95 protein-coding genes, 5 tRNA genes and 2 pseudogenes (2 of these 102 running past the window's edge) are annotated in these 115,343 nt (G+C 44.0%); 33 read left to right on the plus strand and 69 right to left on the minus strand.

Features of this window, described 5'->3' with window-relative positions; all coding sequences use genetic code 11:
* Positions 1-906, plus strand: partial view of an ATP-dependent DNA helicase RecG gene (recG, locus tag K08M4_RS14140; protein WP_010433624.1) — the final stretch only. 1,173 nt of this gene lie to the left of the window's left edge; only the last 906 of its 2,079 coding nucleotides appear in the window; its start codon lies beyond the left edge, outside the window; the stop codon is at positions 904-906.
* Positions 907-1,164: 258 nt separating this feature from the next.
* Here the strand turns inward: recG and envZ are convergent, their stop codons facing one another.
* Entirely contained in the window at positions 1,165-2,460 is a 1,296-nt protein-coding gene (gene envZ / locus K08M4_RS14145) for a two-component system sensor histidine kinase EnvZ (protein WP_086050255.1), read from the minus strand.
* A 145-nt stretch (positions 2,461-2,605) separates the two neighbouring features.
* Complete coding sequence (ompR, locus tag K08M4_RS14150; RefSeq protein WP_009848007.1) at positions 2,606-3,325, minus strand: osmolarity response regulator transcription factor OmpR; 720 nt, start codon at positions 3,323-3,325, stop codon at positions 2,606-2,608.
* A 178-nt stretch (positions 3,326-3,503) separates the two neighbouring features.
* On the opposite strand from ompR, the gene greB reads away from it, so the two are divergent.
* A complete protein-coding gene (gene greB / locus K08M4_RS14155) occupies positions 3,504-3,986 on the plus strand; it encodes a transcription elongation factor GreB (protein WP_086050256.1) in 483 nt (160 codons plus the stop codon).
* Between the two features lie 664 nt (positions 3,987-4,650).
* Positions 4,651-6,981, plus strand: coding sequence for a Tex family protein (locus K08M4_RS14160; RefSeq protein WP_086050257.1), 2,331 nt, complete (start codon positions 4,651-4,653; stop codon positions 6,979-6,981).
* 126 nt (positions 6,982-7,107) lie between these two features.
* On the opposite strand, the gene K08M4_RS14165 is transcribed toward K08M4_RS14160, so the two are convergent.
* Positions 7,108-7,581, minus strand: coding sequence for an ATP-dependent Lon protease (locus K08M4_RS14165; protein ID WP_086050258.1), 474 nt, complete (start codon positions 7,579-7,581; stop codon positions 7,108-7,110).
* A gap of 174 nt (positions 7,582-7,755) precedes the next feature.
* The gene (gene bioH / locus K08M4_RS14170; RefSeq protein ID WP_086050259.1) at positions 7,756-8,532 is read right to left on the minus strand and encodes a pimeloyl-ACP methyl ester esterase BioH; all 777 of its coding nucleotides are present in this window, start codon (positions 8,530-8,532) and stop codon (positions 7,756-7,758) included.
* Between the two features lie 93 nt (positions 8,533-8,625).
* On the opposite strand from bioH, the gene K08M4_RS22140 reads away from it, so the two are divergent.
* The 4 genes from K08M4_RS22140 (at position 8,626) to cysQ (ending at position 11,761) form a co-directional block, all read left to right on the plus strand.
* Complete coding sequence (locus tag K08M4_RS22140) at positions 8,626-9,339, plus strand: ComF family protein (RefSeq protein WP_198299300.1); 714 nt, start codon at positions 8,626-8,628, stop codon at positions 9,337-9,339.
* A gap of 109 nt (positions 9,340-9,448) precedes the next feature.
* Positions 9,449-10,033 carry a Fe-S biogenesis protein NfuA gene (gene nfuA, locus K08M4_RS14180; protein WP_004735612.1) on the plus strand — a complete coding sequence of 195 codons (585 nt, stop codon included), beginning with the start codon at positions 9,449-9,451 and terminating at the stop codon, positions 10,031-10,033.
* A 312-nt stretch (positions 10,034-10,345) separates the two neighbouring features.
* Complete coding sequence (gene nudE, locus K08M4_RS14185; protein WP_086050260.1) at positions 10,346-10,897, plus strand: ADP compounds hydrolase NudE; 552 nt, start codon at positions 10,346-10,348, stop codon at positions 10,895-10,897.
* Between the two features lie 36 nt (positions 10,898-10,933).
* Positions 10,934-11,761, plus strand: a complete 828-nt coding sequence (gene cysQ / locus K08M4_RS14190) for a 3'(2'),5'-bisphosphate nucleotidase CysQ (protein WP_086050261.1) — start codon at positions 10,934-10,936, stop codon at positions 11,759-11,761.
* Positions 11,762-11,911: 150 nt separating this feature from the next.
* Here cysQ and K08M4_RS14195 read toward each other — a convergent pair whose 3' ends face one another.
* From K08M4_RS14195 to gspC, 12 genes are all read right to left on the minus strand, one after another.
* Positions 11,912-12,691: a type II secretion system protein N gene (locus K08M4_RS14195; RefSeq protein ID WP_086050262.1), complete on the minus strand. Its 780-nt coding sequence runs from the start codon at positions 12,689-12,691 to the stop codon at positions 11,912-11,914.
* 1 nt (position 12,692) lies between these two features.
* Entirely contained in the window at positions 12,693-13,181 is a 489-nt protein-coding gene (locus tag K08M4_RS14200) for a type II secretion system protein M (protein WP_086050263.1), read from the minus strand.
* A gap of 19 nt (positions 13,182-13,200) precedes the next feature.
* On the minus strand, positions 13,201-14,448 hold the full coding sequence (gene gspL / locus K08M4_RS14205; protein WP_086050264.1) for a type II secretion system protein GspL: 1,248 nt from the start codon (positions 14,446-14,448) through the stop codon (positions 13,201-13,203).
* A complete protein-coding gene (gspK, locus tag K08M4_RS14210; RefSeq protein WP_086050265.1) occupies positions 14,417-15,466 on the minus strand; it encodes a type II secretion system minor pseudopilin GspK in 1,050 nt (349 codons plus the stop codon). Before gspK ends, gspL begins: the two co-directional genes overlap by 32 nt.
* Complete coding sequence (gene gspJ, locus K08M4_RS14215; protein WP_086050449.1) at positions 15,450-16,253, minus strand: type II secretion system minor pseudopilin GspJ; 804 nt, start codon at positions 16,251-16,253, stop codon at positions 15,450-15,452. Before gspJ ends, gspK begins: the two co-directional genes overlap by 17 nt.
* Positions 16,254-16,275: 22 nt before the next feature.
* Positions 16,276-16,671, minus strand: a complete 396-nt coding sequence (gspI, locus tag K08M4_RS14220; protein ID WP_086050266.1) for a type II secretion system minor pseudopilin GspI — start codon at positions 16,669-16,671, stop codon at positions 16,276-16,278.
* Complete coding sequence (gspH, locus tag K08M4_RS14225) at positions 16,658-17,251, minus strand: type II secretion system minor pseudopilin GspH (RefSeq protein ID WP_086050267.1); 594 nt, start codon at positions 17,249-17,251, stop codon at positions 16,658-16,660. The genes gspI and gspH overlap by 14 nt, the downstream gene beginning before the upstream one ends.
* 117 nt (positions 17,252-17,368) lie before the next feature.
* Entirely contained in the window at positions 17,369-17,812 is a 444-nt protein-coding gene (gspG, locus tag K08M4_RS14230) for a type II secretion system major pseudopilin GspG (RefSeq protein WP_017062485.1), read from the minus strand.
* Between the two features lie 88 nt (positions 17,813-17,900).
* Positions 17,901-19,121, minus strand: coding sequence for a type II secretion system inner membrane protein GspF (gene gspF / locus K08M4_RS14235; RefSeq protein ID WP_086050268.1), 1,221 nt, complete (start codon positions 19,119-19,121; stop codon positions 17,901-17,903).
* 1 nt (position 19,122) lies between these two features.
* Positions 19,123-20,625: a type II secretion system ATPase GspE gene (gene gspE / locus K08M4_RS14240; protein ID WP_086050269.1), complete on the minus strand. Its 1,503-nt coding sequence runs from the start codon at positions 20,623-20,625 to the stop codon at positions 19,123-19,125.
* Positions 20,625-22,649: a type II secretion system secretin GspD gene (gspD, locus tag K08M4_RS14245; protein ID WP_086050270.1), complete on the minus strand. Its 2,025-nt coding sequence runs from the start codon at positions 22,647-22,649 to the stop codon at positions 20,625-20,627. Before gspD ends, gspE begins: the two co-directional genes overlap by 1 nt.
* A gap of 41 nt (positions 22,650-22,690) precedes the next feature.
* Positions 22,691-23,614: a type II secretion system protein GspC gene (gene gspC, locus K08M4_RS14250; protein WP_086050271.1), complete on the minus strand. Its 924-nt coding sequence runs from the start codon at positions 23,612-23,614 to the stop codon at positions 22,691-22,693.
* A gap of 279 nt (positions 23,615-23,893) precedes the next feature.
* Here gspC and hslR point away from each other — a divergent pair, with 279 nt between their 5' ends.
* The 4 genes from hslR (at position 23,894) to K08M4_RS14270 (ending at position 29,279) form a co-directional block, all read left to right on the plus strand.
* Positions 23,894-24,280 carry a ribosome-associated heat shock protein Hsp15 gene (gene hslR, locus K08M4_RS14255; RefSeq protein WP_004735595.1) on the plus strand — a complete coding sequence of 129 codons (387 nt, stop codon included), beginning with the start codon at positions 23,894-23,896 and terminating at the stop codon, positions 24,278-24,280.
* 18 nt (positions 24,281-24,298) lie between these two features.
* A complete protein-coding gene (hslO, locus tag K08M4_RS14260; protein WP_086050272.1) occupies positions 24,299-25,192 on the plus strand; it encodes an Hsp33 family molecular chaperone HslO in 894 nt (297 codons plus the stop codon).
* Positions 25,193-25,529: 337 nt separating this feature from the next.
* Positions 25,530-27,155 carry a phosphoenolpyruvate carboxykinase (ATP) gene (gene pckA / locus K08M4_RS14265; RefSeq protein ID WP_086050273.1) on the plus strand — a complete coding sequence of 542 codons (1,626 nt, stop codon included), beginning with the start codon at positions 25,530-25,532 and terminating at the stop codon, positions 27,153-27,155.
* A 153-nt stretch (positions 27,156-27,308) separates the two neighbouring features.
* Positions 27,309-29,279 carry an AsmA family protein gene (locus K08M4_RS14270; protein WP_086050274.1) on the plus strand — a complete coding sequence of 657 codons (1,971 nt, stop codon included), beginning with the start codon at positions 27,309-27,311 and terminating at the stop codon, positions 29,277-29,279.
* Between the two features lie 47 nt (positions 29,280-29,326).
* On the opposite strand, the gene K08M4_RS14275 is transcribed toward K08M4_RS14270, so the two are convergent.
* Genes K08M4_RS14275 through K08M4_RS14285 form a run of 3 tightly spaced genes read right to left on the minus strand, consistent with a single transcriptional unit; the run spans position 29,327 to position 31,626 of the window.
* The gene (locus K08M4_RS14275; protein ID WP_086050275.1) at positions 29,327-30,262 is read right to left on the minus strand and encodes a bifunctional GNAT family N-acetyltransferase/hotdog fold thioesterase; all 936 of its coding nucleotides are present in this window, start codon (positions 30,260-30,262) and stop codon (positions 29,327-29,329) included.
* A gap of 16 nt (positions 30,263-30,278) precedes the next feature.
* On the minus strand, positions 30,279-30,713 hold the full coding sequence (gene dtd, locus K08M4_RS14280) for a D-aminoacyl-tRNA deacylase (protein WP_004735590.1): 435 nt from the start codon (positions 30,711-30,713) through the stop codon (positions 30,279-30,281).
* The gene (locus K08M4_RS14285; protein WP_086050276.1) at positions 30,685-31,626 is read right to left on the minus strand and encodes a virulence factor BrkB family protein; all 942 of its coding nucleotides are present in this window, start codon (positions 31,624-31,626) and stop codon (positions 30,685-30,687) included. Before K08M4_RS14285 ends, dtd begins: the two co-directional genes overlap by 29 nt.
* 205 nt (positions 31,627-31,831) lie before the next feature.
* Between K08M4_RS14285 and K08M4_RS14290 the strand changes: the two genes are divergently transcribed.
* On the plus strand, positions 31,832-32,473 hold the full coding sequence (locus K08M4_RS14290; protein WP_086050277.1) for a DUF2959 domain-containing protein: 642 nt from the start codon (positions 31,832-31,834) through the stop codon (positions 32,471-32,473).
* 20 nt (positions 32,474-32,493) lie between these two features.
* Positions 32,494-33,024 (plus strand): AAA family ATPase, encoded by a 531-nt coding sequence (locus K08M4_RS14295; protein ID WP_086050278.1) that lies wholly within the window; start codon positions 32,494-32,496, stop codon positions 33,022-33,024.
* 400 nt (positions 33,025-33,424) lie between these two features.
* Here the strand turns inward: K08M4_RS14295 and typA are convergent, their stop codons facing one another.
* Positions 33,425-35,257, minus strand: a complete 1,833-nt coding sequence (gene typA, locus K08M4_RS14300; RefSeq protein ID WP_086050279.1) for a translational GTPase TypA — start codon at positions 35,255-35,257, stop codon at positions 33,425-33,427.
* 563 nt (positions 35,258-35,820) lie between these two features.
* On the opposite strand from typA, the gene glnA reads away from it, so the two are divergent.
* The 5 genes from glnA to gepA all read left to right on the plus strand — a co-directional run bounded on the left by glnA (position 35,821) and on the right by gepA (position 43,500).
* Positions 35,821-37,230, plus strand: a complete 1,410-nt coding sequence (gene glnA / locus K08M4_RS14310) for a glutamate--ammonia ligase (RefSeq protein ID WP_004735585.1) — start codon at positions 35,821-35,823, stop codon at positions 37,228-37,230.
* Positions 37,231-37,435: 205 nt separating this feature from the next.
* Complete coding sequence (locus tag K08M4_RS14315) at positions 37,436-38,005, plus strand: DUF4124 domain-containing protein (protein WP_086050280.1); 570 nt, start codon at positions 37,436-37,438, stop codon at positions 38,003-38,005.
* A gap of 168 nt (positions 38,006-38,173) precedes the next feature.
* On the plus strand, positions 38,174-39,250 hold the full coding sequence (gene glnL, locus K08M4_RS14320; RefSeq protein ID WP_198299301.1) for a nitrogen regulation protein NR(II): 1,077 nt from the start codon (positions 38,174-38,176) through the stop codon (positions 39,248-39,250).
* Between the two features lie 122 nt (positions 39,251-39,372).
* On the plus strand, positions 39,373-40,776 hold the full coding sequence (gene glnG, locus K08M4_RS14325; RefSeq protein ID WP_086050281.1) for a nitrogen regulation protein NR(I): 1,404 nt from the start codon (positions 39,373-39,375) through the stop codon (positions 40,774-40,776).
* Between the two features lie 108 nt (positions 40,777-40,884).
* A complete protein-coding gene (gene gepA / locus K08M4_RS14330) occupies positions 40,885-43,500 on the plus strand; it encodes a phosphodiesterase GepA (protein WP_086050282.1) in 2,616 nt (871 codons plus the stop codon).
* 82 nt (positions 43,501-43,582) lie between these two features.
* On the opposite strand, the gene hemN is transcribed toward gepA, so the two are convergent.
* From hemN to K08M4_RS14355, 5 genes are all read right to left on the minus strand, one after another.
* A complete protein-coding gene (gene hemN / locus K08M4_RS14335) occupies positions 43,583-44,974 on the minus strand; it encodes an oxygen-independent coproporphyrinogen III oxidase (protein WP_086050283.1) in 1,392 nt (463 codons plus the stop codon).
* 347 nt (positions 44,975-45,321) lie between these two features.
* On the minus strand, positions 45,322-45,810 hold the full coding sequence (locus K08M4_RS14340; protein WP_086050284.1) for a DUF2489 domain-containing protein: 489 nt from the start codon (positions 45,808-45,810) through the stop codon (positions 45,322-45,324).
* 6 nt (positions 45,811-45,816) lie between these two features.
* On the minus strand, positions 45,817-46,374 hold the full coding sequence (gene yihI / locus K08M4_RS14345; RefSeq protein ID WP_004735577.1) for a Der GTPase-activating protein YihI: 558 nt from the start codon (positions 46,372-46,374) through the stop codon (positions 45,817-45,819).
* Complete coding sequence (locus tag K08M4_RS14350; RefSeq protein WP_086050285.1) at positions 46,374-47,012, minus strand: class I SAM-dependent methyltransferase; 639 nt, start codon at positions 47,010-47,012, stop codon at positions 46,374-46,376. Before K08M4_RS14350 ends, yihI begins: the two co-directional genes overlap by 1 nt.
* Before the next feature lie 557 nt (positions 47,013-47,569).
* On the minus strand, positions 47,570-48,187 hold the full coding sequence (locus K08M4_RS14355) for a c-type cytochrome (RefSeq protein ID WP_009848044.1): 618 nt from the start codon (positions 48,185-48,187) through the stop codon (positions 47,570-47,572).
* A gap of 148 nt (positions 48,188-48,335) precedes the next feature.
* Between K08M4_RS14355 and yihA the strand changes: the two genes are divergently transcribed.
* Complete coding sequence (gene yihA / locus K08M4_RS14360; protein ID WP_009848045.1) at positions 48,336-48,995, plus strand: ribosome biogenesis GTP-binding protein YihA/YsxC; 660 nt, start codon at positions 48,336-48,338, stop codon at positions 48,993-48,995.
* 230 nt (positions 48,996-49,225) lie between these two features.
* Positions 49,226-49,825, plus strand: a complete 600-nt coding sequence (locus K08M4_RS14365) for a GTP-binding protein (RefSeq protein ID WP_086050286.1) — start codon at positions 49,226-49,228, stop codon at positions 49,823-49,825.
* Between the two features lie 266 nt (positions 49,826-50,091).
* On the opposite strand, the gene spfP is transcribed toward K08M4_RS14365, so the two are convergent.
* From spfP to hemB, 4 genes are all read right to left on the minus strand, one after another.
* The gene (gene spfP, locus K08M4_RS22580; RefSeq protein WP_438356636.1) at positions 50,092-50,139 is read right to left on the minus strand and encodes a small protein SpfP; all 48 of its coding nucleotides are present in this window, start codon (positions 50,137-50,139) and stop codon (positions 50,092-50,094) included.
* Positions 50,140-50,332: 193 nt separating this feature from the next.
* Entirely contained in the window at positions 50,333-53,131 is a 2,799-nt protein-coding gene (polA, locus tag K08M4_RS14370) for a DNA polymerase I (RefSeq protein WP_086050287.1), read from the minus strand.
* Between the two features lie 693 nt (positions 53,132-53,824).
* Entirely contained in the window at positions 53,825-54,265 is a 441-nt protein-coding gene (locus K08M4_RS14375; protein ID WP_086050288.1) for a GNAT family N-acetyltransferase, read from the minus strand.
* Positions 54,266-54,346: 81 nt separating this feature from the next.
* Complete coding sequence (gene hemB / locus K08M4_RS14380; RefSeq protein ID WP_086050289.1) at positions 54,347-55,390, minus strand: porphobilinogen synthase; 1,044 nt, start codon at positions 55,388-55,390, stop codon at positions 54,347-54,349.
* A 208-nt stretch (positions 55,391-55,598) separates the two neighbouring features.
* Between hemB and K08M4_RS14385 the strand changes: the two genes are divergently transcribed.
* A complete protein-coding gene (locus tag K08M4_RS14385; protein ID WP_086050290.1) occupies positions 55,599-56,360 on the plus strand; it encodes a TatD family hydrolase in 762 nt (253 codons plus the stop codon).
* Between the two features lie 192 nt (positions 56,361-56,552).
* Here K08M4_RS14385 and tatC read toward each other — a convergent pair whose 3' ends face one another.
* The 7 genes from tatC to rmuC all read right to left on the minus strand — a co-directional run bounded on the left by tatC (position 56,553) and on the right by rmuC (position 62,876).
* Positions 56,553-57,308 (minus strand): twin-arginine translocase subunit TatC, encoded by a 756-nt coding sequence (gene tatC / locus K08M4_RS14390; protein ID WP_086050291.1) that lies wholly within the window; start codon positions 57,306-57,308, stop codon positions 56,553-56,555.
* A 136-nt stretch (positions 57,309-57,444) separates the two neighbouring features.
* A complete protein-coding gene (gene tatB, locus K08M4_RS14395) occupies positions 57,445-57,852 on the minus strand; it encodes a Sec-independent protein translocase protein TatB (protein WP_086050292.1) in 408 nt (135 codons plus the stop codon).
* Between the two features lie 3 nt (positions 57,853-57,855).
* Positions 57,856-58,110 (minus strand): Sec-independent protein translocase subunit TatA, encoded by a 255-nt coding sequence (gene tatA / locus K08M4_RS14400; RefSeq protein WP_004735565.1) that lies wholly within the window; start codon positions 58,108-58,110, stop codon positions 57,856-57,858.
* A 54-nt stretch (positions 58,111-58,164) separates the two neighbouring features.
* Positions 58,165-59,799: a ubiquinone biosynthesis regulatory protein kinase UbiB gene (ubiB, locus tag K08M4_RS14405; protein ID WP_086050293.1), complete on the minus strand. Its 1,635-nt coding sequence runs from the start codon at positions 59,797-59,799 to the stop codon at positions 58,165-58,167.
* Positions 59,796-60,401, minus strand: coding sequence for a ubiquinone biosynthesis accessory factor UbiJ (locus tag K08M4_RS14410; RefSeq protein ID WP_019350537.1), 606 nt, complete (start codon positions 60,399-60,401; stop codon positions 59,796-59,798). Before K08M4_RS14410 ends, ubiB begins: the two co-directional genes overlap by 4 nt.
* Before the next feature lie 97 nt (positions 60,402-60,498).
* Positions 60,499-61,278 (minus strand): bifunctional demethylmenaquinone methyltransferase/2-methoxy-6-polyprenyl-1,4-benzoquinol methylase UbiE, encoded by a 780-nt coding sequence (gene ubiE / locus K08M4_RS14415; RefSeq protein ID WP_026012235.1) that lies wholly within the window; start codon positions 61,276-61,278, stop codon positions 60,499-60,501.
* A 65-nt stretch (positions 61,279-61,343) separates the two neighbouring features.
* The gene (rmuC, locus tag K08M4_RS14420; protein WP_086050294.1) at positions 61,344-62,876 is read right to left on the minus strand and encodes a DNA recombination protein RmuC; all 1,533 of its coding nucleotides are present in this window, start codon (positions 62,874-62,876) and stop codon (positions 61,344-61,346) included.
* A 138-nt stretch (positions 62,877-63,014) separates the two neighbouring features.
* On the opposite strand from rmuC, the gene K08M4_RS14425 reads away from it, so the two are divergent.
* Positions 63,015-63,908, plus strand: coding sequence for a DMT family transporter (locus K08M4_RS14425; RefSeq protein WP_086050295.1), 894 nt, complete (start codon positions 63,015-63,017; stop codon positions 63,906-63,908).
* A gap of 155 nt (positions 63,909-64,063) precedes the next feature.
* On the opposite strand, the pseudogene K08M4_RS14430 reads toward K08M4_RS14425, so the two are convergent.
* The 6 genes and pseudogenes from K08M4_RS14430 to K08M4_RS14455 all read right to left on the minus strand — a co-directional run.
* Positions 64,064-64,246, minus strand: a pseudogene (locus K08M4_RS14430) (NAD(P)/FAD-dependent oxidoreductase); the annotation flags it as partial.
* A gap of 231 nt (positions 64,247-64,477) precedes the next feature.
* Positions 64,478-65,308 carry an ATP F0F1 synthase synthase gene (locus K08M4_RS14435; protein WP_086050297.1) on the minus strand — a complete coding sequence of 277 codons (831 nt, stop codon included), beginning with the start codon at positions 65,306-65,308 and terminating at the stop codon, positions 64,478-64,480.
* Between the two features lie 2 nt (positions 65,309-65,310).
* Complete coding sequence (locus K08M4_RS14440) at positions 65,311-65,859, minus strand: KwaA family protein (protein ID WP_086050298.1); 549 nt, start codon at positions 65,857-65,859, stop codon at positions 65,311-65,313.
* The gene (locus tag K08M4_RS14445; protein ID WP_086050299.1) at positions 65,856-67,139 is read right to left on the minus strand and encodes a restriction endonuclease subunit S; all 1,284 of its coding nucleotides are present in this window, start codon (positions 67,137-67,139) and stop codon (positions 65,856-65,858) included. The genes K08M4_RS14440 and K08M4_RS14445 overlap by 4 nt, the downstream gene beginning before the upstream one ends.
* Entirely contained in the window at positions 67,132-68,763 is a 1,632-nt protein-coding gene (locus tag K08M4_RS14450; RefSeq protein ID WP_086050300.1) for an HsdM family class I SAM-dependent methyltransferase, read from the minus strand. Before K08M4_RS14450 ends, K08M4_RS14445 begins: the two co-directional genes overlap by 8 nt.
* A gap of 6 nt (positions 68,764-68,769) precedes the next feature.
* A complete protein-coding gene (locus tag K08M4_RS14455; RefSeq protein ID WP_086050301.1) occupies positions 68,770-71,946 on the minus strand; it encodes a type I restriction endonuclease subunit R in 3,177 nt (1,058 codons plus the stop codon).
* A 705-nt stretch (positions 71,947-72,651) separates the two neighbouring features.
* Here K08M4_RS14455 and K08M4_RS14460 point away from each other — a divergent pair.
* Positions 72,652-74,538, plus strand: coding sequence for a hypothetical protein (locus K08M4_RS14460; protein ID WP_157665749.1), 1,887 nt, complete (start codon positions 72,652-72,654; stop codon positions 74,536-74,538).
* A gap of 563 nt (positions 74,539-75,101) precedes the next feature.
* Here K08M4_RS14460 and K08M4_RS14465 read toward each other — a convergent pair.
* From K08M4_RS14465 to K08M4_RS14475, 3 genes are all read right to left on the minus strand, one after another.
* Positions 75,102-75,389: a hypothetical protein gene (locus K08M4_RS14465; protein ID WP_086050303.1), complete on the minus strand. Its 288-nt coding sequence runs from the start codon at positions 75,387-75,389 to the stop codon at positions 75,102-75,104.
* Between the two features lie 102 nt (positions 75,390-75,491).
* Positions 75,492-76,871, minus strand: coding sequence for a DEAD/DEAH box helicase (locus K08M4_RS14470; protein WP_086050304.1), 1,380 nt, complete (start codon positions 76,869-76,871; stop codon positions 75,492-75,494).
* Entirely contained in the window at positions 76,865-77,395 is a 531-nt protein-coding gene (locus tag K08M4_RS14475; protein WP_086050305.1) for a VspR family transcription factor, read from the minus strand. Before K08M4_RS14475 ends, K08M4_RS14470 begins: the two co-directional genes overlap by 7 nt.
* Before the next feature lie 104 nt (positions 77,396-77,499).
* Between K08M4_RS14475 and K08M4_RS14480 the strand changes: the two genes are divergently transcribed.
* Positions 77,500-77,826 (plus strand): helix-turn-helix domain-containing protein, encoded by a 327-nt coding sequence (locus K08M4_RS14480; RefSeq protein WP_086050306.1) that lies wholly within the window; start codon positions 77,500-77,502, stop codon positions 77,824-77,826.
* Positions 77,827-77,829: 3 nt separating this feature from the next.
* Here K08M4_RS14480 and K08M4_RS14485 read toward each other — a convergent pair whose 3' ends face one another.
* The 8 genes and pseudogenes from K08M4_RS14485 to ftnA form a co-directional block, all read right to left on the minus strand.
* Positions 77,830-79,026 carry a BaiN/RdsA family NAD(P)/FAD-dependent oxidoreductase gene (locus K08M4_RS14485; protein WP_086050307.1) on the minus strand — a complete coding sequence of 399 codons (1,197 nt, stop codon included), beginning with the start codon at positions 79,024-79,026 and terminating at the stop codon, positions 77,830-77,832.
* Between the two features lie 103 nt (positions 79,027-79,129).
* On the minus strand, positions 79,130-80,626 hold the full coding sequence (locus tag K08M4_RS14490; RefSeq protein WP_086050308.1) for a tyrosine-type recombinase/integrase: 1,497 nt from the start codon (positions 80,624-80,626) through the stop codon (positions 79,130-79,132).
* Positions 80,616-81,125, minus strand: a complete 510-nt coding sequence (locus K08M4_RS14495; RefSeq protein WP_086050309.1) for a hypothetical protein — start codon at positions 81,123-81,125, stop codon at positions 80,616-80,618. The genes K08M4_RS14490 and K08M4_RS14495 overlap by 11 nt, the downstream gene beginning before the upstream one ends.
* The gene (locus K08M4_RS14500) at positions 81,115-83,313 is read right to left on the minus strand and encodes a hypothetical protein (RefSeq protein ID WP_017079366.1); all 2,199 of its coding nucleotides are present in this window, start codon (positions 83,311-83,313) and stop codon (positions 81,115-81,117) included. The genes K08M4_RS14495 and K08M4_RS14500 overlap by 11 nt, the downstream gene beginning before the upstream one ends.
* Positions 83,310-85,421, minus strand: coding sequence for a hypothetical protein (locus K08M4_RS14505; protein ID WP_086050310.1), 2,112 nt, complete (start codon positions 85,419-85,421; stop codon positions 83,310-83,312). The genes K08M4_RS14500 and K08M4_RS14505 overlap by 4 nt, the downstream gene beginning before the upstream one ends.
* A gap of 129 nt (positions 85,422-85,550) precedes the next feature.
* Positions 85,551-86,567 (minus strand): annotated as a pseudogene (locus K08M4_RS14510) (BaiN/RdsA family NAD(P)/FAD-dependent oxidoreductase); the annotation flags it as partial.
* A gap of 250 nt (positions 86,568-86,817) precedes the next feature.
* Positions 86,818-87,141: a universal stress protein UspB gene (gene uspB, locus K08M4_RS14515; protein WP_009848060.1), complete on the minus strand. Its 324-nt coding sequence runs from the start codon at positions 87,139-87,141 to the stop codon at positions 86,818-86,820.
* A gap of 68 nt (positions 87,142-87,209) precedes the next feature.
* Positions 87,210-87,737: a non-heme ferritin gene (gene ftnA, locus K08M4_RS14520; protein WP_086050312.1), complete on the minus strand. Its 528-nt coding sequence runs from the start codon at positions 87,735-87,737 to the stop codon at positions 87,210-87,212.
* A 189-nt stretch (positions 87,738-87,926) separates the two neighbouring features.
* On the opposite strand from ftnA, the gene uspA reads away from it, so the two are divergent.
* Both uspA and K08M4_RS14530 read left to right on the plus strand, forming a co-directional pair.
* Positions 87,927-88,361: a universal stress protein UspA gene (uspA, locus tag K08M4_RS14525; RefSeq protein ID WP_009848061.1), complete on the plus strand. Its 435-nt coding sequence runs from the start codon at positions 87,927-87,929 to the stop codon at positions 88,359-88,361.
* Positions 88,362-88,413: 52 nt separating this feature from the next.
* Complete coding sequence (locus K08M4_RS14530) at positions 88,414-89,292, plus strand: carboxylate/amino acid/amine transporter (protein WP_086050313.1); 879 nt, start codon at positions 88,414-88,416, stop codon at positions 89,290-89,292.
* Positions 89,293-89,440: 148 nt separating this feature from the next.
* On the opposite strand, the gene K08M4_RS14535 is transcribed toward K08M4_RS14530, so the two are convergent.
* From K08M4_RS14535 to K08M4_RS14545, 3 genes are all read right to left on the minus strand, one after another.
* Positions 89,441-90,016 (minus strand): hypothetical protein, encoded by a 576-nt coding sequence (locus K08M4_RS14535; RefSeq protein ID WP_086050314.1) that lies wholly within the window; start codon positions 90,014-90,016, stop codon positions 89,441-89,443.
* Between the two features lie 160 nt (positions 90,017-90,176).
* Positions 90,177-90,956 (minus strand): class I SAM-dependent methyltransferase, encoded by a 780-nt coding sequence (locus K08M4_RS14540; RefSeq protein WP_086050315.1) that lies wholly within the window; start codon positions 90,954-90,956, stop codon positions 90,177-90,179.
* 126 nt (positions 90,957-91,082) lie between these two features.
* A complete protein-coding gene (locus K08M4_RS14545) occupies positions 91,083-94,184 on the minus strand; it encodes an EAL domain-containing protein (RefSeq protein ID WP_354000827.1) in 3,102 nt (1,033 codons plus the stop codon).
* Between the two features lie 126 nt (positions 94,185-94,310).
* Between K08M4_RS14545 and asnC the strand changes: the two genes are divergently transcribed.
* Positions 94,311-94,775, plus strand: a complete 465-nt coding sequence (asnC, locus tag K08M4_RS14550) for a transcriptional regulator AsnC (protein ID WP_009848066.1) — start codon at positions 94,311-94,313, stop codon at positions 94,773-94,775.
* 152 nt (positions 94,776-94,927) lie between these two features.
* Here the strand turns inward: asnC and prlC are convergent, their stop codons facing one another.
* Positions 94,928-96,970: an oligopeptidase A gene (prlC, locus tag K08M4_RS14555; protein ID WP_086050317.1), complete on the minus strand. Its 2,043-nt coding sequence runs from the start codon at positions 96,968-96,970 to the stop codon at positions 94,928-94,930.
* A gap of 279 nt (positions 96,971-97,249) precedes the next feature.
* On the opposite strand from prlC, the gene K08M4_RS14560 reads away from it, so the two are divergent.
* The 4 genes from K08M4_RS14560 to K08M4_RS14575 all read left to right on the plus strand — a co-directional run bounded on the left by K08M4_RS14560 (position 97,250) and on the right by K08M4_RS14575 (position 101,925).
* Positions 97,250-98,089: a 23S rRNA (adenine(2030)-N(6))-methyltransferase RlmJ gene (locus K08M4_RS14560; protein ID WP_086050318.1), complete on the plus strand. Its 840-nt coding sequence runs from the start codon at positions 97,250-97,252 to the stop codon at positions 98,087-98,089.
* A 188-nt stretch (positions 98,090-98,277) separates the two neighbouring features.
* Positions 98,278-99,633, plus strand: coding sequence for a glutathione-disulfide reductase (gene gorA, locus K08M4_RS14565; RefSeq protein WP_086050319.1), 1,356 nt, complete (start codon positions 98,278-98,280; stop codon positions 99,631-99,633).
* Between the two features lie 201 nt (positions 99,634-99,834).
* Positions 99,835-101,532, plus strand: coding sequence for a hypothetical protein (locus K08M4_RS14570; RefSeq protein ID WP_086050320.1), 1,698 nt, complete (start codon positions 99,835-99,837; stop codon positions 101,530-101,532).
* Between the two features lie 141 nt (positions 101,533-101,673).
* Complete coding sequence (locus K08M4_RS14575) at positions 101,674-101,925, plus strand: DUF6482 family protein (RefSeq protein ID WP_086050321.1); 252 nt, start codon at positions 101,674-101,676, stop codon at positions 101,923-101,925.
* Between the two features lie 114 nt (positions 101,926-102,039).
* Here K08M4_RS14575 and K08M4_RS14580 read toward each other — a convergent pair whose 3' ends face one another.
* The 11 genes from K08M4_RS14580 to K08M4_RS14635 form a co-directional block, all read right to left on the minus strand.
* Complete coding sequence (locus K08M4_RS14580) at positions 102,040-103,281, minus strand: NADH:ubiquinone reductase (Na(+)-transporting) subunit B (protein WP_086050322.1); 1,242 nt, start codon at positions 103,279-103,281, stop codon at positions 102,040-102,042.
* Positions 103,282-103,480: 199 nt separating this feature from the next.
* A complete protein-coding gene (locus tag K08M4_RS14590; protein WP_086050324.1) occupies positions 103,481-104,467 on the minus strand; it encodes an SPOR domain-containing protein in 987 nt (328 codons plus the stop codon).
* 188 nt (positions 104,468-104,655) lie between these two features.
* Complete coding sequence (locus tag K08M4_RS14595; RefSeq protein WP_004735541.1) at positions 104,656-105,594, minus strand: ABC transporter permease; 939 nt, start codon at positions 105,592-105,594, stop codon at positions 104,656-104,658.
* Between the two features lie 2 nt (positions 105,595-105,596).
* The gene (locus K08M4_RS14600) at positions 105,597-106,574 is read right to left on the minus strand and encodes an ABC transporter permease (protein WP_009848074.1); all 978 of its coding nucleotides are present in this window, start codon (positions 106,572-106,574) and stop codon (positions 105,597-105,599) included.
* A 180-nt stretch (positions 106,575-106,754) separates the two neighbouring features.
* Complete coding sequence (locus K08M4_RS14605; protein WP_086050325.1) at positions 106,755-108,308, minus strand: ABC transporter substrate-binding protein; 1,554 nt, start codon at positions 108,306-108,308, stop codon at positions 106,755-106,757.
* Between the two features lie 94 nt (positions 108,309-108,402).
* Complete coding sequence (locus tag K08M4_RS14610; RefSeq protein ID WP_055318741.1) at positions 108,403-110,130, minus strand: dipeptide ABC transporter ATP-binding protein; 1,728 nt, start codon at positions 110,128-110,130, stop codon at positions 108,403-108,405.
* A gap of 1,275 nt (positions 110,131-111,405) precedes the next feature.
* A tRNA-Pro gene (locus tag K08M4_RS14615) sits at positions 111,406-111,482 on the minus strand.
* 55 nt (positions 111,483-111,537) lie between these two features.
* Positions 111,538-111,613: transfer RNA gene (locus K08M4_RS14620), tRNA-His, on the minus strand.
* Between the two features lie 45 nt (positions 111,614-111,658).
* Positions 111,659-111,735, minus strand: a tRNA-Pro gene (locus tag K08M4_RS14625).
* A gap of 77 nt (positions 111,736-111,812) precedes the next feature.
* Positions 111,813-111,888 (minus strand) — tRNA-His (locus K08M4_RS14630).
* 48 nt (positions 111,889-111,936) lie between these two features.
* Positions 111,937-112,013 (minus strand) — tRNA-Arg (locus K08M4_RS14635).
* Between the two features lie 297 nt (positions 112,014-112,310).
* On the opposite strand from K08M4_RS14635, the gene K08M4_RS14640 reads away from it, so the two are divergent.
* Positions 112,311-112,724 (plus strand): c-type cytochrome, encoded by a 414-nt coding sequence (locus K08M4_RS14640; protein ID WP_086050326.1) that lies wholly within the window; start codon positions 112,311-112,313, stop codon positions 112,722-112,724.
* 87 nt (positions 112,725-112,811) lie between these two features.
* Here the strand turns inward: K08M4_RS14640 and rep are convergent, their stop codons facing one another.
* The gene (gene rep, locus K08M4_RS14645) at positions 112,812-114,830 is read right to left on the minus strand and encodes a DNA helicase Rep (protein ID WP_086050327.1); all 2,019 of its coding nucleotides are present in this window, start codon (positions 114,828-114,830) and stop codon (positions 112,812-112,814) included.
* Between the two features lie 151 nt (positions 114,831-114,981).
* Here rep and K08M4_RS14650 point away from each other — a divergent pair, with 151 nt between their 5' ends.
* Positions 114,982-115,343: the 5' portion of a TetR/AcrR family transcriptional regulator gene (locus K08M4_RS14650; RefSeq protein ID WP_086050328.1), read on the plus strand. It continues 256 nt past the right edge of the window; the window shows 362 of its 618 coding nt (coding positions 1-362); its start codon is at positions 114,982-114,984; its stop codon lies beyond the right edge, outside the window.

Below are 115,343 nucleotides of genomic sequence, written 5' to 3' on the forward strand. Positions count from 1 at the left end.
TTAGTAATCATTGATGAGCAGCACCGATTTGGCGTCCACCAGCGATTAGAGCTGCGTGAGAAAGGTGCAAAGCAAGGTTATTACCCACACCAATTAGTCATGACGGCAACACCGATTCCACGAACGTTAGCGATGACGGCCTATGCCGACCTCGAAACCTCAATTATTGATGAGTTGCCACCGGGTCGAACACCAATTCAAACCGTGGCGATTCCTGATACCAAGCGGGATGACATTGTCGAACGTGTGAAAAATGCGTGTCTTAATGAAGGCAAACAAGCCTATTGGGTATGTACGCTGATTGATGAGTCCGAAGTATTAGAAGCTCAAGCTGCGGCTGATACTGCTGAAGAGCTGCAACGCAAACTGCCTGACGTCAAAATTGGTCTCGTGCACGGCCGAATGAAGCCAGCCGAGAAGCAAGCAGTAATGCAGGAATTCAAAGAGAACAAACTGCATTTGTTGGTCGCGACTACCGTGATTGAAGTAGGTGTGGATGTGCCTAATTCGAGCTTAATGATCATCGAGAATCCAGAGCGTCTTGGCCTAGCACAACTGCACCAACTACGAGGCCGTGTTGGCCGTGGTTCAGTCGCAAGCCATTGTGTACTGCTGTATCACTCGCCACTGTCTAAAACCGCTCAGAAGCGCTTAGGTGTGCTGCGTGAAAGTAACGATGGCTTTGTTATTGCTCAGCGTGATTTAGAGATTCGTGGCCCCGGTGAACTACTTGGAACGAAGCAAACGGGCTTGGCAGACTTTAAGATTGCTGACTTGGTACGAGACCAACGTTTGATCCCTGAAGTGCAGCGTATTGCGCGTCATATTCACGATAGCTACCCAGATAACGCCAAGGCGATCATCAACCGCTGGTTGGGTGAACGCGATGTTTATTCCAAGGCTTAGCTAACGCTGAGACCGCATAAAAAACAAAAAGGCTTCCCTTCAAGGAAGCCTTTTTACTGTGCGCTACTCTCATCAAGCAAGAGCGAGATTCCCTATTCGTTCGTTCCTCACGATAGGGAATGACGATCAAAATAAACTTCCGTCATCAAGGTCCATGGTTAGCAATTCGTCATCCCCGAGAGGGAAGAATGACCGAGTCAGGGATCTCTTAACCATTCCCCGAACCGAACTTATCGTCGGCACACGGACCGATAATAACTAGGGCTTAACAGGGAAACTGATCTGCGCCTTCAAGCCACCTTCACTGCGGTTATTGACCACAACGGCACCTTGATGCTGACTGACAATACGTTTCACAATTGCCAAGCCTAAACCTGTCCCTTCACTGCCTCGAGCGGTATCACCACGCGTGAACGGTTCAAACAACTTCCCAATTTGATCCTGCGGGATACCTGGGCCATTATCTTCCACCGTTACCCAAGCCAGTTTGTTATCCGCAGTCATGCCAGTCGATACCTTGACCCAGCCATTACCGTAGCGCAGCGCGTTCACCACCAAGTTACTCACCGCACGCTTCATCGCGATCGGGTTACCTATCGCAGGTTTCATGGTTTCTGGAATATCAGTTTCAATCTGGACCTCATAGCCACCTTCAGAGCTAGAGACCTCGCGCGCAATATCGTCAACAAACACCGCTTGGAATGAATCTCGATCAACTGGCTTTAAATAGTCCATAAACTGGCTGATGATCTCGTTACACTCTTCAGTATCACTGATGATCCCTTCCGCTAAGTAACTGTCTTCTGGCGACATCATCTCGGTCGCTAAGCGAATACGCGTTAACGGAGTACGTAAATCATGACTGATACCTGCCATCAACAAAGCGCGGTCTTCTTCGAGTTCTTGGATACCTTTCGACATCTGATTAAAGGCTCGGGTTACCGAGCGAATCTCTTGCGCACCTTGTACTGGTAAGGGCGGTGGAATATCACCTCGCCCAACACCTTGCGCGGCTTTCTCTAGGGCTATCAACGGCCGATTTTGCAAGCGGATAAACAGCCACCCACCAGCAACAATCAACAACGCCATGATCAGGCTGTTACGAAATAGAGGCGCAAAGTCTTCTTCTTGGAGCTCAGACAGGGGAATACGAATCAAGGAGTTAGGCAACTGCGCAATGTCCATCCACAACACGTAACTTTCTTTGCCCAAAACCAATCGCACTTCGGTCTCAGAGCCGAGCTCTTTGGTCATTTCCTCACTCATTAGGTCTATCGCGACCGCATGGTAGTACTCGCCCGCAGCTTCACTGTCCTTGGCATGAACCGTAACCCCGAGCTGCTCAAGTACCCGCTGACGCAGTGGCGCATCAATCTCGATATCGCTGCCTTGGTCCAATACTAGGTTTAGCTCATGTGCCAATATCTTATTAAACTGCTGCAAACTCGGCATCAAAGCGTAGTTAAACACCGCGTAATACGAAAAGATTTGGCTAGCAACCAACAGGGTTAAGAAGAGCACTATCGACTGAGTAAAGGAGCTACGTATGCGCATAGAAGACCTAAAGTGAGGGATGATAAAGGGATATAGTGGGAACTATAGCTGTAAACCATTGTGCTGAATATAAAACGGGCCATCGCATATTAATGAGATGACCCGTAAATAAAGAATTCTGAATCACAGAACAAGCAAAGCTAGATTACACAGCTTTGCCATCTGGAACGAATACATAACCCAAGCCCCACACCGTTTGGATATAACGAGGTTTGCTTGGATCTTCTTCTACTAGACGACGCAAACGCGAAATCTGAACATCGATAGAACGTTCCATTGCTGAATATTCACGGCCACGCGCCATGTTCATCAGCTTATCGCGAGACATTGGCTCACGAGCGTTAGTGACCAGTGACTTAAGAACCGCAAATTCACCAGAGGTAAGAGGCATAGGCTCTTCACCGCGGAACATTTCACGTGTACCTAGGTTTAGGCGGAACTCACCAAACTCAACCACAGACTCTTCTGTGCTTGGCGCGCCCGGTGCTTCAATCACTTGGCGACGCATTACCGCTTTGATACGAGCAAGCAGTTCACGCGGGTTAAATGGTTTTGGCAGGTAATCATCAGCACCCACTTCCAAACCCACAATGCGATCCACTTCGTCACCCTTTGCGGTCAGCATCAGAATTGGTAGCGAGTTGTTTGCGTTTCTTAGACGACGACAGATCGAAAGACCGTCTTCGCCCGGCAACATTAAATCCAATACCATCAAGTGAAAGTTTTCACGGGTTAACAGGCGGTCCATCTGCTCACTGTTTGCCACGCTACGCACTTGAAAGCCTTGCTCTGACAGATAGCGTTCTAGCAGTGCACGTAAACGAGCATCGTCATCGACCACTAAAATTTTGTAGTTTTCTTGCATGTAATGGTTCCACCTATTAAAGCTTAAACCTAAGGTTAAGCATTCTTGGTAAATTGTATATTGGTATAAGACATTAAAAATGTAACATTATTGAGGGAAAAGTCGCCTAAATAATTGTTAACGTATGTTGCCTTTCTATATATTCTATCTTAGATCATCATTTCATTAAGTCAGATTTATGAAAACCAAACTTATCACCCGCGAAGGTTATAACAAGCTCAAAGCAGAACATGACCACTTATGGCACGAGAAGCGTCCAGAAATAACCAAAATAGTCACATGGGCTGCAAGCCTTGGAGATCGTTCAGAAAACGCAGATTACACCTTCAATAAGCGTTTACTTCGTCAAATAGATCGCCGAGTACGTTTCCTGCGTAAGTTCCTACCTGATGTCACGATCGTTGATTATTCTCCGCAACAAGAAGGTAAGGTATTTTTCGGTGCTTGGGTGGAAATTGAGAATGATGATGGGGAAATTAAGAAGTTTCGCATTGTCGGTCCTGAAGAGATCTACGGCGATGCCAAAGGCTATATCTCTATCGACTCACCTATGGCTAGAGCTTTGCTTAAAAAGGAAGTCGACGATGAGTTCGAGGTGAAGACCCCGGAAGGCATAAAAGAATGGTTTATCAATTCGATTCGCTACGCAGACGACGAATAATCAAACCTAATAAACACTTAGCGATGAGCTGAGTGTTCAAGCAAACCCAAACTCCAGATAAAAGAAAACCCCGCTAGGCTTGCGCCTGGCGGGGTTAAGTCTCTATCGCAGCAATCCGGCTACTGTTTATCTCTTCGAGATAAGGTGCTCCCTGCATCTGTCCTTGATAGTGGCTAAATCCTTTAACCAATTTCCTTTTTGTTCATCGCCATCCTAGCGGTGTCCATTCTAGCCTGTCATCCTGACTGGCGAATCTCATCCAGAGATTATTACTTCCTTGCTGACCACTCATCCTAAGTAATCAAATCTTCATCCTGAAGATACCTAGTCCATTAGGCTTTTTCCTGTTCCTGCCAACTCCCTGTCGACAAGTTAAATATTACGGTATTTGGGCGAGTTTCCTAGATAGTCCCAAAAAACATTTCAGGTGAGAAATACGCATCAAAACATCATGTAATTAAAAATCAACAACTTACAATTAAATTAAGACATATTGACAGGTTTAAGGCGACTTAGGCTTACATCACGTGTGAGAGATCTCGCACAAAGCGGATATCACAAACGGAAATTCGACTTCTGACACGATAATTACACAGCCAAAGCTAGAAAAAGCGTACGCTCACCCCCATGTATTTGTCATGATATTAAATAAGAGATTCATCGGATGAGCCAAGCTATCTGTCGACTGATTGCTGAAGAACTGAATGTTCGTTCAGAGCAAGTCATCGCCGCAGTCAACCTAATTGACGACGGTAACACCGTTCCCTTTATTGCCCGCTACCGTAAAGAAGTCACGGGTGGCTTAGACGATACCCAACTACGTAACCTTGATAGTCGCCTTTCATACCTTCGCGAACTTGACGATCGCCGCCAAACGATCCTGAAGTCGATTCAAGACCAAGGCAAACTCACGCCAGAATTAGAGCGTGATATCACTCAAGCCGACAGCAAGACGCGCCTAGAAGATCTATACCTGCCATACAAACCAAAGCGTCGTACCAAAGGTCAGATCGCAATCGAAGCAGGCTTAGAGCCACTTGCCGATACACTTTGGAATGAACCACAGCACGATCCTGAAACCGAAGCCGCTAACTTCATCAGCAGCGATAAAGGCATTGCTGATACTAAAGCCGCACTCGATGGGGCACGTGCAATCGTGATGGAGCGTATTGCAGAAGACGCAAACCTACTTGAAAAGATTCGCCAACATCTAACACGCAACTCTGAGCTCGTTTCACGTGTCGTGGCAGGCAAAGAGCAAGCTGGCGAGAAATTCAAAGACTACTTCGAACATAACGAAACGCTAAACAAAGTACCTTCACACCGTGCGTTAGCCATGTTGCGAGGTCGAAATGAAGGCTTCCTAACGTTGGCAATGAATGCTGACCCAGAACAAGAAGAAGGTGTACGCGGTTCTTACTGCGAGAACATCATCTCTGATCACTACGGTATTACCCTAAGCAGCGCACCTGCAGATACATGGCGTAAGCAAGTGATTAGCTGGGCATGGCGCATCAAGGTTTCTATGCACATGGAAACTGAGCTTATGGGCGCGATGAAAGAACGCGGTGAAATCGAAGCGATTGAGGTGTTCGCAACCAACCTTAAAGACTTGTTGATGGCGGCGCCTGCTGGCCCTCGTGCAACCTTAGGCTTGGATCCGGGTTTACGTACTGGTTCGAAAATCGCCGTGGTGGATTCAACCGGTAAGGTTCTGGCAACAGAGACTATTTACCCTCACCCACCGCAAAAGCAATACGAAAAGTCAGCTCATATTGTTGAGCAAATGGTTCGTCAATACAATGTTGATTTGATTGCGATTGGTAACGGCACGGCTTCACGCGAAACAGACAGCTTTGTTGCTGATGTGATTAAGCGTGGCAACCTTACAGCACAGAAAATCATTGTTAGCGAAGCAGGCGCATCGGTTTATTCAGCGTCTGAGCTAGCGGCGAAAGAATTCCCGAATATGGATGTATCGATTCGTGGTGCGGTGTCTATTGCTCGTCGTCTGCAAGATCCACTGGCAGAACTAGTTAAGATTGACCCTAAATCGATCGGTGTGGGCCAATACCAACACGATGTGAGCCAAACCATGCTCGCTAAGCGCCTAGATGCGATTGTCGAAGACTGTGTAAACGCGGTTGGTGTTGATGTGAATACCGCCTCTGCAGCGCTTCTGACTCGTGTTGCTGGTCTCTCTAACACCATCGCTCAGAACATCGTAGATTACCGCGATGAAAATGGTCGCTTTGAAGCGCGTACTACGCTGAAAAAAGTGGCTCGTTTAGGGCCAAAAGCCTTTGAACAGTGTGCTGGCTTCCTACGTATCATGGATGGTAAGAACCCTCTAGACGCATCTTCGGTTCACCCAGAAGCTTACCCACTGGTGAAAACCATCGCCGAGAAGAACCACAAAGACATCAAGTCTCTGGTGGGTAATACAGACTTCTTACGTGGTTTACATGCGGTTGATTACACCAATGAGAACTTCGGTGTACCAACCGTAACCGACATAATCAAGGAGCTGGATAAGCCGGGTCGAGATCCTCGTCCTGAATTCAAGACAGCAACCTTCGCCGATGGCGTAAATAGCATGTCTGACCTAGAACCCGGCATGATCTTAGAAGGTGTAGTGTCGAACGTAGCTAACTTTGGTGCGTTCGTTGATATTGGTGTCCACCAAGACGGCTTAGTGCATATTTCAGCGCTAACCGATCGCTTTGTCTCTGACCCACGAGAAGTAGTTAAAGCAGGTGACATCGTGAAAGTGAAGGTAATGGAAGTCGATGTTCAACGTAAACGCATTGCACTAAGCATGCGTATGAAAGATGAACCCGGCCAAGACAACCGTGCACAACGTTCAAGTGCACCTCGCACACAAAACCGTCCGAATCAAAATTCGCAAGGTGGACAACGCCGTCGTGAGGAACTGCAACAAAACGCGGCGATGGGTGGTGCTTTTGCCGCTGCTTTTGCAAAAGCGAAAAAGTAATCCGTTAGCGCATCTGAAAAACTGATGTGCTGAAAACAGAAAACCTGCATCCCTTAGGGTATGCAGGTTTTTTTATTATGTGTTCAAAAAAGACATCGAAGTTTAATCGAATCATGAATCTGCGATTCATAGTACGACCAGCATCTCTGATGGAGCATGAGGCGCAACAGCATGACCATAATGATATTTTATGACCTTACGTCGTTTCTCCATCTGTCCCTCTTGAATCGCCGCATCTAAAACATGCTTTGGCAGGCGGAAACGCATGGTATAGCCCTTTCCTTGATCAGCACTGTATGTTCTCAGTGCTAATAAGCTGAATAGCCTGTCAAAAGGATCTTGTGGCTCTTCATGGCTAACCGAATTGGCCTCTGACTCGTTCTCCATTTCATAACCTGGATGGTCTGAAGGATCCCAAGCCGACTGCTGCCTTCGTTTATCGTCTGATTTTACCTTACGCTCTGCATTGGTTCTCGCCAATGCTACTGCGGGAGCAACAGGCTCTCGGACTCTATTATCACGCGCAACTTGCTCTGTTTGCACATTAACGGACGGGGCGATCAGTGGCACACTTACTGCAGTTGCAGGTGACACAATCATCGCGAACTCTCCTCAAGAATCGCCCATCGCTATAGCCATAACACTGGTGTGCCGAGTAAGCACAACAGGCATAGCCCAACTTACCGCAATCAACTCTGGAGAGAGTTAGGTCTGAGTATCATGCAACATGTTGGTTAGGTTATATATCGACCAAGCCAGCGATAAATTTAGCGATTATTTTTGCGCGAAGCTAACTAGTTCACTGCAAAAGGCATCGGCTTCTGTCATAAACGGGGCATGTGAAGACTGCGTGAAGATATATTGTTCGGTATGAGGCAGCGCGCTACCCAGATCTTTTGCTACTTTGATTGGCACCAATCCATCCAGTCTCCCGTACAAGCGCAGCATAGGCACAGAGATTTGCGGCAGTTGTTCACGGAGGTCAACGTCTGACAGCATTTTCAAACCCGCTAACAAAGAATCAGGATTCGGTAGCGGACGAGACAGCACCGCTTGCTTGAGCTGTTTGACATCTTGTCTTGCAGAAGGGCTGCCCATGGCTTGCAGTGCCATAAAGCGTTCGATGGTGGTTTGGAAATCTTCAACTAGCTGTTCGGTGAATGCGCTTAATACGTTTGGCTGAATGCCTCGCCATAACACCGGCTCTTTTGCCGCGGCGAATTTAGGAGAACTGGCAACAGTCACCAATTTGCTTACGTAATCGGAATGATGCAACGCCATGTGCGTCGCGACCAAGCCTCCGAGTGACCAACCAACCCAAATAGCTTGCTTGGGCGCGTCGGCCAATAGTTGCTGAGCTATCTCTTCAAGATCTTGAGCGTGGCAGTGCGCGCTGTGTCCATACCCTGGTAAATCGACAACATGCACTCGAAAATCAGCTTGTAATGCATCAACGGTTTGTTGCCATACCGCACCGTTCATTCCCCAGCCGTGGACCAGAACCAAATCAGGCCCTTGCCCAGAAACATGCCAATATAACGTGTCACTCATTCTCGATATTCCCTACTTTTTCCATCAGCGATAATCCGCGCTTTTCAGTATTGTGAGCAAAAGGAACACCCTAACCCAAAAGCATCGCAAGCTATGTTATCTGATTGGCTACAAAAACACACACCACGTCTGGTCACACCTCAATGCCATCTGTGCAAGCTAGATAAGTCGCACAGTGATGCTCACCCTCGATGGTGTGATTCTTGTCTTAATCTCTTTGAGTCAGTTCCTCGCTGCCAACGATGTGGTTTAAAAACACTGCTCACAATAGAGCAGTGCGGACAGTGTTTATCTCAACCTCCACCTTGGCATCGTCTCTATTGCGTTGGGGATTACACCTTTCCAACAGCACGTTACATTCAACAAATGAAGTACGCCGATAAGTTTTGGTTTGCACGCGATCTGACAAAGTTATTGGCTTCACGTATCGAGCACCCTGCTCCGCTGATCACCAGTGTCCCTTTGCATTGGCGTCGATATATTCATCGTGGCTTTAATCAAAGTCAGCTGCTTGCTAATTACACAGCTCAAGAACTTGGCGTTGAAGCTGAGGTGCTGTTCCGTCGAATTCGCTCAACGGCTTCTCAGCAAGGGCTGACTAAATCCGCACGATTACACAATCTAAAGAGCGCTTTTACGCTTCGAAAACAAGACTTTCAAGGAGCTATCCCTTCTCACGTCGCGATAATTGATGATGTTGTAACCACAGGCAGTACAGTGTATCAATTATGCCAATTACTACTTGAAGTGGGCGTGAAAAGGATTGATATTTACTGCATCTGCCGCACTCCTGAGCCCTCTGGATAGAAGCTGTGAATCGCTACTTGTACAGCAATCCAACAAAAAAGGGCTGAATTACAAGTCTGACAGGAGTAGAATGGCGCTAATAACCTACAAATCTACTCAGGTATTCGTCGTGTCAAATATTACTATTACAGAAACAGCTCAAACTCACTTTGCCAATCTGCTGTCACAGCAGCCTGAAGGTACAAACATTCGTGTGTTCGTGGTAAACCCAGGCACACAAAACGCTGAGTGTGGTGTTTCTTACTGCCCAACAGATGCTATCGAAGCGTCTGACACTAAGCTTTCTTTCGACGCTTTTTCGGCATACGTAGATGAGTTAAGCCTACCATTCCTAGACGAAGCTGAGATTGACTTCGTGACTGACAAAATGGGCTCTCAACTAACGCTTAAAGCACCAAACGCTAAAATGCGTAAAGTATCAGACGACGCAACTCTGATAGAGCGTGTTGAGTATGCAATCCAAACCCAAGTGAACCCACAGCTTGCTGGCCACGGCGGTCACGTTAGCCTAGTAGAGATCACTGAAGAAGGTGCTGCTATCGTTGCATTCGGCGGTGGTTGTAACGGTTGTTCAATGGTTGATGTAACGCTAAAAGAAGGCATCGAGAAAGAACTTCTTCAACAATTCGAAGGTGAATTGACAGCTGTTCGTGATGCCACTGAACACGATCGTGGTGAGCACTCTTACTACTAATCACTTTACGACTAAGCACTCATACAGTCTTAGCCAGTAGATAGTTAAAGATTCAATCAAAAGGTTGATGCGCAAGCATCAACCTTTTTTTGTGTTTAAAACAGCAAAGCACTTTCGAACCGTCTATTTCTCGTTCAATGCCAATAATAGTGGGGCGTTACCATTTGCAGTAAGGTATTCAAGTGATCGCAATCGGTTCCTGCTCCAATAATTCTAGGATATGAAAACTAGGATCTAGGAACTCACCGTCATTTCCCCTATATTAGAATGACTTTATAAGAAAGAATTCCAATGAGCTGAGGAGCGAGCGCAATGACAAAAAGGACCAAGCCAGAAATTTTGGATCAACAAACTGTCGCTCAATCAAAACTATTCTCTATCGAGTCTCTCGATTTACGCTTTTCAAACGGTGAAGAGCGTACCTACGAACGCATGAAACCCAGCGGCCGCAACGCAGTGATGATGGTTCCGATTACTGAACAAGGCGACATTCTGTTAGTGCGTGAATACGCAGCAGGCACTGAACGCTATGAATTGGGCTTTCCAAAAGGGCTCATTGATCCAGGTGAGCAGCCCAATGAAGCCGCCGTTCGTGAACTAAAAGAAGAGATTGGCTTCGGTGCTAATAAACTCACGCCTTTAAAAGATGTGATTCTCGCACCCTCTTATTTCTCTAGCAAAATGACGCTGTTTATCGCAGAAGAACTCTACCCAGAGAAACTAGAAGGTGATGAGCCAGAGCCACTAGACATTGTGCGCTGGCCACTTGCTCAAGCTGAAGAGCTATTAACACATCTCGACTTCTGTGAGGCTCGCAGTATTACCGCCCTACTATTAGCCCTTCGTGTATTAAACAATAATTAGAACATTCAGGCTCGCTCGAAGAGTAAGAGAATATTTATGCCAATAACAAAAGATTTGTCTCACCTCCTACCCTCTATCATTGAGATTGCTCGCTCTGCAGGCCAACTCATCTTAGAGATTTACGAGAAAAAGGATTACGAAGAGTTCATCAAGAGTGATGACACTCCGGTAACCAGTGCCGATCTTGCCGCACATAAGCTGATATTAAAAAAGCTCACTGAACTCACGCCTGATATTCCCGTATTATCAGAAGAAGACGCCGACATCAGCCTAGAGCAACGCTCTCAATGGGATCGCTACTGGTTGGTTGACCCATTAGATGGCACGCAGGAGTTCATCGCTAGAAGTGGTGATTTCGCGACAATTATCGCCCTAATCGAACACAACAAGCCGGTAATGGGCGTCGTGTACGCACCGGTTTCAGGTGTGAGTTATTACGCTTACAGTGGTAAAGGTGCATGGAAAATTCCAGACCTTAATGACAGCGTTAAAATCAAAACGCATCGTCACGAGCTACCAAACCAATCGATCGCGATGGCAATCAGCCGTCGCCAAGACATCAATCGCATCACTAACCGTATGAGCTCTGCTTGGAACTACGACTTAGTTCCTCTTGGCTCTGCTGCGCTTAAAGCATGTTTAGTCGCAGAAGGTGCTGTCGATTGTTATCTGCGCATTGGACCAACCGGAGAGTGGGATACCGCGGCAACCCAGTGCATTGTTGAAGAAGCTGGCGGACGAATCTTAAGTACCCAGTTAGAGCCGCTTTCGTACAATGAAAGAGAGACGCTAGAAAACCCAAACTTCATTGTGCTTGGTGATGCTGACTTACCGTGGGCAGAAATCTTACAAGGTAAAGACTAGGCTTGTTTGCTCTCTTTAACCGTCAGATATCCTCTAGATTTTCAAAACAAACAAAACGGGCACCTCAGTGAGGTGCCCGTTTTTTATATCTCGCGATTTGATCGCCCAATTGACTAACCTATAAAGACTAGCTCAGAAGTAAATACTGGGCTAAAAACGGCCTTGATAAGTAAATTGGTATTTACCTTGGCTATCAGGATTACCCAACCACTTAAGCTGACTCTGCATCGCAGGTGGGAATTCAGCACCCGGCTTAAACCATGCAGCCGAGGTGTAGCTTTGATTCGGCGTTACGCTCGCCGAGAACTCACTGTCTACCTGATCGCTCTTCTGAGCACCTTTTGCTGCAATTGTGCTGTCTTCACAGGTTATGTCCGCAATCACAGGGCCAAAATCTAACGCTCCCACCGGAGAATCAGCCGCAGCACCAGACCAAGCAAGCGTACCTTCACCCGATTGGCACCAAGGTTGAGCATGAACAGCATGTTTGATAGTCAGTTCAACTTGCCCAGTAATTGAAATCGGCACAGGTATCGTGGGCGCATATTTCATCACGTTGCTAGCCGGTATTGATGCCACTAAGTTTTCCGCGTAAGCACCGCTCATGCTATACCCGACAAGCCCTTTACCAGATAAGTTCATGTCGCTGTTACGACCAAAGCGAACCGCAAGTTCTGCTTTGGCTTGGAATAGTTTAGAGAACTGGAAGTCCCACTGCACTGAGCCGTAATTGACACGCTGCCACGCAATATTGTTAGCGCGACCTTGCCAAACGGTGCCCTCAACGCCTTCAATGCTTAAACCACGTACAACAGGCGCATGTTTGAGAACAAAAAAAGCCGGTAAGTTCAGGAGTAAACTTACCGAGAAAAAAACGATAAAGATGCTACTAAATAGCAGGCCATATTTAAAAGATATACCGCGTTTCACATTAACCTCGTTTAAACTGTAGTCGGTTGACGTCAATAACCCCAGGGCTATCAGAGCGATCAATATCCATAAATTCGACCTCAACACCCTGCTTTTCTTTCAGGTATGTCAGCCAGTCAACGAACTTATTAAATGGCACAGGTTTAATCCACACTTGTAGCATCTCGCCACGTGGTTGCACTCGTATCAATTCAATCTTGAAGCGACGCATAGATGCGGGTACAGATTGGTTCAAAGGCTGACTAGCACTGATGCCACCATTGCCTCTTAGTTCAACCACTTCATTGGCTTTATTGGTTACCCAAGCCAGTAGTTGCTTTTCACTTTGGATACGACTCTGTGCCAGTTCAGCTCGCTGACTGAGTGGCTGTATTAGCCCCCAATAAATGATACCCACAACCAATAAAATTGAGCAACCAACGACTAATCGTTGTTCCCTCTGACTTATTGAAGTCCACCACGCTTGGAGTGGTTCAATTATATTTCTCATCACTGATCTCCTTGCGCAGTTACTGACGGGGCTTAAGGGTAAAACTGCCAAATACGGCATCGCCATTACGGTTCAATGGCCCTTGTTCAACGGAAAACTTCTCTTCAAGTTTCACTTTAGCCGTCTCAAAATGTTGAAAATCAGCGCTTTTAGCTTGTAATCGAACTTCAGAGCGATTGCCATCATAGCGAATGCTTTCGACTTCGATCGATTTCACTTGTCCTAACGTTTCTGGCAGCAATGCTAACCAACCAAGTAAGGAGTCACCATCGCCTGAACCACCGTATTTCTTAGCTTCATCATTCATCTGACGCTTAAGGTAGCTTACTGTCGGAATTCGTTGTTTACCTGGCAGAACGGCTCTAAAGATACGCTCACTCTCCATGCGATAGGCTTGTGCTTGTGCTTCGTATTGCTGCACCTTCAACACTTGTTGAGTCACAATCACGGCCACCAGCAAGCAAGCAGCAATCGCCACCTTCTGCCATACACGCCAATATTTACTGAAAGAAGATTTGGTTTTAAAGGTGCCAGTCAGTAAATTTACGCCGCTTGTGATCGCTTGCTGACTCAATAAAGACATCACCAATTCCGCAGGCTTTTCTTGCCACTCGAGACCGCTTTGCTGTTGAACGTCGTCGCTCGGCATTGCGGTATAGCTGAAGATAGTCATCGCTTGCTCTTCCTCACCAGCGACAACCCAATCACTTTGCAAAAACATCGGCAACCATGCTTCGCTGATCGATACGGCTTGATAGTTACCTTGACGTTGAGAGTGACCTTGACGCAATAACCAATGCTGGTCGATTTGCAACGCACTGATGCCTTGATCTTCAACAGGCACGGCTAGTGTATCTGGTAGCACCTTACGAAAAATAATATTGGCTTTGCGAAACTGGTCTAAAGCTTGTTTTAACCATTCGCGATCTACACCACACACAGTAGCGTGCGTTGCATCTTTATCTAAAATGGTTAGATGTAAGTCTTCGATATCTTGTGCCACTTCGTCTTCTAACAAAAATGGCAGCATAGAGTCGAACTGGCGAGCAGCACCTTTCGGAATTTCAACACGCTTAATTAAGCACTCATTTCCCGGCAATAAAGCGATACAGCTGCGCTTTTCAGCGTAAGGCGTTAACTCATCAAGCTGATCCCAGCTAGACAGCTCACCACTTGCTATCACTTCTTGTTGGCTTGTCGACCAAACCAACCACTGCACTGGGCTTTGTGGCTCGCTACTCAGTCGAACGGTCAGAAACTCGCTCACGGATTCCTCCAAAACGACGGCGTACTACCGTCACTGTTTCTCTATTACTACTATAGAAAAGCGTTCGTATACGTACACGAGACTGCTCAACTAATACCTCTGCATCTAGCTCAAAATAGGCGCTATCTACAGTTAAATATGCTTTCGCTTGCTTGCTGACTTCAGCACTCACACCAACAATAGCAGGCTCAGCCATAAACGCGTCCACCGAATCCCAGCCATCAAATGGGCGCTTGTCTATCAGCTGTTTGGCATCCGATTCACTTAGACCGGGTGCAAACATCGCTTCCAATAAAGGGGCTTGTTTTTCCGAGAGTGTATTCACATTCAATCGGAAATCGTCAGTGGGCAAAGCGCAAATGAATGGATGTACCTTTTCCATTGCCTCACCAGAGACCTGATAAACGGCTCGCAGCTCCGATTCATCCGCCATTAAGCCATTCGCCGCCAAATAAGCTGGCTTCATCGCCTCATAAGTGCTGTCTTCGACACCCGTAGAAGAGGTGGCTCGAGTATCAGAGTCCAAAAACTCCCAACTTGAATTTGCGATAACCTCAGCCTGATAAGGCTCCACATCTTGGTTTTCCAGTAAGGTTTGCCAAACCTTCACTAAATAAGGGGTTTGGTTACTTGATGTCGTCGTAATCCCAGCGAGCGCATTAAGATTGAAACACGCCTGCGCATCAACGATACGCCCTTTAACTTGGCCATAATCCAATGGGTATACCTGCTCTTCTAACGCCCATGGTTGGCTTAAGTTCACCGTATCACTATCTTTATAACTTTGCCTAATGCCGTCTTGGACAAGCGCTTCTACACCAATGCTGTACCAGTAAGCCTGTTGGTAATTCAGTTGATTGCCAACGCGCTTGAATTGAGTAAACAGGCGCTCCGACATACTGCCAGCTATGGTGGCCATGATCGCCAGTAGCATCAGAATAATGATCAGCACGACACCACGCTGCTTACGCCCCACTGCAGACCTTGTCAGTGCAGGCTTGTTAGTTTGATGAATCATTATTCCCCTCATTACTGCCTGAAGAGTCACTATTTGAAGCATCATCGACCTGATCTAGGGCGCCTCCGGGGGTGAGATAAACACGTTCTATCTCGCCATAGTCTTTTAAGGTCAACTTGAGCCTCACCGCTTTAGGCAGTGATTTATCGGTTTGCCACTCTTTGCCCCAGCGGCTTCCGTCATAAAACTCGAACTCCAGGTTCTCAACATCATCAAGCAGAGGAGTAATCACACCTTGTTGACCTGCAGGTGTATCGGGGTAACGCCACCATACACGCTCAAGCGTTTCTTCTTTAATGCGGTAGCCAACTTTAGTGACTTCTCCGCGAGGAAACTGCTGCTGTGGGTTGTGCCAACCAAGGCGAGTAAACATGATGCCAACACTGTCGGAATCCAGTAAATACTCTTTCATTAGGATCAGCTTAGATGATGCTTCTTCACCATTGGTACGAAATTTTCGTACCGCCATCTGGCGAAAATCATTATCTAAAATGACTAAACTACGTTGCAGTTGATTTAAACGAGCACTGCGCTCAATAGAGAGTTCATTGCTTCGCTGCACCTGATTAACCACCTGATAAGCCGCCATGCTTAACGTGGAAAAGATGGCAATTGAGACCAAAACTTCGATTAAAGTAAAGCCTCTCCCTTTCGAAGATAGACCTTGTTTACGCGGCGTATGCTGATTTGCCGACATGCTTTTACTTAGCGACTTGCTCTTAGCTAACGACACGATTCTACTTAACCACACGCTCTTAGTTGACCACACGCTTTTAATTGACCACACGCTTTTAATTGACCACACGCTTTTAATTGACCACATAACTGCGCACCGTGACCACTGGAGAAGCTTTCTTACTGGTTGCTGCACTCACATCAAACGCCTTTAATAAATTATCGCTAGTATCGATGGGAGTCACCTTCCAGAACCACTCTCTTCCCGCTAACTCTTGCGTGCCCTGCGCTTTTTTAAGCTTCTCAGGATGCAGCATGACTAAGGCCATCTGGTTATCAACAACCATCGCCGCGAAGGTTTTTTCTTCTAAATAACTGAGGGTATTAATGTGTTGGGTGACAGCACGAATCACACTGATCGCCGCCGTAGCGAAGATAGCCAGCGCAACTAATACTTCAAGCAGAGTCATCCCTCGAGAACCAAGAGTCATACCACGAGAACGATAAAGGGATCTGTTATTCCTCTTCATCTTCTTCTCCCGGCTCTAGCAATCGAATCACACCATTGTCCAACACGCGAATACGCCAACCATCTTGTATGGTGTCTCCGGTATTTGGATAAAACGATAGTACAAACGGCGTCATTTCAGCACTCGATAAGATGTATATCTGAGGTGGCTTGGGCTTCTTTTCCTCTTCCAGATCCGCAAACATATCTTCATCAAACAAGCTTCCGGGATTGAACAAACGATCATCGTCTTCCCATGCGCCACCACCTAAAGTCAGTGACAACGCGAGTTCTTCCGGTAATTCAGTTGAAGAGGGAATTTTTTCAAATTCGACTTCTTGCCAACCTTCTGACTTAAGAGCCATCAGAATATAAGTCGATTTCTTTTCATCGACACGAACGCCAAAATCCAAGCCACTCAGAATAGCCTCTTCATTGAGTAATTGAACTCGTTGATAAAAGCTTTGAGCGTATTTTTTGGCGACATCTTTGCTATTGGTAGGAATGGTCGCGATCACTGCGACCGCAGTTACTGACAGTAATACCAACACCAAAAGAATCTCAATCAAGGTGAAACCTGGCTGTCTTTGCTTAGTTTTCACCTTGTAGACTCCATTTTTTGCGTACTACCATCAATAACGTATCAAGCGACAATGACGTATCAAGCAACAATAACGAATCAAACAACAGGAACGTATCAACCGACAACAAGCCGAAGCTTATTGGAAATCCTGCATGTTCCAGTTACCGATATCCGCAGCGATACCTTCACCGCCTTCTTGACCATCAGCGCCAAGAGTAAAGATATCAATCGTACCGTTGTCACCAGGGCTTAGGTATTGGTACTCATTGCCCCATGGGTCGTTAGGCAGACGCTTAATGTAGCCACCGTCACGGTAGTTACGAGGCTCTGGGCTGCTTGGTTTAGAAACCAATGCATCAAGACCTTGATCCGTTGTTGGGTAAACGCTGTTATCCAGTTTGTACATATCTAGCGCGTTCTCTAGCGCCACGATATCCGTGATGGCTTTTTGTTGGTCAGCCTTCTCTTTGTTACCCAAAAGGTTAGGTACAACAAAGCTCGCCAAGACGCCAAGGATAACCACAACAACCATCACTTCTAATAGGGTAAAGCCTGATTGTTTCTTCATTCTGTTTTTCATTATTTTCTCCAAATTACAGATAGCGAGTTGAAGGTAATAATGCCCTTCTTCTCGATAATCCAAAAACTAACGCCTGATGAGCAGTACGTTATCCACTCATTAAATTGTTCATTTCAAGCATCGGCATCAGCGTCGCCATCACGATAAACAGCACCAAACCGGCCATCAACGCGATAAGCGCTGGGGTGAAAATGCCTAACGCGATATTAACCGTCGACTCAAAGCTTTGGTCTTGGTTGTCTGCCGCTCTTGTCAGCATCTGTTCCAACTGACCACTCTGCTCACCACTGGCGATCATATGCAGCATCATCGGTGGAAAGAGTTTGGTTTGATCCAGTGCTTTACGCAGGCTTGCGCCTTCTCTAACACTGTCTGAAGCCTGTAAGACTTGTTGTTTCACATGTTGATTCGACATCACATCAACCGCGACCTTCATCCCTTCAAGGATTGGAATCGCACTCGAAGTACAGATTGAGAGTGTTCGTGCAAAACGAGAGGTATTGATCCCTTTCGCTATCTTGCCGATCAGCGGAATACTCAATAATTTGCGATCCCAGCTCATGCGAACGCCCGGCTTTTTCAGCGCTGTCTTCACAAGAACAATCACAACAATGGTCAACAACAGTAATTGGATACCCCAATTCTGGATAAATTCACTCGAGGCTAATAAAAATTGCGTCGATTGAGGAAGCTCTTGGCCCATTTGGATAATAGGCTCGACGATCTTAGGCACCACGGTTGCCAGTAGGAAGGAGACTATCGTCACCGCAAACACCACCAGCACCACAGGGTAGATCATCGCTTGTAGCAGTTTAGAGCGCATCTTCTGACGATTTTCAGCATAATCGGCTAAGCGTTCCAACACCGCATCTAAATGACCAGACTTCTCACCCGCCGCAACCATGGCTCTGAATAGCTCATCGAAGATATGGGGATAATCAGACAAGCTATCCGCTAGCGAGTAACCTTCAGTCACCTTAGATCTCACCGCGAGTAGCATGGTGCGAATACGAGGTTTTTCAGACTGTTCGGCAACGGCTTTCAAACACTCTTCTAACGGCATACCAGATTGCACGAGCGTGGATATTTGACGAGTAATCAACGCCAAATCAGGCGTACTAATGCCGCGTTTAAAACTGGTCGATGGCTGAGCACCTTTCGCTGTTTTTGCCTTAGCTTCGGTCATTTCAACCGGCATCAAACCTTGTTCTTTTAAACGTTGGCGAGCCTGACGAGCATTATCCGCTTCAATCGAGCCCTTTTTACTCTTACCTTTGGCATCCAGCGCTTTGTATTCAAATGCCGCCATACTAGACTTCCTTAGTCACGCGCATCACTTCTTCTAGGGAAGTTACCCCTTTCAGAACTTTACTCAAGCCATCATCTCGAATACTTGGGGTTGTGCCACGAATCGCTTTTTCAATTGCCTGTTCGCCAGCTTCACTGTGAATCAGCTCTTGTACCGAATCGTCAATCATTAGTAGCTCATGAATACCGGTACGACCTCGATAACCTTTATGGCCACACTCTTCACAACCTTTTGCATGGTAAAGTGTGAGGCTCTCTTTCTTCTTCATACCAAACAGCTTTTTCTGTTCTTTGTCAGCTTCGTAAGGTTCTTTACAGTCGTTACACAGAGTACGAACCAAGCGCTGAGCCAAAACACCCAGCAGAGAAGAAGAGATCAAGAAGGGTTCAATGCCCATATCACGCAGACGCGTGATCGCCCCGATTGCCGTATTGGTATGGAGAGTCGACATAACCAAGTGACCTGTCAAAGAGGCTTGTACAGCGATCTCAGCGGTTTCTAAATCACGGATCTCACCAATCATTACCACATCGGGATCTTGACGAAGAATGGCACGTAAACCACGCGCAAAGGTCATATCAACCTTAGGGTTCACTTGCGTTTGACCAATGCCATCGATATCGAATTCGATTGGGTCTTCAACGGTTAAGATATTTCGCTCATTGCTGTTGAGTTCTTGCAGGCCAGCGTACAAGGTCGTTGATTTACCCGAACCTGTTGGGCCGGTCACCAAGATAATACCGTGTGGGCGCTGAATCAGCTTACGGAAGTTTTCATGGTTTTCTGCTGTCATACCTAAACTGTGCAAGTCTAGGCGAGTGGCGTTTTTGTCCAACAGACGCATTACCACACGTTCCCCATGCGAAGATGGCATGGTTGAAACACGCACATCAACCGCTCGGCCACCGATACGTAGAGAAATACGACCGTCTTGTGGCACGCGTTTTTCCGCAATATCTAGCTTAGCCATAACCTTGACACGCGAAACCAACAGCGGAGCCAGTTTACGGCTTGGCGCTAGAACATCACGCAGTACACCATCAACTCGGAAACGGATACAGAGTGACTTTTCAAAGGTTTCGATGTGTATATCCGAAGCACCTTCTTTAATCGCCTCACCCAACATCGCATTAATTAACTTGATGATGGGTGCGTCGTCTTCTGATTCAAGCAAGTCTTCGTCTTGTGGCAACTCTTCCGCTAACGAGAAAAAGTCGTCATTGTCGGCACCAATATCTTCCATTAGCTGACGCGCTTCCGACGAGTCACGCTGGTACGCATCCGTCAGTTTTTTATCAAATTCATCGGCACTGATCGCTTGTGGCGTGAAACCATTTTTCACCACACGGCTGACTTCAATGATCGCCGCCGATTTCAGAGGTTCGACGTAATAAAGTACCGGCGGACGCTCTGGGTGCTGATATTCCAACACCATCTTGTAGCGATTCGCAAAGCTAAACGGCAAGCGCTGATAAGTACGTGCCGCCCCTACCAATTCAGCCATTATTCTGTTTCCATTTGATCGATGAAGGCTTGGATTTCAGCAGGGTGATTCATACTGTCGCCAAACTTAGGGAGTACTGGAATATTGTCGTTATCCATCAGTTTCAAGCCTTGCTCTGCCTTGTAAAGCTGCTCAGCACGAATAAAGTTGTATTTGCGCTGTGTAATACCATCTGCAGTCATGCCATCACGAATAATGGTTGGCTTGATGAATACCATTAGGTTCTTTTTCTCAACCTGAGTGCTGGTTGATTTGAACAGGTGCCCAAGCACTGGTATATCACCCAAGAACGGCACCTTAGATTCACTCTCTAGTGCGCGCTCGTCAATCAAGCCACCCAACACCAGCATTTGACCGTCTTGAACAATCACTGACGTGTTCAGTTGACGCTTAGCAAAACGTACATCAACCGCACCATTGGCGCCTAATACGTTCGATACTTCTTGTTCTATTTTCAGCTGAACCGAGTCACCTTCATTAATTTGCGGCACGACTTTCAGCTTGATACCCACTTCTTTACGCTCAACCGTTTGGAATGGGTTATCGTTGCTTGACCCTGCTGTAGAACCGGTTAGAACAGGCACCTCTTCACCTACGATAAACGACGCTTCGCCGTTATCCATTACCGTAATACTTGGAGAAGACAGAATGTTTGAGTTTGAGTCTGTTGCTACCGCACTGATCAAGGCAGTCCAGTCACCCATAACCACACTCATTGCAGCACCATTAACGCCAGACAGTGCAGAAGCTAAGGTTGAATAGTCACCCTTTTCTGTCTCTTTCACTGTATAGGGTTTCGATCCATCACTTGGAGTTACAACTCGATCAACCGTTTTATCTTTTGCTTCTTCTAGACCCACCATCACACCGCCAATCGATGCACCAGTATTGCTATACTGAATCATGGCACCCGTTTCTAGGTTGCCCCACTGCACACCCAAGTTAACGCCGTCGCCTTCTGCCATTTCAACAATTAAGGCTTCAATCAACACTTGAGCACGACGGATATCAAGTTGAGCGATCACGTCTTGCAAAGCGTTCATGATGTCCGGCTGTGCAGTAATCACTAACGAGTTGGTATCACCGTGCGCTGAAATCATCACTTGGTTACGCTGCGATGAACTACCGTTCGTTGATGATTGCTTCTCTGATTGTAGATTGTCCGACACACCTTTCAGTACATCGACTAAGTCTTCCGCTTTTGCGTATTTAAGGTAGATAACTTGGTTGTTACCTTTCGTCGCCATCTCTACATCGAGCTGTTCAATCAACTTTCTTAAACGACTACGTACTTTAGGGTCGCCTGAAATAAGAATTGCATTGGTACGCTCATCGGCAACTAATTTAGGCTGTAGGAATGCTGGTGTGTTTTTAGCATCGGTGGTTTTACTCAGAGCATCAACAATACGAACCATTTCTGCCGCAGAAGCATTTTTCAGTTCAACAACTTCAATCTCTTTATCACCCGCTTGGTCGACACGCTTGATGATTTCAGCTAAACGGTTTACAACCGCCGCTCGGCCGGTAATCAAGATGATGTTAGCAGGGTCGTAATGCACCACGTTGCCCGCGCCCGCGTTGTCATTCAGTTGGCGAAGTAGAGGGGATAGCTCACGAACCGAAACATTACGAACCGTCACAACACGTGTTACCACGCTGTCGCCTGTAATCGAATCACGGTCGCCAACAACTGGGATTGCCGAGGTTTTAGAATCTTTCGCTTTGATGATCTTAAGAACACCCGAGTCCATTTCAACGACTGCGTAGCCGTACACTTCTAATACGTTTAAGAAGAAGCTGTAATATTGCTCTTCATTGAGTACGTCGTAGCTGCGTACATCGATTTTTCCGCGCACCGAAGGGTCGACGATGATCGTCTTCTCTAGATTACGACCAACAATATTAATAAATTCTTGAATATCAGTGCCTTTAAAGCTGGCACTAAAATCACTCGCGATGGCGGCGGGTGTGCAGATTAAGCTTCCTGCCAATAACCATGCACTTTTCTTAAACCAATGCTTCACGTACTTCTCCTACACTTTCGTCCTTCGTTAGACGCAAAGTTTTAAAATTCAATAAACACTTCATGTTGTTGACCATCTCTCTCGACGACGAGATTTAGCTCTGTCAGCTCTGAGATAGAACGGAATATGTTGCCCATAGCGGCGGGATCTGTCAGGTCTTGCCCATTTAACTGAGTCGCGATATCTCCGTTTTGGAGCCCTACTGAGTTAAAAAGTTCTGAATCTTTGCCTGGACTCACTCGATAACCAATCACTTTATCGTCGCGCTTGACCTGGGACAGTCGAACATATTGGAAGATTTGTTGCGGATCTTTCATTATCTTCGCTTTAATTTCATCTAGCTTCTGTTCTGCTGAAACAGGGTTATTACCACGAACCGAAGAAGAAGCGCGAGGTGGCGCAGGGGCTGAGACAGCTAAACGCTTGTACTCAATACCTTCAAGCATCAAGGTTTCGTCTCGACCTGAGTTATCAATGATCACGCGATCGACTAATACGGCTTTAAGCTTAGCTCTAGTGCCTTCTATCTCTTCATTTATTCCGTAGGTCGCCTGCGTACCGCGATTAGCGATCACTGCTAAGCTTCGTTTTGGATTAGAGCTAGCGACTGCACCGACCAAAACTAAGTTCAATCGGGTCTTTGGTGCATCTTGGATAACTTGCTGCTCAACCACAACTGGCGTTGTTGGGTTATAAGCACCAAAAAGGTTGCTCCGCTGCAAAGAAGAGATATCAAGGGTCGATTGAGGAGTAGAAGACGATGAAGCCGTTGCTTTCCAAGGCACAACGGTTTGCTCTGCAGGCTCAATAAACCATGCAAGCTGCCCTAAAATCCATGCGGAAGCTGCAATCAACACACAACACATCGCTAGGCTTAGTTTCTGCTGAAGTACAAATCCATTTTCTAATAAGCGGCTCAACACAGGAGAATTTCCTGCGCGATTCTTGAGCTCTAAAAAGTTCACTTTCCTTGCCCCTTTTCATGACGACAAATGCTGCAAATCATTAAACTTTCAGCTTTTTTATTCATTCGTTCGATACCAAGCTTATTTAAGCATAAGATCCTGAACTATATCATAGCAAATCGATAAAGCGGCATTACATGGCTATTTTGTATTATGACTTGAAAAAAATGCCAACCGCCTCCACTTTAAGCTTCTACTTAATGTAATTAAAAGCATGTTGCGCACTGTTCATTACAGTTAAACCGCATTCATTTCTCACTGAATAAGGCACAGCCCTATATGAAAACTACTAATGAAGCTGTCAGACTCGATAAATGGTTGTGGGCAGCGCGTTTTTACAAAACCCGATCTATTGCTCGCAACATGGTCGATGGTGGCAAAGTCCACTATAATGGTCAGCGCAGCAAACCCAGCAAAATCGTAGAACTTGGGGCAGTGATTACTCTGCGCCAAGGTAATGAAGAAAAGACGGTCACCATAGAGAAAATATCCGCACACCGTGGCGGGGCGCCGGTCGCTCAAACACTCTATGAAGAAACCACCGAAAGCTTGGCAAAAAGAGAAGAGTTTGCACAACAGCGCAAGCTTAATGCTCATAGCCCAGCACCAGAACGTCGCCCAGATAAAAAGCAACGTCGTGACATCATCAAGTTCAAGACTCAATAAGCTAGAAGGAATAGCCAAATGGCAGACCCAATGTCTACAAGTAATGTTTTAAATCGCTACCTATTTGAAGACCTATCGGTACGTGGTGAATTGGTACAGATGGACGAAGCGTACCAACAGATTATTTCTAGCAAGGAATACCCAGCGCCAGTACAAAAGTTGTTGGGTGAGCTACTGGTTTCAACGACGCTACTCACGGCGACGCTAAAGTTTGAAGGCTCTATCACGATGCAACTGCAAGGTGATGGCCCTGTATCTCTGGCTGTTATCAATGGCGATAACGATCAGAAGATTCGTGGCGTTGCTCGCTTTGACGGTGACATTGCCGACGACGCTGGCCTACACGACCTTATGGGTAAAGGCCACCTAGTGATCACTATCGATCCTAAGAAAGGTGAGCGTTACCAAGGTATCGTTGGTCTTGAAGGTGACACTTTAGCTGAAGTACTTGAAGGTTACTTCGCAAACTCTGAACAACTAAAGACACGTCTATGGTTGCGCACGGGCGAGCATGAAGGCAAAGCACACGCTGCGGGTATGTTGCTACAGGTGATGCCAGACGGCACAGGTACTCCTGACGACTTCGAGCACCTAGAGCAACTAACAGACACCGTTAAAAACGAAGAGCTATTCACTCTAGAAGCAAACGAACTGCTTTACCGTTTGTACAACCAAGAGAAAGTACAACTGTTCACACCACAACCGGTTGAATTCTTCTGTGGTTGTTCACGTGACCGAAGCGGTGCCGCTATCATTACTGTCGCTCAAGAAGAGATCTACGACATTCTTAGCACTGAAGGCAGCGTTGCTCTTCACTGCGATTACTGTGGCACAAACTACTCGTTCGACAAGAATGATGTTGATGCTCTGTATGCAGAAGCGGCAGATAAAGGCAGCAATACGGTTCATTAATTTACGGCGTACCAAAAACACGTAATTTACCCCAAAAAGGTCAGCACTACGCTGGCCTTTTTTGTGATCAAAATATCGCAAACTCCGTAACATCTCGTAATAAAATCACCTCTTAATTTTAATCAATTAATAATGTTCTCTCCTCTAGCGCAAAGGTTTGCGTACAGGATAGACTAGTCAGGCCAATATGTGATGAGGCGCTTAAAACCCCATGGTTAATATGGATATTTTTTGAGCTATATCCCTGTTTCCCCCGAGCCTCGTTGCTAGCATGGTGAGCAGATAACAATAAAAAATTAATACAAAATCCCTACAAAATATCCTACAAGGAGCACCTATGACCGTTATGGAACATACTAAGGCTGCACAAATTGATCTAACTAAGCACGGACTGACTGGCGTTACTGAAGTTCTTCGTAATCCTAGCTACGAGCAGTTATTCGTTGAAGAAACACTGCCAGGTTTGGAAGGCTACGAAAAAGGCGTAGTAACGGAACTAGGCGCCGTTGCGGTTGACACTGGTATCTTTACTGGCCGCTCACCAAAAGATAAGTACATTGTTAAAGATGACACAACACGCGATACCATGTGGTGGTCAGATCAAGGCAAAAATGACAACAAACCGATTACAACTGAAGTATGGAATGAGCTAAAAGAGCTTGTAACAACTCAGCTGTCTGGCAAGCGTCTGTTTGTCATTGACGGTTATTGTGGTGCTAACCCAGATACGCGCTTAAGCGTACGTATTATTACTGAAGTAGCGTGGCAAGCGCACTTCGTTAAGAACATGTTCATTCGTCCAACTGACGAAGAGCTAGCAACGTTCGAACCTGATTTCGTGGTCATGAACGGTGCTAAAACAACTAACCCTAACTGGGAAAAGCAGGGTCTAAACTCTGAAAACTTCGTTGCTTTCAACCTAACAGAGCGCGTTCAAATCATCGGTGGTACTTGGTACGGCGGTGAGATGAAAAAAGGTATGTTCGCAATGATGAACTACCTGCTTCCTCTGCAAGGCATTGCGTCAATGCACTGTAGTGCAAACGTCGGCGAGAAAGGCGATGTAGCCATCTTCTTCGGCCTGTCTGGTACAGGTAAAACAACCCTATCAACGGATCCTAAGCGTGAGCTAATCGGTGATGATGAGCACGGTTGGGACGACGACGGTATCTTCAACTTTGAAGGCGGTTGTTACGCGAAGACCATTCGCCTGTCTAAAGAAGCAGAACCTGAAATCTACAATGCAATCCGTCGTGATGCACTGCTAGAAAACGTAACGGTTCGTGGTGATGGTTCTATCGATTTTGATGACGGTTCAAAAACAGAAAACACTCGTGTTTCTTACCCGATTCACCACATCGACAACATTGTTAAGCCAGTATCAAAAGCAGGTCATGCTCAAAAGGTTATCTTCCTGACTGCTGATGCATTTGGTGTGCTACCACCTGTTTCTAAACTGACTCCAGAGCAAACGAAGTACCACTTCCTATCTGGCTTCACTGCGAAACTAGCGGGCACTGAGCGTGGCATCACTGAGCCAACACCAACGTTCTCTGCGGCATTTGGGGCGGCATTCTTAACTCTTCACCCAACTCAGTACGCTGAAGTGCTTGTGAAGCGTATGGAAGCAGCTGGCGCTGAAGCTTACCTTGTGAACACAGGTTGGAATGGCACAGGCAAACGTATCTCAATCCAAGATACTCGTGGCATCATCGACGCTATCCTAGATGGCTCAATCGACCAAGCTGAGACTAAGGTTATCCCTATGTTTAACCTAGAAGTACCGCTAGCGTTGCACGATGTTGACCCTGCGATCCTTGACCCACGCGACACGTACACTGACCCACTACAATGGGAAAGCAAAGCGAAAGATCTAGCAGAGCGCTTCATCAACAACTTTGATAAGTACACAGACAACGCTGAAGGTAAGTCACTGGTTGCGGCAGGTCCTCAACTGGACTAATCCAACATCTGCTCGGGCTTAACCAAAAGCGAACGCCCAATTTAAAGTGATATTTTTGTAGCAAGCCCCTCTTTTGAGGGGCTTTTTTGTTGCTGCTTGTCCCTTTTTGTTCCACTCTGTTTTGAGACGATTGAAATTTAAGGTTTTCAGGGAATGAAAAAGGTATTCATGGTGTTCGGCATTGCGCTGGCTATCGCCGTTGCAACTATCGCAGCATTGCTATTAAGCCTGCAGACTCAATACCGTGCGGATGTTACTAACTTTTTTATCAAACATGCGATTGAACAACCTGTGCTCATTGAAGATATTGAGTACCAGACGCCTTATCACATTACCTTAATGGGCATTACCCAAAGCCAACCTGAAAAACAAACACCGCTGTATATCGACAAGATTGACCTTTGGTTCAGCTCCAGCTCGATTACGGAGGCCAAACTGGTCTTTGAATCCGTTTTGATCAGCGGCCTGCAGTTAGCAGCCGACGACCTAGAAACGCTCACCTCTTTATTTACCCAGCCAAGCATTAAGATCCACCAGCTGGCCATCAACAATCTCGACTTTTCAACGCCAGAATTTAACGCGCGAGGCATCGACCTCCAGATCTCCGATCCAACGTGGGATGACAACATCGCATTACTGCCCTATGGCAAAACCCAACTCTCAGCCTCACAGTTGTATTGGCAAGGCGAAGCCTTCGATAACCTGTTGATTGACCTGGATCTAAAGCCGAGTGACAGCACCCTTTATGGTGCTTCGTTTGACTGGCGTGGCGCCAAGATTTCCGGACAAGCAGAGCAGTATCAGCAAGGTTGGTCGCTCGTGAATGTGACCATCGATGGCTTACGACTCAATCAGAAACAGACCCAAAGCCTCCTAAGCAAAGAGTGGGATGTAGCAGGTATTCAGATCAATCACATCAACAGCTTAGATATTCTGCGCAGCGACGTGGAATGGCAATATGGTCACCTCGCAGCTTTTGATGCCTCACTAGAAAATGTCCAACTGCCTTTTGAGCTATGGAAACAACAGAAAGCCATTTTCTCTCTGCAAGCAGAGGGAGTGACCATTGATGATGACATGTTCATCGAGCCAAGTATCAAGCTCAATTTAGATACGAACCAGATTCTGATTGAAGATTTCTATACTCAATTCCTACAAGGCACTGTTCAACTTAATGGCGAAGTCACCCCTAACAGCATTCAATTAGCGCAGCTCGACCTGCAAGGCATAAAGTGGATTACGGAAAGCCAAGATAGCCCTCCACCCGCCACTCGCTTGATACCTTGGCTCACGCAGCTCCAGAATGTCGAAATTAGCCGAATTAACATAGAACGCAGCCAACTTATTCAACTCGCACAAAAGCCTTACTGGCAGGTCTCAGGATTACATATCGAGGGGGATCAAGTTCAACTTCTACAAGATAGAAAGCTAGGTCTGTGGCAAGGAAAGCTGATGGCCAGCGCGAATGATGCCAGCTACCAAAACATTATTAGCGCTCAACCAGTGGTTGAGATGAATAGCGAGCAAGGAAAATGGACGCTGACACGCCTGTTTATGCCACTAAAGCATGGCTATGTTGAAGCCAATGCGACACTCGATTTTAACCAAATCAGCAAGCCGTGGAGCATAGATATTTCTGCCGATGGGTTACCCATTGCGCCCATGCTTCAGCAACTTGAATTACCGCTCGACGCAACCGGTTATGGCGAGTTTGAACTTCAAGCTGCGGGTTTATACGGTGATTCACTGATGCTCGGCTATTCCACAACAGGTCAACTCACTGGTAGCGTTCGCCAAGGTGTGATGACCTTTAATGACAAGCTTTCTGAAACCTCGACTGATAACGTGTTTGAAATCCCAGAGCTCAATGCGAATTTTGACCGTGGACGCTTCACACTCGAACCTGTGCACATTATTGGTGCATCGGCAGCGGAGCAAGGCGAACAAAGGGTTCAAACGTTAAATGGCGAAATGTCTGGAGAGCTCGACTTGCTCAAAATCGAGCAACACACCCTCTCAATTACCCTTTCCGACCCGTGCCACCAAATATCAGGAAAGCTCACCCAAACTGAGTATTCTGAGATTAACGACTGCCAACAAAAAAGCGCTACTCCACAGGAGTAGCGCTTTCCGTCAATATCTCACCAAATCAACAGAATGTTAGGTGTTAGCTATTCGCTCACATTAGAATCTGTCGAGAGTATCTTTTTATAGTCAGGGATCAGCATGTAGGTTCCCGTAAACTCAACCGCTTCCACATCGCCACTGTTAATGGTCACATGAATGATGATGCGAGCTTTTCTGCCAGACGCGAGGCGATCTAAATCGCCACTGATCCCATCCAATGACGTAGATGCGACTGGGTTTTGCTCGACTGGGTGACGATAACGAATATTACTGTCTGCCAGTACGATATCACCGGTCAGCCCACGTTCTTTCATCAGTAGCCAAGTCATTCCCCAACCCGTTAGAGTCGCCAAGGTAAAAGCTGAGCCAGCAAACATGGTGTTATGAGGGTTAAGGTTGGGATTCAATTGAGCGCTACACTCAAACTGATAACCCGTGTATTGGTTAATCTTGATGCCCATTTTGTCACTGATCGGGATCTGATTTTCCCAACGCTGCTGAAGCTCATTACACCATTCTGGTTTGCGCAGTACATCAGCCATTGGATCAAGAGGTTTCACCATCTGTTGGTGACGCACAGGGCCGCGTTGATCGTTAATTTCACCACGACGTTCAAACTCATTCTTCTCATAGAATGAGATCGCATCTTCACGTGCATTACACACCAAACGCTTCGCCCCTTCTTGACGCGCTAGTGACTCTAGCGCAACCAAGATAAGTGAGCCCATGCCCTTACTTTGGCGAGAGTTCTTCACCGCCATATAGCGAATCTGCCCCTCTAGATCTGGTGTGATATAGAGACGACCAATCGCCATCGGACGACCTCGACCATCGACAATCATGCGATGGTGGCTCATTGGGTCATATTCATCTCGCTCAGATCCTACCGGCATTCGCCAAGGTTCACGGAGCATCTGCCAGCGAAAATGGTAATACTTGTTCAGTTGATTTTCGGTGGTCGGTGTTATGAGTTTAAACATGCTTATTCCTTTAAGCCTAAACCTGCAGCCAGAATGTTACTGGGCCATCATTAACCAAAGACACTTTCATGTCGGCTGCGAATCGGCCACGTTCCGTTGGCAACACTGATTCACACTGGTCAGAGAAATAGTTGTAAAGACGCTCTGCATCTTCTGGGTGAGCACCGCGAGAAAATCCTGCTCGTGTGCCTTTCTTAGTATCAGCTGGCAGAGTGAATTGAGAAACCACTAATACCTTACCTTCTACCTGCTTTACATTGAGATTCATTTTATCGTCTTCATCTCCAAAGACACGATAAGTGGTCACTCGTTCCATCAAACGTTTGGCTTTGGCTTCGTCATCACCTTTTTCTACGCCTAACAGAACCAATAAGCCTTGCTCAATCTCACCCACTACTTCGCCATCAACACGGACGGCAGCTTCACTTACTCTCTGGATCAGTGCTATCACTGTTGTTTCCTTGCTCTGTGATTTTGTCTTTATCCGACGAGTGTACCATTTCTTGCGAGTCACTCCACTGTTCCTGCTCGCCCAACGCGGCCGTCACTTCAGCACCCACTAACACAATCAACCAGCACAAATACACCCAAACAAAAAGAATCGGAATCGCCGCTAATGCGCCATAAATCAACTGGTAAGAAGGGAATTGAGTAATGTAAGCCGCAAAACCTTTCTTACTGAGCTCGAACAACAGAGCCGCGACCAGAGAACCCGCAGCCGCATGAGAAAAGTGTATCTTTTTGTTGGGCACCAACAGATACAGACCAAAAAACGCAAAGAAAGAGATAATTAGAGGGAGCTTACGAATCACGGTATTAAAGGCACTCGATACAACTTCGTTTTGTAACAGGCTCAAAGATGTCACATACGACGTTGCAGCAATACTCGCCCCAATCAAAATAGGTCCAAGCGTTAGCACCATCCAATACATTGAAAAGGACAACACAGCACGTCGCTTTTCCGTAACACGCCAGATGTAGTTTAGGTTCTTATCGATGTTGGAGATCAGCATCAATGCAGCAATGAATAAGAACACACTACCGACCGCCGTCATCTTGCCAGTATTGGCGACAAATTCCAGTAAAGCACCATGCACCGCATCCCCTGAAGCTGGAACAAAGTTAGTAATGACAAAGTTTTGAATCACCAAACCAACATCAGCAAAAACTGAAAATGACGATAAGATAGAGAGCAAAACCGTCAACATCGGAACAATTGAGAGCAAGGTAATGTACGCCAAGTAACCCGCATTCACATTGACCCTATCGTGCGTCATACGCGCCAAAAGATAGCGAGAAAACTGAATGCTGAGTGTGGCGGCCTTTTTTATCTTCAACTTGTAACTCCCTGGTAACTCGTTCATAGTCCTAATTAATATTCCGTTATATCAATCACAGCAAGTAAGGGTTCAAAAATAGCGTAGGAAAAAGGCTTGAGAACAAGGCGGCACTTTTTGATAAGTAGTTATTCTACAATCAAAAAGTCTAACGCCGTTATCGAGCATTTTAACAAGCTAGGTTGAGCAGTTATTTACTACGATTGATATTATTTAACTATAGGAAACTAGGATGCCTTATTTAATAGTTATAGTCCTCTCTATTTTTACTCTTACTGGATGCCAATCAGCTTATTACTCCGCCATGGAGCAAGTGGGTTACCACAAGCGTGACATTATGGTCGATAGAGTAGAAGACGCTAAAGAGTCGCAGCAGGATGCTCAGGAAGAGTTTACTAGCGCACTTGAAGCCTTGAGTAGCCTGACGAACTTCAGTGGCGGCGACCTTGAAGAGATGTACAACCAAATCAACGATAAATACCAAGACAGCGAGAAAGCGGCGCAAAATGTCAGTGACCGAATTGCTGCGATTGAAGATGTGTCGGATGCGCTATTTGCAGAGTGGCAGGGAGAGTTGGACCTTTACACCAGCGATTCACTGCGTCGTTCAAGTGAGAAAAAGCTGCGTGAAACCAAATCCTCTTACAAGACCATGCTTTCAGCAATGAAACGCGCTGAGAAGAAAATGGATCCTGTACTTAACACCCTTCGCGACAACACCCTTTATCTCAAGCACAACCTAAATGCGAGCGCGGTGGGTTCGTTGCAGGGCGAGTTTATGAGCTTAGAAAAAGACATCGCCTACGCGATAGAACAGATGAATGCTGCGATAGCAGAATCGGATAAATTCTTAGCTCAACTGAATCAGAAGTAGCGTTGCAGAGACAGAACACGATGAAGCCAATCATTATTACAGGCGGCCCCGGAGCCGGGAAGACAACACTGCTCAATGCCTTGGGTAACGCGGGTTACCCAATATTTTCAGAATCCTCTCGCCAATTGATAGAACAACAGAGCCAACTTGAGAACGGTATCTTACCTTGGTTAGACCTACCGGGCTTTGCTCGCTTGTGCTTAGACGTGATGAGCAAGCAAAAAGAGCAAGCGAAGCAGCACCAAATTGCCTTTCTTGATCGCGCGATTCCAGATATCTGCGGTTACTTGTCTCAGGCTAATCTTGAGGTTGATGCGAACTACCGAGAAGCGAGCCAAGGCTACCACTCACAAGTCTTGTTCTGTCGTCCTGAGGCATCAATTTACGTACAGGATGATGTGAGGCCTTACCCGTTTGAAGAGGCATTAGAGATTCACGGCGCGCTAGTCAGAGTCTATCAAGAGCTAGGTTATGAGGTAGTCGAGGTGCCATTTATGTCGGTCGATGAGCGGCTTCAATTCGTTGAAAGCCACCTAGGAATCAAAAGCTAGATCCCCAACTCGGTCGTTCCTCCCTCTTGAGGATGACGAATACTTGAACGCTCTCGTATCTCGCTTACCCGCATCTAAACACGGTCTTCGTGTCCCGTGTCCCGTATCTCGTTTACTCGAATCTAAACAAACTACCGTCATTCCCTACAGTGAGGAACGAGCGTGATAGGGAATCTCTTGCATGCCTTAAAAGAAAGATTCCAGATATCTCGTCCCTCGATTCTGGAATGACGATTCGATAAATAGAGATGAAACACGCTCTTCGAATCTCGTATCTCGTTGACCCGTACCTACTCCAACACCATACAAAACAAAAGCCCCGAGCAGCTAGGCTACTCGGGGCTTTCTTATTTATTCTAAAACGTATTGCTTGAATAGCTAGAAGCTAGTCAGCTGGCAATTAAGCCTTAGCTGGACGTGCCGCACGCTTACGTTCGTTTTCAGTAAGAAGCTTCTTACGGATACGTACGTTAAGTGGCGTTACTTCTACTAGTTCATCTTCATCGATAAACTCAAGAGCTTGCTCTAGAGTGTGCTTGATCGGTGGAGAAAGAACTTGTGCTTCATCAGTACCAGATGCACGAACGTTCGTTAGCTGCTTACCTTTCAGACAGTTTACTGTCAGGTCGTTTGAACGGTTGTGAATACCGATTACTTGACCTTCATAAACTTCATCAGCGTGCTCTGTGAATAGACGACCACGAGCTTGAAGGAAGAATAGAGCGTAAGTAAGAGCTTTACCAGTCGCGTTCGAGATTAGAACACCGTTGTTACGTTGACCAATGATACCGCCTTTGTAAGGACCGTAGTGATCGAACGAGTGGTAAATAAGACCAGAACCAGACGTCATTGTAAGGAATTCAGTTTGGAAACCGATAAGACCACGAGAAGGCATCATGAAGTCCATGCGAACACGGCCTTTACCATCTGGTGCCATATCTGTTAGCTCACCCTTACGTAGACCGATGCTTTCCATGATCGCACCTTGGTGCTCTTCAACTACATCGATAGTAACCGTTTCGAACGGTTCCATTTTCTGACCATCTTCTTCTTTGATGATTACTTCTGGACGAGATACTGCTAGCTCGAAACCTTCACGACGCATGTTTTCGATCAGGATAGAAAGGTGAAGCTCACCACGGCCTGATACGCGGAAACGGTCTGGACTTTCAGTTTCTTCAACACGTAGTGCAACGTTATGAACCAATTCTTTTTCAAGACGCTCAAGGATGTTACGTGAAGTTACAAACTTACCTTCTTTACCCGCGAACGGAGAAGTGTTTACTTGGAAAGTCATTGTTACTGTTGGTTCATCAACAGATAGAGGTTCCATTGCTTCAACATTGTTTACGTCACAGATAGTGTCTGAAATTTTCAGCTCACCAAGACCTGTGATTGCGATGATGTCGCCAGCGTTAGCTTGTTCTACTTCGTGACGCTCAAGGCCTAGGTAACCAAGTACAGTACCTACTTTACCGTTACGTTTTTTGCCTTCAGCATTCACGATAGTTACTTGTTGGTTTGGCTTAACCGAACCACGAGTAACACGAGCAACACCGATAACACCTACGTAAGAGCTGTAATCAAGTTGCGAAATTTGCATTTGTAGTGGACCGTCAAGGTCAACTGCTGGCGCTTCTACTGTATCAACAACAGCTTGGAACAATGGTTCCATGTTCTCGCCAGTTTCGCCTTCAGTCATTGTTGCCCAACCGTTTAGAGCTGAAGCGTAAACAACGGTGAAGTCTAGTTGCTCATCTGTAGCACCTAGGTTGTCGAAAAGGTCGAATACTTGATCCATAACCCAATCAGGACGAGCGCCTGGGCGGTCAATCTTGTTGATTACAACGATTGGCTTAAGACCGTGTGCGAATGCTTTTTGCGTTACGAAACGAGTTTGAGGCATTGGGCCATCAACTGCGTCAACGATAAGCAGAACAGAATCAACCATAGACATGATACGCTCAACTTCACCACCGAAGTCCGCGTGTCCCGGAGTATCTACGATGTTGATGCGGTAATCATTCCAGTTGATTGCTGTGTTCTTAGCAAGGATTGTAATGCCACGCTCTTTTTCGATGTCATTCGAATCCATGACACGCTCTTCAGCTTCACCACGAGACTCAAGAGTGCCTGACTGTTGTAGTAGTTTATCAACCAAAGTCGTTTTACCGTGGTCAACGTGCGCGATGATCGCGATATTTCTTAACTTATCAATCTGTGGAGTAGACATGGATTCTCGATTCACTCATAAAAGTAGCCGTCACTTATCTCAAAAGTTTGGATAATAACCGCTAGCTTGATTTAAAAAACGGTCAATAATATACCAGATTCTAGACAAAAACCCAGAAATATGTGATCTCAACCAAGGCTTTTTTCTTTATTAGCGATTCATATCCGCTTAACTTTGGTTCCGCACAGTGTCTAGTCGACTAATTCGTAGGGTTATCGAAAAGCATCACCCGCGAAGTGGGCAATCAAATCTCCGGCAAAATAACAAAAGTGGATTGACAACTTAGGCAATTCATTGCTGAATGGTGTTCGCTTATGTCTCATATTGGTGCACAGATAAATCATTGCACCAATGCAGTGCAACCACAGATCATTTTGGTGCAAAAAGCAAAGTAAGCAAAACAAGCAAATAAGTAAATCATTGAAATTAATGGAATAATTTTTTTGGCACGTTTTTGGCTATAGATAAATCAGCATCGATTAATGCACGTATAGACATTAATCAATGCTGGTTTCAACCGAATCGAGCTAATACCGAATTAATAACACTGGAGGTTATCCAAGATGTCAGTAGAAAATGTACTATCCCTGATCCAAGAGAACGAAGTTAAATTTATCGACTTACGTTTTACTGATACAAAAGGTAAAGAGCAGCACATCTCTATTCCTTCTCACCAAGTTGACGCAGACTTCTTCGAAGAAGGCAAAATGTTTGACGGCTCTTCAGTAGCTGGTTGGAAAGGCATTAATGAATCTGACATGGTAATGATGCCAGACGCAGCTTCTGCTGTACTGGACCCATTCACAGAAGATGCAACACTAAACATCCGTTGTGACATCCTTGAGCCTGCAACAATGCAAGGCTACGACCGTGACCCACGCTCTATCGCTAAACGTTCTGAAGAATACCTACGTTCTACGGGTATTGCAGACACAGTTCTAGTGGGTCCAGAGCCAGAGTTCTTCCTATTCGATGACGTTAAGTTCTCAAACGACATGTCTGGTTCTTTCTTCAAGATTGATGATGTAGAAGCAGCTTGGAACACAGGTTCTGACATCGAAGGCGGTAACAAAGGTCACCGTCCTGGCGTTAAAGGCGGTTACTTCCCAGTTGCTCCTGTAGATTCATCTCAAGACATCCGTTCAGCAATGTGTCTAGTAATGGAAGAGATGGGCCTAGTAGTTGAAGCTCACCACCACGAAGTAGCAACTGCGGGTCAAAACGAAATCGCAACTCGCTTCAACACGCTAACAACAAAAGCGGATGAGACTCAAATCTACAAGTACGTTGTACACAACGTTGCTCACGCATTTGGTAAAACAGCGACATTCATGCCTAAGCCACTCGTTGGTGACAACGGTTCTGGTATGCACGTTCACCAATCTCTAGCAAAAGACGGCGTTAACCTTTTTGCTGGTGATAAGTACGGCGGCCTATCTGAAATGGCGCTTTACTACATCGGTGGTGTAATCAAGCACGCTCGTGCAATCAACGCATTTGCTAACCCGTCAACTAACTCGTACAAGCGTCTTGTACCTGGTTTTGAAGCTCCGGTAATGCTTGCTTACTCAGCACGTAACCGTTCTGCTTCTATCCGTATCCCAGTAGTACCAAGCCCGAAAGCACGTCGTATCGAGCTACGTTTTGGTGACCCAGCAGCTAACCCGTACCTATGTTACTCAGCAATGCTGATGGCTGGCCTTGACGGTATCAAGAACAAGATCCACCCAGGCGAAGCTATGGATAAAGATCTATACGACCTTCCAGCAGAAGAAGCGGCTGAAATCCCAACCGTTGCTGAATCTCTAGAAGTAGCACTTAAAGCGCTAGACGACGATCGTGAGTTCCTAACAGCTGGCGGCGTATTCTCTGACGATTTCATTGATTCTTACATCACACTGAAATCTGACGACGTACAACGCGTGAACATGGCAACACACCCACTTGAGTTTGAACTGTACTACTCAGTTTAATCCTCAGTCGGTTAGCATGTAATTCTTACTGCAGTAAAAGCTACTGCAACATGTAAGAAGCACTAAAAAATATTAGGCTCGCCTCGCAGGCGGGCCTTTTTTCTATTCTCCCTCCCCCTGAACCCTCGTAACATACTCGATATCAAGCACAACAAAATTAGCGGCACACGTGAAGCAACCTTGCTATAAAAAATAGGCTAACGATATGAAAAACATACTGTTACTTTTCGGTTTAATGGTCACACTATCGTGCTCTGCTCAAACGGTGTACACCTGGGAAGATGAAAATGGTGTGATCCACTTTAGTGATACTCCTAGCGCTCAAGATGCTAAAGCTCTTCGCTTGCCTGACGTACAAGCTTCCGCGCCTGCCCCTGAATTTGAAACCTCAACGCCTGTTGATTCAACAGATTCATCTCCAACGAAAACGGCAACACCAGCTCAAACTCAGGAAAAAACAGAGAACACGAAACGAGAGGTACCCGCTCAACTAGCCCTCACCATGCTGACTCCAGTTCATGATCAAACCATCCGCAGCAACCGTGGCTTAATCCCAATAAAAATAGAACTCAACCGCAAGCTTGGTATTGGAGAGCAGTTGCAATTGATGCTCGATGGTCGTCGTTATGGCGCTCCACAAACCCAACCTATTTGGGAATTGAAAGGTATCGATCGAGGTACTCACACCATTGCAATTCAAGCACATAGAAGCGGCAAGCTTATTGCATCTACTAGTCCAGTCACCGTGTATTTACATCGAGCGACGCTCAAGTAAGCCAATGTGTTAAAAGAGGCCAAATTACCTCTACTTTTCACCTGATCGAAGCAGCTTTCAGCGACTCTAAGGAATTATCTTTAGCTTCTGGTTGATATGCGCCATACTTGAACTTAGCTGCGCACCAATTTGGTGCAGTGAGAAAAACACCAGTTCAAGGACGAAATAGTGAATCGATCAGCCAAAAGCGACAGCATAGATACACATCATCTTTCCAGCGCCATTCTCGACAATATGGTGACCTCAACATTGATGCTCGATGAGCAACTGTATATCCGATACGCCAACCCGGCGGCTGAACAACTCTTTTCGCAAAGTGCACGACGTATCGTTGATCACCCTCTGAGCCAACTTATCCAACACGCCTCACTGGATTTAGCGCTGTTGACTCAACCGCTACAAAGTGGCCAGAGCATTACCGACAGTGACGTTACCTTTGTGGTTGATAACCGCCCACTAATGCTTGAAGTCACGGTGAGCCCAATCTCTTGGCAGCGAGAAACGCTGTTATTGGTTGAGATGCGCAAGATAGATCAACAAAGACGCCTCAGCCAAGAGCTCAACCAACACGCACAACAACAAGCGGCTAAACTATTGGTGCGCGGATTAGCCCATGAGATTAAGAACCCATTAGGTGGATTAAGAGGAGCCGCGCAGCTACTTGGTAAAATGCTCCCTGATCAGTCCCTTAATGAATATACACAGATCATTATTGAGCAAGCCGACCGCCTGAGAGCTTTGGTCGATCGCCTTCTTGGCCCACAGAAACCGGGGACCAAATCGGAAGAGAACCTTCACCAAATACTTGAAAAAGTAAGGCAACTCGTCGAGCTAGAATCAGGTTCAACACTCGTCATCGAACGAGACTACGACCCGAGCCTACCGGACATCTTGATGGATTCGGCACAGGTAGAACAAGCCATGCTCAATATTGTGAGTAATGCGGCGCAGATTCTGAAGGCTCAAGAATCAGGAAAAATCACCATTCGCACCAGAACGGTGCATCAAGCAAACATTCATGGTCAGCGACACAAACTCGCCGCTCGCATTGAGATTTGCGACAACGGCCCCGGCATCCCCGATGATTTAAAAGACACGCTGTTTTACCCGATGGTCAGCGGACGAGAGGGTGGCACAGGGCTGGGACTATCGATTTCTCAAAACCTGATCGATCAGCACAATGGAAAAATTGATGTTGAGAGCTGGCCGGGCAACACCACATTCACGATTTACCTACCCATTTAGGTCAACAGAACCTCGCGATTGGACAGCGAGACGAAAGGCTTAACTCGGTAACACAAAGATTAAAGACATCATAAAAACAACAATGATTATCACAATAGATTTGGCTGCAAAGGAATTGAATTATGAGTAAGGGATACGTTTGGGTCGTCGATGACGACAGTTCTATACGCTGGGTCGTAGAAAGAACACTGTCATCTGCGGATATAAAGTGTGAAACATTTGCTGATGCTGAGAGCGTATTGCTTGCTCTTGAGCGCGAAACACCAGACGTTTTGGTGTCCGACATTCGCATGCCTGGCATTGACGGGATTGAGCTGTTACACCAAGTTCACCAGCGCTCTCCCGACCTGCCAGTGATCATTATGACCGCGCACTCAGACCTCGATGCGGCGGTGAATGCTTATCAAAAAGGCGCCTTTGAATATCTACCAAAGCCGTTCGATATTGATGAGACACTGACTCTAGTAGAGCGAGCCATCGCACACAGCCAAGAGCAGAAACGCGAGCAAGCCAGCGAAGTAGCCGAAGAAACCAACGCACCAGAAATCATCGGTGAAGCACCGGCAATGCAGGAAGTTTTCCGAGCTATTGGCCGTTTGTCTCGTTCATCCATTTCGGTTCTTATTAATGGTGAATCGGGGACTGGTAAAGAATTAGTCGCACACGCACTGCATCGCCACAGCCCAAGAGCTAAAAAGCCATTCATTGCGTTAAACATGGCGGCAATCCCTAAAGACTTGATCGAATCAGAGCTGTTTGGCCACGAGAAAGGCGCTTTTACTGGCGCTAACAGTGTTCGCCAAGGACGCTTTGAGCAAGCCAACGGCGGTACTCTGTTTCTTGATGAAATAGGCGATATGCCACTCGATATTCAGACTCGGCTACTGCGCGTGCTTTCTGATGGTCAATTTTATCGCGTAGGTGGGCATTCTGCGGTTAAGGTTGATGTTCGTATCGTTGCAGCAACCCACCAAGATCTTGAGCGCTTGGTGCATGATGGTGGTTTTCGTGAAGACCTTTTCCATCGACTGAACGTTATCCGAATCCATATTCCGGCACTGCGCGAACGTAAACAGGACATTGAAAAGCTGACTCACCACTTCCTAGCCTCCGCCGCTGAAGAGCTTGGTGTAGAAGTGAAGACACTGCACTCAGAGACCATCATGAAGCTCAATCAGCTAAATTGGCCGGGTAACGTACGTCAGCTTGAGAACATTTGTCGTTGGTTAACAGTAATGGCGAGCGGTAGCGAAATACTCCCTTCCGATCTTCCTCCTGAGTTGTTGGAAGAGAAGGTTGTGATCAGCGAAGGTACTGATGGTAATTGGCAACAACTGCTGGCTAGCTGGGCCAAGAGTGCACTTGATTCTGGTGAAAAAGAGCTACTGACGTATGCTCTACCTGAGTTTGAGCGTATATTACTAGAGGCCGCACTCAACCATACCAATGGCCATAAACAAGATGCAGCGAAAGTTTTAGGATGGGGAAGAAATACCCTGACTCGTAAACTCAAAGAGTTGTACTGATATTTATATGCCTCTAGATACATATTTTTTAAAGCTAAAAAAGTGTCGCTTGCTTTGAATAGTATCGGTACAATTACAGTACACTATCTATCCAAACTGTAGCTAAAGATGTCTTTGAAAACGCAAATTACCTTGAGAACCGCAGTGGTTCTGCCATTCGTGATGATATTTCTCTTCACTATGAGCGTAATGGTTTTCACTCAAAAGCAAAGCTACAAAGAGATGGTGAGTGATGTAAGTGCACGCCAACTAACATCACTTACTGACCATGTTCATCAAAGCCTGTCCAACTTTTTAGAAAAGCCATTTCACGCGAACCTCTCGCTCAGCCATAACATCGGCTACCACCACCTTTACCAAGCGGGAAACCTTAGCAAGGTCCAAGACTACATTCTTTATACGTTTTCAGACCATTTCACTGCTATACCTCAACTCGATGTGATCGGCTTTGGTTCTGAAGATGGTAACTATGTCGGTTTTCGTAAAGAAGCTAACAACGGCTATACCTTGATGGTACAAGACGAGCGTACTAGCGATCAGCTGGTCATTTACCGTGGAAGCAAGATCAGCGAAGACATTCGATCTGTGATTTCAGGTTACGACCCCAGAGTCCGCCCTTGGTACACACCCGTTTCGACGCAAAAAAAGGCTGTATGGTCGCCAATTTATGCCAATGCAGATGAACGCCAAGAGATCACCTTATCTGCCCTCGCCCCTATCTATGATGACAACGAATTCAAAGCCGTCGTCGTTAGCGACATTAAGATCAATACCTTCAATGCATTTCTCAAAGAACTCAAAGATAAAACGGATGCCTCTGTTTATATCATTGATAAACAGCAACGCTTGGTCGCTCACTCAGGCGGAGGTAGCGTGGTCTCTTGGGGAACAGGGAAAACCAATAAGGGCCAACGCTTACTGGCATCAGAGAGTGCTAACCCGGTAATACGTGAAAGTGCTAGCTACGTAGACCAGTTTCACCTAATCGATAATTTGGCCGTGCAGCGCTTTAGCTTCCGCCTAGACAACGAACGATACTTCAACCAGATCACCCCTTATGAAGATGAGCACGGCATCACTTGGTTTATTGGTATGTCGATCCCAGAAAGTAGCCTACTTGGTGAGTTACCAAAAAACCAAAGAAACAGCTGGTTACTCGGTCTAACGCTCAGTTGCATTGGTATTATCGCTGGATTAATTGCCTTTAATCGCGTAACTCAACCCATCACTTCAACAGCAGGGGCAGCAAAGCGCCTCGCCAAAGGTGACTGGGATACGAGCATGCCAAAAACGGGCAACATCTATGAAATTAGCATGTTAACTGCGTCATTTAATGAAATGACCAACAATTTAAAGGCTTCTTTTCAGGCGTTACAGGCTCAACTTACCTATGACTCATTAACTAAACTGTATAGTCGTGAAGGCTTTATTGATACAGCCAAGAAAAACCCTGAAAACGAAAAAGGTACACTTTACTTAATTGGTATTGACCGCTTTCGAGATATTAATGATAGCCTCGGCCATTACAATGGTGACCAACTGCTTATCATTGCGGCTGCTCGTTTAAGAGGTACGCTGCCATCGAACTTCCTGTTAGCTCGAACTGGCGGGGATGAATTTGCGATTTACGCTCCTAACATCAATCAAATAGATGACGTCCAGCTACTGACGAGCCGCTTACTTCGAATTTTTACCTCCCCATTTGCCATGGAATCAGAAAGCGTGGTCATCAAAGTATCAATGGGGGTCGTGAATGTCTCGAACGTCAACGACATTACACTGCTGCTACGCAACAGCAGTATAGCCTTGAGCAACGCAAAGCAAGACAAAACCAGTGTCAGTATTTACAACCCAGAAATGGGCAAAGCATCGAGATATCGAACCAAGATGCTGGCACGTCTTAACAAGGCAATTGAGCTTCAGCAGTTCGAGCCCTTCTATCAGCCTATAATCGACCTGGAATCTGGAGCTACCATAGGTGCCGAGGCTTTGGCTCGTTGGGTAACGGACGAGGGTATAATCTCACCTTTGGAGTTCATTCCTTTAGCAGAAGAAACAGGATTGATATACGACATTGGTAAGCAGATTTTGCACAAGTCATGTCGAGATACCGCAATAGCGATTGAATCTGGAAAATGGAATAAAGACTTCTCTATTCACGTTAACTTATCTGTCGACCAACTGAGTGAAAGCGGATTCATTGAATTGGTTAAAACCACGCTGCGTGACACCAAATTACCAGCCCAAAACCTGACGCTAGAGATCACTGAATCACGCATCGTCGACAATGACCAAACCATCATCGATAATATGCTGACGCTAAAAGCACTAGGTATCTCGATTGCAATTGATGACTTTGGTACCGGCTATTCGTCACTGGCTTACTTACACAAACTGCCATTTGATTGCTTAAAGATCGATCGCAGCTTCGTCAGAAAGCTCGAAAAAGAGAACCTAGACAGCTCAATCGTCGCGGCCATCGTTAACATCACCAAAGGTTTCAAAGTGAGCTTAGTGGCAGAAGGCGTTGAGACACAGCAACAGGCAGAACTCCTCAAGCAATTAAAATGCCCACTGGCTCAAGGGTTCTTATACAGTCGTCCAGTTCCATTTGATCAGTGGCCTACCGACCTCGGCACCAAGAAAAACACCAAGTTTAAAGCGAATAACAAAGTCGAACAAAACGCAGAGGCCAAAGAGAGCACCAAAGAGAGCCTTGCCTAAATCAAGCAGAAATCGAATGAGTCAGATACAAAAATGCCAGCATAATGCTGGCATTTTTATTTTTCTATTCTCTATCGAGCTATTAAATGACGCGAGAGAATTGCTGTTGGCGAGCCTTGGCACGTAGGTATTTATCAAAACACATACAGATGTTACGGATCAGCAAACGGCCACGCAAAGTCACGCGGATTTCTTTATCATCGACTTCAACCAACTCATCGTTGATAAAGGTTTGTAGAAGCTCTAAATCTTCTTTGAAGTAGCGATTAAAGTTAACCAAGAACTCAGATTCGATCATGGTTTTATCAAGCTTAAAGTTACAGATAAGCTGTTTGATCACTTCACGACGTAGAAGGTCGTCACTGTCTAGAGCCACACCTTTCCAAAGTGCATGACGCAGGTCATTCACCTGAGCGTAGTACTTCTTCAGCTCTTTCTGGTTTTGTGCGTAAGCATCGCCAACCATAGAAATCGCAGAAACACCGAAGCCAATTAGGTCAGCTTCACCTTGAGTGGTGTAACCTTGGAAGTTACGATGCAGAATACCTTCACGCTGTGCTACTGCTAGCTCATCTTCAGGTAATGCGAAGTGATCCATACCGATAAACTGGTAACCCGCACCGGTTAGCGTCTCGATAGTATCTTGTAAGATAGCCATCTTCTCTTTAGCTTCAGGTAGATCTTCATCTTTAATCTTACGCTGCGCAGCAAACAGTTGCGGCATGTGTGCGTAGTTAAATACCGATAAACGACCCGGTTTCATTTCTAACACTTGCTTCAATGTTTCCGCGAACAAAGCTTGAGTCTGCTTTGGTAGGCCGTAGATCAAATCCAGGTTAGTTGAACGGAAGCCTAGCTCTGTCGCACGTTGAACCATGGCAATGATGAACTCTTCATCTTGCTCACGGTTAACCAATTTCTGTACTTCTTTATTGAAGTCTTGCACACCAATGCTCAGACGGTTGAAACCTTCATTACGAAGGTGGTCAAGTACGTCTAGCTCAATTTCACGCGGGTCAACTTCAATACTGATTTCGGCGTCAGCGACGAAGTTAAACTCTTCACGCAAAATACCCATCAAACGAGTGATTTGTGTTTTGGTCAAGAACGTTGGTGTACCACCACCGAAGTGCAGTTGAGTCACTTTACGGCCATTCAATAAAGAGGCGCGTTGGCGTATTTCATGTTCAATCACATCCAAGTACTCATCCGCTTTATGCGAGTGACGAGTAATGACTTTATTACAACCACAGTAGTAACAAAGCTTGTGACAGAATGGGATATGCACGTAAAGAGAGAGTGGACGCTCAGGATATTGAGTACACGCCATGTCGTAATCAGCGACAGTAAACGCTTCATGAAACTCCAACGCAGTTGGGTATGAGGTGTAACGAGGTCCCGAATAGTTGTACTTATTTAAGATCTCTTGATCCCAAACGATTTGCTGATTCGTTGTTACTGGCTTGCTCGACATAGCGGTATTTCCAATTTAGATCCGCGAGAACCTAAGGTCTCTCAAATCATTTTACATACATTAAAATATAGACGGGTTATTTTGCCACACGACCAGTAAGGTCGTTCTAAGACAAAATCAATTTTTCAGACAAAAACTCAGAACTGCTAGCTTGATCACTAACAAAGCGTCGGGATTAACGAGACGCAAAAGGTAAGAAGGCTCATTTAACATTGTCTATTAAAAGACAAGGCGACCTAAAAACAATATGCATTTAAGACAAAGCGTCTTAAATGCATAGGTATTAAAAGCAGCGCGTCTTAAAAACTGAATGTTAGACAAGCCTCTATATTAAATAGTCTTAGTGACTAGAGCATCTGAATATTGATTTGGTTGTTGAGCGGCTTAACCTTCTCCTGCAACCTTTTCAAGTCTTCAATGACCGCATCATTCAAGCGAGTCTCCGCCTTATGGCGTGTGAGATTCTGCTGCATGCGCTCTTTCTTCGTCAGTTCCTGCCTTCCGTCTCCGCGAGCCATATCTTTTACGATATGGTACAGCTCAGAAAGAGCAGGATACTCAGAATCAAAATCGACACGCTCATCACCCTGAACGTTATCCATAATGATACACACTCGGATACTGATCTCAGGTAAGTCACACTGGCCTTGAATACCCGCTAAGCACAAAGTATTTACGTTTTCGTAAATCGTCGCGTTACGTTTTTCAATGGCAAGTGCTTGATGCTGCTTTTGCAACTCCGTCTGCTTCTTCACTTGAAGTAGAAGGTAACCTGCGTAAGAGCCCAAGCCGAGAATGATAATTCCACCAGCAATTGCTAATAAGGTTACGTTCATTGGCTATTAACCTTTAAAGCTGTCTAAATCGAAATCTTCGAATTGAGATAGCAAGTCTTCGTCAGAGCTCGCTTTCTTCTTAGAGGCAACCGGTGCTTCTTCGAAGATCTCTTCTTCATCGTCTTCTGGCTCTAGTAGACCTAAGCGGCCCATTAGGTGTTCGATACGATCAAGTTTCTCATCAACAAACTTCTGTAGACCTGCACCTAGGTTTTCACCATTTTCGATACGATCTAGCAATGTGTTCAGTTGAGCATCATTCTCAAGCATCTCTAACTCTTGTTCGTTAGATAGCTTGCGCTCTTGTTTCGTCGACTTCTTAGCTGGTTCAACAATCAGCGGGATTTTTTTCTTGCTGCCTAAACGAGGGTCGCGAGCTAGTGCAGCTTTACGCTGTTTTGCTTCGCTACCATCTGAGTGACGGCTGCCCGACTTAAGGCCTTTACGCTTTTTAACACGCTTACGTTCACGACCTTCAACATCAGATTCACTACGGTTACGAGTAACCATAGGTTCCGGAGCGCCAAGAGCTCCCGGTTTTCTTGATTTCTTACTACGACCCATTACTGCACTTTCCTCAGTAAAATTACATCATTTCCAAAAAATTCTAGTTCGAGCTTATCCCGCTCTGCCAAAAACTGGAATGTTTGACGACTAAAGAAGACGACATGTGTCGGGTCATTCTTGTAGTGCCAACCAGCAAACGCGTCTACGTCTATTACTAGCTTAGTCATAAGACCAATCCAGCCCTTGGGTTTAACTAAATTCAACCATTGCTGCCACACTTTGTCTGGGTGATAAAGATGCTCTATCACCTCCGTGGCAGTCATAAAGTCATACGTTTTTTCCAACACAGAAGTTTCTGGGTGGTAATAGATATCGTACAACTCCATGGTGTGTCCGGCTTCTTCTAACATAATAGATAGCGTAGGGCCTGGGCCACAACCAAAATCCAACCCGTGTGAGTTAGATGAAATTTTGTCTGTTAGTGGATCCGCGATGCGAGATAGAAAACGGCGATAGCCTGCATCACTAGGATCGTTCTCATGGAGATCATAGTGTGCTTTCTCTTCTTTTGCTTCTAACCTTTGTTCAGGTTTAACAAATACCAGTTCACATTGCTGACACTGCAGATAGGCTCTGCGTTTGTCTTCAAAATAGTGATTCACGCCTTGGTGATGGCATAAGGGACAAGTATACATAGCACATCCTTAAACAGGGATGCGAAACATACCAGAAACTGAGTTTATAGTGGAGTGGTATTGGGTGTTTTTTCATCAAATCAATAAAAAAAGCGATAGGAAAACCTATCGCTCTCTAAATCTGCCTATATCGGCCAAAATTTGCATACTCAACTTGGTACACAAATCTCCATTTGTTATTGGTGCTTTCCATGCCAAATTTGTTTGTTGTTCATCATCCTGATGAGTTTTGGCTATCCTTTTCTAACACCTTGTTGCTGGGCTGTCCTAGCCTGATCCGTTTCTGTCTATACCGTTAGACTAGATGACCATCCGTATCTAAGTCAGCTCCTAGCTGATGGCGGCTACTTTACCTTTTTACAAAAAGACTACAAGAGTGCGAGCTCACACTTTTGTACACAATTCGAACACACATTGATAAATTAGACATTAACACAAAACGCATAAATGAAATCAATACAAAAGAAAACGCCCCAACCATTACTGATCGGGGCGTCTCTTCAATCTCGCTCGAACGTACATTTCATTGCCCTGGCTAAGAGCAAGAAACCGACATATTAGTGTAAACCACCAACGTACTTCGATAAGGTATCAATATCTGCGTCTGTTAACTTTTTAGCTACATCACGCATCATCGCATTCATGTCGTTATTACGGTTACCATCGCGGAATTTCTCAAGTTGAGCCTTGATGTAATCTGCGTGCTGACCTGAAATCTTAGGGAAACCAGAAAGTTCGGTACCATTACCACGAGGGCCGTGACAAGCAATACAAGCCGTTACGCCGCGTTCTGCGTTACCCGCGGTGTAAAGAACCTTACCTTCATCTACTACATTTTCAGGAGTAGAGTTACTAGAGATAGGGAGAGATGCGTAGTATGCCGCTAGGTCAGCCATATCTTCTTCAGATAAAGGCATCGCCATTGCACCCATTACAGGCTCGTAACGACCTTGCTTACCACCACTCGTCATACCTAGCTTAAGCTCTTTTAACTGCTTCTCTAGGTATTTCTCGTGTTGACCAGCCAGCTTAGGGTACTGAGTGATCAGACTGTTGCCGTCAGCACCGTGGCAGGCAACACATGTTTGTGATTTGGCTTTACCAGCTTCAATACTACCTTGAGCCCATACTGAGCAGCTGGCTAAAAGACTCAAAATTAGCGCTAATTTCTTCATGACATTCCATTATAATTATCAAGCTTCCAGTACCACTCTATGTTGCCACTCATGGTACAATAGGCGACCTTATGCCGAGCACGGTTATTTTACACAAATTCACAAAAAAGTAATCAATCGACTACACAAAGTCGAGATGGAGTTAACAGTGAGCGTAAAAATTCATTATCAAAACACGCATTTCATTACCAGTGCACCTGATATTCGTCACTTACCAGAAGACGAAGGGATCGAAATTGCGTTTGCAGGACGCTCCAATGCTGGTAAATCTAGCGCACTAAACCGCGTTACAAACCAAAAAAGCTTGGCGAAAACCAGTAAAACACCCGGTCGAACTCAGCTAATTAACCTATTTAAGGTGACCGACGGCTGTCATATCGTCGATTTACCTGGATATGGCTTTGCTCAAGTACCGCTTGAGATGAAGAAAAAATGGCAGAAGTCGCTAGGCGAATACCTACAACGACGTGAAAGCCTAAAAGGTTTAGTGGTATTGATGGATATCCGTCACCCAATGAAAGACCTTGACCAACAAATGATCTACTGGGCTATCGATAGCCGTATCCCGGTACAAGTTTTGTTAACAAAAGCAGACAAACTGAAAAGTGGCGCGCGTAAAGCACAGCTACTGAAAATTCGTAATGATGCGAAATCTTTCGGTGGTGATGTTGCCGTTGATGTCTTCTCTTCAATGAAGGGCATCGGCGTTGACCAACTGCGTGCCAAGATGGATGAATGGTTTGCTCCGGTATTTGCCGATCAAATCATTGATGAGTTAGCTGACGAAGAGCAAAACGACTCAGAGTAGTTCTTCTATCTATAGCTTTATCTATAATTAGAAGTTAAAGCACTTACAGCAAGTGATTTAGCCTTATTAATACCCTTCCTCATATAGGTGGGGTATTTTTTTGCCCAAAAATTAGTGAGTTAAACCTAAGTCTTGAGAATTAAAGACAAGATTAACCAGTTAGAAACGAGAGAAGTGAACCATACTAAAAGACACATCTAAATAAACAGAACAATGAGAAAGGAATACTCATGTGGAAAACACCGTTGGCCATCATTGCACTAATGCTGGTCTCATTGACAGGGTTCGCCTCTGAAGCAGAACAAGAACAAGCCCCACTGATCAATGTTGATATGACCTTGGACTTGGATGGTATGGAAAAATACGCTCAAGATGCGAGTGAGTCTCTTGAGGTGATATCGCAATCTTTGCAGGCGATCGTCAACAACCCCAACCTTAGTGAAGACCAACAACAAGCTCTGAACCAAACCGTTGAAAGCATCAACAAGCTTGCGAGCTCTACCAAGACATCACTCAATCAACTCCCACAAGCCTTAGATCAATCTCGACTCGCCTTTAAAAAGACCAGTCAAATGCTGTTGGATGATATTCAGACCAAGATCATCATTGCGTTAGCAGCCGTTATCGCTGTCATTGTTATCGCTTTGACTGCTATCTACCTACTTATCCTAAAACCCATGCAGCAAACCTTAGTGAAAGCGACCAACAATATCTCTTCTATGGCGCAATCTATCCAGATCACGGCCGAAGCTCTGAAATACAGCACAGAGAAACAACAGGAAATCATGGACTACATTGAGCATTCACCCACTCAATGTACTGATAAATAAGACGTAATCGATCAATGCATTATGAGTTACTTGTAAAATAAAAGTTATTTTCAAGAATAAAACAATGCACTTAGAGACGGATTAAAATTACCAATTGCTGATTGAATTCCAGATCTAAGGCAATCGAGTGTTTATCACGCTACTTGGGGGAAACGTAACAAAAGGCACTAAAAATGGGAGATTTTACGGGGGAATAGTAGGTTGGAGATATTTTTCTTTCGCACAAGAAAAAACGCCCCAGTCAAATACTGACTGGGGCGGCTGAATCAGCCTAATCCAATAACGTGAAACAAAAGGTCTGAAAGATAGAACATCTTACCTCTGTACCCTACAAGATTTAATGTACAACAATTGCTCAGAAATGAAAACCGTTTTTGTAGTTTTTTTTCATGAATGTTTTATTAAAACACCCAAACTCTTCTTGTAGCTCAACTTTATTCGAGACAAAAAAAAGCCAGTGTTTGTGCACTGGCCCATACTAATTTACTCAATAAGGTCAAAAACTGATTAGTGGGCTTGATCCCAGTTGTCACCGTGGCCAGCTTCCGCGACCAGCGGTACTTCTAGCTCTGCAGCGGATTCCATCAATTGTTGTACTTTACTTTCAATTTCGGCTAAAGCTGACTCTTCCACTTCGAAGACCAATTCATCGTGTACTTGCATAAGCAGTTTCACACGACCATCACCTTCCGCTTGAATCCACTCATCCACTAGCAGCATCGCTTTCTTAATAATGTCAGCAGCTGTGCCTTGCATTGGTGCGTTGATCGCCGCACGTTCAGCCGCTTTACGACGCATGCCATTACGAGATTGAATTTCAGGAAGGTGCAATCGACGACCGTAAATGGTTTCAACGAAGCCTTGCTCTGAAGCAGCACTGCGTGTGTCTTCCATGTACTGCATTACACCAGGGTAACGTTCAAAGTAAGTGTCCATGTAGTGCTGTGCTTCACCACGAGGAATCCCCAGTTGCTTAGCCAAGCCAAAGGCACTCATGCCGTAAATAAGACCGAAGTTAACGGCTTTAGCACGACGACGCTGTTCAGTGGTAACTTGATCAATAGCCACACCGATAATCTCAGCAGCCGTTGCCGCGTGAATATCTTTGCCTTGTTGGAACGCTTCCAGCAGCGCTTTATCACCCGATAGGTGCGCCATGATACGCAATTCAATTTGAGAGTAATCGACCGCTAGGATCTTCCAACCATGTTGTGCAACGAATGCTTGGCGAATACGACGACCTTCTTCATTACGAATTGGGATATTTTGTAGGTTTGGATCAGTCGAAGACAAACGACCGGTTGCCGTTACCGCTTGGTGATAAGAAGTATGAACGCGACCCGTTTCAGCGTTGATCATCTTCGGCAATTTATCGGTGTAAGTAGACTTCAGTTTCGCCAAGCCACGATACTCAATGATCAGCTTAGGCAACGGGTAATCAAGGGCCAGCTCTTGCAACACTTCTTCGTTAGTTGAAGGCGCACCTGATGGCGTTTTCTTGATAACTGGCAGACCCATTTTCTCAAACAGGATCGCTTGCAGTTGTTTTGGCGAGTTCATGTTGAACTCTTGCTCTGCAATCTCGTAAGCTTTCTGCTCTAACTCATCCAGACGAACCGCTATCTCTTGCGATTGAGCCCCTAACAGCATGTCATCGATGAATACGCCAGTACGCTCAATGCGAGACATCACAGGAATCAGTGGTACTTCGATTTCTTCATAAATGGTTTTAAGCTTTTCATCTTGCTCAATGTTTTCCATTAGGCGGTTATGCAGACGTAGTGTCACGTCAGCATCTTCTGCAGCGTATGGAGACGCTTCACCCAGCTCAATCTGGTTGAAAGTAAGTTGTTTCTTACCTTTACCTGCAATTTGCTCAAATGAGATGCAGCTATGCTGTAGGAAGCGTAGCGCTAGGCTGTCCATATCGTGCTTGCCACCTACGCTATTGAAAACGTAAGAAGCCAACATAGTGTCGTGTTTGATGCCCTTCATCTCGATACCGTAGCGCGCTAGCACACTCATATCGTACTTCAGGTTTTGACCCACTTTAGCTTGAGCATCATCTTCAAGAATCGGTTTAAGTTGTTCAAGTACCCAATCACGACCCAGCTGTTGCGGTGCATCTAGGTAATCATGAGCAACTGGTACGTAAGCGGCAACGCCCTCTTCCGTCGCAAATGATAAACCGACTAGATTCGCGACCATGTAATCAAGGCTGTCTGTCTCAGTATCAAAAGCAAACAATTCAGCTGCTTTAAGCTTTTCTAACCAAACATTGAATGACGCTTCATCTAGAATCGTTTCGTAGTTACTGCGATCAATCGTCACAGCAGACGTATTCATCTCTACAGTAGACGTTGTTGCAGAAGCGCTGCTGCGTACTGATCCCGATTTTTCATCAGCTTCAACCACACCACTGCCGCCTTCAAGCAGCTCGTTCAACCAAGATTTAAAGACCAGTTGACCGTATAACTTGATCAACTCATCGATATTGGGTTGTGCTTTTACCAATGACTCAGGCGTCTCTTCAAGCTCAACATCTAGCTTGATTGTTGCAAGCTCGTAGGACATGTCAGCATTGGCTTTATTATCAGCCAGCTTCTTAGCCATCGTCTTCGAACCGCGGAAACCAAGCGCCGCAATATCATCAAGATTCTGATACAACTTTTCGATACTACCAATGCCTTGTAGTAAAGCCGTCGCTGTCTTGTCACCGACACCCGGAACACCAGGGATGTTATCGACTTTATCGCCCATCAGTGCCAAGTAATCGATGATCAGTTCTGGCGGGATACCAAACTTCTCAATCACACCTTCGCGATCCATTACCACGTTGGTCATGGTGTTGATCAGAGTAACGTTGTCATCAACTAACTGCGCCATATCTTTATCACCAGTACTGATAAGTACCGGCATCCCCATCGCAGAAGCTTGAGAAGCAAGCGTACCAATCACATCATCCGCTTCAACACCGGGAATAGAGATAAGTGGCAAGCCCATTGCTCGAATCACATTGTGCAGCGGTTCTATTTGGCAACGAAGGTCATCGGGCATGGGTGGACGGTTTGCTTTGTACTCTGGGTACATGTCATCACGGAACGTCTTTCCTTTCGCATCAAAAATTACAGCAATACGATCAGAAGCAAATTGACGCATCATGCTACGTAGCATGTTAACCACACCGTAAACAGCGTTGGTTGGGATATCACCATTACTCATGGTGCCAGGGTAAGCATGGAACGCGCGATATAGGTAAGAAGAGCCATCAATCAGGATCAATGGATTATCAGGAATACGAGCCATAATGTTTGTGTATCCAGTAAGTACAGAAATTATCTGTTAAGAATGCCACGTCTGTTGGTTGGATTCCATGTTGCCGATCTGTATCCGTTCACTCGGTTGTATTCGTTATAATCGATTTGTTGTTATTTTTTGTTCTTAGACGCAAGCGTTCTGTGGATAACTCTGTTTATATTATTTATCCACCCTGTTGAGAAGTAAGGTTAAGAAATCAAAAAACACCTACAACACACTGAAAATAAAGAACAATTTTACAGATCGAACACATGATCAACGATCTTTTTACGATCCTGCATTGTGGAAAAGAATGCTGATGGCGTTTTATTCATAAAAAAACGTGCCACTAAATATGCATATTGTTGAATTTGAGGTATAAAAAAAGCGACACCCGAAGATGTCGCCTAGCAAAAACTGGTAAAGCCATTCAAATTGAATACCACAGCTTTACCTAAAAGCTATAAATTACACTGGAAGCAATGTGAGCAATGTCGTGTCAAAAAGAACTTAGTACAAGTTCGCGAGAATTCTGTTGGGTAACCAAGTTGATACTTGAGTACTTAACATCCTTGTGAACATTTCCTCATTCCCTAAGACAGGGTTAATAATAATGATTCTCATTTAATAGTCAACAACTAAATGATAATAAATCTCATTAAATTCATTTTAAATGGTTTATCTCCCCGATAAAGCAAATCATTAAGCTGATAATTGCTTCACGAAATGGATTCGATTTTCATTAATCTCTTCTTTTTCTTCCAGTTTTTCTATTCGATAGCCATTTTTCAATAGTAAACACAGCATCGCAGGAAACTGGTTACGAGATTTTACTTTCAGCTGCTCATAATCCCGCTCTTGTGCCCACTGCTCCTGAACATCTAATTGAGCTTGTGCGACCCCCTTATTTCTTGCAAGCGGTGACACACCACCAAACCAACTATAGAAAGTATTTGAGTTAAGCTCATAACCAATTTTAAAGCCGAGTAACACGTTCGCCTCTTCAGCCACTAAGATCAGGCTCTTTTTCCCTTCAAGCCGAGCTGTCAGTGAAGCGACACTCTCTTTTCTAGCAAACTCAGAGATCTGCTCGACAACAGACACAACCTCCTCCAGTGAACCTTCACGTACTATGACTGACATCTTCTTCCATCCTTATAAGCGAAAGGGCTGACACAATGGCCAACCCTTTTACTGAATATCACTTAAGTTAACGTTAAGTTGTTACTTTTCTTTTAAATGCTTGGCTGCTTGTGCATTGTCTTCTGCAAGCCACTCTGCCACATCTTTGGCGAAGTAAGTAAGAATGCCATCAGCACCAGCGCGCTTAAAGCATAACAGTGATTCCATGACGGTTTCGCGCTCTTTCAGCCAACCGTTTTGAATCGCCGCTTTATGCATCGCGTACTCACCAGACACTTGGTAAGCATACGTTGGCGCTTGAAGTTCATGCTTCACACGACGCACGATATCAAGGTAAGGCATGCCAGGCTTAACCATCACCATGTCTGCACCTTCATTAAGATCCATCGCCACTTCATGAATCGCTTCATCGCTGTTCGCAGGATCCATCTGGTAGTTCTTTTTATTACCACCTTTCAGGTTCGAAGCGCTGCCGACTGCATCACGGAATGGGCCGTAGTAGCACGATGCGTATTTCGCAGAGTACGCCATAATCTGAGTATGAATATAGCCCGCTTCTTCTAATGCTTCACGGATCTTACCAATACGACCATCCATCATATCCGACGGAGCAACTACATCTGCACCGGCTTCAGCATGCGATAACGCCTGCTGAATCAACACTTCAGTCGTTTCATCATTCATCACGTAACCATCTTCATCGATAATGCCGTCTTGGCCGTGAGTAGTAAATGGGTCCAGTGCAACATCAGTAATCACACCCATATTTGGCACGTGCTCTTTTAATGAACGTACCGCACGCTGCACTAAACCTTCGGAGTTATGAGCTTCAGCCGCGCATAAACTTTTAGCATCTTGGTTCACGACCGGAAACAGAGCAATCGCAGGAACACCCAATTTTGACAGGTAATCCGCTTCCTCAAGCATAAGGTCGATAGACAGACGCTCAACACCCGGCATTGACTCGACAGGCTCGCGGCGGTCTTTACCCATCAGGATAAACATTGGGTAGATGAGGTCATCCACAGACAATTGATTTTCTGCCATTAGGCGACGGCTAAAGTCGTGCTTACGCATACGGCGCATACGGCGACCTGGGAATTGACCTTGAATTGAAACAGACACTAGATTCTCCTTGCCTAGTCTAAGCACCGAAATGCTTAGATATGAAAAGTGCTAAATACAGGCAAAAGCATATCACTGATGGCTCAGGACGCTAGCAGTAAAATATAAAACCCACTCAAAAACAGGGATAAATGGCAAAAAATGACCTTCTCCTCACACTGCCGTATACTCATGACAACTCAGTAAAGACTGCTTTCAGGACAAAATAATGATCGACACCCATGCTCATATTTACGCGAGCGAATTCGATGAAGACCGTGAACAAGTCGTGCAGCGCGCACTGGCTCAAGGTATTGATACCATTCTATTGCCGAACATCGATTTAGATTCTATCGAGCCAATGTTAGCGACGGAAGCTCAGTTTCCTGATGTGTGTCGTTCAATGATGGGCTTACACCCTTGTTATGTGGATGCAAATATCGAGCAAACCCTCAAAACCATTCGAGCTTGGTTTGATAAACATGACTTTATCGCCGTGGGTGAGATTGGTATCGACTTGTACTGGGATAAAACCTTCAAGGCTGAACAAGAGATGGCTTTCGTGACTCAACTGCAATGGGCAAAAGAGCTCGATCTGCCTGTGGTGATCCACACTCGAGATTCCATTGAAGAGACACTGACTCTACTTCGTAAAGAACAAGATGGCAGTTTACGTGGCGTATTCCACTGCTTTGGCAGCAGCTTAGAGGAAGCCCAGGCAATCAACGAGCTAGGCTTTCACTTAGGTTTAGGCGGTGTATCGACCTTTAAGAACTCAGGAATGGACAAGGTGATTCCATATCTTGATATGAATTACGTCATTCTAGAGACAGATTGCCCGTATTTAGCACCAACACCCAATCGCGGTAAACGTAATGAGCCAGCCTACACGGAATTGGTAGCAAAACGCATCGCTGAATTGCGTGGCATTACCCTTGAAGAAGTCGACAGTATAACGACCAGCAACGCTAAATTACTGTTTGGTTTATAATATCAATCACAGTAAGTCATCAGAAATAACGCAGTGATCGAGCTTTAAAACAAGTGAGCGTAACCCGTTGTTTATGAAGATGGTATAATCGACATTCGATAAAATACATAAAAAAAGCGGCCCTAGGCCGCTTTTTTTATGTATTTGTTACTGTAAGACTCTAATAAATCAAACTATTGCAACTTTTACGAATTAAGAGTCAGCTTCTTGCTCTTCATCCGCATCTGGCTTACGCACATAGAAACGCGCGAAGAACAGACCAATCTCAAACAGAATACACATTGGAATCGCCAACAGTGTCTGCGAGATCATATCGGGAGGTGTCAGCATCATACCGACGATAAAAGCACCGACAACAATGTACGGACGCTTTTCAGACAGAGCCTTAGGCGTTGTCGCCCCCGTCCAACATAACAAGATAATCGCTACTGGTACTTCAAAAGCAATACCAAAAGCAAAGAACAGCGCGAGTACAAAATCGAGATAACTTGATATGTCTGTTGCGAACTCTACCTGCCCTAAGGAAATAGCCGTGAAGAAACTAAATACCAATGGGAATACTACGAAGTAAGCAAACGCCACACCACAGTAAAACAGCAAAGAACTTGAAGCCAATAACGGCATGATCAAGCGTTTTTCATGCTTGTACAAACCCGGAGCAACAAAGGCCCACACCTGATACAAAATAAACGGCACAGCGACAAAAATAGACGCGATTAAGGTTAATTTTAGCGGTGTAAAAAATGGCGATGCAACATCTGTTGCGATCATCGTCGCCCCTTCAGGCAGACGATCTACCAAAGGTGCTGATACGAATTCATAAATATCATTAGCAAAATAAATTAGCCCGACAAATATCACTAGCACCGCGACAATCGCACGTAGTAGGCGATTACGTAATTCTAGAAGATGGCTAATTAAAGGCTGTGTCTGCTCAGTCGAAGACATGTCAAACCTCTTAAACAGGAAGATCGAAAAGGAGTCGCGTGTATCTATCCAGTTGAATTGGTATCCACTTGAATAGTTATTAACTTGAATAGCTACATCTAGCGACTCAAGTATCTGGCGACTCCTCCTTGCGAGACTATTCGGCTTTCTTATCTGACGGTGCTGAAGCTTCGCTGTTGACCTGAATGGTTTCAGATTCCACAGTTTCCGTGACACTAGGTTCAGTATCACTTGGCTTATCAGACTCAGGCTTAGCATACGGACGTTGAACTTGAGCAGCGGCCTGCTTGAGTTCATCGACTGACGCTTTTAGGTCTGGAGATAAATCTTCCATACCCATTTTTTCCGCCTTGCGTAGGTTTTCTTGCAGCTCTTGCACCTTAAGCTCGTGAGAAAGTTCATCTTTCACACTGTTTGCCATGCTTTTCGCTTGTCCAACAAACTTGGAAATACTACGAATCGCAACGGGCAAACGCTCAGGTCCTAACACCACTAACCCAACGACAGATATTAATACCAGTTCCCAAAAACCGATATCAAACACGATTTACGCCTGCTCTTTGTCTTTCTTTGTTTCAGCAGTTGTTTCAGCGCTAGCTTCTTTCTTCTGCTGTTCAATATTCTTTGGTTCAAAGTCTGCATCTTTCTTATCTGCAGGCTTGTCTTCATCGCTCATTGCTTTCTTGAAGCCTTTCACCGCTGAACCTAAGTCACCACCCATGCCGCGTAGTTTCTTCGTTCCAAAAAGTAAAATTACAATCACAGCAATGATTAGAAGTTGCCAAATACTGATACCACCCATTGTCATTGTCCTCGGGTCTGTCTACACATAAAAAATATTAAGAGAGTCTACTGTCTAACGACGGTAAGCTCGCCAACTAAGCAACCAAAATGTGACACCTGCGATGCCACAGCCCATAGATAGCTGCTCATAAGGGCTTGAAACTAATATTGCGGAGCATACGACTAAAGTGGCTCCAACACCAAACAAAAACTTTCCAGTCGCTTGTTGGCGTTTGGTATCTCGGTAGCCTTGATAAAGCTGATCCATTCTCTGGTTCATCGCTTTACCCTGACGAAGGCTGTCATAAAGTAACTCTGGCAGCTCTGGTAATTTCTCTGCCCAGAATGGCGCACGCTCTTTTACTGCGTTGATCACAGCTTGCGGCCCCACCTGATTCATCATCCAGGTTTCAAGGAAAGGCTTCGCCGTTGCCCACAAATCAAGTTGCGGATAAAGCTGACGGCCTAGACCTTCAACATACAACAAAGTCTTCTGCAGAAGTACCAACTGAGGTTGAACCTCCATGTTGAAACGTCTTGCTGTATTAAATAAATTTAGCAACACATGGCCAAATGAGATCTCGCCAAGTGGTTTTGCAAAAATTGGCTCACACACCATGCGAATCGCAAATTCGAAATCATTGACGTTAGTGTCGTGTGGCACCCACCCTGAATCGACATGTAGCTCTGCAACTTTACGATAATCTCGATTAAAGAAAGCCAGTAAATTCTCGGCTAAGTAGCGCTTATCTTCGCTATTAAGCGTGCCTACAATGCCACAATCCAAGCCAATCCACTGAGGGTTATCTGGATTTTCAGGGTTAACGAATACGTTACCTGGGTGCATGTCTGCATGGAAAAAGCTATCGCGGAACACTTGGGTGAAGAATACCGTCACACCACGTTCAGCCAGCAATTTCATGTTCGTGCCGTTGGCGTTCAGCGTTTCAATATCCGAAACTTGAATACCATAGATTCGCTCTGACACCATCAAGGTTTCACTGCTTAAATCAGGGATAACCTCTGGAACATACAGCTCTTCACTGCCTTCAAAATTACGTCGCAGTTGAATCGCATTCGCAGCCTCGCGGCGCAAGTCGAGTTCATCCAGTAACGTTTTTTCGTACTCGTGAACCACCTCAACCGGTTTCAAACGACGTGCTTCAGGAAGCGACTTAGCGACTATACGCGCCATTCGGTGCATCAGTTTTAGATCTGCATCAATCACCGGACGAATATCAGGTCGAATGACCTTCAGAACAATCTCGCGGCCGTTCTCTTTAAGCTTTGCAGTATGCACCTGAGCGATAGATGCTGAAGCCAATGGCTCGATATCAAAGTCAGTAAACCAGTTATCTAAGCTGCCACCCAGTGCCTTTTCCATATCTTGCTTGGCCAGTTGACCATCAAACGGCGCCACTTGGTCTTGCAGCAAAGCCAATTGATCTGCGATGTGAGGAGGAAACAGGTCACGACGCGTTGACATCATTTGACCAAACTTAATCCACACCGGCCCTAACTCTTGCAGAGCAAGACGCAAACGCTGACCCAACTCTTTATCTTGATGCTTATTTTTGAGCCAAAATAGAGACTTTCTCGCCAACAGTGGCGCTTTAGTCAAATGGTGCTCAGGCATCAATTCATCAAGGCCGTACTCTAACTGTACCTTGATAATATGATAAAGACGTTTCAGTTCTGTCGGGGTCATATTTTCTCCAACAGAGCGTTCAACTTAGCTTCAAGGCGAGCTACCGAGCTTTTTACGTCATCAACCTGATCGCAAAAATGCACCACTTCTAATGGCGCTGGAGCAATCTTCCACTCTTCTGTCAGAACCTGAGCAACATGATTTTGATGCTTAGTTGCTTGCTTAGCCACAAAGCCGCCGACGTTTTTAACGCCTTGTACCAAGGTATGAGCAACCACATCGCCAGTCACACGTGACAGCCACTCTTCCAAATCAGGCTTGCAGTCTGTCATTAGCTGAGCAAATTTCTGAGCCAGTTGAATATCACCCTCTAAGATCAGCTTATCTTGCTTGATCAGTTTGGTGATGTTCGATTGCTCACGCAGTTCTGGCAGTACCGATAGGTTCAAAGATAGGTAGCAATCTGGTTGCCCTTCATATTCAGACAACACATCGATCTGTTGGCTAAAAACGAAAGTGAGAGTTTTATTCAGCTCTTTCAAATTAACTTGAATGATCTGCCCCTTTAAACGAGACAAACGACGAACCAAAGCTGGATCATCGTTCACGAAAGTATTTAAAGAGGTTTCAATAACCGCGGTGACCAATGGATCAAATGGCATGACTGTCCTTACCTTTGAAAACGGATAAGCGTTAACCTATCCGTTCTATCTTTATTCTTATTTTTAGCGTGCTCTACGAGCCTGCTACCAAGTTCGACTAGAACTTGTAACCGCGGTGCAGCGCTACAATGCCGCCCGTTAGGTTGAAGTATTTCGTATTTTCAAAACCCGCTTCTTGCATCATGCCTTCCAAGGTTTCTTGGTTAGGGTGCATACGGATTGATTCTGCAAGGTAACGATAGCTGTCTGCATCGTTAGCAATCAGTTCACCCATTTTTGGCAATAGGTGGAAAGAGTAGGCATCGTAAACCTTTGATAAAGGCTCAAGCACTGGTTTAGAAAACTCAAGAACCAACAGACGACCGCCCGGCTTCAGCACACGGTACATTGAACGCAGCGCTTGGTCTTTGTCGGTAACATTACGCAGACAGAAGCTGATGGTAATGCAATCGAAGTAGTTATCTGGGAAAGGCAGCTCTTCAGCATTCGCTTGTACGTAATGTACATTGCCAACAATACCGCTATCACGTAGTTTATCGCGGCCAACATTCAGCATTGAGTTGTTAATATCAGCAAGAACCACGTGGCCTTTTTCGCCAACGATACGCGAGAATTTCGCAGTAAGGTCGCCAGTACCACCACCAAGGTCTAGGATACGTTGACCAGGGCGAACGCCACTGCAATCAATCGTGAATCGCTTCCACAAGCGGTGAACACCACCCGACATTAAGTCATTCATGATGTCGTATTTAGCGGCTACAGAGTGAAATACCTCTGCTACTTTCGCGACTTTTTCGTCTTTTGCGACTGTTTCGAAACCAAAGTGTGTGGTTTCTGACTCTACTGCTGAATTTGTCTGCACGCTTGTGTCCATAATGCTGTTATCTACCATGGTAAGTTCTCATCGACAGTGCACTCTCTATTTAGAGGCGCTGCGGCCGATTAGTTTACTTTATCCTCAGCGGGTTGTCTTTCTACTAAGGAGGCATTTTCTGAAAAAGCCTCATTTTGAGCGATTTCCGCCAAGCCAACCGAGATAGGTTTCTTCACCTCGACACCCAATTGCTTAAAGCTTTCGGCCTGACGAATCACGTTACCACGCCCAGTCACAAGCTTATTCATCGCCCCTTGGTAGCTTTGATTGGCTCTGTCTAATGAGCTACCAAGACCTTCCATATCATCAACGAACAAGCGCAGCTTGTCGTAAAGCTTGCTCGCGCGCTCCGCGATAACTTGCGCGTTCTGATTCTGTCGATCGTTGCGCCACAAGTTATCAATGGTACGCAGTGCCACCAGCAAGGTCGTAGGGCTGACCAAGATAATGTTTTGTTCCATCGCGTCTTTGACCAAGCTAGGGTCAGCTTGAATCGCGACTTGAAACGCGGGTTCTACCGGAATAAACATCAATACATAATCAAGGCTCTGTATACCTTTGAGCTGATGATAATCCTTCTGACTCAAGCCTTTAATATGCGCTCGCAGTGAAGCTAGATGATCACGCAGTGCTGCATCGCGTTGTTGATCGGCCTCAGCGTTAAAGTAGCGCTCAAAAGCCACCAAAGCCATTTTCGAATCCACCACCACCTGCTTATCTTGGGGTAAATGCACAATCACATCCGGTTGATAACGCTTGCCGGCATCGTTTTGTAGGTTCACTTGCGTTTGGTATTCATGACCTTCTCGTAAGCCAGAATCCGCCAACACACGAGCCAGTACTACTTCGCCCCAGTTACCTTGCTGCTTGTTATCACCCTTTAGCGCTTGAGTTAGGTTAACCGCTTCGCGAGTCATACTTTCGTTAAGGCGCTGCAAGTTTTTAAGCTCATGCACTAAGGTGTGGCGCTCTTTGGCTTCTTGGCTAAAGCTATCGTTAACCTGCTTCTTAAAGCCTTCCAACTGCTCTCTTAGTGGAGACAACAAACCTTCTAGGCTCTGCTTGTTCTGCTGATCGACCTTGGCGGTTTTACTCTCAAAAAGTTGGTTCGCTAACAATTCAAACTGCTGCTTAAGTCGAGATTCAGCTTGTTCTAGCAACTGCAGCTTTTCGCTATTGGCGAGGTTTTCTTGATCATGCCTTGCTTCTTGTTCGCGCAGTTCGGCTTCCAATTCAGATTTATGGTCTTTCAGCACATTGATCTCATCAGCGTACTGCTGGCGCTCTTGCTTTACTGCCTCAAAGTAGCGCAGCTTTTCCATCGCAGCCATCACCTTACCGTGTGCTTGCTTGAGCTCGAATGCCGCTTTGTCTCGGTCATCATCTAACTCATTGAGTTCTTGTTGCGCCTCTGCGAGTGATGATTTGAGCTGAGCTTGCTGAGATTCATGCAACAAACGATCGGACTCTAGCTGCTGCTCGAGCAATCGCTGCTGAAAAGAGAGCTTCTGTTTAATCCACCAACCCACGACACCACCGCTGACGAGCGCGCCAGAAATTGCAGCAATAAGCGTTGCCTGATGTTCGATAATCCATTGCATGATAATGATTTAGCCCAATTGGAAATAACTCATTAAATGGTATTTTGATACTGGATAAATGTCCAGTTTGCCGTATTAAAATTCGACAGATAGACTAAGCGCTCCGTATTCTGCCCCATCAAATTAGAATGAGTTGCTATGAACGAACGTCGTGCCTTGGGCTTTGGCCTTGCTGCGGTATTGCTGTGGTCAACAGTCGCTACTGCTTTTAAGCTGACCCTTGCTGAGTTTTCACCGATTCAAATGCTGACCATCGCCAGCATTGTATCGTCGATTGCGCTGATCGCGGTTTGCGCGTTTCAAGGTAAGATTTCTCAACTGAGTACTACGTTTCTTTCAAACCCTTGGTATTACTTACTGCTTGGTTTGGTGAACCCTCTAGCCTACTACCTGATTCTATTCAAAGCCTACGACCTGTTGCCTGCATCTCAAGCACAAGCCATCAACTACAGTTGGGCGATCACGCTGACTCTAATGGCAGCGGTGTTTCTAGGGCAAAAGATTCGTAAGCAAGATTGGATTGCTTGTACCTTCAGTTATGCGGGTGTGGTTGTGATTGCCACCAAAGGTGATGTGTTAGGCATGCAGTTCGATAGCCCACTCGGTGTGGCCTTGGCTCTGCTTTCAACGCTACTGTGGGCGGGCTACTGGATTCTCAATACCAAAAATAAAGCAGACCCTGTGGTGGGTGTATTACTTGGGTTCTTAGTGGCACTGCCATTCGCGATTGGTTTAACCATTTACGAAGGCGAGAGCTTTAGCCAAATCACAGCGAAAGGTTGGATGGCCGTGACTTATGTCGGCCTGTTCGAGATGGGCATTACCTTTGTCTTGTGGCTATCAGCACTCAAGCTAACCAACAATACGGCACGTATCAGTAACCTGATTTTTGCCTCGCCGTTTATCTCGCTAATGCTACTTTCGACCATTATTGGCGAAGAGATTCACCCGGCAACACTGTTTGGTTTGATGCTGATTATTGCGGGTTTGGTGATTCAACAGATCAAATTTTCAAAAAACAAACCTGCGTGACTGAGTAAATGAATAAATGAGCTAAAAGACTCGATTGAGCACGAAAAGCTATCGATACAGTCGAATTTTCTCAATTAGATGTTAGATACAAAAATGGCGAGTCATATGACTCGCCATTTTTATGTAATTTAAAATCTAATGGATAAGCCCAAAGCTTAAACCCACTGGCCTGCTGCAAAGCCAGAACTCCAACACCATTGGAAGTTATAGCCCCCTAACCAACCCGTTACGTCCATTACTTCACCGATGAAATAGAGGCCAGACACACTCTTACACTCCATGGTTTTCGAAGATAGGTGATCAGTATCCACTCCGCCTAGAGTCACTTCGGCAGTTTTCCTAACACAGTCCATAAGTTGTCAAAATACAATTTATCAATTCTGTATTTTATACTTCAAACTTAACTTGCAGCACTGTAAGTTCTCAAGAAACCGAACTGATATAAAAACCAAATTAGCAATTCAACAATGGTTATACCCACATTTTTGAACCGCATTGGGGAGATGTCATGGGCTTTGCTAAGAACCAGAGAACATCAAATAGCAATGCATAACTATTCAACTAGTGTATTACATTGGTTGAACTGAGTTAGCCAAACGCTTTTCATGCCCTAGAGGTGTAGTATAAAAACGCTGCTCAATACCGTAGAGCAAATATTTCAGCTCATCGTCTGAATTGATTTCAAACTTACTGTTTTCTTTATCGAACGTTAACTTTTGCTCACAGTAACTATGAATATACGAGTACATTTGGTCTCGCTCTTCCACTGGTAATGCCGCCAGTGTATCCATTGCCAATGCGATACGTTTACGGTTAGGCTTTGATACCTTCGACGTATCATAACCATCAGCAAGCTCAATAAAGTCCTCTTCTAAGAACTTTTCAACCTCTTCTTTTGTTGCTTCTTTGTATAGCTCATCAATACCTTTAAAGATGCTAGATATTGTCGCTAGACTCTTAAATACTAACTTATCCTGCGCTTTGTAGTAGACAGCATCAGCCACTTGATTAACAACCAAACGCTTTTCAGTACTTTCAAGCTCCGCCGCTTCACCGAATGCAATCATCTTCTTGGTGACAAAAAGGGAAGGCGTTATTTTTTGGAAATAGAAATTATTGCCTTGAATCGCATAAAGCAGAGTAATGTCTTTAAACTTAGCTTTTGGAAGGTCGTCATAATCTTTTGAATCAAAATCGGCTTTAAGAATATCAACGCAGTATGGCTGCTGACTAAAGTTATCGATTTTAAACCACGAATCTTCGTCTAGGTTGTGGTCAGGGGCATAATCAACACAGGCATCATCAGTAACGAGCAACTCCTCGAACAGTGTTTCGTCTGAAAGCAGCTTAAATACATTCTTTTTACTGCGACCTTTAACTTTAGTCAGTACTGAATCCACGATTATCCTCGCTCAATAAATGTATAATTATTAATACGATAAGCTTTATCTATCACTATATCACCTGGTGTTTTATAACGCTCTTTGCTTATCAAAAAGATGGTTGCACCATTTTTCGTTTTGATGTTGTAGAACTCAAATCCAAACAATAAAAACAGCGGGTTGAAGTAAAGCGCCTGTGATAAGAAAGTAAACACAAACAGGACACCATAGACAAAAAACAAGGTTTCCCAACTGCCAATGCTTAGTGCCACAAAAAAGTAGCCTAAGTAACTAGGAAGAAAACTGTTATTAGCGTGTTCAACCTCAACCACCTGGCCTGGTTTGAATTCATCCTTACCAAGGTATCGACAGAGGAAGATGCTCAGCCCACTTAACGCTATTGGTATCAAGAGATAAAGAATGTATGAAATTGCGTTCGGCAACGTCGCTAAGTAAGTACACCTTTCAAAAAAGTGACCTAACGTGTAGCTTTTTTGCACCACAAATATTATCAACAACAAGGATGTTGCCGTTACAGTGAGCAGTAGCCGATACGAAATATTCATCATTTAACAGTGACTTGTCCGTTCATTAGCATAGGGAGAAGCCAATCGCGCAGCTCCACTAGCTTTTTATTTTCCTGTACAACAATATCTCTCCGCTGAAGTATAGGCTTACTGAGTTCTTCAAATCTATTAATAAGATATTGAGGAGGTAGCTCTGTTTTGTACCAGTTCACACCTTTCAGATCCAAGTGAAGAACCAACGTTCCTGATGCAAAGTGCTTGATGTAATTATGATAGTAATCAGAATTAAATAGCCTTTCTAGGTAAGTATTACCAAAATAGCTAGACTTAACCAAAGCAACATCACAAGAGATCAAAGCTCGCTTTTCTTCAAAAGCATCAGGAATAATAAATCCTTTACCTATAATATCAGCGTTTCTAGTGACATCGGTTATAGCAATCACTAAATCACCAGTGTTACATAACTTGTCAAGCTTATAACTCCCTGAAAAGTACTTTGTCCCGTTTAGCTTAAACCTCCCACTCAATAAAAAGGAATTGAGGTTCAATAATGGTGTGCCTGTTTCAGCAATATCTTTACTTCGGTAGGAAATCCCTCTACTAAACGTTATATGTTCACCTAACTCACAAACTTCCCATCCTTCTGGAATCTCACGCTTTAAAGTCTCATTAAACACCATTTTACCACCAGAGGCTTTATATGGTTTTCCATTCGTATCAGGAAAATCAAACTGAACAAACCAATAGTCGTACAGCGTTTTAAGCATAGCTTCAAGCTCAGTATCAATTCGGTTATTGAGTTCAATTTTTTCATTCAATAAGCAAAGTAGATCACCAACTTTAACTTGCTCATCAAACTCCGGTAAAAGCAGATCCAAATAAGAAAAAATAGCCTCATTTAAACTAGCACGCAGAGTCATGACTGCATTATTTGTCATGGTCTTTCTAAACATTGGGCTTCTAAGATAAAAAGCCATAAACTTTGAGTATGTTATATCTGATTGAGTTGGACGAAGACGCTTTACAAAACCACTAAATGCCGCATTAGGGTAATCTTTTGTCGCTACGCAACTCATAGCAAGCTCATCGACTACTTCACTTGTACGAGTAAGAAAAATATCTCCATTTTTAATAGAGTAAGTCTCTTTTTCCTTTTCTGATGTAGCCATTAGGTCATTTAATTCATCAGGAACAAAGTAATTTTTGAACACAGTAGAGAATGATAAGAATGGACTACCATGACCAGCTTGTTCCTTAGTAGAGGATATGCCAGAAGACATAGTATACAATTCACAAAACCGATATTTCTTTAAATTACTCATAAATCAATCCAGAAAGCTGTTTTTTTATCTCTGCATCAATATCACGAGACTGACTAAATAATTTATCTAATTTATTACTAAAGGTACTCATTCGTTCAGAATACTGCTCCTTAGTCATATCCACATACTCAATTTTAACTTCATAATATTGACCTGCACTGAGGCTGTAATTTTTCGCAATAATATCGTCATAACTAACAGCTACCGATAAATCATCTTCTGTCCATTTATTATTGAACACATCAATGATCTGTTGCTCTTCTTCTGGAGCAAGGACAGTTTTCAGGTTCTTCCCTTCTTTGACCTTTTGACCAAGGTTAGACGCATCAACCAGTATCACCTTATTTTTATTACTACTATCAATAAACAAAATCGAAACATTCGTCCCTGTAGTAGCAAAGATGTTCGATGGCATTGATACAACACCAGCTAGCATTTGGTTATCAACTAAATACTGACGAATTTTCTTATCAATACCCGACTGAGCGGTCATAAACCCAGTTGGCAACACAACCGCAGCTTTACCATCAGGTTTCAGTGAATAAATAATATGCTGCAAGAAAAGCTGATAGAAGGCCATTTTATCTTTAGCTTTTGCTGGGATTTTAGGTACACCAGCAAAGAAGCGTTTTTTATGCTCTTTACCTTCCAGCTCTTCATGTATTTCACTAAAATCAAGCTTAAATGGTGGATTAGAAACTATATAATCAAATTGCTTTAGACTGGCCCCTTCTTTGTGCTGTGGGTGCCGCATAGTGTCACCTTCAATCACATTAGGAATTGAATGCACAAGGTTATTTAAGATTAAGTTCAATCGTAAAAGGTTCGATGACTTTTTCGAGATATCCTGAGTAAAGATAGAACAACGACTTTCACCAATGGCGTGTGCAACGTTCATCAACAAAGTACCTGAGCCGGCTGATGGGTCATAACAACTTACGTTACTAATTTTTCCTTGCTGTTCTTCTGGTACAAGAATGTTAGCCATAATTCGAGCAACGGCATGAGGGGTATAGTACTCGGCATACTTGCCGCCTGAATTACTATTGTAGTCTTTTATTAGGTATTCAAAGATCACTGCATAGAAGTCGTACTTTTGGGTAAAAATACGCTCAAAGCTAAACTCAGCAATACTATTAATGATTGCGCGACAGAAGTCATCACGCTTACTAACGGTCACGTACTCACTGATCGATTCGAACAGTGCAACCTTCTCACCAGAGTCGGTCATAACTGAGAAGGTATCACTGTTGAGCATCGAGATATCGCGTAGTGTGTCATCGAACAACTTAGCGAAATCGGCTTCATTTTGTTTCGCAAATAAGGTGGAGATGAAATGCTCTTGTTTTAGCTCTGCTGCATCGGCTGGCAACTGCATCGCAAGCATTTCTCGCTCATCATCGCTTAGTGCGATAAACGCTTGCTCCCAGTTATCACTACTTTCCAGCTTGGGTTCAATTTGTTTCGTTTCATAAGTGAACTTATCGTTCAATAGCTTATACAAGAATACCTGAGTAATGATCTTAAACTCACTCGCGTCATTACCTAGGCCATTACGAGCACATGTTGATTTTAAATCATCGATCAGCTGTTTAGTTTTACTTTGGAAATCTTGTTCTACCATTTTGTCCTACCACGGAGTTCTACCGTTAAATTCGTTTAAATATTCACGTACTACCAACGTATTAATATGCTTCGCAGCTACGGGAGTTAAATTAATTTTTTGTTCCGTTTTAAACTGTTTGATGGTGTTAGGCATCACTTTACGTTCAAAATAGCTCTCGTTATTGAGCAGCTGCTGATTGTTCAACACTTGCTCATCAGTTAACTGCTTGATTGCCGCTAGAGCTTCAAAAATACGGCGTTCAACTAAGTTTTCAGTGCTCTCAAACAGCTTACTATGCTGGCCTTCTCCTCGCTTCCCCTCAAGGAGTCGCTTATGAGTTCTAGCGTACTTTTCATCACCTAAGTACTTAGCTTTATAACGGCTGTTTTCTTGGTTAAGCACCTTTACTCGCTCATGAATCTTTCGCAAAGCACCAATATTTTGGTCCATCTGTTCTTGACTTACTTCACTCAAATTCTTGGTTTTGAATAGGCGTTCTAACTCTTCTTTCAAAGCAATAAATTTCGGGTCAGCTTGGTCTATGTTGCCAGCCAAAGCCTCACGGGTTTTGCGTAAGGTGTTTTTAAGTTCGTCTGCTAACTTGAGTTCACTTTCACCGACCTTAGTAAACATAAAAACGACATCTTCTAGCGCTGCGTTTAGTAAGTTAGTGGTATCGGTACTGTTCTCAATTTGCTCTTTTAAGTTCAAGCTTCCCAAGTGATCATTTGTATATCTGTACAAGACGTTAAGTTTAGCGAAATCTAACTCTTGAAGCTGCTCAGTATCCCCTTGAAGGCGGATGATATTATACAGGTCTTTTGCACTCTCTAAGGCTTTTTTTAAAGCGAGCATCTGCTTGCGATCTGAAATCTGGCTAATCTGCTGCTGGAACAACTCACTGTTCTCTGTATCGAATTGGAACAGCACATCTTTTATGTGCTCAATCTCTTCGCACACTTCTTCATGACTTTTGAACAGGTTTGAATAGCTGTCCATTTCATCGCCAAGTTCACTTTTTAGCTCATCAAAGTAGGCTTTATTGGTCGCGTCAAACTCTGCACTAATATCAGCAAAATCGACCACATAGCCGTAACGGAACTCTTTGTAGGTCCGATTTACACGTGTTAAAGCTTGAAGTAGGTTGTGCTTTTTAATGACTCGACCTAAATAAAGCTTTTTCAATCGTTTAGCATCAAACCCCGTAAGCAGCATGTTGTAGACAAACACGAAGTCTATTTCGCCTGCTTTATATTGCTCTACCCACTCTTTACGCTCTTCCTTACTACCTACGTCATGTAAAATCAGAGCTGCTGAATGTACCTGGCTATCTCGTTTTAACTTTTCATTGTAGCTAGCCCTTGGTTCATGAATAGCACTTTCTTTTATCAGAGCCTTTTCAGACTTAGAATTGGCAGGTAAAACAGGCTTGGTGGCATAAATAGCATTAAACTGTTTGAACAATTCTTTTGCTTGTTCAGAGCTATCACAAATCACCATTCCACCAATGCTGTTATCTCCCCACGAAGAGCGGCTTTTTTCAAAGTCCTGAACGATGTAACTCAGCATAGGTTCTACGAATCTAGGATGGGCATAAGCTTGCTTTTTATCAATACTGCCTTGCAGCAACTCGACCTCTTGAAGAGCTTCACGCATTGCCATTACATAGTTACTAGCAATCTCTTCACGAATTAAACGTAAGGTATAGCCATCAGCAATTGACGCATTGTAGTAATACTTGTGGATGTAATTGCCAAAAATCTGTTTAGAGCTAAATGCTTTTGACTCTTTAGTTGGATCTTTATCCTTCTCCTCCAGAAGCAACGGAGTACCTGTTAAACCAATCTTAATTGCATTGGGATCTGACTGGGTAAGGTTGGCTAAGAAGCTACCTTTAGGGTTGTAGCTACGATGCACTTCATCTAAAAAGTAAACACGTTGGATATTAACGTCATAATCGACGGTTCGTAGAACACTAGGGTCATCTTCAAACTTCTGAATATTAACAACGGTGATCTCCGGCTTACCCGAGTCATTATGGATAACCTTAGTTGCCTTGATACTCTGAGCAAAAGCTTCTCTAGAGTTCACTGTATGAACCATTAACCCACGACTCGTAAATTCACGCTGTGCCTGAATAAGTAGATCAATCCGGTCAACAATAAAATAAAATTTAGGGATTATGTGTTGCTTTTGATAGTAATCGGTTAAGTGCCTTACGTTATAATAGGCCAGAGCCGTTTTTCCACTTCCCTGGGTGTGCCAAATAATGCCTTTCTTAATGCCTTCACTTAACTTACTTTCAATCGCTTTGGTCGCGAACAGCTGCGGATAGCGCATCACGTGTTTTTGTAGACCATCGGTCTCTTTAACGTACGCTAGCGAATATCTCAGCATGAACGCAAGGCGCTCTGGATTAAGAAGTGACGTGCATATTCTATTAGTTGGCGCATCATGGCCTTTGTTAGTGAGGAACTCAGGACTATGTTTAATAACAGTGTAGTTATTATCTTTTAGAACAAAGTTCTCAGTATCATCAGCTAAAGGCTTAAGTAGCTTAGTAAGATTAAGAACTTCTTCTTCTCGGAAGTAGTTGAAGGTAGGCTTTGTATAAGATGAACTCGCATAGAACGCCCCTTGAATAGGCTCGGGGCTACCATCATCGTACTCCATGTTATTAGAAAACAGCATGAGCTGAGTAATGTTAACGAAGCGTCTAAATTTGGGGTTTTGGAAACGTTCATTGATTCGTTTTCGTTCATCTAGAACACCATCTTTATTATTTGGTTTTTTCACCTCAATAAAGACTAAAGGCATACCATTAATGAGCAGAATGATATCTGGACGAAACTTTTCATCACCGTTCTTGTATGTAAGCTCTGTTACTACGTGTAGGCTATTTTTTGAGAAGTCATCAAAATCAATGAGCTTTGTACCGGAACGACTCGTCAGTTTTTCATAAAAAGCACGGCCAAGATCTTCATTGTCTAAGCTTAACTTTAAGTCATCCAAGCAGCGTTCAACATCTCCATCATCCACGCCAGGATTAATACGCTCAATCGACTCTTTGAAGATATCCGGGAAAATGTTGGTATCAGTGCACCAAGTAGCCTGCTTTAAAGATAAATACTTATACCCTAGGCGGGTAAGGTGCAATATGGTTGGTATCTTTACCCGTGTATCTTCGTTTTGTTTGGTCATGATGTTCCTGCTCTGAAGTAAAGCCTTCATTCAATCTAAATTCCAGCCACACAGAGAATATTTGAAAATCTATCACCTGACCACAATTAGGTGCATATATGAATCAATAACGTTAATCCTATCTCTTACCTGACCGTTGCAGGAACAACCAAATTAAAAACAAGACACTAGTTGGTTTTCATTCCACATCGCACCCTGCGAATCGCAACTTGCGATGTGGATAATCATGTCAGAATATTCAGGGGGAAATGAGCTAGTTAGTATCGAATTCATAACTGACGGGCATTCCTAATGCCAGCTAATGCTTCAATGATTTGTCTAGTGCTCAATCAACAATTTGATGAACTCAAGGCGTTCTGTTGGAGTTGTATATGTTGCTGATTGTCTGGTCGGTAGACATAATTTGATCAGTTTCTAGAAAACTTCTGGACAAAACGGTTTAGGGTTGCAGACCTAAACCGTACAGTTAGGATAAGTAGAATTTAGAGTTCTGTGAAGAACTGTACATAGATAGACAAAGTGATCGCCTAGAAAAGCAAAAAAGGCGCAATAGCGCCTTTTTGAAGGATTGGTCTCGAGCCTTCTCGGGATTAGACCTCAGCAGATAGGGGAGACCGTTTTTTTCGGAATCAATGGCTTAGTGAACCATTAATTAAAATACTTTATGATTGTGAGAGTATAACATTAAATTCTGAGAATTCAATTTTGAGATTAGATAAAGGGTTAGAAAGAAGCAAGTTTACTAAACGTGAGTTGTTCTTCATGGAGTGTTGGTTCAGCCTGTGTCATCTACATAGTTTGGATAATGACCGAGTCTCACATAACAACGTCCTAAACGCCACCAATGAGTTACTTCAACTCTACCTATTCAATGACAAGCATGGGAGTGTTGATAAGAGAGCTCTGGTGACACTGGAGATGGTTGAACTTATGGAGTCAGACCGTCAGCTTGAAAATGCTCTCCTCTTAGGGGTTCCCCAGCATATTTTAGCCTTGTGTGACAAAAAAATATTAAGAGATCCCACTAAATCTGCAGTTGAATGTCAGCGAGAGCTAGTGGTTAGTTTAGTTACTCAATTCAGAAGTCTTCTGATGGAGCACTATCGCTTTCTTGCTGCTGAAGATCTGGAGTATCTACTAAAAGCTGAACTTGGTGATAAAGAAACTGAAGAGAAAAGGTTTGAGAAAATCTACTCTGTCACGGAAGCACTAATCAGTCATGTTTTGACTCTAGGTATGACGGTTGCTGAATGTTTTATGCTGTACAAGAACTGCCTTAGCAGCGTTTCTACGTCGTTTGAGGAAGCTTTTTCTCTACTGAAGAAAAGTGTAACGAGAGCGCAGTCAATTTACCAAGTGTCTATCTTTTTGAGGAGCCAAAAGCTCTATGAACTTATTGGTAAAGGGAGATCGCGGAAGTATCAAGACAGTGTATTTTATACTCTCGATGAAGAGGACATCACTGCTGATGAGACACTACCTACTGATATCAAGAAGCGAAAAAAATCGCTAGTGCAGGTCGATATCGAAGTCAGTGCAATATCGATTTTTTCTGCCAGAACACAAGCAGAATTCTCACTGAATCAATCGTTAGACAGAATAACGTACATGGTAAAAAGAGAACCAATAGAAAGGTTGAATAGCTTTGGGGCAACTTTTCTTGATGGGAATGATAACGAAATTAAGAAGTTCTTCTACAACTTCGAGAAACCTTTACAGACATCTTTAGATCGATTGGGTGATGATGAGTTCGAGCTGTATATGGAAACAATGGATAGAGTGCAAAGGCAAGCGTCTAAAGAAACAATATCAAAAATTAATGCTGCTTTTCGTTACTTTCAAAATGGTGTTTCTGAAAGTAGTCAAGAGAGCCAACTAAGTTCTCTTTGGTCTGCTTTGGAGTCGATTACCCAAGGGGTCTCCAGTAAAGGAATGGGCAAAGATGAACATGTCCATTTCACAGTTTTACCATGTATTGCATTAGACTACCTAATAAAGCAGCTTTTTGCTCTCAAAGGGGTAAGTAAAAACCTTAACTGGAAGAACATCGAATTCGAAGGAAAAAGTGTTGAAATACAAACACTTAATTTAGGTAACCTGTATGCACTTCTTAAAAATCAACATGTAAAGCAAGAGATTGTCCAAAGGTTAGACGACTATCCATATGCTCAGTATAAATTCTCAAGGTTTATTGAGCTATGCCAATGCCCTTATAAGTTGGCACTAAAAATGGGGGAGCATAAAAATAAGGTTTCTATGCAGCTCAGTAGGCTTTATCGATTCAGAAACGCTATCGTACACAACTCTCAGACCGGTATGCGGCTAGATATTATACTCGCAAATTTAGAGCACTATTTACGTAGTACCCTTAACGCAATGATCTACACCATGCATCATGCGACTACTATCAGTTCTCCGGAAGAGGCATTCATTAGATATAGGCACATGTTCGAAGCTATTACAAATGAAATGAATCCACTTCAGGGGCTTACAAATAAGAGCGCAATTGAGGGCATGAAGAAGCAGATTGAAAATGGAAATGCACCTATACGAGACTCGTTACTGACGAAGTGGTTAGAGGTACATCAATAAACAAGATGTTTTAGATAGATTTGCTATAACGGGACAAAAAAGAAAAAGGTCTGATTGGTTACTAACCTCTCAGGCCTTTAAATTTGGCGACTCATCCCAAACTTGAACTGGGACTCGATTATGAGCTTAATCTAGTATTAGGAGCGGAGAAATGCTAACCAGAGAGCTTTTGACTAATTTCTGAATTTAACATTAGAAAAATCATGAAAGCTCACTAGGTTAACGTGAAGATATTTGTCGTCGCCAACAGCTAATGATGACCGTGTTGGCATGTCTCTGGACAGAGTAAGCTTGCCACATTCGGTTCTTAGCTTTAACCTAACGTTGAGAGCCTCGGGTATCCCTGCTTTTTCTTGGAGTTACTACTTACTGTCTGATCAGAAGTAATGGTATCGAATTGAACTTGGCTTAATTGCAAAGCAGACCACCGAGGACATACGATAGCCCGGCCCTCTTCCGCTTATAGAGTATTGACCACAGGTTACGCGTAATAGAGCCACTACAATTAGTGGCTCTTGTCGTTTCTGGCATTCGGAAAAAAAGCCCCTACGCCATCGTTAAGCTTACTTATAGTACTGATAACGTCGTTTAGAATTATGCTTCCAACTTTTTGCTAGGTCATGCACATACGCCGGATAGTCATCCCACGGGTTAGCCAAAGATCTTCCTCGCGCAGCCCGTAGTTTAATCGGGTACCCTCTGCACTCAATCATGTGAAGAAAGTAATAGCCCTTCTCCTGTTTTGTTGAAAAGTGCTTGTGGATTCCACTGCGAATGCTGGGATAAAAGCCCCAAAGATATTGACGCTGGTATTTAATTCGTTTTCGGTACTGCTGTTTCAGTTTTTTCATTTACCCTCCTGGCTTACATTACCTAGAAGGGGTCCTTTGCAAAGTAATTCATTTCATCACCTCAACGTACTTATCATAAATCTAGCCCATGCTTTCCCCCGATCACATGGAGGTAAAAGCCGAAATCACTCTCTGTTTAAATGCACCAAGCCGCAATTCATCAAACGTCCCTAGTGTTCCATAAAGGTTGTTTGAATTGCCCGTACGGCTTTCCCAGGATACTGTTGTGTCGATACTATTTAGAGGCTCTCTCGAAAGCTTAGCACTTAAATTATTCTGTCGATTAACTAGCTCTGTCTCCATTGGTTTTCCCATATTCACATAGATACAAGATTCTGGAATATCATCTTCAATACGCTCTGCAAACTGAATGAGGTTTTGTTCCGCAAACGTAAATAGCCATGCTTGCCTAGCCATGGAAGAGTCTATACGAAGAATACGTCCTAGTACTTGTCTGAAATATAATTCCGTTTTGACAGAACTCATATGGCAGCACACTTGGAGTCTAGGTATGTCTGTCCCCTCACTTATCATTCCGACACTAACAATCCATTGAGAGTCACCTTGTCGATAACGGTCTATTTCTGCGAGTGGTTCTTCATGCCTATAAGTGACAATTGAAACGGTTTGGCCAAACTTTAAAGAAAGTATATCTTTGATAGCTTGAGCATGTTGAACCGACGCAGCAACAACTAATCCACCGGCATTGGAAGAGTCAATACGTATTTTTGCTAGCCGATCACATCCTAAACCGAGTAAATACTCCATCGCTTCTTGGTTATGTATCACACTCTGATAAGACGCTTTCGTCTGTTTAAGCATCTCTAAGATCGATGAAAATGACTCCACTTTTTCGCTACTACAGACAGACAATTGCTCATTATCAACCAATACAATATTAGGTGCTCTACAGACACCATCATCAATAGCCTGTTTAAGGGTGTACTGGAAGTCGACAAGGAGCTGTCCGTCTGGGTCACTGTATTCACCCATAACAATAGGTAAAGAGTCAGAGCGCCACGGAGTCCCCGACATCGCAAGAGTATAGGTCGCTAGTCCCTGAATCTTAGTGAGCACTTGCTGCCCCCAGACGTTCGCATTTTCAAGCTCAGTCCCAGAACAATGGTGGATCTCATCAAATACAACAAACACTCGATGATTACGTAACGTCTCCCAAAATTCATCGTTAAGAAATTGAATGGATTGATATGTTAACGACTGTCCGATAGAGCCTAGACCACCGTTAAAAGTGCAACTAAGAGTCTGAGAAAAGGTTTTTTTGATTCCCTCAGAAACCGTTAAAGATGGAGAGAAGCACAATACAAGATCGACCATATCATCATTAAGTAATCTTGATGCGACAGTTGCAGCGAGCACCGTTTTTCCAGAACCAGGCGTTGCTTGGCAAAAGAAGTGTTGCCGGTTTCCTCTGAACTTCTGCAACGCATCTTCAGAACATTCAACCTGCCACTGCCTCAACACGGTTGATTGCCCTCAGAAAGAGTTTTAAGAACATTCTCTAATCCATTCATCTTTCCAAGTAAGTGCGCAGAGCGTTCTCTTGCATGTTGTAACAATGGCATTAATCGGCTCTCGAGTTCAGGAAACCGACACCTTAATGATTGATATTCATCTATTTCACCAAGAACGAGCTCCAATTCACCTTTGTATTCATTACTCTCTCGAAATAACACGGAATAATCCGGTGTAGTCTGTTTTGTAGAAGCTTCTCGTTCAACTTTTCTTCGGGGCGCGGCTTCAAGCTCCATAAATTGCTCAGTTTGAAAGTATCTTTTGTTTCTTCCTTCTCCTTCACTGCGCAGCCAACCCCTTTGTTGGTATTGCCATATTTGCCGATAAACCTTCTTCCGAGCTTCATCAAGGTTTTGTGTACCATCCCCATCATTTAATGAAGCATCCCTTGCCTCTATAACAGAAAAACCATCCATTCTTTTTTCAATCAACAGCTTAAACATTACCGCACTGATTCTAGTAGAACGTTTCACTTACTGCCTACACCATTCAAAAATACTAAGGATTGCTTAGTATACATAAATCAGTAAAACTAAGAAAATCTTAGTTACATAGAGCCTATTAATATGAATTCTAAATGTCGATCGACAACCCTATTCCTGTGCGGCTCAAAGAAGTTCGCAAAAAAGCAAAGATCTCCCAAAAAGAATTGGGGATGCGTATTGGTATCGATGAAAGTTCGGCTAGTGCGCGAATGAATCAGTATGAGAAAGGGAAACACACTCCAGATATCAGTACATTAAAGAAAATGGCTGACGAACTTGGCGTACCTTTAAACTACTTTTTTTGTGAGGATGAAAGCTCGGCAGAACTAGTTTGCCTGATAGCAAAAATGAGTAAGGCTGAAAAGCAGAAGCTCATCAGCCTTATAGGTGAAAATATTCAAGATATTGAAAGTAAATAAGTCTTATGCGTTTTGGCCTGCGACCCAACCAGACGACCAAGCCCATTGGAAGTTAAACCCTCCAAGGTGACCTGTCACATCAACACACTCACCAATAAAGTAAAGCCCTGGTATATCTCTAGCTTCCATTGTTTTAGACGATAAATAATTGGTGTCAACACCACCAATGGTCGCTTCTGCTGTTCTATACCCTTCAGTCCCATTAGGTTTAATTTCCCAAGAGTGAAGAGCAGAGCTAATATTCTCTATCTCCCGTTTATTCAATTGGCGAAGTGGTTTATTTTCAAACACATTAAGTTCGATAAAATACTCGACAAGGCGTTTAGGTAACACTTTAGACAGCGTTGTTTTAACCTCTTGTGCAGGGTTGTTTTCTGCTGCTTTTTCAATCAGTTCAATAGCGTTCAAACCAGGTAGCCAATCAACTTGAACTACATCGCCAGAGTTCCAATACGAAGAAATTTGCAATACTGATGGGCCAGAGATACCTCGGTGAGTAAATAAAAGAGCTTCTAGGAACTCTTGATTGTTGCAGCTAATTCGGACAGGGAGAGCAGTTCCAGTTAATTCTGTTAACCCTTTTTCTCGACCATCTAATGTGAACGGTACCAAGGCTGCTTGAGGAGAAACAACCCCTAAACCAAACTGTTCAGCGACTTTCCAGCCCAAAGGGGTTGCACCTAAACGTGGCATTGAAAGTCCACCCGTTGCGACAACCAAAGACTTACAATTAAAAATTCCATTGGAAGTCTCTACTTTAAAATTGTTATCTGCTACACGTTCAATTGAAGTAATTTCACATTGGTACTTATATTTCACATTACCAGTTTCATCACACTCATTAATTAGCATTTTTACGATATCTTTCGAGTCATGATCATTAACACAAAACAATTGCCCATGATCACGCTCTTCAAACTCAATACCATGCTTGTAGATCATCGAAATGAAATCCCAATTGGTATATTGAGCCAGTGCAGATTTAACAAAGTGGGGGTTTTGACTTAAAAAGTTTTTTGCTGTGACATCATAGTTGGTAAAGTTACAACGCCCACCTCCAGCAATAAGAATCTTACGACCAGGCCGTTTACCATGATCAAGCACAAGAACTGAACGCCCGCGTTGACCTGCACTAGCTGCGCACATTAAACCGGCAGCGCCTGCTCCAATAACAATAACATCTGACTGAATAGCTGACATGAAATAAGACTCTTAGGGCTATGAAGTGATAAATAAAAGAGCGACATAGTACGGAAAAAGGCATTCACCAGCAACAAGCTCACGCAGGTATCAACACACCTAGTTACTTATCAACTAGAAGGTTCGACTCTTCTTCAATCGCATTCAAGTTTTCTATTATAGGTTTTAAATCAGCCTCACTATAATTTAGCCCCTTTATCTGCGCTTTAGCATCACTCACCAGTTTCGATATTGCACTAAAACGTGAGTGTAAATTCTTCATTTGATAAGCATACTCGAAGACATCTAGCTCTTCCCATGCTAGATCAATATATTCGTTCAAGCTTTTATGGTCTTTATGATCAGTGAAACTAGCAACTTTCTTAAGAATGGTTTCATAATCTTTGTCATTAAAACTATGAGCACTCTTCAAAGGGTTTTTATCCATGAAAGAAACAAGATGTAGCTTAACCATGTTGGTTACAAAACGATGTCTAAACATACTTTGACAGGTTTTAGTCACGATACCAGCTCTCAAGCTCAATCGATTAAAATCCATATAAGCTGCAGACTGTTTTACAGATTTAGCTGTCTCTGAATTTAGATATATAAAATCATCCACCTCAGACTCACTAGATATAAGCTCATACTTTATTAACCTCTTGATGAACTTATCTCTATGCATTGACATAAAAATCTCGAGCCTCATCGCAACACTACGCTCTATGGGAATTATGCGAAATCGTGCCTCTTCACGTTTGTATGTAGGAATTTCAAGTTTTGCATCTTCAATGTGTTCTACATTCGAACTATAGGGAATTCGAACAAGTTCTATTGGTCTCAATCCCGTAGCTTCAAGCAATTCAAGCTGAATACGCCTTCTGTGGTACATATAATCAAGGTGATCTTCTTGGTCTTCCTTGTCAAAAAGTTGAAGTAAATGGTCATTTAGCCGCATCACACCCCTTTCGCAATTCAATGTATCCCATAACCTCTTTATGACAGAGGCGGCAATAGCGGTTTTTGGCTTCGTTGCTGAAGTTGGTAAACGTGTAGGAAAAACTTCGGACGGTCCAAAATTTCGACCTTCCCGGCCTCTTTTTTGAATTATTTTGAGCTTAACTTGATACCTTTGCTTTGGTCTATCAACACCGATAATGTATTGAGTTGGGTAATGCTCAGCTTGAAGCCATTTCAGAAAGGCTACAAACTTAGGAAGAATTATAAGCCTAATAGTGTCGTTGTTACGTGCACGCGTTAACCCATCCGATTTCTTTTCAGCAACCAACTCACTGACTAACTCATCGATATGTATTGTTGTTAGATCCCAAAATTCAACGTTCTTCTTATAACAATAACGGACCAGATGAGATAGTGCAGAGGCATAAGTGCCAACTGTCCCCCCATCTTCTCGAGTAATTGTTACTGCACCTTCAGAAACTAAGTGCGCAAGATACATTTCAACAGGAAAGCAAGTTGTTCCATCAGGCCAACGAAACTGGTAAATACCCTCAGATATATCTTTATTTGTTAAGACTTCACCTGAGCTCTCATCAAAACGAAGTATTGAAGGAAACTCCACATCAGAAATGAAGGTGTATAGTTGACTTTTATTTTTCATTATCAACCTCTTTCTTTAACCCGAAATAATCTGCATACAAATTTTTATGCTTGTTGTATTCAAGAGCATTTCCATTCGAGTTTGCAAGTAAATCAAGTACTAAACGATTAAGGTCGTTATAAGCCCTAACCAAAATAGCTTGGTCGCGTTGCAAGTTATCAATATGTTGCTTAGCTTCCTCCATCGGTGTCAGGTTTGGTCCTTCATTACTTGACTCTAAAGGGATATTTTTATGCCTTTTTATTAGCTCCTTTCTAAGGTTGTCAACGACTTCATAACCATTGAGGTTCCCTTCACATTGAATATAGTCTGTACAATACTTCTTGAAGGAGTTCAGAGACATCCCTTCAATGCCTCTTCCCTTACGCTTAAGATTGGCAAGGCTTTCTTGACGATCACATTTCGAGATTAGCCATGTATAAGTATTAGAGTTGTCATTGATAGCTTTTTTCATCTCACTGTATAGATTAATGACTGACTGAGCTTTTCTATTTAACATTACTTTCCTCCTCATCACCTTTGGTTACTTGGAAAGCAACTTTTGCTTTTTCAATCAAGCCATTACGCTCACTAATACTATAGAAAACAATCGAAAACTTACCTTTTCTCAAGCGAAGCGCTATGTAGGCTGCAAGATCATCCTCAGGGATTGATGTATAATCTTTAACCTTAAAGTGCTCACAAACAAGCCTATATAGTTCCTCTGTATTTTCCATTTCAAGTAAAGAACTTTGTTCATGAAAGTAGGTGACTTGTTGACGAGCATAATCAGCTTCAATCTCTGTCATTTCAGAGCCTGGACTGTTGGATTCAATATAAGAAAGGATATGTTCTGAGTTAGCATGACCTGCGATCCATCGGCATGCATCGATTGAGGAATGTTTAAAAGACCAAAAGAATGTCAGTAAAAATGTTTTCCTCATCTCGTGAACATTAATATACCAACGTCGACCATACTCATCGACAGTCGTCTGATAGTAATCACAAAATCGCTCCAGAGCTCCAATGATCAAATCTGAACCGAGGATACTTCCCATTCTATTATCTGAACCTGTATTTAATTGATAAAGCAGGTAACCCGACTCCCGCTTACTCACTTCATAAGCAAATTTCTGTGTGATTTTGTTGAGTTTTTGTAAGGTCTGAATCGCTCTTGCTGTAATCTTAGGGATCGGTTTAGCTGTTTCAGGAAGTTGGTCATTCACTCCAGACTTCATGAGAGAATGAACCATCCAGTAACCGTCTCCTTCTTTGTGAAATAAACAGTTATATGGCAAGCGAACAATTTCTTCCATGCGAATCGGTTTCAAGCCCGCAATCAAAATAAAACAAGACGCTTTCAATAACTCTAAGAGACATACAAAAGATAATCCGGTTCGATCTCCATTCATTTTATTCTTTGAGTACTCTTTAAACTCTTCATCAAGACGAGAGAAGCTCACTATATTAAAGTGGTTTTTGATCTCACTAGGCAGCAGTGATTTCAATACATCAATTTTTTTGTAGTTGTAATTATTGTCTCTATCCAAGTGCCCCTTAATCTCGAGTTCTGTTAACAAAGTCTCATAAAACTGAACGATGTTATCTGCATGATTAATTATCATATCGATAGACTTATTAAGAGTAAGTAGACTGGTTTCTAAAGGTATCCAAGGTGTGTGCTTTGTAGGTGTCGATATCCTAGAAATGTAGGCTGAAAGCTCCCCAATCCTTATTGCGTCAGGATTTGGTAAAAAAGCTTTAAACATATCCCAATACTGAAAACCTTTTCGGAAAAGCGTAACAATTGCTACTGCTGTTGTGTCTGTATATGTTTTTCCTCTTACATCTTTCATTAATGGGGTTCGGTGGGATGGAAAGTCAGTATATTGATTTACTGGCAATAAGACCTGGTTGTTTTGCTCAAGTAGATCCGGCTCGAACTGCCTAAAGAACAAAGTTCCAGCATGCCCATAGGCATCTTGTGCAGAGAGAGAGGTGTTTTTATAGAAACTTTGTCTATCAACCACCTTTTTCCCATGGCCGTTATCTCTATATAACTCGTTACTTTCAAAAAACGAAATGCCCTCTTTTATCGCTTTTTCATCTAACGTCAAAGGATCAACATGATGGTCTAGATGTAGACCAATCTCAGCCATCAAACGATGACCAAAGCGAAGAGCGCCGAATGAGCCACCAGATATAATTTCCTTTAAAAACAATTTTATATCTGATTGTGATAATTTAGAAAAGCCATGTTTGCTCGGTTCGAACTTGTCTTTATGAAGATACAGCCAGTTGACGAAGGTTAATATTCTTGACCCCATATGCTGAACCGATATTGAAGCCATTCTTTCTTGGTTAATAGGATCATCAACTATTAAAAAGAACCACTTTTGTAACTGATGTAAGAAAGACTGGTTAACTATATCCGTGAGGGCTGTTCCATCAGGCAACCGTCTATTCCAGTTAACACTGACTGTATAACGGTACATCTCTCCTGTTTTTTTCAGTCGTTCTTTATTGTTTTTTCTAGTTTTTGATGTTCTAACAACCCACTTTTCAGCATGAATATCCGAAAGCAACCACTGTGCTTTGTACTCCGTATAAACAAGGTTATCTATAGCATCAAAAGCCGAAAGAAAATCTACGATTTCAGCTTTCAAATGTGCTTGATTTGATCCGATATGAACATTAATAGGCTTCATTGCTCTTTCCCTTTAGATACAAATAAATCGCCCCAGCTTGTCTTATTCAATAGCTTGGTTGCCTGTTCGGTAGCTCTTATGTGTATTTGACTAATGCGTGATTCTTTACTTGTCGGAAGGAAATTGATGAGATGGTTTGCAAGTGTAATAAAAGCAAGAGGTGATAGCTGAGTTGCATCGTCTACTATCGATAAATCCTTTGAACTCACCGAACTATTTAGTGCGGCTAGTCGGTAGAGGTATAGTGCAGTCAGAACATTTTCAGAAAGAGGAACATCTAATGTTCCTTTCACCTCACTGCTTACTCCTTCCGAAGATAGACTACGTAAATACTCAATAAGAGGACTTTTATTACCCTCGTCTTCTAGGAGCGTCAGAAGAAAGTGATGTATTTCTTGCCAAGAATTAAAATCGACAGCCTCAAGACAGTAACCTTCCTTGAAGGTTGCTGCAACGATAAGTAGATTCTGAAACCGTCGAACTAATCTTGTATTGTATTGAGCGATCAAAGGCTCAGGAATATAGTACTTAAGAGCAACTTTCTGTGTGTTTCCCAAAATTCGAGAAGCTGAAGCTATCGAACCAGTTCTGAACCACTCTAAAACACCTTCAGACGCTCGGATCTTAGAGTGATTTATGGCGCCCGGCCCTAACCCAATACCAAATAATGAAGGGAAGTGGCTTGATAAGTGTATCTGCTTATGACCTAGCTCAATTGAGCGTTTAGATTCGGATCCTGTTATGATTTTATCCACCTTACAAGAGTCAGGATTAACTAGTCCTTTACTCTTTCGGGAGTAAGCCAAAAATAGGAAATTTTCTTGTTTCTTATTTTTTATTAAATGCAGGTGTTTTTTACGGATTTCATGAAGAAATTCAATGATCTCTAAGCTAACGTCATCAAGGTTTTCTTTTTTCATATCTGACGCGCGAGCTTTAGTAATAGAGAACGACATCCCTAAATCATCAAGCTCCAATAAAGGTTTATTATCTGTATATTTAACCTTAGCTTGCAACAATGATATGTAGGTAAATTTGGGGTTTAGCATCATCAAGAGTGCAATCAAACAACCAATATCAGCATTACGAATGTAACCAAAACACCAATCAAAACGATGTGAAATATCGATATTATCAGTAGATTCAAAACCTAACTTAGGTAAGCATCTAACCGCATCGCTGGTGAATGCCCGATCTGATAATGAGCTGGGTAATTTAGCTTTGGGTAAATCTTGTAGCTTAAAAATGCCATTACATTCCGAACCAACTACATACATGAATAGCATTGAACCAAATAATGACGTTGGATTGGCTATATGTCTTCTACGCGGAGGTTTTGGTTTTCCATCTTTTCCTAAGTCATTCCGGTCATAGGAAAAGTCATAGAGATCACTATTTATATAACGAGCCAATAATTGGGGGTGCTTTTTAGGGAATTCTTCCATCAAAGACTGAGCAAAGTCATAATGTAATTTAATAGCTTGCCAATATTTTAGTAGGCAATCATGCAATGCATTCCTTGAACGCTTCAAATCAAACTGTATTTCATCAAGGTATTCGACATCACTTCTAGAAAGAGAAATTGGAACTAAGACATTGTTAATGGTGTCATCAACTTTAACTTCAGTCGCTTTTTTTTCACCGATCAGCACAGCCTTAAAGCTACTTTTCTTAGTAAGTTCACCTGTCTTTTTCATTCTAGGGATAATCACGTGGGGAGGTATAACGTCTCGATCCTTCAAGAACACTAAGAAAGGTTTGAGGTTCTTATTCCACTCATCAACACGAGTAGATAACGCCTTGTTGTTTGAGGATACTAGTGTCTTAGCATACGCTTGCTTCACTAGTTCGCGCCACTCTGTGGCATTAGTTGGTAGGCAGTCTATGCATATATATTCGAATGTTGCATAGAGTGTACTGTTGATACGTTTAATCCAAGACACATAAGATGCAGATCTCTTGCCTTGACAATAAAGAATCATTAGCTCAGATAAGACATCTCTATCTTTAAGCTGAAGGTGATAAGTTGAAAGCTCAATGAATCGATCGATTCCACGATCGCAAGTATAGTTAAAGCCTGGTTTACCGTTTTGGACATGATATTTCATGAACCCACCTAATTGTCATTATTTTAATCAAAAATAAACACTTAAAAATCAAGCAATATCATTATAGAACATATGCTTAAATTAAGTATTAACTCCGATTTTGACAACTTAGTGTGTTAGGAATATTACCGTTCGATAACCTTCAGTGCCATTTGGTGCAATTTTCCAGTTCTCTAGGTGCTCAACGATGCCACTAAGCTGCTTTTCATTGAACTGCTTAAGCGGCTTGTCTTCCAACTCTTTACGGTCAATCAACACTTCCACAAAACGCTTCGGTAATGCTTTAGCTAAGGTATTTTTCAGGCTCTGATTTGGGTGCTTCTCGCGAGAGTTAGCCAGTAACTCCGCCACATCCACTTCTGGTACTAGATTAATCGAAACCGATTGACCCGCTTTCCAGAACGAAGAAATTTGCAATACCGAAGGGCCAGATAAGCCGCGGTGAGTAAACAGCAACGCTTCTTTGAATAAGGTACCGTCTTGCGCTGTGATCTCCGCAGGAATCGCGATTCCTGAAAGCTCAGCGAAAGCTTCTTTGTCTTCTTTATGCAGAGTAAATGGCACTAGACCCGCAGTCGTCGGCATCACAGACAAACCAAACTGCTCAGCAATCTTATAGCCAAATGGGGTTGCGCCTAGTTTAGGCATCGACAAACCACCCGTTGCTACAACAAGTGAGTCACACTCAACTTCGTCGGTATTAAGGTGCATCTTAAAGCCAGCGTCTGTTTTTTCGATTGAGTGAACATCACAACGGTAGCGCTGTTCAACTTTCGCCTGCTGACACTCTTCAAGCAACATACTCACAATGTCTTTTGCCGTATGGTCATTGACACAGAACAGTTGGCCATGATCGCGCTCTTCGAACTCAATGCCGTACTTGCTCACCATCGAGATAAAATCCCAGTTGGTGTATTGAGATAAAGCAGACTTCACGAAGTGAGGGTTGTTACATAGGAAGTTGTTGGCTGAAACATCATAGTTAGTGAAATTACAACGGCCGCCACCTGAGATTAAAATTTTTCTGCCTGGTTTCTTTGCATGATCAACCACCAGCACTCGTCGGCCGCGTTTTCCCGCTTCCGCAGCACACATTAAGCCCGCGGCGCCCGCACCAATTACGATTACATCAAACTTTTCACTCATTGGGGTTCTGCTTTCTTCACTTTTGCACCCCGAGTACGCCCTGTTCTCGACATGCCATCAATAAAAAAGGATGTGCATAAACAGCACACCCTTACTAATTGCTCGCTATTTTAGCGGCAATTTTAAACTTTGCAATTGATGTTCAATTGTACAATTTGCAGACAGCAGCAAACCACTACTTGGCTCAGCGAATCAACAACCGAAGCTTTACACCAAAAACCTAAGCTCTACTTCACACGAACTAAATAACTTAGACGATGAAAGAAGACAGCAAGGTGACACCTAACAGAGCAGAAGAGAGTATGAATAACTGTCTTACACGATCACACTTCGACGTAAAAACTTCGTCGTGATGATGGTGATACTCTTTGCTTTTGATGTAACTGAACAAGCGAACCTGTTTGGTCATATTGCCGTGAGTTGTGAAGAATCCACCTCCGTCTACTTGTTGATAAAGTAGAGGATGTGCTTCTCGCATTATATAAATGAGTGTTCTTAGCGCAGTAAAATAACGCGCCCAGTTCACGCAAGTCACAACCATTAGTGCAAATAGAATAGTGTCGCCGCTGATCATCCTTTCCTCCCTACATCTTCATAAGAAAACTCAAAAGAAAAAGATAATCAGTGTCTTTCTCGTACTACCTAAACGGCAGGAGCTTCCATAATTGAAGATGAACCATCTTTTGCCAATTGCGCTAGGTCTTTATCAATAAAGAACAGTGCTTTACCGTCTTCACCAACAAGCTCTAGCTTATCCAATACACCTTTAAACAACTTCTCTTCTTCGTGTTGCTCTGCAACGTACCATTGCAGGAAGTTAAAGGTTGAGTAATCTTGTGTGCTGAAAGCAACGTGAGCCAGTTTGTTGATCTGTTGAGTAATCATTTGCTCATGTTCGTAAGTTTCACGGAACACAGCCCCAAGGCTATCAAATTCATGTTTTGGCGCTTCAATCGCACCTAAAATTGGCATTGCACCTGTCTCACTTACGTAAGTAAAAAGACGCTGCATATGTTCCATTTCTTCTACTGCATGAACACGCAGAAACTCTGCTGCACCTTCAAATCCTTTGTCTTCACACCAAGCACTCATTTGTAAGTATAGGTTGGATGAGAAAAATTCTAGATTAATTTGCTCGTTCAGTTGCTCTACCATAGTTTTTGATAGCATTTAAGACTCCTAATTACATCTTCAGTTTTCTCTACTATATCACTATTTTATCAATATCTCGCAGACCATTAGTTAACCAATATTTCGAGCAAACATTACGCAAGACAGTGGATATGAGATCACTTCAGCAAAAAAAGCCATTGCATAGTGCTAGTCTTTAGTTAAGCAATGAATAGAGGAGATAGCGGTATGAGTTACAAACATATTTTGGTCGCAGTCGATTTATCAGATGACAGCAAATTACTTGTGGATAAAGCGGTAGCATTGGCTAAGCCATTGGAAGCCAAAGTCTCTTTTATCCATATCGATATTAATTATGCAGAGCTCTATACTGGCCTAATTGATATCAACATGGCAGAAACCCAGCACAACGCGATGGAAGCATCTCGAGTTCAGCTACAAAATTTTGCAGAACACGCTCAATACCCTATTACCCACACCTTAGTGGGCAGCGGCGACTTGAGTCATGAGCTGTGTGACACCATCAACGAGTTCAATGTTGATTTGGTGGTTTGCGGTCACCATCAAGACTTCTGGAGCAAACTGCTCTCTTCAACACGACAACTGATCAATGCCTCGCCGGTTGATATGCTGGTCGTGCCTCTAAGAGATTCAGAAGACTAATGAATTAAGGTTAGGTAACATACAGCTCATATCTTATTAACGAAGTTTTTATATGAGCTATTTAGCTAGTGTTACCCTCTTATGGGCCTTCTCTTTTAGCCTGATCGGCGTTTACCTTGCTGGTCAGGTTGATTCTTGGTTCTCTGTATTAATGCGTGTTGCCCTTGCTGGCATTGTATTTCTTCCTTTCCTGAAGTTTCGAGGTATCTCGCGTAAGCTGATCGCTAAGTTGATGGCTATTGGTGGTATCCAGCTTGGGCTGATGTACTGCTTCTATTACCAGTCTTTCTTGCTGCTATCCGTTCCTGAAGTCCTTCTGTTTACCGTTTTTACCCCAATTTACGTCACGCTTATTTATGACTTCCTCAAAGGGCAATTCTCTCCGTGGTATTTAGTGACAGCGGCGATTGCTGTATTGGGAGCTGTATTCATTAAATTCGCGGGTATCAACGAAAACTTTTTAGTCGGTTTCCTCGTAGTCCAAGGTGCAAACCTGTGCTTTGCTATCGGCCAAGTTGCTTACAAAGTAGTGATGGAGAAGGAATCGACAGAGTTACCTCAGCGCACAGTATTTGGTTACTTCTATTTGGGTGCGTTGTGCGTCGCTTCGGTTGCTTTCATACTCTTAGGTAACCCTGAGAAGCTGCCAACAACCACTCTTCAATGGGGCATCCTGATTTACCTTGGCTTGATTGCTTCGGGGCTAGGTTACTTTATGTGGAATAAAGGTGCATGCATGGTGAATGCTGGTGCACTGGCTGTAATGAACAACGCCTTAGTTCCAGCCGGCCTTGTGGTGAACATCCTGATTTGGAACAGAGACGTCGATTTGGTTCGATTGGCCATTGGCGGCGCGGTTATCTTGTTCTCTCTGTTCGTCAACGAGACATGGGTGAAAAAGCGTGTTGCGAGATCCACAAGCAACGCCTAACCGCTTTCACCGAGCTAAGTGAACTAAACTAAGCCAAATGAACAGAGCTCAATGAATTGGCTCGGATAACCCCAAAAAGCAAAAGAGCGACCTAATAAGGTCGCTCTTTTTTAATCATCGTTGCAGCAATAAGCTATTTGTATCAGTTTCAGTGAATGTGACTATGGCTCACTACCTGAGTCTTGGTTTCAGTGAAAGCTACGTCATCAAGTTGTAGGTTGATACGTTCAAGGTCGCTTTCCAGTTTTTGACTTTTCTTAAACAGCTTTTGCTGCTTCTTAATCATCTTCGCGAGCTTTTTGTTGTACTTCTCTTGTTTCTTCGCCGCTTTCTTCGCTTGTTTGAGTTCAGCTTTCTCATCGCCGCTCGCCTTCGCCATCAGTTTTTTCAGCTTGGCTTTTTTCAACGCGACTTTATCCGCTTTTTCTACGATAGCAGGATCAAAGATTTGTACCGTTGGCTCAACGCTGTCCATTACCTCGATAAGAGAAACTTCTGGAGTTGGCAATGTTTCAGCAAGTAGACCACACGCGACTTTTTCTTCAGCGGGTTTATTCTGACAATCAATCGGTGGGATGGCTGTTGGTTTGCATAGATTCGCTTGATCCGACGATGAGCGCGCACAAGAGCGGCACACGAACTTTGGTTCAGTCACCAAACTGTGGATTTCTCCCAAGTGCTCGGTGATATCTCGACGGTTTAACTTACAAAAGCGTTTAGCCATGCTACAACTCCAGCTAAGAATAATAATGATTCTTAGTTAGATATACATCCGTAACGCGACTATCGCAAGTGTTAAATGGTGATTTATCGTATTTATGACGGGAAATTTTCTTAGCGTGTTCTAAGTTATTGATGCTTTAACTGAGCAACTGATGTCTTAACTAGGTCATTGATGCTTTCACATACACATCAAAACGGTTTTTTTTAGTTTCGATCACCATGCTCGGTTTTTGCTCGTCTAACCATGCTGCGTAATCCGGTCTTTTGACCACAACGCGCTTCGTTGCCAGCTTCATCGCAGGCTCAAACAAACCATCGGCATCCAGATCGGCACCCACCAACGATTGGAATACGCGCATCTCTTTCTTAACCAAAGCCGACTTCTTCTTGTTCTCTGGGTGTGGGTACATTGGATCGAGGTACACCACATCAGGCTGTTCGAAGTGAGGGTCGTTGCTAAGTTTATCCAGCGCGTCGTGACTTGAAGCGTGAATCAACTTCATACGTTCGCTAACCCAACAGCCGATGTCTGGGTCTTTTTGCGCTCGCAGCAAACCATCATCAAGCAGTGCTGCGACAACTGGATGTCGCTCGACCATCTGCACTTTACAGCCCAACGAAGCCAATACAAACGCGTCACGCCCTAAGCCTGCCGTACCATCAAGAATAGTTGGCGTTGCGCCTTTGTTTAAACCCGCTGCTTTGGCAATTGCCTGACCTTTACCGCCACCAAACTTACGTCTATGGCCAACCGCTCCGCCGACTAAATCAACAAAAATAGCGCCAAGCTTAGGTTCATCGACTTTACGTAGCTCAAGTCGCTCGCAAGTCAGTACCAAAGCAAAATCGCTGTTTTCATCATGAGATAAATTCCAACGGGTCGCTAAGTCATTTAAATGATCGATTTGGGTAGCATCTTCGCAAATCAGTTGTAGTTGCAAGGTCGTCTCCAACAGACAGTAGTATTCAAAACAAAAGAGGCAACCAGTTTACCTGATTGCCTCAACAATACATATTAACGGTGAAAAGTATTCACAGCTAAAGTTGTCTTACCTAAACCAATTACTCTATCTCTCTTCTTGCCTTAGCTCTTCAACAAGCTCAGCCAGTGGCTTCGGTCGACCAATAACATAGCCCTGAGCATAGTTAACACCGAGTTCAATCAACTTATCGAGAACCTGAGTATTTTCAACAAATTCAGCCACCGTGTGCTTGCCCATCTGCTTCGCTAAATCATTGATCGAACGAACCATCACATAGTCCATCTCGTTAACATCAATATCACGCACAAATAGGCCATCAATTTTCACAATATCAACGGGTAATGCCTTCAGATATCCGAATGACGACAAGCCTGAACCAAAATCATCCAGAGCAATCAAACAGCCGAGCTCTTTAATTCGAGTAAAGAACTTGATTGCCTGCTTCATATTACTCATGGCGGCCGTTTCAGTGATCTCTAAACAAATCTTATGGCAAGGCACTGATGAGTTCGCCAAACTTTCAATCAAGAATTCAACAAACTCTCGGTTACCCATCGAGTGACCAGAAAGGTTGATTGAACACATCCCCAAATCATCAACGAGATGTGGGCGTTGCTCCAACCAATTCAACGTTTGACTGACGACTTGGCGATCAATCAAATGCGCGATGTTATAGCGCTCAGAGGCTGGCATGAAGATCCCCGGTGAAATGTACTCACCTTGGACGTTCTTGATCCTCACCAGTATCTCAAAGTGCATTTTGTTGCTATTTTCCTCTAGGCCAAGAATACGTTGAGCAAACAGCTCTAAACGATCATTAGCTAAGGCTTCATGTACCAAGTTAACGCATTCCATTTCTAAATGGCGGCGGCGAAGATCTTCATCATCTAGATGATAAAGGTGATAACGATTACGACCTTCCTCTTTAGCGGCATGGCAAGCGGCATCTGCCTGTGCATGCACCATTTGTGATGAAGCGGCAGTATGATCAATCAATCGAATTCCGATAGAACAGGTAAGATTGAGATGAATATCACCCCATAAGAATGGATTCTCACTCATCATAGATATAATACTGTGACAGACATTAACAGCATCTCGCTCAGTACAGTCTTTGATTAATACCGCAAACTCATCTCCCCCCATTCGAGCTAAAACAGCATTATAAGGAAGCACATCTTCTATCAGATTAGCGCTAAATATGATCGCGGCATCACCCGCTTCATGCCCTGCTGTATCGTTCAGTACCTTCAATTGGTCCAAATCTAAGAACAACATCGCATGAGTTCTCATATGACTCTCGACCTCTTTCAGCGCCTTTTGTAGCTCTTGCTCAAAGTGGTTGCGGTTGAAAGTGTCAGTAAGCAGGTCATAACGCGCTTGGTACTCTAACTTTTCAGAAAGTTCGCGGGTTTCAGTAATATCCTCTCCAACAATCAACAGCTGACCCGAGTCGACCAGTGGACGAATATTTTCACGAATCCAGATCGTTCTACCATCCACATGACGATACTCGATATCACGACGCCACACGCCGCGAATTTTGTGCTGTGGTTGCAACAAGATATGACGAGGAATCATCGCGTTTTCATCCACATAGAACTCTCTAGGACGATGTCCCAAAAGCTGATCAAGTGGATAGCCTAGTAACTCTTCAGCAAACTGGTTCACTTGCTGAATACGATTATTGACATCCAGTGTAATCATCATCACCGGCTGCTTGTCGTAATACAGTTTGAGATTCGCTTCACGTTGGAACAATTTGTTCTCAGCAAGCTTTCGCGAGGTAACATCACGAGCTTCAAATAGGAACTGAATCGTGTCCTCTTCACTGCTCGGCATCGGCTTCAAAGAGATATCTAGCACCATTCCACCACGATCACGGCACCATACCTCAGCCTCAAATCGTAGGGTTGGATACTCATCCCTTTCAGCAAAGTATTCCTTCAGCACTTCGCCAGCTGCATCATCCCAATATTCTTGGAGAGGTGTTCCCAATTTATAACCTTGATTATAAAGAAGCTCATGCAGCTTACTGTTGCTCGACAGCAGTACTCCACCTTTATCAAGAATGCCCATGTACTGTAGGCTTTGATCGAATATCGATTCCAGTAACAGTTGGCTCTGTCGGCTGGCTCGCTCACTTTTCTTAAGGCGGTTGAGGTAGTAAACCAAGACAGCGATAACGCATGACATACTCAGGAAGATCAATCCGATAGTTCGAATTTCATCACGGTAACGCGTCAGGAATGATTTAGGCTTATTCAGAAACGTGACTGCCGCTTCATTCTCAGCACCCAGATTCCAACGAGAGAGTTGTTGATAGTCTAGTTTAATTTCCGATGCGCCAGGAGCGACTAAAGGCAGAGGGGCATTTGGGTTCGCAAGTACCTCCAATAAAACACGTCCCGTGTCTCGGCCTTGCGTTATACCACTTTGAATAACACCGCCTATCGCACCAAAACCCAACCCCAAGTCGTGCACCATATACAGTGGTATTTGGGTTTTTATATTCAATTTTCGCCAGTCTTCAACGCTACTCACGTTACCTTCAGCATCGCGATAATAGGCCCAAAAGAGTAAGCTCTGACCTAGATCAGTTCGCTGAGAAAACGCTATTAACTCTTGGTAAGAGTCAGGCACATAATGCTCTACCAAATCGGAAAAATTGGGGTGAGTCTCAATAGAACGATCGACTTGTGAGCGGATAGCATCACCCGTGACTGAGTGATCTGTAACAATGTATATCTTCTTTACACTTGCTTGAAGGCGCTTAATTAGCTCAATATTACCTACTAAATCAATATCTTCAGTAATACCCGTCGCGTTCAAACCTTCAATCATTTCAGGGGAAAAATTGTTGATGCCACCAAAGATGACTGGCGTATCTTTGAGATCGAGCGCAAGACGCTTCATTAAATTAAGGGCGTTGTTGTCACTGACTACAACCGCTGCAAATTCTTCATGCATCAACTTTGTGTGATAAAGCTGATAAACTCGCTCTAAATATTCTGGGTTTTGAGTACGTTTACTATCTAAATAAACAACTCGATACGATAACCCATCGCGATCCAGCTCTTCTGATAATCCTTTGTGGAAATCATCAGTCCAGAAAAAACCTTGATGATAAGAATGAATAACCAACACATCTTTTGTTTGAGCTGAAACGAAAACACTCCAACACATAACAATCAAAAACAACGAAAATCGCACTGAATTCACCCTAACACTATAGTTGCTGCTAATATTATCACCCTTGGCTATGATGTGTACTAAAGCCGGTATGTTTTTTATTCACCTTAAGGATTATGCATGTCCACAACTACAGCTCGTCTGGATGATCTAGACCGTGCCATTCTCAAAACCTTGATGGAAGATGCGCGCACACCTTATGCTGAAATGGCAAAGAAATTTGATGTCAGCCCTGCAACGATTCACGTTCGTATCGAAAAAATGAGATCGGCAGACATCATTGAACGAACCGAGGTTGTAGTAAACACCAAGAAGCTTGGTTACGACGTGTGTTGTTTTATTGGTATCAACCTCAATGCAGCTCGCGACTACCATTCAGCCATTGCAAAACTAAACGCCTTAGACGAAGTTGTTGAGGCTTACTACACCACTGGCGCCTACAACATCTTCGTTAAGTTGATGTGTAAATCGATAGAAGAGTTGCAGTTCGTGCTAATTGATAAATTGCAGGCGATTGACGAGGTTCAATCAACTGAGACATTGATTTCACTGCAAAACCCTATCAACCGTAACGTGAACCCATAATCTATAGACACACCAGAATTATGTTTAGGTGACCCAAAAAGAAAAGGCTGAACACAATGTTCAGCCTTTAATTTATCTAGTTTATGTCGTCTCGAATATAAGCTCTGTTACCTAGTATAAGCTATGCAGCTAGCAATAAGGTAATCACAAACCTAAGCTTGAATACCCGCATGACGAAGCATCGCATCGATTTGAGGCTCACGACCACGGAAGCGTTTGAACAGCTCCATCGGCTCTTCACTGCCACCCATCTCAAGGATGTTGTTCAGGAAGCGGTTGCCCGTTTCAGTGTTGAAGATACCCTCTTCTTCAAATGCTGAGAACGCATCTGCAGACAATACTTCTGCCCACAGGTAGCTGTAGTAACCTGCGCTGTAGCCACCAGCAAAAATGTGACCAAAGCTGTGTGAGAAGCGGTTCCAATCAAGGCTTGGCAATACAGAAACCTTAGACTTCACGTCGGCTAGCGTTTCTAGTACGCGAGCACCCACTTCTGGGTCGTATTCTGTGTGCAGCGTAAAGTCGAACAAACCAAGCTCTAGCTGACGCAGAATAAACATCGCAGATTGGAAGTTCTTCGCCGCTAGCATCTTCTCTAGCATCTCTTTTGGTAGCGCTTCACCCGTTTCGAAGTGACCAGAAATGAACGACAGCGCTTCTTCTTCCCAACACCAGTTCTCTAGGAACTGACTTGGTAGCTCAACCGCGTCCCAAGGCACGCCATTGATACCAGAAACCGCACCCGCATCAACTTGCGTTAACATATGGTGAATACCGTGGCCGAATTCGTGGAATAAGGTAACCACTTCATCGTGAGTAAATAGCGCAGGCTTATCACCGACTGGCTTGTTGAAGTTACACGTTAGGTAAGCCACTGGCGTTTGTAACTCGCCAGATTGAGTGATGCGACGACCGCGACAGTCATCCATCCAAGCGCCACCACGTTTGTGCTCACGTGCATATAGATCTAGGTAGAAGCTACCGCGCAATGTACCTGTCGCATCAAAGATGTCAAAGAAGCGCACTGAATCATGCCATGTATCCACACCTTCACGCTCAGTCACAGACATACCAAACACACGGTTTAGTACTTCGAACAAACCAGACACTGCGTTCGACTCAGGGAAGTATGGACGAAGCTCTTCATCAGAGATCTCGAACAAGTTCTGTTTTTGTTTCTCGCTGTAGTAAGCGATGTCCCACAGGTTTAGCTCAGAGACACCAAACTCTTTCTCAGCAAACTGGCGTAGCTCTTCGACTTCGCGCTCACCTTGTGGTTTGGCTTTTACTGCTAGGTCGTTAAGGAAACCAAGTACTTGGTCTGGCGTTTCTGCCATCTTAGTCGACAGAGATTTTTCGCTGTAAGTGCTAAAGCCAAGCATGCGTGCGATCTCGTGACGCAGCTTAAGTTGTTCAGTGATGATCTCAGTGTTGTCCCACTTACCAGCATTTGGACCGCGATCTGAAGCGCGAGTTACGTAGGCTTCGTACAGTTCTTTACGCAGTTCTTGGTTATCACAGTACGTCATCACTGGTAGATATGAAGGGATGTCCAGAGTCAGTAGATAACCTTCCTGCTCTTTAGCTTGTGCCGCGGCTTGTGCTGCTGCCAATGCCGATTCAGGCATACCAGCCAGTTCAGCCACGTCTGTAACTTGTTTGCTCCAACCCATGGTTGCATCAAGCACATTGTTTGAGAATTGAGAACCCAGCTCAGACTGACGCTTGCTGATCTCGCCGTAGCGGTGCTGCTCGTCTGCGGGTAAGCCAATGCCTGATAATTCAAAGTCACGCAGTGCGTCGGTAATGGTTTTCTGTTGAGCTTGGTTTAATGCCGAGAATGCCTCACTCGCCTTGATCGCTTTATACGCTTCGAACAAACCTTTATGTTGACCAACCCACGTTCCGTACTCAGAAAGTACTGGTAGGCAGCTCTCATAAGCGTCACGCAGTTCGTCGCTGTTCATAACAGAATTCATATGGCTTACAGGAGACCAAATACGGCCTAAACGATCATCCACTTCTTCAATCGGAGCAACGAGGTTGTCCCAGCTTGGTGAAGTATTACCTTCAAGTACTTGTTCTATCTTGTTGCGACACTCTTCAATCACTTGCTCAACCGCTGGCTTAACGTGCTCAGGTTTGATCTGTGAAAACGGAGGTAAGTCCGTGAAGGTTAATAGCGGATTAGACATATAAACATTCCTTTGGCTTTAGAGACTTTCGTCTTTTTTGTAATGAGGTCGTCTTACAGTCATCAGGCTAAGGGTCGCCCTAAAAAATCACCTGCGAATAGTTATTAAATAGTGCCCATCAAGGCAAATTTCAATAGCAGAACCAATAACTAACTGCATATTGCGAACGACTGTTCCTGAATTGATCGAGAATTTATGGTCCATTGAGGGTTATAATAGTCGGATTAACCCCACCTACACTAACCACACTCTAATTCGAGAGTGTTACGAGAGTTTAATTTGTTAAGTTATCGCCACAGCTTCCACGCAGGTAACCATGCCGACGTAGTAAAGCATATCGTACAGAGCCTTATTCTTAATTCTTTGAAACAGAAGGATAAGCCTTTTGTTTATCATGACACTCACTCTGGTGTAGGTCGTTACGACTTAACGCATGAATGGTCTGAAAAAACGGGCGAATACAAACAAGGTATTGCACGCGTTTGGGCACAAACAGAACTTCCTGAAGACATTCAAAGCTACCTTGAGTCTATCTCAGCACTCAACAATGGCGAAAAACTGCGTTTCTACCCAGGTTCACCACGTGTTGCACGCACACACCTACGTGACCAAGACCGCATGGTACTGACTGAGCTTCACCCAGCCGATCACCCGCTGCTTGAGCAAGAGTTCCACCGCGATCGTCAAGTGTCTATCTATAAAGAAGATGGTTTTAAGCGCTTGAAGGGTAGCCTGCCACCAAAAGAACGTCGTGGTTTGGTACTGATCGATCCGCCTTACGAGCTGGCAAAAGAGTATCGTGATGTGGTGACTGCGATTGCTCAAAGCCATAAGCGCTGGGCAACCGGTATCTACGCAATTTGGTACCCGGTGGTAAACCGTTGTGATATCGAAGACATGATTGAAGGACTTGAAGGCTTAGGCATTAACAAGATTCTACAAATCGAACTTGGCGTATCACCAGACACCAATGAGCGTGGCATGACAGCATCAGGCATGATTGTTATCAACCCGCCTTGGAAGCTAGAAAGCCAAATGAACGAAATTCTTCCATTCTTGAAGGAAGCTATTGCGCCGGCAACCGGTCACTTCAAAGTAGAGTGGATCGTACCCGAATAATCTCGAACTTAACGTCATGCTCTGACGAATATTCAGCAGATTGTGACGTACACGAATAAATTTTAAACAGGGAGATTGAGTTCAACCGATCTGCCCTCAATATAATAATTAGACAATTTAAGAATCTATAGGACGTAGGTGTTCAGTGCGCTCACTGTACCCACAGCCTTCAATAAATGGAGAAAGTAATGGCGACTCATTTTGATTACATCTGTATCGGTGGCGGTTCAGGCGGCATCGCATCAGCTAACCGCGCAGCAATGCACGGTGCAAAAGTTGCACTTATCGAAGCTCAAGACCTTGGTGGTACTTGTGTAAACGTTGGTTGTGTTCCTAAAAAGGTTATGTGGCACGGTGCTCAAGTTGCTGAAGCGATCAACCTATATTCAAAAGACTACGGCTTCGACGTTGACGTAAAAGGCTTCAACTGGGGCAAACTGGTTGAAAACCGTCAAGCGTACATTGGTCGTATCCACCAATCTTACGATCGCGTTTTGGGTAACAACAAAATAAACGTAATCAAAGGCTTTGCTAAGTTTGTAGATGAGAAGACTGTTGAAGTAAACGGTGAGCACTACACAGCGGATCACATCTTGATCGCGGTAGGTGGTCGTCCAACCATTCCAAACATTCCTGGCGCAGAGCACGGTATCGACTCAAACGGTTTCTTCGACCTGATGGAGCAACCTAAGCGTGTTGCTGTAATCGGCGCAGGCTACATCGCAGTAGAAATCGCAGGCGTACTAAGTGCACTTGGCACAGAAACACACCTGTTCTGTCGTAAAGAGTCACCACTACGTAGCTTCGATCCAATGATCGTAGAAACACTGGTTGAAGTAATGGAAGCGGAAGGTCCAACACTTCACACGCACTCAGTTCCTAAAGAAGTAGTGAAAGAAGCAGATGGCACACTGACTCTGCACCTAGAGAACGGCAACACTCAAAACGTTGACCACCTAATTTGGGCTATCGGTCGCCACCCAGCTACTGACGCTATCAACCTAGCATCAACGGGCGTTGCAACCAACGACCGTGGCTACATCAAAGTAGACGAGTTCCAAGCAACCAACGTTCCTGGCATCTACTGTGTTGGCGACATCATGGAAGGCGGTATCGAGCTAACTCCTGTTGCTGTTAAAGCCGGTCGTCAGCTTTCTGAGCGTCTATTCAACGGTCAAACAAACGCAAAAATGGACTACGAGCTAGTGCCTACTGTTGTATTCAGCCACCCACCTATCGGCACGATCGGTCTAACGACTCAAGAAGCTGAAGAGCAATACGGCAAAGACAACATCAAGGTTTACACGTCTGGCTTCACTGCAATGTACACAGCAGTAACCAAGCACCGTCAACCGTGTAAGATGAAGCTTGTATGTGCTGGTGAAGAAGAGACAGTAGTCGGCCTGCACGGCATCGGCTTCACTGTTGATGAAATGCTTCAAGGCTTCGGCGTTGCAATGAAGATGGGCGCAACCAAAGCAGACTTCGACTCTGTTGTGGCTATCCACCCAACAGGCAGCGAAGAATTCGTTACCATGCGCTAAACCACTGTAAGTCAAAGAAATATTATACAAAAGCCGACCTGTGTCGGCTTTTTTTGTTTTTTACCGTATGATTGGTACGTTTATTAACCGAACGGCATTTTACATACTTAACTTGGAATCAAGATCAAACTACAATCGCGCGCTATAAAATTACACGCATAAAAAAACAATTAGCTCTAATACATGAAGGATGTACGAGTAATGAAAAAAGTGAGTATTCTCGCAGCGGCGATTGCAGTGGCTTTAACAGGTTGTGGTAGCGACAGTTCTAATTCAGGTGTCACAACACCGGCAGAACCATCTACAACAACCAACAAATTTATCGATGCAGCTGTAGAAGGTATCTACTACAGCACTAGCTCTGGTTCAAAGGGCGTCACAAACAGCGAAGGCGAATTTACCGCTAAGTCCAACGACACGGTGACCTTCTTCATTGGTGGTGAAAATGGCTTGAAAGTTGGGGCAGCATCAAACCGTGATGTACTGACGCCATTTGAAGCAGCGGGCAAGTACGACCGAGCTCTAAATTTAGCCATTCTGCTTCAGTCTTTAGATAATCAATTTGGTAACGCTTCTGATGAAGTACTGACAATTCCAGATGCGCTGCGCGAACCTGATGCTGCGACGTTAGCGAAGATGAAAAGCCTAAGTCTAGATGACCGTGATTCTGTTACAGACTTCCTGACAGCGATGGGAGTCACTTCAATTACGAGTGAGTCTGAAGCATTGGCTCATATGGAGAAAGCATTCGGAGAAAAATCAGGGACTGTTCGCGGCAGCACTGATGCCAATCCATTTGTAGCGAAAAATGGGCAATTCATTCGCTCAATCATGGTGAGACAGTATGATATTAACGATCCAAACAACCGCCCTAACGACAAAACAATGTTAGTTCACGCTGACAAAATGCTTCCTAAAGCTGTGTTTGAACATACACGTGGTACGCCTTACTTCATTTATCAAGATTCAGCCAATGGTCTTATTGCTGTAAGTGACAGCGACTCTTTATTGTCAGGCGCACAAGCTGAAGAGTATATCAGCTGTGTATTGACGGGAAGTTCTGCAGGCTGCAATCAAACAGCTCACCCAGACTTCACCCTAAACGCTCCGTTTTCTTACCTTCTGCTTGATAAAAGCAAAGAAAATACCACTCCTAAACCAGAAAGTTACGATTGGGTACCTTTCATTGAAGGGAATCAACAAGTCCTCAACCGCTACACGCCAAACAAACTGGAAGATGACCGAAATGAAGGCGATGCAGACCCTTCATACCAATATGAAACCCTTTCTGGCAGCTATGACCCAATTACAAAAATATACACACAGATTCGTTCAAAAACAGAGTTAAGCGACCCATCAAGCGAATCTAGTAAAGCAAAGCGTATCGAAGAAAGTTTGAATTTCTACTATCACGTAGAAACACCTAGTGACGAAAGGTACGTAGACTTCACTGGGTCTTGGGATACCACTCAGATTTGCGCTGATGGACAAAATGCTGTCATGAGAATGGTATTTGATTCTGAGGGCGCTACCGTATCAGGGAAAGAGTGCAATGCAAACTCACCGGCAGATCTTGAAGACTCAGGCAAGAAGTATACCTATGAAGAGCTTGCTGCGATTGACTATTGGTGGTTTAACATTTCAGGACGTGAATCAAAAGCAACACTGACAGATCTAAACTCAGTTGTGCGCTTCTGTGATGATACTGACAATGGTTATATTCCTGGTTCAGGAGATAAATGTCCTGTTGATGCAAAAGGTAATAATCAAGAATACATCATTAAATGGGAGTATCAGCCAGCAGGTACTAACTGGGATGAAGGGTTGCTAACTCGCCGTAAAATGACTCCGGACGGATCAACAACAGGCCGTGTTAGCATCATGCAAAAAATCAACTAACCTTTGAGTTAATTTGATCACTTATTAATAAACCAGAAGCTGAGCTTCTGGTTTTTTCATTTTTAACACACATGAACCTTCAAACAACCATCAACGTAGATACAGAAACAAAGAACTATCGAGAACAACATGGAGTTTGTGATGAATCTACTCATTGAATCATTTGAAGGCGGGATCTACTTGGCTTACCAAATCATTGGCGAGCAAAAGCAGTTAATCAAAGACGACCACCAGCACCCAATGAAGTTTTTGAGTGTTAACCAAGCACGCGACCACTTTAGCGACCAAGGTGTGTCATCGGCAATGTTGGTGCATAACAGTGCTTACGATGAAATGTGCGGTGAGCATTGTGGTAACACCCAACCGTTCGAGATTGATTTGAAGTGGAGTTAAATCAAATCAAATCAAATCAAATCAAATCAAATCAAATCAATCGCAATAAAAATTGAAGGCTTGCAGCAACGCAAGCCTTTTTGATGAGAATAGCTTTCCCTTTCTGCACTGAACTCAGCGCAATGTTCGTTTCTGTCTGCGTTTGATATTTTGCTCTTTCACAATAAAGTCGAACAATGGCGCGAACAGGTTAGCAAACAGAATGGCTAACATGATTCCCTCTGGATAAGCTGGGTTGAGCACTCTAATCCCGACGGTCATAACGCCTATCAAAATACCGTAAGCCCATTTACTGTTATTGGTAAAAGCGGCAGATACTGGGTCGGTTGCCATAAAGAAAGTACCAAAGGCAACACCACCAAACACAAAGTGCCAGTAGAACGGCATCGAAAACATCAAGTTGGTATCGGAGCCGATCCAATTCATCAAACTCGAAGTCACCACGAGGCCAATAATCACACCAGCGACTATGCGCCAAGAGGCGATCTTCATGGCAATCAGAATCAGACCCGTCAACATGATAAGCAATGAAGAAACCTCACCCATCGAGCCCGGTATATTACCGATAAACGCATCCATCCAAGTGATCGCCTCGCCAGTCATGTTATTGATGAGTGACGTGCTGCCACCTTCGTACCATTGACTCAGCGGTGTCGCGCCTGAATAGCCGTCAGCGGCAACCCACACAAGCCCACCCGACATGTTGGATGGATAAGCGAAATAGAGAAACGCGCGGCCTGCGAGTGCAGGGTTAAGGAAGTTTCGTCCTGTACCACCGAACAGCTCTTTGGCCACAACGATACCAAAGGTGATACCTAATGCGGCTTGCCATAATGGAATAGTCGGCGGGAGGATTAAGGCGAACAACACCGAACTCACAAAGAAGCCTTCGTTGATCTCATGCTTACGCACTACGGCAAACAACACCTCCCAGAAGCCACCGACCACAAACACCGTCGCGTACACAGGTAAGAAGTAGAGAGCCCCGAGCAACATCTGACTTCCCCAGCTACTTGCCATTAAGGACTGTGCATCACCAAATGCCCATGACAAGCGCCAACTACTTTCAATAACAGAGGTAAGTTCATTAAGTTGATAACTGGACGTTAATGCGAGGAAGCTTTGGTGCCCGACGTTATACATGCCCCAGAACATGGCAGGGAAAGTCGCCAGCCACACCAAAATCATAATACGCTTGAGATCGATACTATCTCGAACATGGGTCAAGCCTCGGTTTACGTTGCCGGGCGTATAAAAGATGGTGGCAAACGCCTCATAGACTGGGTAAAGCTTTTCGTATTTACCTCCGGCTTCAAAACGCGGGGCTACGTCTTCTAATCGTTTCTTCAAACTCATAATCTCAATCACCTTATTGCTTGAGTTATGGTTTTCTACGCATCAACCGTGCTATTTGAACAGTTTTTAGCGATTTTTAATCAAATTCGTCTTGAAGAACGAGTGTCTAAAAGTCGAACCGATGTTGAAAAAGAAGGGTGTATAAACAACAAAGCCCCAGCAATGGCTGAGGCTTATTTGGTATTACAACAGGTCTTCGTTATTTCACACACATCACATTAAGTAGTGAGGAGCCTTTAAGCTGGTTTACGTTACCGTTAGTAAACAGGCCTTTCTTGTCTGCGCCCCAATAAGGCAGGTGCATCGGCCAATTCTGGTTTTCCATGACCTTCGACCCTAAGAGATTTTGCCACTGCTTTTCACTCAACAGCGTCATATTAATCTTGTCACATACTAATTCAGCACTGTCGTAATCGAGTCGGCTCCAAGGTTTACCTTGCTCCATATAAAACTGTTGTTCATCACCTAAAAGGTAAGGAATCGCATATTTACTACCCGCAACACTCGCTGTCATGCGCATTTCAATGTCCAGATCGTTATCTGAATTTGCACCATGACTAGGGAAAGCTTGAATGGCAGCAGCACTCGCGACTGCAGCTTTTTGAACAGCAGCTATCGGCTTCGGTTCTGGTTTCGCTGCTGCTTTTGCCTTAACTGGGGCTTGATGCTTAACCGCTTTTGGCTCCGCCGATTTTGACTTCATCGCTTTAGTAACGACTGGTTGTGAAGAAGAGGTCTTCGATTTATCAACCATACGAATAAAAGCTTCGCCATATCCTGAAACCTTACGTACCTGAGCTAAGTCTGTTCTCGCATCAGAGAAAGTAGAATAAGGGCCAATTAGGCAGCGATAGTCTCCACCCTCTGGTTTCATCCATACGTTGGTTGAGATTTTCTCATACAATGGCTTTGCTTTGCTCAGTGACAAAGGCTTATTCAACAAACCACATTGAACCCAAAACAGCTCATTATCTGAATGATGTTTAGGCGCTTTACTGCCCCAAACACCTTTACCAATCGGACATGATTGTTCTAGCTGTGGTAACTGATTGGTGCTTGCCTGAGTCGCATCGCATAGAACCGATTCGGCATTAACTTGGCTTGATACCAACAGGAATGCAGCAATAAGCCCCATACGATAATTTCTAACCACAGCACGACATACAACATTCATTGTCAACTTCATAACCACCACTTAAACCCGCTAGGGGTTAATTATTACCGAACAAATATCGATAAAACATGAATTCCATTTTAAGTACTATTGACTCTATCAATGGTACTAAGTTCCAAATTCATTAAGCAAAAAAAGAGCCGTAATTGCTTACGACTCTTAGTTTAGTGATTTTTTTTACTAAAAATCAAACTGAACTATCACCCTTTATAGATTTTCGGGTTAAACACGTCACGTAACCAGTCGCCTAGTAGGTTGATAACTAGAACCAATGTCACCAAAAGCACACCTGGGAATGCAGTGATCCACCATGCTCCTGAGAAGATGTAGTTAAAACCAGTACTAATCAGAGCACCCAGTGACGGTTGGTCGACTGGAAGGCCTAAACCTAGGAAAGAAAGTGCCGCTTCTGACATGATGGCATTTGCCACCTGTACTGTAGAGATAACCAAAATCGGTGATAAACAGTTAGGCAGAATATGACGGAACATGATACGAGGTGCTCTAAAGCCCATCACACGTGCCGCTTCTACGTACTCTTTCTTCTTCTCTGCTAATACTGATGCACGAATAGTACGCGCATACTGCGGCCATTCTGCGATACCAATGATCACCACCAGCATAACAACGGCATATTGCGCGTAGAAGTCACTACCGAAACTTGCCTTAAAGATGGCCGAGACAATGATCGCCACCATCATGGTTGAGAACGAAAGCTGAACATCAGCGAAGCGCATCAAGAAGCTATCAATACGGCCACCGAAGTAACCCGCAGACAAGCCAATGATAATACCAAGCGTCAGTTGTAGACCTACCGCTAAGAAACCAATGGTCAGTGATAAGCGCGAACCGTAAAGCATAGTCGATAAAATATCACGGCCTTGCTCATCCGTTCCGAGCAAGAAACGTTCTTCGCCGTCTTCCATCCATGATGGTGGCAGCTCTGAATCCATGATATCAATCGATGTCACGTCGTACGGGTCTGTTGGCGCTAGAATAGGTGCTGCTAGTGCCATCACTAAGAAGATTGAGAAAATGGCGAAACTCACCATTGCCACTTTGTCGCGTAAGAAGTAATACACAATGTCTGATTGCTTAAAACGTTCCCAGCGAGACGGCACTGTCGATGTCTGTTCCATGATTATGCTCCTTTCCCTGTGATGTTAACGGTTGGGTTGATAACACCGTAAAGCAAATCAACAATCGTGTTAGTCACTACGAAAATAAGACCAACAAAAATAACGTATGCGGTAATCAGCGGTGTATCTACACGGTTGATCGCTTCTAAAAATAAGAAACCTGTGCCTGGCCACTGGAAAACCGTTTCAGTAAGAATGGTGTATGCCACCATAGTACCAATCTGAACACCACCAACAGTAAGAACCGGTAGCATGGTGTTTTTCAATGCGTGTTGGTAATAGATTTTGTTTAGCGCTAGGCCTTTCGCTTTACCGAATTTAATGTATTCAGAACTTAGAACTTCTAGCATTTCAGAACGCACTAAACGAATAAACAGCGGCAGCATGATAGATGCCAGAGCAATACTCGGCAGTACTAAGTGTGCAAGGCCATCTAGCGTTAAGAAGCCTGACTCCCAACCAAACCAGTTAGCCGTATCACCACGCCCGAATGACGGCAGCCAACCGAGCTCGATAGAGAACACATACATCAGCATGATTGCAGTTAAGAAAACAGGCACCGAGATGCCGACACTACTGCCTGCCATAATCAATTTGGTAAAAAAGCTTTTAGGGTGAATCGCAGAGTAAACGCCGAGTGGGATCGACATACAAACAATAATTAAAGAAGCACCAAATACCAGCTCCAGAGTTGCCACTAGTTTATCTAGAATCACATCAACTGCAGGTCGCTTAAAGAAGTATGAAGTACCAAGATCACCCTGTAGAGCTGCGCCTACAAAGCGAGAGTATTTTGTAACGAAGGGATCATTTAAGCCGAGTTCATCGCGTAGCGCTTGACGCTCCGCCTCTGAAACAGATTGACCGACTAACTCACGTAACGGGTCGCCCAGGTTATCCTGAATGGCAAACGCCACCAAACTGATCACAAACATCACTATCAGTGCCTGAAACAGGCGCTTGACCAGAAACGTAACCATTCCTTGCCCCTTATCTATCCATGACTATCTAATCGAAATCCGCGACTAGACAACAAAAAATTCAGTCTTAAAAAAGGTATTTAGCCAGACTGAAGGAAGACCAAATACCGAAACTTAAATCTATATCTTAATAATATGGAGAGCCTGAAAGCTTCAGGCTCTCGATTCTAGCAAGCTAGATTATTTTACAACTAGGTCGCCGAAGTAAGGCATAACCATTGGGTTTACTACGTCTGCTGCACCTACGTTAGATTTCGCGCCCCACGCTTCACTTTGCCAGTGTAGAGGTACGAATACTGCGTCGTTGTAAAGTGTTGCTTCAACGCCTTTCAACATTTTAGAACGCTTAACTGGGTCAGTTTCAGTGTTAGAAGCTTCTACAATCGCATCCATTTCTGGGTTTGAGTAGCCAGAACAGTTGTATTGACCACGGCCAGTCTCTTCGTTACGAGTCATTGTTAGGAACTCGTTGAAGTTAGCTGAATCTTCTGTATCTGAGTGCCAGCCGATCATCATCATGTCTGCTGAACATAGGTCAAATTCAGGCCAGTACTGTGCTTTAGGCATTGTTTTAAGATCAACTTTGATACCAATCTTAGACAGCATTGCCGCAGACGCTTGCGCTACTTTCGCATCGTTCACGTAACGGTTATTAGGCGCTGCCATAGTTAGTGTAAAGCCATCTTCGTAGCCCGCTTCTTTCATCAGCTCTTTCGCTTTTTTCAGATCGTAACGAGGAACTAGATCTTCGTTGTGACCCGCGTAGCCTGTTGGGCTTTGCTGACCAGCAGCTGTCGCGAAACCTTTCATGATTTTCTTAACAATACCTTCATTGTTAATCGCATGAACGATTGCTTGACGAACGCGCACATCTTTCAGTGCTTCGTTGCTGTTTTGATTCATTTGGAACGTAATGATACGAGTACCAGGTAGCGTTACTAGATCGATGTTCTTCGCTTTTTTAACACGCTTGTGATCGTTTGGCGCAACAGGGTGAATCATATCAACGTCGCCAGAAAGAAGTGCTGCTACACGCGTTGCATCTTCTTTGATTGGCACAAGTGTTAGCTTGTCTACGTTGCCTTCAGTTTCTGTGTCCCAGTAATCGTTGAAACGCTCGAACGTTACTTTAACGCCTTGCTCACGCTGCGTTACGATGAATGGGCCAGTACCTGAAACGTTAGTCGAAGCAAACGAGTTACCGTGCTTAACTAGCTCAGATTTATCATTACCTTCCGCTGTTTGACCAGAGTAGAACTTGCTGTCCATTGGGAAGATGTAAGTTGCTGTTTGTAGTACTAGTGGGTAAGCCGCTTTTGATACTAGCTCAACTGTGTAGCCATCCACTTTTACCATTTTTTCGTATGGCGTGAAGATAGACTTAAAGTCTGGAGAAGCTTGTAGACGTTCAAAAGTCCACACAACATCATCAGCAGTCAGTTCGTTACCAGAGTGGAATTTCACACCTTCACGTAGGTTAAAACGGAAAGTCGTATCATCAACACGCTCCCAGCTAGATGCTAGGCGGCCTTCAAAATCCATCTCTTGAGTGAAACGTACTAGAGGGTCAAACACCATGTGAGACATTTGCAGTGTGCCACCAGACAGCTGCTCGTGCGGGTCAAGTGATACCGGGTCAGCTGCGTAGCCAACGGTAATATCTGCTGCTGCTGCACTAAAGCTTAGGCCAGCTGCCATTAAAGCCACTGCTAATTTGCTTTTCATGGTTTTCATTGCATAACTCCTTCATGCGGGAATCCAGATCCCTAGTTGTTGTATTTGCGTCTGTTTATTGTTTTTAGCAAGCCAAACTCCAGCCTGCTGATTTTTATACCGCGGCTTGTGCCACTGCTTTTTCTTCTCTTAAACCTGTAAATTCAGGCATTAAAGAAATTAGATGCTTGCTGTATTCATGCTGAGGCGATTGGAATAGCTGCTCGGTTGGCGCTACTTCCAATAGTTCTCCCATTTGCATCACACCTACACGATCACACATTTGGCGAATAACCGGTAAATCGTGACTGATAAACAGCATGGTTAGGTTGAGCTCGTCTTGTAAGTCTTTTAGTAGGTTAAGGATCTGAGCCTGTACCGACACATCCAGTGCCGAGGTAGGTTCATCACAAATCAAAAGACGGGGACGAGTTGCCAAGGCGCGAGCGATAGAAATACGCTGACGTTGGCCACCTGAGAATTCGTGTGGGTACTTAACCCCTGCCATTACGCCTAAACCAACGTGCTCTAGCAGGTCGTTCACGATCTGACGAGTTTCATTCTCGTTGCGTGTAAGTTTATGAAATCGGATAGGCTCAGCAATGATGTCGAATATCTTCATTCGAGGGTTCATTGATGTATAAGGGTTTTGGAAAACCATCTGCATTTGACGACGCATTGGGCGACGTTCTTTTTCAGATTTAAGTCCCGTAAGATCAACGCCTTCAAACGTTACCTTGCCTGAGTTAGGTGCGTACAAACCAGCAATCACACGAGCAATCGTTGATTTACCCGAACCAGATTCACCCACAAGACCAAAAGTTTCACCTTCGTGTACTTCAAAGCTCACATTGTTTGACGCCTGAACGTACTCACGGCGACTCTCAAAGAAAGAATCCTTGGTGGTAAAGCGTAAGTTGACGTTTTCAACATTCAACAGCGGGCCAGTGTAATCACGGTGATCTTGGCTTTGACCTAACCAGTGGTTTTTCACATCAAGTGGTTCCATCTCGTGCGCTTCTTCGATGTAGCTCACAAGAGGGAAACGATCGAGTTTACGATCTGAACGCGGAACCGCTGAGATAAGACTGTGCGTGTAAGGGTGTTCAGGAGTACCAAGGACTTTCGCCGTCGGGCCAAACTCAACTAAATCACCACGATACATAACCGCTACGCGATCGGTAACGTTAGATACGACACCCATATCGTGGGTTACCAACATACAACCTACGTTTTTCTTAATACATAGATCGCGAATCAGGCCTAAGATTTGGTCTTGGATAGATACGTCTAGAGCGGTTGTTGGTTCATCGGCGATGATCAGGTCAGGTTCACCGGCCAATGCGATCGCGATAACAACACGCTGACGCATACCGCCAGAGAATTGGTGTGGGTACTGCTTTAAACGGTTTTCTGGTTGCGGAATACCAACTTGGTTCATCAAATCTAATGAGCGCTGGTAGGCTTCTTGATCCGAAACCTTCATGTTGGCATGAATCGTCTCTTTTAACTGCTGTTCTACTGTGAATAGAGGGTTAAGAGAAGTCATTGGATCTTGGAAGATAAAACCAATCTTTGAGCCGCGAACAGAACGCATCTGTTCAGGAGATAAGCCTGAAACTTTTTCACCGTCCAGAAATACCTCGCCGCTAGCAATGCGACCAGGAGGGCTCAGCAAATCGATCACAGCATTACCTACTGTTGATTTGCCTGCACCAGACTCGCCTACAACGCCAACAATCTCACCACGTTCAATGTTGAACGAAAGTGATTTCACTGCGGCGTGAACTCCATGACGAGATGGGTATTCGATACGAAGATTTTTTACTTCTAAAAGTGACATTACCAGACCTCTACTGCTTTGGCAGCTTTCTGCCCTGTCTGCAAAATTGAATCCATTCTTACCAGAATATTGTTCTGATATTTTATACGGTTGACAATTTGGCAAACAATTCACAGAAAAGCAACAAAAATAGGATAAAAAGTCGACATTAAACGCTTAACAAGCAAAAGCACCACATAACTATTCACCCATAGAGCATATAGTAATAAAAATCAACATTCTATTGTCGATAATAAATACTCACAAATCCCTTACTACCACTTACTTGTAGAGTTAAACCTATGGTTAAAAGCAGATCTCACTACCAGTCACTAAAAACAAATAATTATTCCAAAAAACAATTAACACTATAGAAACAAACGCTAGCTTTGCTAATTTAAGCAAACAAAACAACCACACAAAGCCAACCCAACCACACATTCAACCATATGTATTATTTTGATAAATACAAACAAGAAAACGAAAGATTTAATAAATCAAAGGATTTTTTAAACAACAAGATTCGAAGAAATCTGTCAAATACAGGCCTTAGAGAACATATTTAACGTCAAATTTCACTTTTCATAAAAATCCTTAGACCAAACCTATTAATTTGTCGAATGATTGGTGGTGAATTTTATATAAAATTAGATATCGATCTGCACATTTGATAAAATAAACCAACATCATAATGGGAGATAAAGGGTAAGAGCCTGCCTTATAATAAAGAGGGATACTGACGTTAGTAGCATTAAGCAAGGTGTCGAATCGATTGAGGTCCCAGCATTCAAAATTGAAAATTACTGAAACGAAAGATGTAAAAAAGCCCCGTCATTTCTGACGAGCTTTCTTAAAGTGATCGGTGAAGAGACATTCTTTGAACATCAGGCGAACCCCACTTGGGTTCCAATCTAGCGATCTACAGATGAAAAAAAAGCTCATCATTTCTGATGAGCTTTCTTAAAGTAATCGATTAAGAGACATTCCTTGAACATCAGGCGAACCCCATTTGGGTTCCAATCTAATGATCTATAGATGAAAAAAAAGCTCATCATTTCTGATGACTTTCTTAGAGGTGGTCAGTGAAGAGACATCCTTTGAACATCAGGCGAACCCCATTTGGGTTCCAATCTAATGATCTATAGATGAAAAAAAAGCTCATCATTTCTGATGACTTTCTTAGAGGTGGTCAGTGAAGAGACATCCTTTGAACATCAGGCGAACCCCACTTGGGTTCCAATCTAGTGATCTATAGATGAAAAAAAAGCTCATCATTTCTGATGAGCTTTCTTAAGGTGGTCGGTGAAGAGGGATTCGAACCCCCGACCCTCTGGTCCCAAACCAGATGCGCTACCAAGCTGCGCTATTCACCGAGACGTTTCGTTTGATTTCTCAAACAGGGAACTTCAATGAAGTTACCAAAATTAATGGGGTGGCTAACGAGATTCGAACTCGCGACCACCGGAATCACAATCCAGGGCTCTACCAACTGAGCTATAGCCACCACTAATCTTTTAGATAACCGCTTAAAAAGCGATTATTGAAATAGTGGTCGGTGAAGAGGGATTCGAACCCCCGACCCTCTGGTCCCAAACCAGATGCGCTACCAAGCTGCGCTATTCACCGACTAGTTTTATATCGACTCTTGGGAATAATGAGTCAACAATGGAAGCCGAAGCTACCGATATTTTGTAAAGAAAGAATGGGGTGGCTAACGAGATTCGAACTCGCGACCACCGGAATCACAATCCAGGGCTCTACCAACTGAGCTATAGCCACCATAATTTCTTTTTTGCCAATTCTCACTTACCTAAGTAAGAGACCGGATGGCGCGCCTGAAAGGATTCGAACCTTCGGCCTTTGGCTCCGGAGGCCAACGCTCTATCCAGCTGAGCTACAGGCGCATGCCCTGTCGGCGGAGTGGAATAATACGTATATCACCTTATGCCGTCTAGTACTTTTTTAACTTTTTTTTCTGTTTGGTCTCTTTTTCGACAGTTAATATGTGATAAACCCCTTATTTGAGTACTACAACCCACCGCAGCTTATAAGTTGTTGTTTATTGCAACAACTTATCGGGATATAATCACCCATTATTTACATTGGTTTAACAGTTGCTCTTTGCTGGTTGAGCCAAAACACCCTTCCAACACTATAAATTGGTAAGCATGTACTTACCTTGGGAATGTAAAGTGAGTTTAATGGATATGTCTCGTCGAATTTTAAGCGTTGTCATCGCAGTTTTAACCTTTTCAACTGGCGCAATGGCTTCAGGCCTGAGCGAAGCAGAGCAAGATGCCATTGCTGAACGCATCAAACCAGTTGGTCAAGTTTACCTAGTGGGCAGCGAACCAGTAGCCGCAGAACCAACAGGCCCTCGCGATGGCGCAGCAGTTTACGGTACCTTTTGTATCGCTTGTCACTCATCTGGCGTAAGTGGCGCACCTAAAACAGGAGATGCTGGTGATTGGGGACCTCGTATTGCTCAAGGTCGCGACATCCTAGCTGACCATGCAATCAACGGCTTTAATGCAATGCCAGCGAAAGGTTCATGTATGGACTGTTCAGACGACGAAATCAAAGATGCTATCGAGCACATGATTGCCGGTCTGTAATTTACCGATCTGTCATTAAAAATGCCAGATTCAAAAAAGGTGACCTCATGGTCACCTTTTTTATTGGTCTCGATTTAGAGCCAGACATCACTTCTTGTTGAACATCGCACGAATGTTGGCAATGTGTGCCTGTCCTTTTTCCATTCTTTCTTCTGCGGATTGAGGCTTCTTCACGCTTTCCCACTCCACATCATCATGCGGCAGTTCATCAAGGAAGCGGCTTTGTGTTGGCTTTATCAATTCGCCATACTGACGACGTTCACGACATTTAGTGAAGGTCAGCTCTTTCTGCGCTCGAGTAATCCCTACATACATAAGACGACGTTCTTCTTCTACGTTGCCTTCATCGACACTGGTTTGGTGTGGCAAGATACCCTCTTCAGCTCCCATTAAGAACACATACGGAAACTCTAGGCCTTTCGATGCGTGCAATGTCATTAATTGAACTTGGTCAGCATCGTCGTTATCTTCACCACGTTCCATCATGTCACGCAGGGTTAAACGTTGAACCACTTCGCGAAGTGTCTTCTCTTCTTTGTCGTAGTTGTCACCCTCAAGGTCAGCAACAATCCAACTATAGAGATCAGACACGTTCTTCATTCGCATCTCTGCCGCTTTCGGGCTTGGAGAGGTTTCGTATAACCAGTCTTCATAGTTAATATCACGAACCAAAGAACGAACAGCCTCAACGGTATTACCGCGTTCAGCATTATCTGAAATTCGAACAATCCAATCACCGAAGCGACGCAGATTTTCTAAGCCACGACCAGTCAATGTTTGCTCTAATCCCATCTCAAAGCTTGCTTCAAACAGACTCTTACCACGCATGTTGGCGTAACTACCGAGCTTCTCTAAAGTCACCGGACCAATCTCGCGGCGTGGTGTATTCACAATACGTAGGAAAGCATTGTCATCATCCGGGTTCACCAATACTCGCAGGTAAGCCATGATGTCTTTTATTTCTGCTCTGGCGAAGAAGGATGTTCCGCCAGATATCTTGTAAGGTACACGGTTTTGCATCAGCGCTTTTTCAATCAAGCGAGATTGGTGGTTACCGCGGTAAAGCACTGCGTAATCTTTGTATTCTGTGCGATTCAAAAATTTGTGGGCGATGATCTCACCGGTAATACGCTCTGCTTCGTGTTCTTCGTTCTTAGCGTTCAATACTTTGAGCTTCTCTCCGTCTGGGATCTCAGAGAACAGTGATTTCTCATAAACGTGAGGGTTATTAGCGATCAAAATATTCGCTGCACGCAAGATACGGCTCGTTGAACGATAATTTTGCTCTAGCTTAATCAAGCGAAGGTTTGGATAATCCTCACCAAGCAACACCAAGTTTTGCGGTTTTGCGCCACGCCATGAGTAGATAGATTGGTCATCATCACCTACCACAGTGAGACGCCCTCTTTCACCGACGAGCAGTCGCACCAACTCATATTGACTGGTGTTGGTATCTTGGTATTCATCGACCAGTAAATAGCGGATACGAGACTGCCAGCGCTCACGAACTTCTTGATTGGTTTTCAGAAGCAATACCGGCATCGCGATCAGGTCATCAAAATCGAGCGCGTTGTAGGCCTTCATCTGTTTCTGATACATCTCAAAACAGAATGCAAACAGCTGATCTTGTTCGCCTTGAGCTCTTGCTTTCGCCTGATCTGGCGTCAGCATGTCATTCTTCCAATTCGAAATTGTACTCATCAATGAGCGCAACAAGTCCTTATCACCATCGATCTGCTTTTCTGTTAGCTCTTTTAATAAGGCTAACTGGTCTTGATCATCAAATAACGAGAAACCCGCTTTTAAACCTAGCGCTTTATATTCACGACGAATGATGGTTAAGCCCATGGTGTGAAAGGTCGAAACGATCAAACCTTTCGATTCACCTTTACCCAGAGTTTGCCCTACACGCTCTTTCATCTCGCGTGCTGCTTTATTGGTAAAGGTTACCGCTGCAATATTACGCGCCTTATAGCCACACTCTTGAACCAAGTAAGCAATCTTATTCGTGATAACACGTGTTTTACCGGATCCAGCGCCTGCTAATACTAAGCAGGGGCCCGAAACATATTTCACGGCTTCATCTTGTCTTGGGTTCAGTTTCATTTAGGTCTCAATTTGGTCTAGAGGGGCGAATTCAATTGCGCGCCTATAATAATGCTGCAACACCACGAATGCTACGCTCTCTTATGCAAGAATTTTATATCGTATATGAAAAACTATGTTGCACATATGTATAGGTCTTAGGCTATAATGAATGAACGTTCATTCATTAGTGAGTATATTATCACTGTTTGGTTCTTATTCTATGATAGATAAAAGACAACAAATTATAGATGCTGCCGAAAAACTGATTGCTGAATCAGGCTTTCACGGGCTTTCTATGCATAAACTAGCCAAAGAAGCAGGAGTTGCGGCAGGAACTATTTATCGCTACTTCTCAGACAAAGAAGAACTATTACAACAAGTTCGCTTAGCTGTCTCTCAACGAAATGCTGGTTTAATTCAGCAAGGTGTTGAAGATTCGATGAGTCTAAAAGAACGATTTAGAAAAATGTGGCTCAACATTTTCGAGCTCTCGGGATCAAACATCTGCAATTTAAAGAATAGAGCTCAATA

It is taken from the genome of Vibrio syngnathi (genome assembly GCF_002119525.1).
Lineage (GTDB): Bacteria > Pseudomonadota > Gammaproteobacteria > Enterobacterales > Vibrionaceae > Vibrio > Vibrio syngnathi.

Bases quoted from the DNA above. Each gene is read 5' to 3' on its own strand.
- K08M4_RS14295 (WP_086050278.1), top strand. From the start codon at position 32,494: ATGAAGCCAATCATTATTACAGGCGGCCCCGGAGCCGGGAAGACAACA.
- polA (WP_086050287.1), bottom strand. From the start codon at position 53,131: ATGGCTCGTATTCCTGATAATCCATTGATCCTGATTGATGGCTCTTCT.
- K08M4_RS14385 (WP_086050290.1), top strand. From the start codon at position 55,599: ATGATCGACACCCATGCTCATATTTACGCGAGCGAATTCGATGAAGAC.
- K08M4_RS14275 (WP_086050275.1), bottom strand. From the start codon at position 30,262: ATGTTTAAACTCATAACACCGACCACCGAAAATCAACTGAACAAGTAT.
- hslR (WP_004735595.1), top strand. From the start codon at position 23,894: ATGAAAACTACTAATGAAGCTGTCAGACTCGATAAATGGTTGTGGGCA.
- K08M4_RS22140 (WP_198299300.1), top strand. From the start codon at position 8,626: ATGTTATCTGATTGGCTACAAAAACACACACCACGTCTGGTCACACCT.
- ubiB (WP_086050293.1), bottom strand. From the start codon at position 59,799: ATGACCCCGACAGAACTGAAACGTCTTTATCATATTATCAAGGTACAG.
- K08M4_RS14455 (WP_086050301.1), bottom strand. From the start codon at position 71,946: ATGACCAAACAAAACGAAGATACACGGGTAAAGATACCAACCATATTG.
- cysQ (WP_086050261.1), top strand. From the start codon at position 10,934: ATGCCAATAACAAAAGATTTGTCTCACCTCCTACCCTCTATCATTGAG.
- K08M4_RS14410 (WP_019350537.1), bottom strand. From the start codon at position 60,401: ATGCCATTTGATCCATTGGTCACCGCGGTTATTGAAACCTCTTTAAAT.
- K08M4_RS14425 (WP_086050295.1), top strand. From the start codon at position 63,015: ATGAACGAACGTCGTGCCTTGGGCTTTGGCCTTGCTGCGGTATTGCTG.
- gspF (WP_086050268.1), bottom strand. From the start codon at position 19,121: ATGGCGGCATTTGAATACAAAGCGCTGGATGCCAAAGGTAAGAGTAAA.
- K08M4_RS14610 (WP_055318741.1), bottom strand. From the start codon at position 110,130: ATGTCACTTTTAGAAGTAAAAAATCTTCGTATCGAATACCCATCTCGT.
- K08M4_RS14465 (WP_086050303.1), bottom strand. From the start codon at position 75,389: ATGAAAAAACTGAAACAGCAGTACCGAAAACGAATTAAATACCAGCGT.
- hemN (WP_086050283.1), bottom strand. From the start codon at position 44,974: ATGTCGAGCAAGCCAGTAACAACGAATCAGCAAATCGTTTGGGATCAA.
- rep (WP_086050327.1), bottom strand. From the start codon at position 114,830: ATGAAACTGAACCCAAGACAAGATGAAGCCGTGAAATATGTTTCGGGC.
- K08M4_RS14445 (WP_086050299.1), bottom strand. From the start codon at position 67,139: ATGAGTAATTTAAAGAAATATCGGTTTTGTGAATTGTATACTATGTCT.
- K08M4_RS14285 (WP_086050276.1), bottom strand. From the start codon at position 31,626: ATGAACGAGTTACCAGGGAGTTACAAGTTGAAGATAAAAAAGGCCGCC.
- K08M4_RS14600 (WP_009848074.1), bottom strand. From the start codon at position 106,574: ATGGTTACGTTTCTGGTCAAGCGCCTGTTTCAGGCACTGATAGTGATG.
- gorA (WP_086050319.1), top strand. From the start codon at position 98,278: ATGGCGACTCATTTTGATTACATCTGTATCGGTGGCGGTTCAGGCGGC.
- hslO (WP_086050272.1), top strand. From the start codon at position 24,299: ATGGCAGACCCAATGTCTACAAGTAATGTTTTAAATCGCTACCTATTT.
- K08M4_RS14365 (WP_086050286.1), top strand. From the start codon at position 49,226: ATGTGGAAAACACCGTTGGCCATCATTGCACTAATGCTGGTCTCATTG.
- K08M4_RS14575 (WP_086050321.1), top strand. From the start codon at position 101,674: ATGAATCTACTCATTGAATCATTTGAAGGCGGGATCTACTTGGCTTAC.
- K08M4_RS14505 (WP_086050310.1), bottom strand. From the start codon at position 85,421: ATGAAATATCATGTCCAAAACGGTAAACCAGGCTTTAACTATACTTGC.
- uspA (WP_009848061.1), top strand. From the start codon at position 87,927: ATGAGTTACAAACATATTTTGGTCGCAGTCGATTTATCAGATGACAGC.
- asnC (WP_009848066.1), top strand. From the start codon at position 94,311: ATGTCCACAACTACAGCTCGTCTGGATGATCTAGACCGTGCCATTCTC.
- K08M4_RS14495 (WP_086050309.1), bottom strand. From the start codon at position 81,125: ATGTTAAATAGAAAAGCTCAGTCAGTCATTAATCTATACAGTGAGATG.
- glnA (WP_004735585.1), top strand. From the start codon at position 35,821: ATGTCAGTAGAAAATGTACTATCCCTGATCCAAGAGAACGAAGTTAAA.
- K08M4_RS14165 (WP_086050258.1), bottom strand. From the start codon at position 7,581: ATGATTGTGTCACCTGCAACTGCAGTAAGTGTGCCACTGATCGCCCCG.
- K08M4_RS14290 (WP_086050277.1), top strand. From the start codon at position 31,832: ATGCCTTATTTAATAGTTATAGTCCTCTCTATTTTTACTCTTACTGGA.
- K08M4_RS14535 (WP_086050314.1), bottom strand. From the start codon at position 90,016: ATGGCTAAACGCTTTTGTAAGTTAAACCGTCGAGATATCACCGAGCAC.
- K08M4_RS14590 (WP_086050324.1), bottom strand. From the start codon at position 104,467: ATGAAGTTGACAATGAATGTTGTATGTCGTGCTGTGGTTAGAAATTAT.
- envZ (WP_086050255.1), bottom strand. From the start codon at position 2,460: ATGCGCATACGTAGCTCCTTTACTCAGTCGATAGTGCTCTTCTTAACC.
- uspB (WP_009848060.1), bottom strand. From the start codon at position 87,141: ATGATCAGCGGCGACACTATTCTATTTGCACTAATGGTTGTGACTTGC.
- gspG (WP_017062485.1), bottom strand. From the start codon at position 17,812: ATGAAAAACAGAATGAAGAAACAATCAGGCTTTACCCTATTAGAAGTG.
- K08M4_RS14340 (WP_086050284.1), bottom strand. From the start codon at position 45,810: ATGAACGTAACCTTATTAGCAATTGCTGGTGGAATTATCATTCTCGGC.
- K08M4_RS14485 (WP_086050307.1), bottom strand. From the start codon at position 79,026: ATGTCAGCTATTCAGTCAGATGTTATTGTTATTGGAGCAGGCGCTGCC.
- yihI (WP_004735577.1), bottom strand. From the start codon at position 46,374: ATGGGTCGTAGTAAGAAATCAAGAAAACCGGGAGCTCTTGGCGCTCCG.
- K08M4_RS14530 (WP_086050313.1), top strand. From the start codon at position 88,414: ATGAGCTATTTAGCTAGTGTTACCCTCTTATGGGCCTTCTCTTTTAGC.
- ftnA (WP_086050312.1), bottom strand. From the start codon at position 87,737: ATGCTATCAAAAACTATGGTAGAGCAACTGAACGAGCAAATTAATCTA.
- ompR (WP_009848007.1), bottom strand. From the start codon at position 3,325: ATGCAAGAAAACTACAAAATTTTAGTGGTCGATGACGATGCTCGTTTA.
- gepA (WP_086050282.1), top strand. From the start codon at position 40,885: ATGTCTTTGAAAACGCAAATTACCTTGAGAACCGCAGTGGTTCTGCCA.
- K08M4_RS14545 (WP_354000827.1), bottom strand. From the start codon at position 94,184: ATGTGTTGGAGTGTTTTCGTTTCAGCTCAAACAAAAGATGTGTTGGTT.
- greB (WP_086050256.1), top strand. From the start codon at position 3,504: ATGAAAACCAAACTTATCACCCGCGAAGGTTATAACAAGCTCAAAGCA.
- K08M4_RS14350 (WP_086050285.1), bottom strand. From the start codon at position 47,012: ATGTATACTTGTCCCTTATGCCATCACCAAGGCGTGAATCACTATTTT.
- glnG (WP_086050281.1), top strand. From the start codon at position 39,373: ATGAGTAAGGGATACGTTTGGGTCGTCGATGACGACAGTTCTATACGC.
- gspI (WP_086050266.1), bottom strand. From the start codon at position 16,671: ATGAAGAGGAATAACAGATCCCTTTATCGTTCTCGTGGTATGACTCTT.
- K08M4_RS14490 (WP_086050308.1), bottom strand. From the start codon at position 80,626: ATGAAAAATAAAAGTCAACTATACACCTTCATTTCTGATGTGGAGTTT.
- K08M4_RS14500 (WP_017079366.1), bottom strand. From the start codon at position 83,313: ATGAAGCCTATTAATGTTCATATCGGATCAAATCAAGCACATTTGAAA.
- K08M4_RS14160 (WP_086050257.1), top strand. From the start codon at position 4,651: ATGAGCCAAGCTATCTGTCGACTGATTGCTGAAGAACTGAATGTTCGT.
- K08M4_RS14605 (WP_086050325.1), bottom strand. From the start codon at position 108,308: ATGAAAACCATGAAAAGCAAATTAGCAGTGGCTTTAATGGCAGCTGGC.
- nudE (WP_086050260.1), top strand. From the start codon at position 10,346: ATGACAAAAAGGACCAAGCCAGAAATTTTGGATCAACAAACTGTCGCT.
- typA (WP_086050279.1), bottom strand. From the start codon at position 35,257: ATGTCTACTCCACAGATTGATAAGTTAAGAAATATCGCGATCATCGCG.
- bioH (WP_086050259.1), bottom strand. From the start codon at position 8,532: ATGAGTGACACGTTATATTGGCATGTTTCTGGGCAAGGGCCTGATTTG.
- K08M4_RS14375 (WP_086050288.1), bottom strand. From the start codon at position 54,265: ATGTCAGTCATAGTACGTGAAGGTTCACTGGAGGAGGTTGTGTCTGTT.
- K08M4_RS14440 (WP_086050298.1), bottom strand. From the start codon at position 65,859: ATGATGAATATTTCGTATCGGCTACTGCTCACTGTAACGGCAACATCC.
- tatC (WP_086050291.1), bottom strand. From the start codon at position 57,308: ATGTCTTCGACTGAGCAGACACAGCCTTTAATTAGCCATCTTCTAGAA.
- prlC (WP_086050317.1), bottom strand. From the start codon at position 96,970: ATGTCTAATCCGCTATTAACCTTCACGGACTTACCTCCGTTTTCACAG.
- tatA (WP_004735565.1), bottom strand. From the start codon at position 58,110: ATGGGTGGTATCAGTATTTGGCAACTTCTAATCATTGCTGTGATTGTA.
- K08M4_RS14640 (WP_086050326.1), top strand. From the start codon at position 112,311: ATGGATATGTCTCGTCGAATTTTAAGCGTTGTCATCGCAGTTTTAACC.
- K08M4_RS14480 (WP_086050306.1), top strand. From the start codon at position 77,500: ATGTCGATCGACAACCCTATTCCTGTGCGGCTCAAAGAAGTTCGCAAA.
- pckA (WP_086050273.1), top strand. From the start codon at position 25,530: ATGACCGTTATGGAACATACTAAGGCTGCACAAATTGATCTAACTAAG.
- K08M4_RS14450 (WP_086050300.1), bottom strand. From the start codon at position 68,763: ATGGTAGAACAAGATTTCCAAAGTAAAACTAAACAGCTGATCGATGAT.
- rmuC (WP_086050294.1), bottom strand. From the start codon at position 62,876: ATGCAATGGATTATCGAACATCAGGCAACGCTTATTGCTGCAATTTCT.
- gspE (WP_086050269.1), bottom strand. From the start codon at position 20,625: ATGGCTGAATTGGTAGGGGCGGCACGTACTTATCAGCGCTTGCCGTTT.
- gspK (WP_086050265.1), bottom strand. From the start codon at position 15,466: ATGATTCATCAAACTAACAAGCCTGCACTGACAAGGTCTGCAGTGGGG.
- K08M4_RS14580 (WP_086050322.1), bottom strand. From the start codon at position 103,281: ATGAGTTTGAAGAAACGATTAGAAGACGTAGCCCCGCGTTTTGAAGCC.
- K08M4_RS14595 (WP_004735541.1), bottom strand. From the start codon at position 105,594: ATGGAACAGACATCGACAGTGCCGTCTCGCTGGGAACGTTTTAAGCAA.
- K08M4_RS14270 (WP_086050274.1), top strand. From the start codon at position 27,309: ATGAAAAAGGTATTCATGGTGTTCGGCATTGCGCTGGCTATCGCCGTT.
- K08M4_RS14355 (WP_009848044.1), bottom strand. From the start codon at position 48,187: ATGAAGAAATTAGCGCTAATTTTGAGTCTTTTAGCCAGCTGCTCAGTA.
- K08M4_RS14315 (WP_086050280.1), top strand. From the start codon at position 37,436: ATGAAAAACATACTGTTACTTTTCGGTTTAATGGTCACACTATCGTGC.
- K08M4_RS14570 (WP_086050320.1), top strand. From the start codon at position 99,835: ATGAAAAAAGTGAGTATTCTCGCAGCGGCGATTGCAGTGGCTTTAACA.
- K08M4_RS14200 (WP_086050263.1), bottom strand. From the start codon at position 13,181: ATGAGAAATATAATTGAACCACTCCAAGCGTGGTGGACTTCAATAAGT.